This window comes from Microvirgula sp. AG722 (assembly GCF_003269145.1).
Taxonomy (GTDB): Bacteria; Pseudomonadota; Gammaproteobacteria; order Burkholderiales; family Aquaspirillaceae; genus Microvirgula; species Microvirgula aerodenitrificans.
Window position 1 is genome coordinate 1 of sequence record NZ_QLTJ01000003.1, and the last position, 115,343, is coordinate 115,343.

Below are 115,343 nucleotides of genomic sequence, written 5' to 3' on the forward strand. Positions count from 1 at the left end.
TCTTTGAATTCTGGGGTAAAACGCTGCGTACTCACGGACATCCTCCTATGCTCAAATCATAGGGCAGGAATGCCTACTGGAGCCGGGGCAGTCCAGATGGCTATCCCAATGGTTGCTTTTCCAGTGAACGCGTCGCCTCGTATGAATGACTGTCAAGTTGCAGCCTGTACACAATTGCGCCCTTTTTGTTTGGCCTCATAGAGTGCTCGATCCGCGCGGGCCAGGAATGTGTCAAGGCTTTCTCCAAGACTGTGAGATGCAACGCCGAAACTGGCAGTCTTGTGACCAACCACAGGAATATTCTGTGCTGCAACGGCCTGCCTTAGTTTTTCTGCGACAGTCGTTGCCTGTTTAAGATCCGTGTGTGGCAGCACAAGAAGGAACTCCTCTCCCCCCCAGCGACCGGCCATATCAGACTCACGAGTGTTGCGTAATAAGACCTTTGCTATGCTGACCAGAACGTCGTCGCCCACGAGATGGCCGTAGGTGTCGTTGACTTGCTTGAAGTGATCAACATCCAAAAGAACCACCGAGAATACCTGCTTGTATCGCACAGCCAGCGCCATGCATTCGGACAGGAAAGCATCGAGGCTTGCGCGGTTGCCCAACTGTGTCAGCCGGTCCGTCAGCGAGTGTTTGGTAATCTCACGGTTGGCATCTTCGAGCTCTGTGGTTACCGCGCCGATGAAGTGAACCAACCTTGAAACAATACGTGAATGCTTGTTTGCGTAGGGATCGGTTGGCGCAGCACTGTTGAATGCAGCGTCGACGACATCTGGCTTACGGTGTTTTCCCAGACCTTCGCGCATGCCCACGGCCACCATGGTTGAGTTCAGCAGCTCTATCGACTTATCTACACCAAAAAACTCGCCATAGGTATAAAAGCCAAACGTGGGTGCAACGGACTCAAATGGCAAGGTTTCTTTGTCGACTTCCTCCTGCATCAGGAATCGTCGGCACCCACAGGTATAGAGAAAGACCGCGTCGGGTGAAAAATCTTGCATCACATGGTGAATGTCAATCGCATCCCCCACAATCAATTCCGGATCACCGTAGCCGACGCGGAACTTTTCACCCGGCGCAATGTCTGCGACGAACTGAACTCCTCCCCCTTCCGTGACGGCCACCGGCACACGTGCCAGTACCTTCCCGTCGCGCTGAAACAGAAAAGGGAACTCAAGCGCATTTAAAAAAAACTGGTCATCATTCGGAATATCTAGATAGCGACGATAAACATCAAAAGCCGGCTGCCCATTAACTGTTTTTACCAACATGCCGTCAACGTCTGTGACTGTCATCTCTTTGCTCAAGGCTCTCCAGCCCAAGTACGTCCGAGATTCGATCTGCAAATCGTTGCCCATGAACGCAACGGCCACGACTCCCTGCGAAAACTGCTCGCTGCCTGCAAACACAAAAGACTGAACCATGGATGCATAATCGCCAGCCCCCCCTCCAAAAACAGGATAGCGACCGCGAGTCTTCTCCAGACCCTGCAGCAAATCAGCCGCGCTGATACTGAGAGGTGTTGCCAGCAACAGCACGCCGGTGGGAGTAGGACACGAACGCTCTATGCGTCGACCAAGCTCTGCCCCCACTTCAGTTTCCTGCCCTGTAGAGCAAGTCAGGGCAAATACACCCAGTGTAGTAGTCTCGAAAAACGTCAGCCCGACTACTGTTTTGCCGGTGAATGAGTGGCCCTGCGCTAATTCGCCCACCGTGGTCGCTCCTACGACGACTGCCTGAGGCAACGCCGCCTGGATACATTCAGAAACCGAAGTGATCCAGTTTCCTTGGACGTTGGCGCTGTAGACCTGTACCAGTACAGACGCAGCCCGCGAAGCATCTGTGCGAATGTCACTTGCCGCAAGCATCCCTTGCAAGTCGGTCAATTGATCGAAGGCAAACGAGACATGTCGCATGGGTGACCTTCTCCTATTACTCACCAACGAGGGGCAAAAGCTTATTTTAGCAAGTGGAGGGAGTCGCCTTGGAAACAGCGGGCGACAAAGGGGGCACTCTGCACTAAATTTGGGTTGCTAGAAAGCAGCCCCTGGTGAGTTGCCGCTTTCGGCCGTTAACTGAAAATTTAGTACAAACCTGTAACGACTGCTTCGGCCGAGCAGCCGCCATCAAGATGCCCCCCCCGTCGCACCACAGTGCCTAGCAGAACTCCGTTCACATGGTGCCAACATCGCCGGAGCACAATCAGCCAAAGCCCTCTCGAGGAACGGAAGCAAAACTTTGTGAGAAAGAGCCCTTATCCAGCTATTTGTGCCAACACAGAGAAGGTCTTCCAGACCGGTCCACTTCATCTAGCATCAGCCGCACAAGCCTTGGCCCAACGCCCACACCATTGACCGTTCCCGCTTACATAGTGCTTACACGAACTAGAAAGCAAAAAAGGGGTCACAGGAAAAATCCTGCAACCCCTTGATTCTACTGGTGCCGTTGAAGTGAATCGAACACTCGACCTACTGATTACGAATCAGTTGCTCTACCAACTGAGCTACAACGGCAACCTGACCTGCGGAATGTCGATGAATCGGCATTCCATAAACTGTCCCGAGCCGCGAATCGTTCGCTGACTGAGGGTGCGAATAATAAAGACTGCCGCCGCCGCCGTCAAGCCCCGCAAGCCAGTAGCGGCGGGGCCTGGCGGGGATCAGCGTGAGCCGACGCCGGCGATCTGCAGCACGATGCGCGCGGCCAGGCTGGCGCCGTCGCGCTGCAGCTCGCGGTGCAGGCTCGCAAAACGCTTCGACAGCCATTCGCGGTAGCGCGGGTCGTCCAGCGCGTTCAGTGCGGCCTGGGCGATGTTGTCGGCGGTTGCGTCATCCTGCAGCAGCTCCGGTACGACAAAGCGGCCGGACAGGATATTCGGCAGGCCCACGTACGGCAGGCGCAGTTTCTTTTTCACCAGCCGATACGTGCTGTTGGACACCCTGTAGCTGATGACCATCGGCCGCTTGGCCAGCGCCACTTCCAGCGTTGCCGTGCCGCTGGCGGCCAGTACCAGGTCGGAAGCGACCATCGCTTCACGCGCATGGCCAAACAGCACGCGGATCGGCAGGTCTTCGGCCTTTTCGGCGTAAAGGTGGTGGCGGAAGCGTTCCATGGTCGGACGGGTCGCGATCGGCACCACAAACTGGGCATCCGGGCGTGAGGCCAGCAGCCGGCGCATGGTGGCGATGAACAGCGGCGCCATGTAGTCGACTTCGGACACGCGGCTGCCGGGCAGCACGGCGAACACCGGCACGTCCTGCGCCACGCGCAGCACCTTGCGCGCCGCTTCGCGGTCCGGTTCCAGGTCGAAGTTGTCGGCATACGGATGGCCGACATAGGTGACCGGCACGCCGGCAGCCTTGTACAGCGGCGCTTCCATCGGGAACAGCGCCAGCACATGGTCGACCGCGCGCTTGATCTTGTGGATGCGTTCGCCGCGCCATGCCCAGATCGACGGACTGACGTAGTGCACGGTGCGCACACCGCCACGCTTGAGTGCGGTTTCCAGCCCGAGGTTGAAATCGGGTGCGTCGATGCCGATGAACACGTGCGGGCGTTCATCGAGCAGCGCGCGTTTGAGGCCACGGCGGATGCGCAGCAGGCGCGGCAGGCTGCGGATCACTTCGGCGTAGCCGCGCACGGCCAGCGCCTCCTGCGGGTACAGGCTGTTCAGCCCCTCCCCCTGCATCCGGGGTCCGCCGATGCCGACGAACTCGATGTCGCGATGCAGCGCCTTCAGCGCCGCCATCAGGGCAGCACCCAGGCCGTCTCCGCTGGCTTCGCCAGCGACCATGGCTACTCGAAAGGAAGTCGTGCGGTGAAAAAGCGTCATGGTTTAGCGGATGATGCCGCGCGTGGTCCGGGCGAAGAATTCGTTGAAAAGAGCCAGCTCGGTCACCGTTTCCGACCCCTTCGCGATCTGCGCCTTCGCATCGTCGAAGCTCAGTCCGTTGCGGTAGAGCTGCTTGTACGCCATGCGGATGGCCTTGATCGCCTCGGCGGAATACCCGCGACGCTTCAGCCCTTCGCTGTTGATGCCGACCGGCGACGCATGGTTGCCGGCGGCCATCACGTACGGCGGAATGTCCTGCACCACGATCGAGCCGCCGGCCGTCATGGCATGGGCGCCGACATGGCAGAACTGGTGCAGTGCGGTCAGGCCGCCAAGCACCACCCAGTCGCCGAGGGTCACGTGACCGGCCAGCGTGGCGTTGTTGGCCAGGATGCAGTGATCGCCGACCTGGCAGTCATGCGCGATATGCACGTAGGCCATGATCCAGTTGTCGTTGCCGACCCGGGTCACGCCCACGTCCTGCACCGTGCCGAGGTTCAGGGTGCAGAATTCGCGGATGGTATTGCCGTTGCCGATTTCGAGGCGGGTTTCCTCGCCGGCGTATTTCTTGTCCTGCGGCGCCTGGCCCAGCGAGGCGAACGGGAACACGGTGTTGTTCTCGCCAATGCGGGTATGGCCTTCGACCACGGTGTGATGACCGATCTTGCTGCCCTTGCCGACACTCACGTGCGGACCGATGACCGCGTACGCGCCAATCTCGACATCAGTGTCGATCTGCGCGGCGGGGTCAATCAGGGCCGTAGGGTGAATCGACATGTCAGATCTCCCGGCGGGCACACATCAGTTCGGCTTCGCAGGCGACTTCGCCATCGACCAGGGCACGGGCGGAGAACTTGCCGATACCGCGGGCGACGCGGAGCATTTCCACTTCGAACACCAGCTGGTCACCCGGCACCACCTGGCGCTTGAAGCGGGCGTTGTCGATGCCGACGAAGAAGTACAGCGCATTTTCCTGGCGCACGTCGCCATCATGGGTCTTGATGGCCAGGATGCCGGCGGCCTGCGCCAGCGCTTCGATGATCAGCACGCCCGGCATGACCGGGTACTGCTCGAAGTGACCGACGAAGAACTGTTCGTTGGCGGTCACGTTCTTGATCGCCCGGATACGCTTGCCGATTTCGATGTCCAGCACGCGGTCGACCAGCAGGAACGGATAGCGATGGGGCAGCAGCTTCATGATGCCGCGGATGTCGATATGGTTGGAGACGTCGCTCATGAGGGTCTTCCTGTCTTGAATTCGTAAGTTGCTGCCAACGGTTGGCACAGCACCGTGGCACTGGTGTTCATTCGCCGCTGCCGTCCCGGCGCTTAAGGGCGTCAAGTTCTTGCTCCAGCGCCTTCATGCGGTCGAACAGGCTGCCGATCTGGCGCACCCGCGCGGCATTGGTCAGCCAGTCGCGATGTTCGGCCAGCGGGTAGACGGCGGTATAGACGCCGGGGGTGCGGATGGATTTGGCCACCAGCGTACCGCCGGAGACCTGCACCCGGTCGCCGATATCGAGATGGCCGGAAATCATCGCCGCCCCGCCCATCAGGCAGTACGCGCCAATGCGGGTGCTGCCGGCCACGCCGACGCAGGCCGCCATGGCAGTGTGCTTGCCGATCCGGCAGTTGTGCGCGATGTGGATCAGGTTGTCGAGGCGGACACCGTCCTCGATCACGGTATCGCCCAGTGCACCACGGTCGACCGTGGTGTTGGCGCCGATCTCGACGTCGTTGCCGATCAGCACGCGGCCGATCTGCGGAATTTTTTCCCAGTGGTCGCCGGCAAACGCGTTGCCGAAGCCGTCGGCGCCAATCACGCAGCCCGGATGCAGGATGCAGCGCAGGCCGATCTCGCAATGGTGCTCGACCACCGCATGCGCATACAGCAGCGTGCCGTCGCCGATGACCGCCCCGTCGCCGACGCAGGCGCCGGCCGACAGTATGACACCATGGCCGATAACGGCATTTTCGCCGACAAATACGTTCGGCCCGATCTGCGCATCCGGCGCCACGCGGGCGCTGGCGGCGACATGGGCGGAAGGATGCACGCCAGGCACCGCGACCGGCAGCGGGTGAAACAGCGTGGCGACACGGGCAAAGTACAACTGCGGATCGCGAACGGCGACATGCGGCTGTGCCAGCGTGCCCGCCAGTGCGGTCGGGACGATCAGCGCCGCAGCGGCGCTGGTCGCCGCCTGTGCGGCGTGCTTGATGGTCACGAAGGCGATATCGCCATCCGCGGCTGCGGACAACGTGTTCACGCCGGTGATGACCCGTTCGCCATCACCATGCAGTTCGCCGCCCAGCCGGGCGACCAGATCGTTCAGGGTCAGCATGATGGCCTTGCAAAAAAACCGCGGCCGACTAGGCCGGCCGCGTGTTGCACCGTACGCACAGTGCTCAGTTGTCCATCGCCTTCAGGATGCGTTCGGTCAGATCGTGCTTCGGATTGACGTATACCGCTTCCTGCACGATCAGGTCGTAACCTTCCTTCTTGGCGATGTCGAGCACCGCCTGGTTGGCACGGTCCAGCACCGAAGCGAATTCCTCGTTCCGGCGCGTGGTGAACTCCGCCCGCAACTGGCCCTGCTTCTGCTGGAACTCCCGCTCGATGGAGACCAGATCGAGCTCCTTCGACTTGCGGTCGTTCGCGCTGAGCTTGCCCTTGTCGAGCGTCTGCTTCAGGTCGCGGGCCTTGTCAGCCAGCTGCTTGAGTTCGCCATCGCGGCCGGCGAACTCCTGCTCAAGCCGCTTCTGCGCGGCGACGGCCGGCGCCGCCTCGCGGTAGAGGCGCTCGATGTTGACGTAGCCCATCTTGAAATCGGCCAGGGCCGGCATCGCAATGGTCAACGCCAGCATCGGCAGCAAAATGCGGGACAGATTCATGCATCCCCCTCAGGTCAGAACGTTGTGCCCAGCGAGAACTGGAAGCGCTGCAGGTTATCCTTGTTTTCACCGCTGTCTTCACTCTTCAGCGGGAACGCGTAACTGAACTTCATCGGGCCCATCGGCGACAGCCACGACAGGGCCAGACCGGTAGAGTAGCGCACATTGTCACGCCAGGTTGCGGTCGAACCATCGCCGCCCCACAGCGTACCGGCATCGAAGAACGCCGACGCACGCAGCGTCTTGTCATCCTTCATGCCCGGGAACGGGAACAGCAGTTCGGCATTGATGATGGCACGACGGGTTGCACCGTAGGCATCGTCATTCTCGTCCTTCTTGCCGATCGACGCGTTCTCGTAACCGCGCACCGAACCGATACCACCCAGGTAGAAGTTCTGGAAGAACGGCACCGAATCGGTCTTGCCGTAGCTCTGCACCGCACCCAGTTCGCCATTCAGCGCCAGCACCAGCCGCTTGGTCAGCGGGAAGAACGTCTGCTGACTGCCAACCAGGCGCATGTAGTTGATGTCACTGCCCGGGACCGACATTTCGTAGTTGATGCGCGAAATGCGGCCGGTGGTCGGCCACAGGTAGCTGTCGCGCGTGTCGCGTGCCCAGCCTACCTTCCAAAGATAGTTCAGGTTGTTGGTGCCGAAGTCATCAACATACTTCTTGTAGCGGCTCGGGCTGCTGTCGAAGACCTTGACCTTGGTCTGCTCGACACCGAGGCTGGTGTTGATCGTGTCGTATTCGGTGATCGGAATCCCGAAGCGGACGTCGGCGCCGACGGTGTCGGTGCGGTACTGCTGGGTATTGGTCTCGTTCGGCGAGTAGCGACGATAGTAGGCATCGTAGCCGATCGACACGCCGTCTTCGGTGAAGTACGGGTCGGTGAAGGAGAAGTTCAGGTAGCGGTTCAGCTTCGACGTGTTGAACGACGCGCTGACGGCCTTGCCCGAGCCGAAGAAGTTCGACTGCGAAATCCCGGCGGACAGGATCAGACCTTCGTCCTGCGCGTAGCCGGCGCCCAGCGTCACGTTGCCGGTCGGCTTTTCCGTCACCTTGAAGTTCACGTCGACCTGGTCGGCGGTGTCGGGCACGGCCGGGGTCTCGACGTTGACGTCGGTGAAGTATCCAAGCAGGTCGAGACGTTCCTTCGAGCGCTTGATCTTCTTGGCGTCGTACCAGCCGGCTTCCATCTGGCGCATTTCACGGCGCACGACTTCGTCGCGGGTCCGGGTGTTGCCGGTCACGTTGATCTTGCGCACATAGGTGCGGCGGCCCGGGTCGACAAAGAAGGTGAAGGCGACTTCGCCCTTTTCCTTGTTCACTTCCGGCACGGCGTTGACGTTGGCGAACGCATAGCCGTCCTGGCCGAGGCGATCGGTCAGCGCGGTAACCGACTGGTTGATCTTGTCGCGGGTGAACACTTCGCCCGGCTGGATGACCAGCAGCGGCTTCAGTTCACTCTCGGGCACGATCAGGTCACCGGCCAGCTTGACGTCGGTCACCTTGTACTTCTTGCCCTCGGTCATGTTCACGGTAATGAACATGTCCTTCTTGTCCGGGCTGATGGAAACCTGGGTCGAGTCGATGTTGTACTCGAAGTAGCCCTGGTTCAGATAGAACGAGCGCAGCTTTTCCAGGTCACCGGTCAGCTTCTGCTTCGAATACTGGTCGTCCTTGGTGATCCACGAGAACCAGCCCGGGGTCGACAGCTGCATCTGGTCGGTCAGATCGTCGGCATCGTAGGCATTGTTGCCGACGAAGGTGATCTGCTTGATGCGCGCGGCAGCGCCTTCGCTGATGTCGAGCGTGACGGCAACCCGGTTGCGATCGAGCTTGCTGACCGACGGCTTGATTTCGACCGAGTACTTGCCCCGGCTGAAATACTGCCGTTTGAGTTCCTGGACAGCCTGGTCGAGCAGCGCCTGGTCGAAAATCCGGCTCTCGGCGAGACCGTTTTCCTTCAGGGCCTTCTTCAACTGTTCCTTGTCGAACTCCTTGGAACCGTTGATGCTCAACTGGGCAACGACCGGGCGCTCGTCAACCGACACGATAACCACGTCGCCTTCGGTCTCCACCCGGACATCATTAAAGAAGCCGGTGGCGAACAGCGCCTTGATGGAGGATTCGGCCCGATCGTCGGTAAACGTATCCCCCACCTTGAGCGGCAGGTAGTTGAATACCGTGCCGGGCTCGGTGCGTTGCAAGCCCTCGACCCGGATGTCACGGACAACAAAGGGCGCTACGGCCCAGGCCGGCAGCGCGATCAGCCCGATGACGGCCGCGGCAATGTGTGTCAATTTCATAAGGTGGCGGTTATCCCGCAAAAAGACGGGTTATGTCGTTGAAAAAAGCAAATAACATCAGGGCGGCCAGTGCCGAGAACCCGATGCGGCGGCCGATTTCCTGCGCTCGCGCAGACAGCGGCCGACCACGAATGATCTCGGCCGCATAATACAGCAAATGCCCGCCGTCCAGCAGCGGAATGGGGAGCAGGTTGAGTACGCCGAGGCTGATGCTGATCAAGGCCATGTAATCCAGGAAGGCTTCCCAGCCGGCGCGCGCGCTCTTGCCGGCGTAGTCGGCCATGGTGATCGGCCCGCTGATGCTGGCCGGTGACACGTCTCCGGTCACCATGCGTCCGATCATCCGCGTGGTCAGCGATACCGACTGCCAGGTCTGGGTGAAGGCTTCGCCGATCCCGCCCAGCAGGCCGGGGTCGCGGCGGAACTGCAGCCCGTTCATCCAGTCGGCATCCGGTGCCGGCGCAATGCCCAGCCGCCACGGACCGTCCGGCGTGGCGCGCTGCGGCGTGACGTTGACCGTGCGCGGCGCGGCGCCACTGTGCTCGACCGTCAGCGCCAGCGGCTTGCCGTCGCTGTGCAGCACGGCGGTCACCAGCCGTGTCCAGTCACCGTCCAGAGCCACGCCATTGACGGCCAGCACGGTGTCCTCGGTCCGCAGCCCGGCGCGGTCGGCGGCGCTGCCGGCCTCGATATAGGCCAGTCGGGTGGTCAGCCGCAGCGGCGACAGGCCGAACGGCCCGATGCCGCGTTCGATGTCCAGATTGGCCAGCTGGGCCGGCGGAATGCTCACCTTGCGTTCGACGCCGCCATCACTGATGCCGACCACCAGCGGCGAGCCGCGATCGGTCACGCCGTCCACCAGTTGCAGCCGCAGTTGCTGCCAGTCCTCAACCGCTTCGCCATTGATCGACACCACCGACTGTCCGGCGCGCAGCCCGGCCATGGCCGCCGGCGTGTCCGGTGCCACCATGCCGATGACCGGGCGGATGCCCTCGACGCCATTGAGCAGGGTCAGCCAGGTCAGCACCACCGCCAGCAGCATGTTGGCGACCGGCCCGGCCGCCACGATGGCGATCCGGTGCCAGACCGGCTGCAGATCGAACGCCCGCGCCCGCTCCTCCGGCAGCACGGCCACGTCCTCGCGGGTGTCGAGCATCTTCACGTAGCCGCCCAGCGGGATCGGCGCCAGCGCCCACTCGGTCTCGCCACGCCGCCAGGTCACCAGCGGCTTGCCGAAGCCGATGGAGAACCGGACCACCTTGACGCCAAGGCGTCGGGCGACCCAGTAGTGACCGAACTCGTGGAACGTGACCAGCACGCCGAGTGCGACCAGGAAGGCAAGAAGGGTTGTCAGCATCCAGGCAAAATCCTTGTTGAGTCAGCGGGTCATGGCGAGCGCATCACGCAGCGCCCGCGTCGCGTGTTCCGGCCGGTCGACCGGCAGATTGTGGCCGGCCCCCGGCACCACGATCAGCCGCGCATTCAGTGCGCGGGCCAGGCGCTGGCCGATCGGCAGCGGGAAAATCCGGTCATCGCTGCCCCAGATCACCACCGACAATGGCCACGGCTGCGCCGGGTCCAGGGTGGCGACATAGTGATCGCGGTTGGCATTCAGTTCGCGGATCAGCGCAAGTTGCGACTGCCGGCGGCCGGCGAAATAGTACTGGAGCACATCGCTCAGCACCCAGTCCGGGGCATCGCGGGAAGAATGCGAGTAGACCAGCCTGACCAGCCGCCGCAGCGCTTCCGGCGTATCCGGCACGAACAGCGCTTCGGCCGACGGCACCCCGGCCCGTGACAGCAGGTCGCGGGCATCGGCGTCGGTGTAGACCCAGCCCGGCGAGTCCACCATGACCAGCTGACTGATCCGTTCCGGCACCCGGCGCGTCAGCGCCTGGGCGACAAATCCGCCATAGGACAGCCCTACTACTCTGACATCGCGCAGGTCCAGTCGTTCGAGCAGCGCGGCCAGCGCCGCCGCCTGCGCATCCAGCGAGGGCGGGCGCTGCGAGGTCGACGCGCCGAACCACAGCAGGTCCGGCACCAGCACGCGATGATCGCGTGCCAGATCCGTCATCTGCGCCTGCCAGTTCACCAGCCCGTTGCCACCGAAACCGTGCAGCAGCAATACCGGCTGGCCGCTGCCGGCTTCGCGCCAGGCAAGTCGCCCGTCGGGCAGATCCAGCGTCTTCGACACGAACCCCTTGCCGCTGACCACCGAGTCGGCCCACCACGCCTGCATCGCCGACGGCGAGCACGCGGTCAGCGACACGGCCAGCAGAATGGCGCTCAGCCAGCGAAGTACGGTCTGTGACGAAAGTTTCATGCGGATGCCGGATGAAAAGCAGGCGGCAGAGTCTAGCATGGCGCGGCGGCATCGCGCGCCGCATGCTGATCGACTGACGGGCTGAACCCGAGCAGTTCGACCAGCGCCAGCAGGGCGCGAGGCGCCCGGTCGCGCCGCCACACCAGCCAGGTTTCCGCATCGGCAACGGCACTGGGCAGGCGGTGCAGCGCCAGCGGCAGGTGCATGTCGCGCTGGGCATCGACCACCGTCTTCGGCAACAGCGCAATGCCCATGCCGGCGGCCGCGCAACCAAGGATGGCCTGGAAGGAGCCGAATTCGAGAATAGCAGCCGGGAACACACCTTCGGTGCGGCACCAGTGCTCCAGCCGTTCGCGATAGGCGCACCCGGCGCGAAAGGCCAGCAGCGTCGGCGCCGGCAGGTCGGCCGCCTGGCCGACCGGAGCGTGGCCGGCTTCGGTCACCAGCACCAGCTCCTCGCGCCACAGCCGGCAGCCATCCAGCTGCGGGTCGGAAACCGGCCCGGCAATGAACGCGGCGTCCAGCCGGTAGTCGCAGACCTGGTCGATCAGCGTCCGCGTCGGCCCGGTTTCCAGTGACAGGTGAACGGCCGGATAACGGCGGTGATAATCAGCCAGCGGCAGCGGCAGGCGTATCGCCGCCGTGGTTTCCATCGAACCGAGCCGCAGCTGGCCCGACGGCGCCGCACCGCGCACCGCCTCGCGCGCTTCATCCGCCAGCGCGGTCAGCCGCCGTGCGTAACCGAGCAGCTCGCGCCCGGCCGGGGTCATGATCATCTGCCGCCGGTCGCGATGGAACAGCGCCGTGCCGAGCTCGTCTTCCAGCTGGCGCAAGCGGGCGGAAACGTTCGACTGCACGCAGTGCAGCGCCTGCGCCGCCCGGGTCACGCCCCCCTGCTCGGCCACGGCGGTAAACAGTCTGAGGCTGGACAATTCCATTGCAACGGCTTTCCGGATCATCAATAACGAACGATGTGTTCATATTAAATCGTTTCTGGTGATGATCAATATTGGCTAGTCTGAAGATCAGCCCAGCCCGGAAGCTCCCATGCCCGTCCACACGTCCCGCCCCGGCCTCTACGGTCTCGTCGCACTCTGCCTCGCCATGGGGCTGGGACGCTTCTTCTATACCTCGATGCTGCCGCCAATGCTGGCCGAGCAGCGGCTGACACTGGCCGACGGCTCGGCGCTGGCATTCTGGAACTATGCCGGCTACCTGGCCGGCAGCATGGTGATGGCACGCTACCCGCTCGCGCGCCGGCTCAGCCTGCGGCGCGGGCTGATGGCCGGCGCCGGGCTGACGGTGCTGACCATGGCCGCCATGATTCCGGACTGCCCGCCGGCGCTGTGGTCGGCGCTGCGCTTTGTCGCCGGCTTTGCGTCAGCGCTGATGTTCGTCTGCATCTCGACCCTGGTGCTGCCGCGTGCGGATGCCGCCACCCGGGGCATATTGTTTGCCGGCGTCGGCGTCGGCATCGTGCTGTCCGGCCTGCTGTCCGGCCTTGGTGAAGGACTCGGCCTGTCGTCGGCCGTCACCTGGGCGCTGGGCGCGCTGCTCGGACTATTGTCGCTGGCCTGGATTGCCCGGCCACTTGCCGCACCGCGCTCGGCGCAGGCCGCGCCGGCCACCCGGAGCGCCGTGTCCCAGTCCGCGCTGACCTGGCTGTACGGGCTGGCCGGTTTCGGCTACATCATCGCTGCCACCTATCTGCCCACTCTGGCGGCCGAGACACTGGGCAACACCCGTGCCGGCGGCTGGATCTGGCTGGTCGCCGGCCTCGCCGCCATGCCGTCGCCCATCCTGTGGGCGAAAGCCAACCACCGCTACGGCACCGCACCGATGCTGACGCTGAACCTGCTGCTGCAGGCGATCGGCGCCGCCCTGCCCGCGCTGTGGCCGACCCAGGCCGGCCTGTACCTGACTGCCGTGCTGATCGGCGGCACCTTCATGGGCACGGTCACGCTGGTCATGCCGCTGGCCCGCTCGCTGCCGCTGCGGCCGAATCATCATCCGCTGGCCTGGATCGTCGCCGCCTATGGCCTCGGCCAGCTGGCCGGTCCGCTGCTGGCCGGCTGGCTGCGCCACAGCAGCGGCAGTTTCGCCCTGCCGTGCCTGATCGCCGGCGCCGCCCTGCTGCTGGCGCTGCCGCTGGTGCCGGCCGCCTGCGGCAGCCGCCGCTCCGTTTCCCCACCCCAACCCTGAACTGGAACCCGCCATGCCTTATGTCAATATCCGCATTACCCGCGAAGGCGCCAGCGCCGAACAGAAACAGCGCCTGATCGAAGGCGCCACCCGGTTGCTGGCCGACGTGCTCGGCAAGAACCCGGCCACCACCTTTGTCATCATCGACGAGGTGGAGACCGACAACTGGGGCATTGCCGGCGAAAGCGTGACCGAACGCCGCAAGGACGGTCGCTAGCACCGGGCGCCCGCCAGGCCGCTGGCCGCGCCGGAACCGCCCCCGTATCATGGCCGCGCCATCACTCCTCCTGTGCGCACCATGCTGCTGAATGTCATCTGGGCCGGATTCATTCTGGTCGCCGTCGTGTCCGCCTTCGTCCAGACGCTGGTGTTCGGCAATGCCGATATCCTGCCGGCGCTGGTGCGGGCCATGTTCGACACCGCCCGCACCGGCTTCGAGATCGCCCTCGGGCTGACCGGCGTCATGACACTGTGGCTCGGCATCATGAAGATCGGCGAGCGCGCCGGGCTGATCGCGCTGATGGCACGCGGTCTGGCGCCGCTGTTCCGCCGCCTGTTTCCCGGCGTGCCGGACGGCCATCCGGCGCTGGGCAGCATGACCATGAATATCGCCGCCAATATGCTCGGCCTCGACAATGCCGCCACGCCGCTGGGTCTGAAGGCGATGCGCGAGCTGCAGACGCTGAACCCGGTGCCGGATACCGCCACCGACGCGCAGATCCTGTTCCTGGTCATCAATACCGCCGCCGTCACCCTGTTTCCGGTCACCATCTTTGCCTACCGCGCGCAGCTCGGCGCCGCCGACCCGACCGATGTGTTCATCCCGCTGCTGCTGGCCAGCTATATCGCCACCCTGGCCGGGGTGGCACTGACCGGCGTCATCCAGCGCCTGAAGCTGTTCGATCCGGTCGTGCTCGCCTATGCCGGCGGGCTGACGCTGCTGGTCGGCGGCGTGACTGCCTGGTTCGCCAGCCTGCCGCCGGAGCAGATGCAGCGCCAGTCGGCCATGTGGAGCAATGGTCTGCTGCTCGCCGTGGTCACGCTGATGATCGTTGCCGCGCTGTGGCGGCGGATCAATGTGTACGAGGCCTTTATCGACGGCGCCAGGGAAGGCTTCCAGGTTGCGGTCGGCATCATTCCGTATCTGGTGGCAATGCTGGTGGCGATCGCGCTGCTGCGCGCCAGCGGCGCGCTGGAACTGGCCATTGGCGCGGTGCGCGCCGCGGTCGCGGGTTTCGGTTTCGATACCCGCTGGGTCGACGCACTGCCGAACGGGATCATGAAATCGCTGTCCGGCAGCGGCGCACGCGCGGTGATGATCGACAGCATGAAGACCCATGGTGCGGACAGCTTTGTCGGTCGTCTGGTATCCATCATCCAGGGATCGAGCGAAACCACCTTCTATGTGCTGGCGGTGTATTTCGGCGCAGTCAATATCCGCAACACCCGCTATGCCGCCGGCTGCGGGCTGTTTGCCGACCTGATCGGCTTTATCGCGGCGGTCGGCGTTGCCTATCTGTTCTTCGGCCATCTGGCATGACACCATGGGGGGTCGGCCGGTGGGCATTGAGACAGGGATCTGCAGCAACGCGAACCCGCGCTTGATGTCAGCCGTCGCCACACGTTACCGTCCCCGCCCCATTACTGAAGCCAAGGCCCGTCATGTTGGAAACGATCACGCTGTTCTTCAGCAAGGTGCTGTTCATCATCGCTGCGCTGTTCCCGATCCTGAATCCGCCCGGACACGCGCCGATCTTCCTGTCGCTGACGGCGCACAACACCCATGAAGAACGGGCCATCCTCGCGCGCAAGGTCGGCATCTACAGCTTCGTGCTGCTGCTCGCTGCCATGTATGTCGGCGGCTATGTACTGAAGCTGTTCGAGGTCTCGCTGCCGATCGTGCAGGTCGGCGGCGGCTTTCTGGTGACGATGGCGGCATGGGAGATGCTGACCGACAAGCACGACATCGCCCGCGACCAGGGCGATACCGGCCACCTGACCCGTGACCAGCTGTCGCAGCGCGCGTTCTACCCGCTGACCTTCCCGATCACCGTCGGGCCGGGTGCGACCACCGTGGCCATCACCGTCGCCGCCAACCTGCGCGGCAGCGGCACGCTGGCCAGCGCCAGCCTCCAGCACGTGACGGTGCTGGTACTGGCCAGTCTGGTCGGCACCGGGCTGATCGCCTTCTCGCTGTACGCCTGCTACCGTTATGCCGATACCCTGCTCCGCGTGCTCGGCAATACCGGTACCATGGTGTTCATGCGTCTGTCGGCCTTCATTCTGATGTGCCTCGGCGTGCAGATCATCTGGGACGGCCTGACCCAGCTCGTGCTGCAGTTCGGCCTGGCCCACCTCAGCGGCTTCGTCAAATGAGTGACATGAAAACCTATATCGTCGGTGGCGCAGTGCGCGACCGTCTGCTCGGGCTGCCGGTACGCGACCGCGACTGGGTCGTGGTCGGCGCCTCGCCCGAAGACATGCTCGCGCGCGGCTTCATGCCGGTCGGGCGCGACTTTCCGGTATTCCTGCATCCGCAGACGCGCGAGGAATACGCACTGGCGCGCACCGAGCGCAAGACCGCGCGCGGCTACCACGGCTTCAGCTTCCACGCGGCCCCGGACGTGACGCTGGAACAGGATCTGGCCCGCCGCGACCTGACCATCAACGCCATTGCCGAAGACGAGGATGGCCGGCTGATCGATCCGTACCACGGCCAGGAAGATCTGCAGGCCGGCATGCTGCGCCATGTCGGCCCCGCCTTTGTCGAGGACCCGGTGCGCATCCTGCGTCTGGCGCGTTTCGCCGCCCGCTTCGGCTTTGCCACCGCGCCGGACACGCTGGCGCTGATGCGCAGCATGGTTGCCGATGGCGAGGTCGACGCACTGGTGCCGGAACGGGTGTGGCAGGAAGTGGCCAGGGGACTGATGGAAGACCGCCCGTCGCGCCTGTTCTCGACCCTGCGCGAATGCGGCGCGCTGGCCCGGGTCATGCCCGAGGTCGATGCCCTGTACGGCGTGCCGCAACGGGCCGACTACCACCCCGAAGTCGATACCGGCATCCATATGGAGCTGGTTCTGGATGCGGCGGCCCGCGAGGGGCTACCGCTGGCGGCACGCTACGCGGCACTGTGCCATGACCTCGGCAAGGCGCTGACGCCGGCCGATGTGCTGCCGCGCCATATCGCCCACGAACAGCGAGGGGTTGCCCCGGTCGAGGCCCTGTCGGCACGACTGAAAGTGCCGGCCGAATGCCGTGATCTGGCGCTGATCACCTGCCGCTTCCACACCCACGTTCACCGGGCGCGCGAGCTGCGTCCGGCCACGGTGCTGAAGCTGTTCCGCGATGCCGATGCGCTGCGCCGGCCGGCGCGCTTTCTGGATTTTCTCGCCGTCTGCCGCGCCGACTGCCATGGCCGCACCGGCTATGCCGATGCCGTGTATCCGCAGGCCGACTATCTGCTCGCCCTGCTCGCGGCGGCCCGCGCCGTCGATGCCGGCGCCATCGCCGCCGCCTGCACGGACAAGGCCTCGATTCCGCAGCAGGTCGACGCCGCACGCGTCGCCGCCATCACCACCGCCCAGGCTGCCTTCCCGTCATGACCGCCATCCATATCCTGCCGGCCACGCTGATGCGCGGCGGCACCAGCAAGGGGCTGTTTTTCCGGGCCGACCGGCTGCCGGCTGCGCCGGCACTGCGCGAGTCGCTGCTGATCCGCGCCATCGGCAGTCCCGATCCCTATGGTTCGCAGATCGACGGCCTCGGCACCGGCATTTCCAGCACCAGCAAGGTGGTGGTGCTGTCCCGTTCCGAACGTCCCGGCCACGATGTCGACTACCTGTTCGGTCACGTGGCCATCCGCGAGGCGCTGATCGACTGGTCCGGCAATTGCGGCAACCTGACTGCCGCCGTGCCGCTGTTTGCGCTGATGGAGGGGCTGGTAGCCCGTGACGACGGTCCGGCCGAAATCCGCATCTGGCAGGCCAATATCGGCAAGACCATCATTGCCGGACTCGATGTCCGTGACGGGCAGCCGTGCTGGACCGGCGACTGTGCCATCGATGGCGTCGCCTTCCCTGCCGCGCCGATCCGGCTGCGCTTTCTCGATCCGGCCGGCGGCAGTGCCGGGCGCCTGTTCCCGACCGGCCGCGCCATCGATACGCTGCGGCTGCCGGACGGCCGGGCCATCGAAGCGACGCTGATCGACGCCGGCAATCCGCTGGTGCTGATCGATGCCGCCGCACTGGGTCTGGCTGGTGATGAAACCGCGGATCGCATCGATGCCGCCACCCAGGCCGCCCTCGAACACCTGCGCGCAGCCGGCAGCGTGGCAATGGGTCTGGCCGACAGCCTGGAACAGGCCAGTCGCCAGCGTCCGGCCACGCCGAAAATCGCTTTTCTGAGCCGGGCACGACGCCCGGACTGCCAGTTGAATGCCCGCATCCTGTCGATGGGCCGGCTGCATCATGCCTTTACCGGCACCGGCGCCATCGGCCTGGCTGCCGCCGCCGCCCTGCCGGACACGCTGGCCAGCCGTTTGCTGGATGCGCCGGCCACACCGCTGTGCTTCAGCCACGCCGCCGGCAGCCAGACGCTCAGCGCCGTGGTCAGCCGCAGCGGCAGCGACTGGCGCATCGACGAGGTGGTGATGACCCGCACCGCCCGGCCGCTGATGCGCGGCGAACTGTTCATCCCTCTCGACTACTGATCCCCGGAGTCCGCATGTCCATTCGCTTGCTAGGTCTGTATACCGGCCGCGCCGCCCCGCTCGGCGACGATGGCCGCCTGTCCGCCATCGTCAAGAGCGCGGTTTCCACCGCCCATATCGGGCCGACCGGGCTGGATGGCGACCAGCAGGCCGATCTGAGCGTGCATGGCGGTCCGGACAAGGCGGTGCATCTGTACCCGGCAGAACACTACGCGCGACTGGCCGAAGCCTATCCGGCGGTGGCCGACCGGCTCGGCCCCGGCTTTCTCGGCGAAAACCTGTCCCTGACCGGCCTGCTGGAAACGGCGCTGCGCGTCGGAGACCGGCTGCGTGTCGGCGAGGCGCTGCTGGAAGTCAGCCAGCCGCGCAGCCCGTGCTGGAAAATCGACGCCCGTTTCGGTTGCAAGGGAGTGGCGGCGACCGTTGCCCGTCAGCGGCTGACCGGCTGGTACTGTCGGGTGATCGAGACCGGCGGCATCCACCTCGACAGCCGCATCGAGCCCCTGCCCGGCGACAGCGAGGCCCTGACCCTGGACGCGCTGATGGTACTGATGGCCTCGCACCGCCCCGACCCGGCGCAGTTGCGTGCCGCCGCCGTGCCGGCGCTGACCGCCTCCTGGCGCAAGCGCCTGCTCGACCGTGCCGACTGGCTGCAGCAGAACCAGGCTGACAGCGTGCAGTGGCCGCCGGCACATACGCCCGGCGCCCATGGCTGAGGCGACGCCTCAGTCGCCACTGCCTGTTCGCCCGGCAGCCACGGCACAGGCTTCGTTGCCTTCCCGCCGACCGATGGCAAGGACGGTGACGAGGACCCCGTCACCGTCCACCCGGCATGCCAGGCGATAGCCCGCACGCCGCAGCCTGATCTTGTAGCCGTCCTTCATGCCGCTCAAGCGGGATTTTGGCACGTGAGGATGGCGCAGCCTTTCCGCAAGCTTTTTCTTGAACTGCGCCCGGACTGCGCCGTCAAGCCGCGGCCCTTATACCGTCAGCACGACCTTGCCCAGATTGCGGTTGGCCTCGACATAGCGATGGGCTTCGGCCGCCCTGGCCAGCGGGAACGAGCTGTCCAGCGTGATGCGGACTCGCCCACTGGCCAGGGCCGGCAACACGGTATCGCCCAGCCGCCCGGCCAGCCGCGCCTTGTCGGCCAGCGGCCGGCTGCGCAGGGTCGAGCCGATCAGCGTCAGATGCTTGACCATCAGTTGCGCCAGATCGAGTTCGGCCAGCCGACCGGCCATGAAGGCGATGACGACCAGCCGGCCGCCCGGATTCATGCAGGCCAGGTTGCGTGACAGCGAATCCCCCCCGACCGGGTCCAGCACCACATCGGCCCGACCGGCCGCCTTCAGCGCTGCGACCACGTCGTCGTCGCGATAGTTCAGTGCCAGTTCGGCGCCAAGCTGACGACAGAATGTGCATTTGTCAGCCGTGCCGGCGGTCGCAATCGCGCGCGCACCGACCAGGCCGGCCAGCTGGATGGCCGCCGCACCGACACCGCCGGCACCGGCATGGACCAGCGCTGTCTCGCCCGGCATCAGCCGTGCCAGGTCGATCAGGTTCAGCCACGCCGTCATCCAGGTCTCGGGCAGCGTTGCCGCTTCGACAAAGCCGAGTTCGTCCGGCAAGCGCACCGCCAGCGGCGCATCGACCAGCGCATATTCGGCATAGCCACCGCCGCCGACCAGTGCCATGACCCGGTCGCCGACCGCGAAATCCTTGCTGCCGATACCGACCGCATCGACTTCGCCGGCCACCTCCAGCCCCAGCGTTTCCGGTGCGCCCGGTGGTGGCGGATAGCGGCCTTCACGCTGGGCAATGTCAGCCCGGTTGATGCCGGCCGCGCGCACGCGGACGCGCAACTGGCCGGGCCCCGGTTCCGGCATCGGCAGTTCGCCGACGATCAGGGTGTCGGCATCACCGGGGGCGGTCTGGATGATCGCTCTCATGACGGTTGTCTCCTCTGACATGAATTCAGCATCCAGTCTGCCCCGATCCGGCGACAACGGCAAACCACTAACGAGTTGCAGCGCAGCACGAAAAAAGAAAAACGGAGCCAGTAAATGGCTCCGTTTCCGGGCAGAAAGCCTGTCGACGCCTATTCGGCAGCCGGCTTGCTGTCATCGATCAGCTTGATCAGGTCGTTCAGCTCGGCCTTGACCTCCTCGATCGCCTGCTGGCGTTCGCCGGCCGGCACTGCATCGGCAACCGCCGCTGCAGGCGCAGCGTCGGCAGGGGCCGCGACAGCGTCCTTGCCGGTACCCATGCCGTCCAGCCGACGCTTGGCGTCGTCCTTCTCGGCATCGGTCAGTTCAGCGGCGCGCTTGCCGTCGAGCTTGTAGCGATACTGTTCGCGCTGCATCGCCTTCAGGTAGCGCGCGGTGCAACAGTGGCGCTGAATCACGCGCTGAACCACTACCGGATCAAACTGGGGCAGTTCGGCGATGAGCGCCTCGTGGATGCCGATTGCCAACGGCTTGAATTGACGCAACACGCCAAAGCGCTTGTAGATCAGGTCGGTTGCTTCCTTGACCTGCTGACGCTTGGGTTTGTCACGCATCGCCTGTTGCAGGGCAAGTTGGAGCACGGGATTATGTTGTTGGGACATGAATCAAACAAATCTGATGAAACGGATTGGCCGCGAGTATAGCCGTGTTACGCCGGTTTGCCTGCTAAAGCTGACATCTTATGACGTACGACAACCACACTCACGGTTTCAACAAGGCGTCTGCCGGCGTTATTCCGCCGCCTGGACCGGGATGCCGTCAGGCAATTCGACGATCCGGTTCCGTTCGTCGACATGAACCAGACGGGGTTTGTGCGCCGCCAGTTCGGCGTCCTCGAACATGCCGTAGCTGGCAATGATCAGCAGGTCGCCGACTGCCGCACGCCGGGCGGCCGAGCCGTTGACCGAGATCATGCCGCTGCCTCGTTCGCCGCGGATGGCGTAGGTTGCGAACCGTTCGCCGTTGTTGACGTTCCAGATCTGGATTTCTTCGTACTCGCGGATGTCCGCGGCTTCGAGCAGATCCTCGTCGATCGCGCACGAGCCGATATAGTGCAGTTCGCACTGGGTCACGCTGACCCGGTGCAGCTTGGACTTCAGAATAATGCGTTGCATGCTGGTTCCTGCCGGTGTTCGCGGACGACGTGTCCGCTAGCGATGAATTTCAATATTGTCGATCAGCCTGGTCTTGCCCTGACGCGCGGCAGCCAGCACCACCAGCCGTTTTTCGCCGGCATGGGCCAGTTCCAGCGTGTCGGCCTGGCGGATTTCGACGTAGTCGACCTGCCAGCCATGCTGTTCCAGCGTTGCGCGTGCCGCCTGCTCCAGCCCGGCATAGTCGTTGTCACCGTCGATCAGGCTGTCGCGGATGCGCGCCAGTTCACGCTGCAGTCGCGGCGCCTCGGCGCGTTCGGCGGCGGACAGGTAGCCATTGCGCGACGACAGCGCAAGGCCGTCGTCGGCACGGCCGGTGTCCACCGGCACGATCTCGACCGGGATGTTCAGGTCTTCGACCATCGACTTGATCACGTGCAGTTGCTGGAAGTCCTTCTTGCCGAAGCAGGCGACGTCCGGCTGCACGATATTGAACAGCTTGCTGACCACGGTCGCCACGCCCCGGAAATGCCCGGGGCGGAATGCGCCGCACAGCTCGTTCTGGATATGCGGCGGCTCGACGTTGTAGTCCTGGCGGATACGCGGATACAGCTCGCGTTCGTCCGGCAGGAACAGCGCGTCGACCCCGGCCTGTTCGAGCCTGGCACGGTCGGCTTCGAAGGTGCGCGGATAACTGTCGAAATCCTCGCCCTGGCCGAACTGGATGCGGTTGACGAAGATGCTGACCACGACACGCTCGGCGCGCTTCTTCGCTTCGTGCACCAGCGCCAGATGGCCTTCGTGCAGATTACCCATGGTCGGCACGAGCGCGAGGCGGCCGGCCGTCTTGCGCCAGGCGCGCAGATCGGAAATGGTGCGGATGATGTCCATAGTTCTGAGAAAAAGGTATCCCGGTCAACGGGGGGAACGGGCTGGCGCCGCGAACGGCGCCGGTCGGGGAATCAGGTCAGAAACTGTGCTCTTCGCCAGGGAAGGCGCCAGTCTTCACTGCCTTGACATACGCTTCGAAGGCACCGGCGATGCTGCCGGCCTCCTGCATGAAATTCTTGACGAAACGGGCCTTCTTGCCCGGGAAGGCGCCGAGCATGTCGTGCATGACCAGCACCTGGCCGTCGACGTCGACACCGGCGCCAATACCGATGGTCGGCACCGACAGCGCTTCGGTCACCTGGCGCGCCAGGGCGGCCGGCACGGCCTCCATCAGCACCAGTGCGGCGCCGGCATCCGCCAGCGCACGGGCGGCAGCCAGTTGCACGGCAGCGCCTTCTTCGGTCTTGCCCTGAACCTTGTAGCCACCAAACACATTGACCGACTGCGGCGTCAGCCCGATATGCGCGCAGACCGGCACGCCGCGCTCGACCAGGAAGCGCACGGTATCGGCCATGCCCGTACCGCCCTCGAGCTTGACCATGTGCGCCCCGGCCGCCATCAGCCGGACCGAGCTGTCGAACGCCTGCGCCGGCGAGGTCTGGTAGCTGCCGAACGGCAGGTCGGCCAGCACCAGTGCATTCTTCGCCCCGCGCGCGACCGCACGGGTGTGGTAGATCATGTCGTCGAGACTGACCGGCAGCGTCGAGTCATGGCCCTGAACGACCATGCCCAGCGAATCGCCGATCAGCAGGATTTCGACCCCGGCTGCATCCATCAGCGCGGCAAAGCTCGCGTCATAACAGGTGAGCATGGTGATCTTCTGGCCATCGGCCTTCAGGCGGGCCAATGTGCTTACGGTGACTTTCATCGGGTGTATGTATCCTGGTGACGGAGGGCCTAGGCGCCGGCGCCCTTGTTGAAGTAGCTGCGGGTTCCCTGCATGTCGGTGATACAGCGCAACAGCAGTTCGAAATCCTCGTCACTGTCGACAAGGTTGAGATTGTCGGTATTGACGATCAGCACGGGCGCGCCGTCGAAGTGATGGAAAAATTCGTTATACGCTTCGGCGACACGGCGCAGGTAACCATCCGGAAAGTTGTACTCGTATGCCAGACCGCGCTCGGCAATGCGTCTGGCCGCCGTATCCGGCGACACTTCCAGCGCGATCAGCAGATCCGGCAAAGGATACTCTGGCAGGACTTTACGCTGCAATGCACGATACAGCGCCAGTTCATCGCCCTCGAGGTTCAGCTGCGCGAACAGGAATTCCTTGTCGAAGCAGTAATCGGCAACCACCGGGTGCTCGCTGACGGTATCCATCAGCTGGCGGCGCTGCTCTTCCCGCTGCAACAGGAACTGCAACTGGGTGTGCAGCGCGTAGTGCTTGCGGTCCTGGTAGAAGCGCGGCAGGAACGGGTTGTCGTCGATCACCTCTTCGAGCAGGCGGGCCTGCCAGTGTGCGGCCAGGCGGCGGGCAAGCGTGGTCTTGCCGGCGCCGATAGGGCCTTCGACGGCAATATAACGGTATGGCGACATGATTCTCCCTGGGCGGTTCACCCGGCCGCCGCAACGACGACGGGGCCCGGGCATGATAGCGTCATTTACCGGCCGAACGACCGCCGGAATGCAGACAACTTCCTGCTGGCTGACTGCCGGTCAATCAATACGTTCCACACCGCTGCAATCCAGGACGGACAGCAGCTCGGCCACCCGGCCGCGGCCGGGCACGGACAGGTCCGGGGCGATGTCGGCCAGCGGCGCCAGCACGAAGGCACGCTCGTGCATGCGCGGGTGCGGCAGCGTCAGCGCCCGGTCATCGCGCACGAGTTCGCCCCAGGTCAGCAGATCCAGATCCAGCGTGCGTGGCGCATTGCGGAAGGTGCGCACCCGGCCGCAGTCGCTTTCGATCTCCAGCAGCGCGGCCAGCAGCGCATCGGCGTCCAGCGTGGTCTCGACCAGCGCGGCGGCGTTGATGAAATCCGGTTGCCCGGCATAGCCGACCGGTGCGGTGCGATAGCGCGGCGAGCGGGCGATCACCCGGGTCGCCGGCAGCAGGTCCAGCCGCGCGAACGCTTCGTTCACGGTCGCAGCGGCGTCGCCGAGGTTGGCCCCCAGCGCCACGGCAGCCAGTGTCATGCGTCCACGCCCGGCGTATCGCCGGCCGGCTTCTTGCGCCGGCGGCGGCGCTTCTTGCGCGCCGGGTCCTGTGACGGTTCGTCGGTGACCATCATTGATTCGCGACGGTCGCCATCGGCAAACTGGAAGTGCTCCCACCACTCGGCCAGCGCCTTCGGCACCTCGCCGACTTCGGCGCGCAGGCACAGGAAGTCGTAGCCGGCGCGGAAGCGCGGCTGTTCCAGCAGGCGGTAGGGACGCGAACCGTTGCGGATCTCGAAACGCGGCTGCAGCACCCAGATCTCGCGCATGGTCGCCAGGAAGCGGCGCGGGATGGCCAGCCGGTCACCGAGCCTGGCTTCGACCGTGTCCATCGCATCGAGCAGGGCCGGAATGGATTTTTCACCGGTATCGAGACGACGCTGCCACTCGGCGTTGACATTGCTCCACAGCAGCGCGGCAAACAGGAAGCCGTCGGAAATGCCCTTGCCTTCCATCAGCCGGCGATCGGTCTGTGCCAGCGCCAGCTTGACGAAGTCCTCGCCGCCCGGCTGGTCGATGATCGCGTCCAGCAGCGGAAACAGCCCCTTGTGCAGCCCTTCGGCGCGCAGGCGGGTCAGACAGGCCCAGCTGGCGCCGGAATGCAGCATCTTCAGCATTTCGTCGAACAGCCGCGCCGACGCCACGTCCTTCAGCAGTCCGGCCAGATGGCCGATCGGCTTGCGGGTCGCCTCGTCGATCGAGAAGCCGAGCTTGGCCGCCAGACGCACCGCGCGCAGCATGCGCACCGGGTCTTCCTTGTAGCGCTCGATCGGCGGGCCGATCATCACCAGCTTGCGCGCTTCGACATCGCGCACGCCATGGTGATAGTCGTGAATGGTTTCGTCGGCGGTGTTGTAGTACAGCGCATTGGCGGTGAAGTCGCGACGCCGCGCATCCTCGGCCATGCTGCCATAGGTATTGTCGGAGACGATGCGCCCGGACTCGGTGGTCTCCAGATCGCTGCCGTCGCCGCGGAACGTGGTGACCTCGATCACCTCGTCCCGACCGAACACCACGTGAACGATGCGGAAACGGCGACCGATGATGCGCGAACGGCGGAACAGCCGGTGCACTTCTTCCGGCGTCGCGTTGGTGGCGACGTCGAAGTCCTTCGGTTCATGGCCGATCAGCAGATCGCGGACCGCGCCGCCAACCACGAAGGCGTCGAAACCCGCCTCCTGCAGTCGCGTAGTGACTTTTAGCGCGGACGGGCTGAGCTCGTCGCGCCGGATACCGTGCTGGGCGAACGGGATGATCTTGGCGCGTGCCGCACCACGGGATTTGCCCGGCAGGCGGAGCACACGACTGATAAATTTGCGAATCATCGCGGAGGTCGGATTCGTACGGATGGCCAGAGAAGCCGGCGATTATACCGCCATCCGTCGCTTTGGCTTCATCTGTTCTGCCGGAGGGGGCGTTTGCAGTCACCGGCTACTGCGATGACGGCAGGGACGGGCGCGGAATTAACCACACTTTTACCGATAACAAAAGCCCCTCTTGCGAGGGGCTTTTGGGGATCACCGGTTTCTCTTGTCTATCCCACTCCCGAGGCTTTCCCGCCACGCCCCGCCTCAAACCACCCCAGCCGTTTCCAGCCTTACCGGCAGGCGGAAGCGGAAGCGACAGCCGCCGCCCGGAGCCGGCTCCAGTTCGAACTCGCCGCGGTGGTACTCGATCACCGAACGGCAGATGTTCAGGCCGATGCCCATGCCCTCGGCCTTGGTGGTAAAGAACGGCATGAACAGCTGCTCGGCCAGTTCCGGCGCGATACCCGGGCCGTTGTCGGTCACCTCGACCTCGACCATGCTGCCGGCCTCGCGGGTGCAGATCGACAGCATCGGCTTGGCGATGCCGGCATCGCGCATCGCCTCGACCGCGTTGTTGACCAGGTTCAGCAGCACCTGCTCGATCAGCACCCGGTCGACGTCGGCGGCCCGGCATTCGGACAGCGAGGCCTCCAGCCGCACGCCCTGCACGCGCATCACCGGCCCGGCCAGCGTCAGCACCGACTCGACCACGGCATTGATGTCCACTGGCGCCAGCTGTGGTGCCCGTTTTTTCACAAAGCCGCGAATGCCGTGAACGATCTGGCCGGCGCGGCGCGCCTGCTCGGCGATTTTCTCCAGCGGCGCACGCAACTGCTCGCGGTCGAAACCGGGCAGGTCCATCTTCTTCAGGCAGCCGGTCGAATAGGTGGCGATGACCGCCAGCGGCTGGTTGATCTCGTGCGCCAGCGTCGACGCCATCTCGCCCATGGTGACCAGCCGCGCGGTACTCTGCAGCTTCTCGGCGTGCTGGCGTTCGCGTTCGGCCAGCCGCTTGGATTCAGTGATGTCGGCATAAATGCCGAGCCATGCCGCCTCGCCATCAACCCATTCGATGCGTCGGCGGTGAATCTGGTACACGCGCGGCGACCCCGGGAAAGTCAGCTCGCAATCGATCACGTCCTCGTCGTTGCGCGTGTCGCGCGGCCACGGCAGTACCACGCAGAACGGGGCATCCTGCTCGGCCCGAACCATGTTTTCCTCGAAGGCGCGGTTGGAGAACAGCAGTTGCCGGTCGACGCAGCGGCTGACGCACACCGGCGCATCCAGCCCGTTGAGCACCGTCGCCAGCCGTTCCTGCGCCGCGGCCACCGCCATCCGCTTGCGCTTGTGTTCGGTGATGTCATAGAAGCTCGCCAGCCAGCCGGTCTGCCGGCCGCCCTCGTCCACCAGTGGCGTCAGGTACAGCCGCACGTCGAAACGTCCGCCATTGCGCCGCTCGAACAGCAGCTCGAAGCCCAGGCTGGGGATGCGGTCCTCGGCGATGCGGGTCAGCATCTCGTCCAGGTCAGCCTGGCGGTCGGCCGGCCAGAAGGAATACGGCGGCGCCTGGCCGACCAGCATCTCGGCCGGCACGCCAAGCATGTCGCACAGCGCGCGGTTGACGCGGGTGATGCGGCCACTGAGGTCGATCGCGATCAGGCCGTTTTTCATCGAGTTTTCGATCGCGCTGCGCAGCGCCATTTCGCGCCGCAGCGCACGCTCGACCCGGTTGCGGGTCTTGATGTCGAGGCGGATCTTCCACAGGCTGGCAACCAGCAGCGCCATCAGCAGCAGGGACACGCCGCCAAGCACCGGCATCGCCATCCCGACGCCGACCCGGTAGGCGGTCGCCTTCAGCCGCAACCCGTGCCCGGGCGGGGTGAATTCGATTTCATGGCTCAGCGCGCCGGGCCGCTCGGCCAGCTGGAATTTGGTCGCCAGCACCTCGCCACCGAGGTCGACCACACTGATCTGGTATTTCTGCCCGATCCACCACGGCACCTGGTGGTACAGCAACTGGCTGAGGCTGAAGGTCAGCCGGATGCCGCCGGCAAACTGCTTGCCGATATAGATCGGCGCCACCAGGTCGACCAGCGGTTCATGATCGGCCAGCCGGTACACATCGCTGTAGCTTGGTTCGGTCAGCCGGCGTGCCACGTCCAGCGTGTCGAGCAGCGAGTAGCGCCCGCCCTTGTCGCCGCCCTGCTGCGGGACATCGACAAAGCGGCCGATATGCCAGCGCACATGACCGTCGGTATCCAGCCGCTCGATGCGGGCGATTTCGGGGTTTTCCCGGATCAGCAGTTTCGCCGCGGCGGAAAAATGGCTTTCCGTCATGTCGCGCTTGGCAATCTCGCTGCCGATCATGCCGCTCCACTCTTCCAGCGAGTCGAAGCGCAGGCGGAATGCCTGTTCCAGCCACAGGATGTCCTGGATCAGCGTGTCGCGACGCTCGTCTTCCCAGTCGCGCCAGACCGCCGCGCCCAGCAGGCCGAGCACCAGCAGCAGCACGCTCAGCGCCGCCGTCGGCAACCAGACCACGCCGCGCGAATCGGCCAGCGAGAACGTCGGGCGCCAGCGGCGCGGTTTGTTCTTTTCAGGCTGCTGATTGCTTGCATGGGGCATGGCGAGTCCATCCGGCCGGTGGCGACAGGCTGATCCGGCGTCGCCGGAGACAGGGGGCAACGGGACGGCGTTTCAGTGATCGGGGCGGCAATTGTAGCGCGCCCGGCCGCGGCGGGCAGGGCGGCAGCGACCAGCCCGGAAGCATAATTATTATTCCATTAGGGCATTCCCTAATAGCCATCCGGTCTTGTGCACACTATGTTCCGCCCAGTGTCCGACAAAAGGACACTCGCATGACACACAACAACAACACCCTGATAGTTCTACAAATTATGGAGACAGGAATGAAACTCAAACTAGCCGCCCTGACCGTCGCGCTCGGCCTCGGTCTGTCGCAAGCCGCCGTCGCCGCCGGCGAAATCGTCATCAAGTTCAGCCACGTCGTGGCCGTGAACACCCCGAAGGGCAAGGCTGCCGAGTACTTCAAGAAGCTGGCCGAAGAACGCACCAAGGGCAAGGTCAAGGTCCAGGTCTACCCGAACAGCCAGCTGTACAAGGACAAGGAAGAGCTCGAGGCGCTGCAGCTGGGCGCGGTGCAGATGCTGGCCCCGTCGCTGGCCAAGTTCGGCCCGCTGGGCGCCAAGGAGTTCGAGGTGTTCGACCTGCCGTACATCTTTGACGACTACAACGACCTGCACAAAGTGACCCAGGGCCCGATCGGCAAGCAGCTGCTGGCCAAGCTGGAACCCAAGGGCATCAAGGGCCTGGCATTCTGGGACAACGGCTTCAAGAGCTTCTCGTCCAACCGCCCGATGAAGACGCCGGCCGACATGAAGGGCCTGAAGCTGCGCATCCAGTCGTCCAAGGTGCTGGAAGAAGAAGTCCGCGCCCTCGGCGCCATGCCGCAGGTGATGGCGTTCTCCGAGGTGTACCAGGCGCTGCAGACCGGCGTGGTCGACGGCACCGAGAACCCGATCTCGAATTTCTACACCCAGAAGATGCACGAAGTGCAGAAGAACCTGACCCTGACCAACCACGGCTACCTCGGCTATGCGGTGATCGTGAACAAGAAGTTCTGGGACGGCCTGCCGGGCGACGTGCGCACCACGCTGGAAGGCGCGATGCGTGATGCCACCACCTACGCGAACCAGATCGCCGAGAAGGAAAACAACGACGACCTGGCGCGGGTCAAGGCCAGCGGCAAGACCCAGGTCTACACGCCGACGCCGGCCGAACGTGCCGCGTTCAAGAAGGCGCTGGTGCCGGTGCATCAGAAGATGTCCGACCGCATCGGTCCGGACCTGATCAAGGCGATCTACAAGGACACCGGCTTCAACCCGGCGCAGTAAGCCCCCTGCCCCGGCGCCCCTACACGAACGGCGGACGGTTTTCCGTCCCGCCGCGGGCGCCGGCGTCCTCCGATACCCGCTCTTCGCAGTGATCTGCGACCGGATACCGTCATGCTCAAATTTCTCGACCACCTTGAGGAATGGCTGATCGCCTTTCTCATGGGGGCCGCAACCCTGCTCATTTTCGTCGCGGTGGTACACCGCTACGGCATGGGTATCGATGCGTTGCAGCCCTATCTCACCCACATTCATCTCAGCTGGGCGCAGGAACTCTGCATCTACATGTTCGTGTGGATGGCCAAGTTCGGTGCCGCCTATGGCGTGCGTACCGGCATCCACGTCGGCGTCGATGTGCTGATCAACAAGCTGTCCACGCCGAACCGCAACAAATTCGTGATCTTCGGCCTGATGGCCGGTGCGCTGTTCACCGCCACCGTCGGCACGCTGGGCGCGGACTTTGTCTGGGAAATCGGCCACACCGAACAGACCTCGGCCGACCTGGAACTGCCGATGTGGATCGTCTATCTGGCCATCCCGGTCGGTTCCTACCTGATGTGCTTCCGCTTCCTGCAGGTGGCGTGGAACTTCATCCGCACCGGCGAGCTGCCGCACCATGACCACAGCCATGTCGAAGGCATGGACGACGAAGACGAAGTCAGCATCGGCGAAGCGATCCAGATCGCCGAAGAACGCGAACACGGCCATGCCGGCCTGTCCGACGAGGCGTGGGACAAGCAGCGTCGTGACGACGACAAGGAGAACAAATCGTGAGCGCGCTGATTATCTTCACCTTGCTGATCGTGCTGATGCTGACCGGCATGCCGATCTCGATTTCGCTCGGTCTGACCGTACTGACCTTCCTGTTCACCATGACCGACGTGCCGATCACGTCGGTGGCGCTGAAGCTGTTCACCGGCATCGAGAAGTTCGAAATCATGGCGATTCCGTTCTTCATCCTCGCCGGCAACTTCCTGACCCACGGCGGTGTGGCACGGCGGATGATCCGCTTCGCCACCAGCATGGTCGGCCACTGGCATGGCGGTCTGGGCCTGGCCGGCGTGCTGGCCTGCGCCCTGTTCGCCGCCGTGTCCGGCTCGTCGCCGGCAACCGTGGTCGCCATCGGCTCCATCCTGCTGCCGGCGATGATCAAGCAGGGCTTCCCGCCGCGCTTCGGTGCCGGTGTCATCACCACCTCGGGCGCGCTCGGCATCCTGATTCCGCCGTCCATCGTCATGGTGATGTATTCGGTCGCCACCAACACCTCGGTCGGACAACTGTTCATGGCCGGCGTGATCCCGGGCCTGCTGCTGGCCACGCTGCTCGGCGTGACCACCTGGTGGCGTGCCCGCAAGTTCGGCTATCCGCGCCTGGCCAAGGCGTCGGCATCGCAGCGGCTGCACGCGCTGCGCGAGTCGATCTGGGGTCTGCTGCTGATCGTGGTGGTCATCGGCGGCATCTATACCGGCATCTTCACGCCGACCGAGGCCGCGGCCATGAGTGCGGTGTACGCGTTCTTCGTCGCGGTGTTCGTGTACAAGGACATGAAGCTGAGCCAGGTGCCGAAAGTGCTGCTCGACTCGGCCAACATGTCGGCGATGCTGCTATACATCATCACCAATGCCGTGCTGTTCTCGTTCCTGATGACCAGCGAGCAGATTCCGCAGAACATGGCGGAATGGATGCTGAACCAGGGCATGGGACCGATCGCCTTCCTGCTGGTGGTGAACGTGCTGCTGCTGCTGGCGGGCAACGTGATGGAACCGTCGTCGATCGTGCTGATCATGGCGCCGATCCTGTTCCCGATGGCCATGCACCTCGGCATCGATCCGGTCCACTTCGGCATCCTGATCGTGGTCAACATGGAAGTCGGCATGTGCCACCCGCCAGTGGGGCTGAACCTCTACGTGGCGAGCGGCATCACCAAGATGGGCATCACCGAGCTGACCAAGGCGGTCTGGCCATGGCTGCTGACCATGCTCGGCTTCCTGGTGCTGATCACCTATGTGCCGGCCATCTCGCTGTGGCTGCCGAGAACGCTGGGCATGATGTCGTGATCCTGCGCTGCCCGTCCCCGCCACGGCGGGGCTGACGCACAGTCCGGCGCGCGGGCGGTCATTTTTCTGGCCGCCCGCGTGCGTTATCTTTCATGCATTTTCAATATCTGACATTTGACGTTTTTCTGGCCATCCGGTGACCGAAATCAAAATCGGTCATACCAATGGCTTGTCACGCCGCTGAATGGCTATAATGGTCGGCTCGCGGCGAACTTGTCAGACAACAATACCACCGTGTTCACAACCGAAAAGCCTCAACCAGGAGTGTCTTTCATGGACGAGCAACTGCGCCAGAGCGCCCTCGACTATCACCGTTTCCCCACTGGCGGCAAGATCCAGGTCTCGCCGACCAAGCCGCTCGCCACTCAGCGTGACCTTGCGCTCGCCTATTCCCCCGGGGTCGCCGCCGCTTGCGACGCCATCGTGGAAAACCCGGCTGAAGCCAACACCCTGACCGCGCGTGGCAACCTCGTCGCCGTGATCTCCAACGGCACGGCCGTGCTGGGCCTGGGCAATATCGGCGCACTCGCCGGCAAGCCGGTCATGGAAGGCAAGGGCGTCCTGTTCAAGAAGTTCGCCGGCATCGACGTGTTCGACATCGAAGTCGACGAGCACGATCCGGACAAGCTGGTCGACATCATCACCTCGCTGGAACCGACCTTCGGCGGCATCAACCTTGAAGACATCAAGGCGCCGGAGTGCTTCTACATCGAGAAGAAGTGTCGCGAGAAGATGAACATTCCGGTGTTCCACGACGACCAGCACGGTACCGCGATCATCACCACTGCTGCCGTGCTCAACGGCCTGCGCGTGGTCGGCAAGGACATCGGCTCGGTACGCCTGGTGGTGTCCGGCGCCGGTGCCGCCGCCATTGCCTGCCTCGACCTGCTGGTGGCCCTCGGCCTGCAGCCGAAGAACATCATCGCCTGCGACTCGAAGGGCGTGATCTTCAAGGGTCGTGACGAGAAGCTCGATCCGTCCAAGGCCCGCTTCGCCATCGACGACAACGGCATGCGCAAGCTGGCCGACGCGATGGTCGATGCCGACATCTTCCTCGGCCTGTCCGGCCCGAGACTGGTGTCGCCGGAAATGGTCAAGACCATGGCCGCGCATCCGCTGATCCTGGCCCTGGCCAACCCGGAACCGGAAATCCTGCCGCCGCTGGCGAAGGAAGCCCGCCCGGACGCCATCATCTGCACCGGCCGTTCGGACTTCCCGAACCAGGTCAACAACGTACTCTGCTTCCCGTTCATCTTCCGCGGCGCGCTCGACGTCGGCGCGACGACGATCAACGAGGAAATGAAGCTCGCCTGCGTGCGTGCCATTGCCGATCTGGCCATGGCCGAGCAGAACGACGTGGTCGCCAGCGCCTACGAAAACCAGGAACTGAGCTTCGGCCCGGAATACCTGATTCCGAAGCCGTTCGACCCGCGCCTGATCATCAAGATCGCGCCGGCCGTCGCCCAGGCCGCCATGGATTCCGGTGTCGCCACCCGTCCGATCGAGGACATGGATGCGTACATCGAGAAGCTGACCCAGTTCGTCTACAAGACGAACCTGTTCATGAAGCCGGTGTTCGCCGCGGCCAAGAAGGACAAGAAGCGCGTCGTGCTGTGCGAGGGTGAAGACGAACGCATCCTGCACGCCACCCAGGAAATCGTGTCGACCGGCCTCGCCTTCCCGATCCTGATCGGCCGGCCGTCGGTGGTCGAACAGCGCATCGAGAAGCTGGGCCTGAAGCTGCGCCCGGGCATCGACTTCGAGCTGGTCAACAACGAAAACGATCCGCGCTTCAAGGAATACTGGAGCGAGTACTACGAGATCATGAAGCGCCAGGGCGTGTCGCACGAGCTGGCCCGTCGCGAAGTGTCGCGCAAGACCACGCTGATCGGCGCGCTGATGGTTCGCCGCGGCGAAGCCGACGCGATGGTGTGCGGTACCTTCGGCACCTACCCGATGCACCTCGAGCTGATCCGTCAGGTGATCCCGATGGCCGATGACTGCCCGACGCTGGGCGCGATGAACGCGCTGCTGCTGCCGACCGGCAACATCTTCGTCACCGACACCTACGTGAACCCGGCCCCGAGCGCGGAGCAGATCGCCGACATCACCCGCATGGCCACCCAGGCAATGCACCGCTTCGGCATCGCACCGAAGGTGGCCCTGCTGTCGCATTCGAGCTTCGGCAGCGGCACCCTGTGCTCGGCCCAGACCATGCGCGACGCGCTGGACCTGATCCGCGAACGCCAGCCGGACCTGGAAGTCGACGGCGAAATGCAGGGTGATGCCGCTCTGGTCGAGCACATCCGTGCCCAGGCCATGCCGGACAGCCCGCTGAAGGGCAGCGCCAACCTGCTGGTGATGCCGAACGTCGAGTCCGCCAACATCAGCTACAACCTGCTGCGCGTGTCGGCTTCCGACGGCGTGACCATCGGCCCGATCCTGATGGGTCTGTCGAAGTCGGTCCACATCGTGACGCCGATCTCGTCGGTCCGCCGCATCCTGAACATGGTGGCCATCGCCGCCGTCGGGGCGATCGAACAGGCGTAATCCTCGCCGGCCGGCACCAGGGCTATACTGAACGGGCAACCCCTTGCGGGTTGCCCGTTTTTCTTTGGTTCAAACTGCCTGGAGCCGTCATGAGCGCCGATTTCAATCCGTCCGATCCGTTTGCCTTCCTGCGCCAGTTCTGGCCGCAGGGCGGCAGCCCGATGCAGCCGTTCATGCCCCCGCTGAGCGAGGAGGAAATCGAACGCAAGATCGGTGAACTGCGCGTGATCGAAAACTGGCTGACCATGAGCATGGGCATGCTGTCGATGCAGATCAAGGCGCTGGAAATGCAGAAGGCGGCAATGGCGGCGCTGAAGCCCAGGGACGACGCCCCGCCGCGCTGACGCTCAGCCCAGTTGCTGCTTTGCCAGCTCGCCAACCCGCGCCAGCGCGGCGCTGTAGCGGGCGTCGAGCGGATAGCAGCACGACAGCCGCATCGCATTCGCGTAGCGGCCGGACGGCGAGTACATCGTGCCCGGCATGACGCTGATGCGTTCGGCCAGCGCCGCGTGGCACAGCGCCACGGTATCCACCTGCTCCGGCAGCGCCACCCACACCAGAAAACCGCCGCTCGGCGACGTGGCCCGCGTGCCGGCCGGGAAGAATTCGCCGACCATGCCACGCAGCCGCTCGACCTGATCGGCGTAGCGCCGGCGCAGATTGCGCAGGTGATGGTCGTAGCCGCCGGACTCCAGAAACAGTCCGATCGTTTCCGCCAGCACGGCCGGTTCCGCGACCGACGAGCTGAACTTGAGCCGGCGGATGTCGGCAGCGAAACGCCCGCCCTCGACCCAGCCCACCCGGAAATCCGGCGCCAGCGTCTTGGTATAGCTGGCGCAGACAATGATCCAGCCATTGCGGTCGAACGCCTTGGCCGCCGGGGCCAGCGCCGGCGCGAACTGCAGCTCGGCATACAGCGCATCCTCGATCAGCGGCACCCGGTAGTCGTTGACCAGCCGCGCCAGCCGCTGCTTGGCCGCCAGCGACATGCTGAAGCCGAGCGGGTTGTGCACGTTCGGCATGGCCACCACCGCATCCAGCCGCTTTTCCGACAGCAGCAGCTCCAGCACATCCAGTGACATGCCGTGTTGCGGATCGGTTGGAATCTCCACCGCCTTCAGTCCGAGACTGGCCAGCAACGGCAGCAGATTGAAATAGGTGGGCGACTCCAGCCCGACCGTCCCGCCCGGCCGGGTCACGGCGCGCAACGCCAGTTGCAGTCCTTCCATGCAGCCATGCGTCAGCACGATATCGTCCGGAGCCAGCGTCATGCCGAGGTCGAGCCCGCGCCGGGCAATCTGCTGCCGCAGGCGTTCCGACCCCGGCGGCATCGAATAGGTGCTGATCAGTTCCGGCTGCCGGCGCAGCAGGCCGGACAGGATGCGGGCGAGCTTGCCGCCCGGGTAGAAATCGCCGCCGCGCGGACAGGCCAGCGCCAGATCGATAAAGTCCGGCCGCTGCTGCGCGCCCAGTACCGCCCCGATCAGGTCGAGCACGTCGCCCGAGGTGGCCCGGGCCGGTTCGGCCACCGGCGAGCCGAGCGCGCCACGCGGCGACGGCAGCCGGGCACGCACGTAGTAGCCGGACTGCGGACGCGCCTCGACCAGCCCGCGATCCTCCAGCGTGCGGTAGGCAGCCACCACCGTGTTCAGGCTCAACTGCCGGCTTTGCGACGCCTGTCGCACCGATGGCAGACGGCTGCCCGGCGCCAGCGTCCCGCGCAGGATGGCATCGCCGAGTTCGTCGGCAACGCGCAGGTAGTACGGCAGGTCGGGGGTGGCGGTCGTATTCATGGTGACAATCCGGTGGCAAAACACGGGTTACAGTTGAAAACAAATGCAATTGGCACCAATACAATACGTTATTACTGGATCTGTAACCATCCGGCGGGGCCTTTTACCATGGTGTCCATCTACCAAAGGATCCCTGCCATGCTGGATTTCGCCCTGTTGAGCTATGTCGCGGTGATGTCGATCACCCCCGGCCCGAACAACCTGATGCTGGCCACCTCGGGAGTCAATTTCGGCTTCCAGCGTACCCTGCCGCACGTCTTCGGCGTCAGCATCGGCCATGCGGTGCAGGTCACGCTGACCGCCACGCTGCTGGTCTTCATCCTGGCCGGCATGGATTCGGTCCGCCTGCCGCTGGCGGTCGCCGGCTGTGTCTACCTGCTGTGGCTGTCATGGCAGATCCTGCGCGCCGGCAGCCCGGAAGCGCGCGACAGCGCCCGGCCGATGAGCCTGTTCGGCGCCGCCCTGTTCCAGTGGGTGAACCCGAAAGCCTGGATCATGGTGCTGAACGCCGCCATCCTGTTCATGCCGCGCGACGGCCACGACCCGGCGACGGCACTGTGGCTGGGCCTGGTCTGCGCGGCGATCAACCTGCCGTGCATCGCGGTATGGGCGCTGGCCGGCGACCGGCTGCGCCACTGGCTGTCCAGCCCGGCCGCCCTGCGCGTGTTCAATACGGTAATGGCGACGCTGATGGCGGCAACGGCACTGTGGCTGCTGGTGGACGAGTTGCCGGCACTGGCCTAACCGGGCTGGCGGGACATGGCCGCCAGCACGCGCAGAATCTCCTCGGCGGTTCCCTGCGGCAGCTCCAGCGGAAACAGGTGACTGCCGGGCACCGGTTCGACGCGCATGCCGAACCGGCGCTCGACGAAGCGCAGATCGGCCGGGCCGATGACATCGGATGCGGCACCGGCCAGATACACCGCCGGCATGGCCAGCGGACGGGCGATGCGCGGGAAAATATGCGGCAGCGTGCAGTACACCTTGTGTTCGACCTCCGGGCGGAAGGTCAGCCGGACACCGTCGCCACTCGGTTCGCTGCCGAAGCGGACATAGTCGTCCAGCACCTCGGGGTCGAAGCGGGCGAACAGCGGCTTTCTGGCGAAGTGGGCATGCATTGCCTCGACGCTGTCGAACTGGTCGCGCCGCCCCAGCGCGATATGGGCCGGCGTGACCCGCTCGATCCGGCCCAGCCGCTTGGCCAGCCACAGTCCGCGCGAGCGCCAGCCCGACAGGATGGGCGAATCGAGGATCACCACGCCCGCGAACAACTCAGGCCGCTTCAGCGCAGCCAGCACGGTCAGGGCGCCGCCCAGCGAGTGACCCACGCCATAGACCGGCCGCCCCAGGCGTTCGACCGACTGGATCAGTTCGTCGGTCAGATGCGGCCAGTTGTCACTGACCGGAAAGCGCGGGTCGTGGCCGATGCGCTCGATACAGGCGATATCGTACTGGTGGCCCAGCGTCTCCAGCAGCTTGCGGTAACAGCCGGCCGGGTAGCTGTTGGCATGGGCAAAATGGATCAGTTCACGCATGAATTCAAACAATCGTTCAATTATTGTCTGACAGTCTAGCACCCGGAATCCGGGGTCCGGCATGCCGGACCCGAAAAAACGGTCGCGCCGGTCCGGACAAACGGAATTAACCATTGAGCCGCTCTCCGGCTTTTGTCATGATCCGCGTGTCTTGGTCCTGTCGGAAGCCGTACCTGCATGGGCCCCCTGAAAAAGAACCTGCCACGCGACAGACCCGAACGTCCCCGTCTCGGCGAAGCCTTGCGGACACTGCCCACGCGCTACTGGCTGCTGGCCGGCGCAGTCTGGCTGGTCATGGAACTGGTGACCGGCATCGGCTGGTACAAGCTCGAACACCAGCGCCTGCAGCGCAAGTTCGTCCAGGACACGGAAGAGCTGTACCTGCAGCTGTCGCAACGCTTCGACCGCAATGAAGGCGTGCTCAATGGCCTGTCGGCGCTGTTTGGCACCTTCGACCGCCTGTCGTTCGAACAGGTCCGGCGCTTTTCCGCCGCCATGCTGCGGCTGAATCCGCACCTGTACACCATCGAGCTGCTGCGCCGGGTCGACGGCAAGGAGCGGGCGCGCTTCGAGGCCGACATGAGCGCCGAAATCGGCCGGCCGTTCCATATCCGCGACTTTGCCGGCAAGCGACCGGCCCCGCTGCGTGACGCGCCGCCGCGCGACCTGTACTACCCGATAACCCTGATCGAGCCGGACATCATTGCCGCCCGCCCGATCATCGGACTGGATGCCTATCACGACAGCGCGCTGCGCGATTCGATCACGGCCGCCCTGACCTCCGGCGTGATGGTGCCGTCACAGGGCTTCACCCAGATAGAAGGCGGCCGCAGCTACGCGTTCAGCAAGATCATCGAGACCCACGGTATCCCGCATTACTCGTCCAGCGGATCGGACAGCCTGCTGATGCTGCTGGTCAACACCGAGCGGCTGCTGGCCACGCTCGGCCTCGACCGCAACCAGGACCACATTGCGCTGTGGCATCACCAGCTGCCGAAAAGCCACCCCGGCGCCCTGCTGTACGACAACGGACGCCTGGCGCCGCCGGGACCGATGATTTCGCTGTTCACGCTGAAGTACAGCCGCAATCTGTCCAGCCGCCACCAGCCGTTCGAGCTGACCGTCAGCCGCACCATCACCCCGGTGCAGCTGAACATGCTGCCGTTCGCGCTGCTGACGCTGACCAATCTGACAGCCGTGTTCCTTGGCGTGCTGTTTCTGCTGCAGCGTGCCGAGCACCGCCGCGTCGCCCGCCAGGCCACCGCCGAGCTGTTCAAGAGCCGCGAGCGGGCCAGCGTCACGCTGCAGGCGATCAACGATGGCGTGATTACCTTCGGCATCGACCGGCGCATCGAATATGTGAACCCGATGGCCTCGGCGCTGAGCGGGGTGATCGAGGCCGAGGCGGTCGGCCGCCTGGTCGATGACGTGGTGCGGCTGCGCTACGACTTTGCCCAGGCCATTCCGGCCAATCCGTTCACCCTCAGCCTGTCGACCGGCCATGCCATCGATCTGGCCGACAACAGCCTGATGATCAAGGCCAATGGCGAGGAATTGCTGCTGGAAGGCAATGTGTCGCCGCTGTTCGATCCGGCCGGCAATGTCACCGGCGCCGTGTTCGCCTTCCGCAATATGGGCCCGGTCCGCCTGCGCGCCCGCGCCGCGCTGGAAGAAAGCCAGCGCCGCCTGCGCGAACACGAAACCCATCTGGCCCATGTTGCCCGGCTGCATACCATGGGAGAAATGGCGAGCGGCATCGCCCATGAAATCAACCAGCCACTGACGGCCATCGTCAACTACAATCAAGCGGCACTGCGGTTGCTGGCGGACGAGGAACCGGAGTTCGACACCATCCGCCATGCGATCCGGGCGACGGCCAACCAGGCACAGCGTGCAGGGGAAATCATCAAGCGGCTGCGGGCCTTTGTTTCGCGCCAGTCCACCCAGCGGGCAACACTGGACCTGAACCGCCTGATCAGCGACGTGCTGGCGCTGGCCGATTTCGACCTGCGCAGCGCGGCCGTCACCATCGATACCGACCTGACCGAGCCGCTGCCGCTGGTCGAGGCCGATTCGATCCAGATGGAGCAAGTCGTGCTGAACCTGCTGCGCAACGCACTGGACGCGATCAAGCCAATCGAGCCCTGGGGACGAATTTTCATCCGAACCCGAGCCAGCGCAAAGCATGTGCAACTGGAAGTCGGCGACAATGGCACCGGGCTCAACACGGAAACGCTGGAAAGCCTGTTCCATCCGTTCTTTACCACCAAATCGTCGGGGATGGGCCTGGGCCTGACCATCTGCCAGTCCATCGTCGAATCGTTCGAGGGTTCCATCAGGGCCAGCAACCGCAGCGCCGGTGGCGCCCTGTTCACCATTGAAATCCCGGTCGCCAGCCGACCATCAGCCGATTCCAGCCCGAATGCTCAGTCCAGCCTCCCCTACTCCACGTGATCCGACCATCCACGTCGTCGACGACGACCCCGCCGTCCTCGACTCGGTCACCCTGCTGTTGCGTTCCCACGGCCTGCAGGCCGTGCCGTATGCATCGGCGCGCCAGTTCCTCGATGCCTACCAGCCCGGCCAGATCGGCTGCCTGGTACTCGACCTGCGCATGCCCGGCATGGGCGGTCTGGAACTCCAGCAGGCACTGAACGAGGAAGGCATCGACGTGCCGGTGGTGTTTCTGACCGGTCATGGCGATGTCCAGCAATGCAGTCGCGCGTTCAAGGCCGGCGCCATCGACTTTCTGACCAAGCCGATCGACGAGCTGGCCCTGGTCAATGCCGTGCGGCGCGGCATCCAGAGCAGCATCGACCGCCACGTCAAGCTGACCCAGACCCGCGAAATCGAGGAGCAGCTGACCCGGCTGACCCGGCGCGAACTGGAAATCCTGCGCTATATCGTCGATGGCCGCTCCAGCCGCGAGATCGCGCTGATTCTCGACCTGTCGCCGCGCACGGTGGAGGCGCACCGCGCCAACGTCTACAGCAAACTCGAAGTGCTGACCCTGGCCGATCTGGTGCGGCTGTACCTGATGGCGCTGTCCGACCAGCGACTGGCCGAACGACTGGCCAGCGGCCCGGCTTGAGCCGGACCGTGCCGGACCGCGGCCGGCGCGTATAATGGCCCGTTTTGCCCCTGACTTTGCCGCCGATGTCCCGCGAACTGCTCGACCCGATCGACCGACTGATAGCCGATTGCACCGCCCGCGACCGCCAGGCGCTGACCCGTCGTCGCCGTGAACTCGCCGACCGGCTGAAGGCCGGCAAGCCCGCCGAACGCCTGGCCGCGCAGCTGCAGGCCGAGGCCGGACGCTCGGCCGCCCGCGTCGCCGAACGCCGTGCCCGGCTGCCGGAACCCGAGTTCGACCCGATCCTGCCGGTCAACCAGAAGAAGGACACGCTGCTTGCCGCCATCGACAAGCACCAGGTGGTCATCGTCTGCGGCGAAACCGGCTCCGGCAAGACCACGCAGATTCCCAAGCTGTGCCTGGCCCTCGGCCGCGGCACGCGCGGGCTGATCGGCCATACCCAGCCACGACGCCTGGCCGCACGCGCCGTTGCCAGCCGCATCGCCGACGAACTTCACTCCAGCATCGGCGAGCTGGTCGGCTTCAAGGTCCGCTTCACCGACCGCACCTCGGACGCCAGCTTCATCAAGCTGATGACCGACGGCATCCTGCTGGCCGAAACCCAGACCGACCGCTTCCTGTCCGCCTATGACACCATCATCATCGACGAAGCGCACGAGCGCTCGCTGAACATCGACTTCCTGCTCGGTTTCCTCAAGCAGTTGCTGCCGCGTCGCCCGGACCTGAAAGTGATCATCACCTCGGCCACCATCGACGCCGACCGCTTCAGCCGCCATTTCAATGGCGCCCCGGTCATCGAGGTGTCCGGCCGCACCTATCCGGTCGAGATCCGCTACCGGCCGCTGACCCAGCGCGACGAGGACGATCGCGAACGCGAGATGGAGGACGCCATCGTCGACGCCGTCGACGAGATCGCCCGCCTCGGCGCCGGCGACATTCTGGTGTTCCTGCCCGGCGAGCGCGAAATCCGCGATACCGCCGAGGCGCTGCGCAAGGCGCGCATCACTACCCGCTACGACGTGCTGCCGCTGTTCGCCCGCCTCAGCAACGAAGAACAGAACCGCATTTTCAAGCCCGGCGGTGGCCGTCGCATCGTGCTGGCCACCAATGTGGCGGAAACCTCGCTGACCGTGCCCGGCATCAAGTACGTGATCGACACCGGTCTGGCGCGGGTCAAGCGCTATACCCCGCGCGCCAAGGTCGAACAGCTGCTGGTCGAAAAAATCTCGCAGGCCGCGGCCCGCCAGCGCGCCGGTCGCTGCGGCCGGGTAGAGGCCGGGGTGGCGGTGCGGCTGTACGACGAGGACGACTTCAACGCCCGCCCGGCATTCACCGACCCGGAAATCATCCGCTCGAACCTGGCGGCAGTCATTCTGCGCATGGCCGCGCTGCGACTCGGCGCGGTGGCCGACTTCCCGTTCCTGGAACCGCCGTCGTCGCGACTGATCGCCGATGGTTACGACATGCTGCACGAGCTGGGGGCGGTGACCGAACAGGGCGAGCTGACCCCGCTGGGCAAGGAACTGGCACGCATCCCGGTCGACCCGAAGATCGGCCGCATGCTGCTGGCTGCGCGCGACTTCCACTGCCTGCGCGAAATGCTGATCCTGGTCAGCGCGCTGTCGATCCAGGACCCGCGCGAGCGGCCGTTCGACGCCCGCGACGCCGCCGAGCGCGCGCAGGCCCGCTTTGCCGACGACAAGTCCGATTTCCAGAGCTATCTGGCGCTGTGGGACTTCTTCGACGACGCCCTGAAACACAAGAAATCGAACAAGCAGCTGGTACAGCTGTGCCATGACCACTTCCTGTCGCATCTGCGCATGCGCGAATGGCGCGAGCTGCACGGCCAGCTGTCGCAGATCGCCGGCGATCTCGACCTGCGCGCCAACGATACCCCGGCCACCTTCGAGCAGTTGCACAAGGCGCTGCTGACCGGCCTGCTCGGCAATATCGGCATGAAATCCATGGACGGCGACGATTACCTCGGCGCCCGTGGCATCCACTTTCACATTTTCCCCGGTTCCGGCCTGCGCAAGGCCAGGCCGAAATGGCTGATCGCCGGCGAACTGACCGAAACCAGCCGCCTGTATGCGCGCTCGGTCGCCGTGATCCAGCCGGAATGGGTCGAATCACTGGCCCTGCACCTGGTCAAGCGCCACTACTTCGAGCCGCACTGGGAAAAAACCCGCGGCGAAGTGGTCGCCAGCGAACGCGTGACCCTGTACGGCCTCAATATCGTGCCGCGCCGCATGGTCAGCTATGGCCGCATCGACCCGGCCGAAGCCCGGCAGATCTTTATCCGCGAAGCACTGGCCAATGGCCAGTTGAACAGCAATGCGCCGTTCTTCCGCCACAACCAGCGCCTGATCCGCGAGGTCGAGCAACTGGAGCACAAGGCGCGCCGCCAGGATGTGCTGGTCGACGAGGACACGCTGGTCGCGTTCTACGACGAACGGCTGCCGGCCGAACTGTGCGACACGCGCAGCTTCGATGCCTGGCGCGAAAGTGCCGAGCGCGACGACCCGCAGGTTCTGTTCCTGACCCGCGAATACCTGATGCAGCACGCGGCGGAGAACATTACCGAAGAACAGTTTCCGCCGACGCTGGACAGCGACGACGGCCCGCTGAAGCTCAAGTACCGCTTCGAGCCCAACCACCCGCTCGACGGCGTGACCGTCGACGTGCCGCTGGCGGTGCTGAACCGGCTGCCCGGCGCACGGCTGGAATGGCTGGTGCCGGGCATGATCCGCGAAAAACTCACGCTGCTGATCAAGTCACTGCCGAAGCAGAGCCGCCGTGCCTGCGTGCCGGTGCCGGACTTCGTCACCCGCTTCCTTGCTTCTCAGCCGGATCAGGACGCCCCGATCCTGCCGCAACTGGCGGCCTTTGTCCGCAAGGCGACCGGCCTGACACTGGAAGCAACCGACTTCGATCCGTCCGCGCTGCCGACGTACTGCCAGATGAATATCCGCGTGCTCGACGACGGTCGTCAGGAGCTGGGGCTGGGCCGCGATCTGCTGGCGCTGCAGAAGCAGTTCGGCGCGGCAGCGCAACTGACCTTCCGTGACTCGTCGGCCGAGTTCGAGCGCGACGACGTCCAGGCCTGGGATGTCGGCGATCTGCCGGAAAGCATCAAGTTCGCCCGAGGTCGCCAGCAACTGGAAGGCTTCCCGGCGCTGTGCTGCGAGGACGAGCGCATTGCCCTGCGCCTGTTCGACACCGCGCAGGCCGCCGAGAGCGCCCATCGGCGCGGCGTGATCTGCCTGCTGCAGCGTGAGCTGAAAGAGCACATGAAGCAGATGCAGAAGGGACTGCCCGGCTTCACCCAGATTGCCCTGCAACTGCGTGGCGTCGCCAATGCCGATGCGCTGCTGGATGATGCGATCCAGTGCATCTGTGACCGCGCCTTTATCGGCGAGGATGCGCTGCCGCGCAGCAAGAAGGCCTTCGACGAGCAGAAGAAGCGCGCCCGCACCCGGCTGCCGGCCGTGACCCAGGCGGTCACGCAGATGCTGAATGCCATTGCCGCCGAGTATCCAAAGACGGTACAGATGGCCGAACGGCACAAGCTCGGTCCGAAACTGGCCATCGAGCTGCGGGAACTGGTCTACCCGGGTTTCCTGCTGGCGACACCGTGGTCGCAACTGCCGCAGCTGCCGCGCTATCTGAAGGCCAAGCAGTTGCGCATGGAGAAGTATGCCGCCAACAGCCAGCGCGACGGCCAGCGCGGCGCGGAAGTCACCGGCCTGTGGAACCGCTGGGCCGACAAGGTCGCCGAGCTCGATGCGCGCGACGGCGCGCCGGAGCGGCTGCGCGACTACCGCTGGCAGATCGAGGAGCTGCGCGTGTCGCTGTTCGCCCAGGAGCTGAAAACGCCGTACCCGGTATCGGTCAAGCGGCTGGAGAAAAGCTGGCAGGAACTGAAACTCGGCAGCTGACACAGAAATGGCATGGCTTGCGCCATGCCATTTTTTCATGCGACTAACGGATTTCATCAAATGAAAACCGTAATCCATTGCTGGATGATCAGCCCTGTTACATGAAGGTTAAGAAGGGAAGTAAAAAATCCCAGCTGTTCAACCGTGCCACCACGAATTAACCCAAACATCCCACGGGTCCATTTTGACCTCCCGGCCTGAAAGATTAAGAAAACCCTGATCAGGGCTTTAATCATCAGCAACGACGGGCTTGAAGTCAATCCGCAACACAGTCAGATAATTCTGATTTATTAAACAGAATTATCCAGACCTGCATCTGCAATACTGTCCTGCATTGCAGACCATTTCCGATTTTCAGGCTGCCTGCCAGTAATCCACAAACAACTGCAATACCTGTTCTCCGCGCCATTCATTCGCATTGAGCTGGAATACCGCCTCGATCCGTTCCGGCAGCCAGTCACACTGGTTGAACAGCATGGCCTCGAACTCGGCGCCATCCTTGCCCAGCGTCAGCTTCAGGTGTTTTTCGCCGACAATGCGCTGGCCAAGCACGCGGAAGTGATCGCGGAAACTCGGCGCCGGAAAACCCTGGCCCCAGGCGGTCGACGCCAGCTGCAGCGCCGTTTCCAGCCGCATGTCGCAGGCGGCGATGGCGCCGTCGGTTTCAATGCGCCGGGTCAGCATGCTGGCGTCCAGCCACTCGCGTGCCACTTGCTCGAAAGCGGTGACGAAGCGGGAAAAATCGGCCTCGTCCAGCGTCACCCCGGCCGCCATGGCATGGCCGCCGAATTTTTTCAGCACCCCCGGTTCCCGCTTGCTGACCAGATCCAGCGCATCGCGCAGGTGGAAGCCGGGAATCGAACGGCCCGAGCCCTTGATCTCGCCGCTGTCACCGGGTGCGAATACCAGTGCCGGACGATGGAAACGCTCCTTCAGCCTGGAGGCGACAATGCCGACCACGCCCTGGTGCCAGTCGTCACGGTACAGCGAGATGGTGTAGTGCTCGGCCGGATCGACTTCGGCCAGTTTGGCCAGTGCCTCGTCCTGCATGCCGTGTTCGATCTGCCGCCGCTCCTTGTTCAGCCGGTCGAGCTCGCGCGCCAGTCGCAGCGCCTGTTCTTCATCGTCGCTGAGCAGGCATTCGATGCCGAGCCGCATGTCGTCGAGCCGGCCGGCCGCGTTCAGCCGCGGCCCGAGCATGAAGCCAAGGTCGAAGCTGGATGCCTTGTGGATCGGCCGGCCACTGGCCGTGAACAGTGCACGGATGCCGGGTGAGGCGCGTCCGGCGCGCATGCGCTTGAGCCCCTGCTCGACCAGAATGCGGTTGTTGTCATCCAGTCGCACCACGTCCGCCACCGTGCCGAGCGCCACCAGGTCCAGCAGCGGCGCCAGATTGGGCTGCCCGGCCGGATCGCCCCAGACTCCCCGCTCGCGCATCTCGGCACGCAGCGCCATCAGCACGTAGAACATCACGCCGCAACCGGCCAGGTTGCGCGACGGGAACGGACAGCCGGGCTGGTTCGGGTTGACGATCAGCGCATCCGGCAGTGTGTCGCCGGGCAGGTGATGGTCGGTCACCAGCACTTCGATGCCGCGCGCCCGTGCCGCATCGACCCCGGCCACGCTGGCGATGCCGTTGTCGACGGTGATGATCAGGTCCGGCTCGCGCGTCGCCGCCAGGTCGACGATTTCCGGCGTCAGCCCGTAACCGTATTCGAAGCGGTTGGGCACGATGAACTCGACCACCCCGCCCAGCAGGCGCAGGCCCTTGACCGCGATCGCACAGGCGGTGGCCCCGTCGGCGTCGTAGTCGGCCACGATCAGCATGCGCTGCCGCCTGGCGATGGCATCGGCCAGCCGGGCGGCCATGCGGGTGGCGTTCTTCAGTTGCCGGAACGGCAGCAGCCGGGTCAGGGTGTAGTCGAGCTGGATGGCGTCGTCGACACCGCGTGACGCATACAGCCGCGCCATCAGCGGGGACAGGCCCTGCCCGGCCAGGTGGCTGGCCAGTTGTTCGGGTACGGGACGGGTAACGATCAGGGACATAGGCTTTGCAGGCGCGCCACGCCGCCACGGAAGCGGACGGCGATGGCTCGCGGAAGAATTACAACAATCGGGCCAGCGTACGCGGCCGTTTCCAGCATTGCCAGCGCGCGGCCGGCGTCAGTGTAGCGCTGAAACCGCGCGGACCCGGCACCAGGATGCGCAGATGACCGGGCCGGCCGGCCCGCAGCGCGGCAGCCAGCGGCGCGAACCAGTCGCGCTCCAGTGCCTGCAGCGCCTCGCGCCAGCCCCAGGCATCGCGATACTGCGCCGCGCCCTCCAGCCGGTCGATCAGCACCAGCGTATCGCCGTCCATCGCTCCGGCCGGCAGTCCGGCAAAGGCAAAGGGCACCGTACCGCTTTCGACTCCGGACAGCGAAGCCAGTCCGCGCAGCAGCGGCGCATCCGCCAGCACCTGCCGGTAGCGGGAGGTCGGCGTGACCGACGGCCAGTCGCCCTCGCCCCAGAACCAGACGCTGTTGATGACCGGCTCACCGGCGCTTTCGCGTTCGGCATTGACCGGCTCGGCAAACAGCAGCATCTGCACTTCGTTCAGCCAGCGGTGCCACTGCATCGCTTCGGCGCCACGCGGCAGGTGACGGTCGATATTGTCACCGATCACCGACTCCAGCCGGGTGAAGCTGGCGCCAAACGGCGATGGCCGCTCGACATACCAGCGATCCGGCGCCGGAGCATGAAAGACCAGCCCGTCCCCGACGAAGAAACGGTTCAGTGCCGCGACCAGTGCATCGGCCTCGCGCTGTTCGATATGCATGATCCCGCTGTCGGCCAGCACCAGTGCATCGCGTTCCGGCCGCAGGAACACCGGATCGGCCCGCAGCCAGTGCCCCTGCCGGGTGTCGAGACCGTCAGCCAGGCCGCCGATCCGCGCCACCGGTGCCTGTTCGAGCCCGAACAGGCCGGCGGCCACCTCCTCGAATGCCGTTGTCGCGTGCGGCGACAGCGTCGCCCGCGACAGCAGCCAGCCCAGTGCCGGCAGGTCGAGGTCGCGGGTGACGTCGCTGACATTGTCGGCCGGCCACGCCAGCCCGGGCAGCAGCAGGTCCAGCGTCATTGCTGCCCGTACGGCTGGCCGTTGTTCATGCTCGGATTCGGCGCAATGGCGCTGAAGTGGAACACGATGCCGAACACCACCAGCGGACCGGCGGTACGCTGCCAGCGCATGACGTAGCGCGGAATGCCGCCGCCCTTTTCAGGCGGAATGCGCTCGATTTCCGGCGCCGCCAGCGGCGGATGGCCGGCAGCCGGCGGCGGCGGGGCGAAGCGCTTCTCCAGCGCCGGCACCGTATCGCCGGCCACGACCGCCTGCTCGAACTGCTGCCGCATGACACCTGCTTCGTCATAGAACGGTTTTACGTAGGTGAAATAGGTCCAGCCGATGCCGAACAGCACCACCCAACCGGATGCGGTGACAAACAGGGCGACCAGTTTGCCGAGAAAAAGCAGGAGTTCTTTCATGGGATCCATCGACGCCGCAGACCGCGCGGCACAAGGGTTGATCCCCGCCACACGGGGTGCGGAGCGGGGTGGAGGGCAGGCCATTCTGGCCGCCGGCATATCGACAAGCACTTGATTTATGTAATTTTCATTGCAAAAATCCGGTTCACCATGCCTGCGATTTCTTATAGAATCGTGCGCTGTTTCGACCCCTACTCGACGGGTCCCGGCAAGCAGGGAGCGGCCGGGGCTCCCGGTCACCGAACCTTGGGCGCGTGCGGAGAGGCATGCAACCAAGCTAAAGACCAGCACAATGGATTATCGCAAACTGCTCAGATTCCCGCAAAACCACGAATACAACTTCCATCTGGCGCATGCCGGCTGGCTCGCCGTTGCGGCCATGCCGCTGCTGCTCGGCGTCGCCACCGCATTCGCCGTGGCGCCGGGCAATGCCAGCCTCGACGTGCAGGTGGAAACCGTTACCCAGTCGCTGGCCCTGCCGCGCTTCGAGATGCCGGCGTCCAGCGGCACGCGCTACTGGCGCGCCGACACCATCTCGCGCGGCGATACACTGTCCGGCGTCATGCAGCGCATGGGCGTCAGTGCCAGCGAAGCCATGGGGTTCATCAAGCAAAGCCGCGTCGGCCAGGGCCTGCTGCGCCTGCCGGCAGGCGAAACGCTGCATATCCAGACCGATGACGCCGGCGAGCTGTTTGCCGTCCGTTATCTGAAGGATGACCAGAACGGCGAAAAGAACCTCATCAACATCCGCAAGACCGCATCGGGCGAATGGGCGGTCAATGCCGATGCCATCGAGGCGGTGGCCATCGACACGCCGTCGTCGATCCGCGTGCTGAAGTCGTTTGCCAGTTCGGCGGCCAGCAGTGGCTTGCCGAAGGATGTCCGCGCCCAGCTCGATGAAATTTTCTCCGACCAGATCGACCTCGACTCGCTGCAGCGCGGCGACGAAGTCAACCTGGTCTACCAGACCCTGTACTACGACGGCGAAACCATCGGCGCCGGCCGCGTGCTGGCCGCCGAGGTCAAGCGCGGCAACCGTACCTGGCATGCGTACTACGCGGCACACGACGACGAGTCGGGCAGCTATTACGACAGCAACGGCCAGCCGCTGCAGAAGGGCTTCGATGCCCGCCCGGTCGACAATGCACGCGTCAGTTCCGGCTTCGGCTACCGGCGCCACCCGGTGCTCGGCGGTCTGCGCCTGCACCAGGGCATCGACTACGCCGCGCCGTCCGGTACCCCGATCCGCGCGGCAGCCGACGGGACGGTCGCCAACGCCGGCACCGAATCGGGCTACGGCAATGTGGTGCGCCTGCGCCACAACAACCGCTATGAAACCGTCTATGCGCACATGAGCCGGTTCGGCAACTACCGCAGTGGCCAGACGGTAAAGGCCGGCGACATCATCGGCTATGTCGGCTCGACCGGCCGGTCGACCGGCGCCCACCTGCACTTCGAGGTCCGGGTTGGCGGCACGCCGGTCGATCCGACGGTGAATGCCGTGCCGGCGCCCCGTCTGACCGCCAGCGCGCTCAGTGCATTCCGCAAGGCCAATGTCGCGCTGGACCAGCAGATCGACGTCGTCGCCAGCGCGCCGAACACCACCACGCTGGCGCGGCTGGACTGACTCCGGCGGCCGGCAACCGCTACAATCACCCCGTTGCCAACGCGCGGGGTTTTTCATGTCCGGTCCTTCCGAATACTTTATCGGCCTGATGTCCGGCACCAGCATGGACGGCGTCGATGCCGTGCTGGCCGACTTCGCCGGCGGGCACCCCCGGGTGGTCGGCGATGCCCACCGGCCGTATCCGCCCGGACTGGCGCCGCGCCTGCTGGCGCTGCAGGCGCCGGGCGGCGATGGCGACGCGCTGGACGAAAGCCTGCGCCTGTCACTGATGCTGGGCGCGCTGTATGCCGACGCCGTCGACGCCGTGCTGGCACGCTGCGACATGCCGGCGACGGCGATCCGTGCGGTCGGCTGCCATGGCCAGACCGTGCGCCACGCACCACAGCACGGCTATACCCTGCAACTGAACGCGCCCGCCCTGCTGGCGGAGCGCTGTGCCATCGACGTTGTCGCCGATTTCCGCAGCCGCGATCTGGCTGCCGGCGGCCAGGGCGCGCCGCTGGTACCGGCCGTCCATGCCGGGCTGTTTGCCACCAGTGGCGAGTCCCGTGTCATTCTCAATCTTGGCGGAATTGCCAATCTGACCCGGCTCGATCCGGCCCGGCCGGTCATCGGCTTCGATACCGGCCCGGCCAACATGCTGCTGGACGCCTGGTGCCAGCGCCACACTGGCCGCAGCTACGACCAGAATGGCGACTGGGCCGCCAGTGGCCGGGTCGACGGCGCGCTGCTGCAATGGCTGCTGGCCGACCCGTATTTCGCCGCGCCGGCACCGAAGAGCACCGGCCGCGATCTGTTCTCGCCCGGCTGGCTTGATGCCCGCTTGTCCGGCACCGAAGCGCCGGCTGATGTGCAGGCCACGCTGGCAGAACTGACCGCTGCCAGCGCGGCCGACGCGATTCTCGCCTGCAGCCCGGACGTCGACGCGGTCTTCGTCTGCGGTGGTGGCGCCTTCAACCGCGATCTGATGGACCGGCTTGCACGCCGGCTGACGCCACGCGTGCGGCTCGAACACACCGGCCGGCTCGGCGTGCCGCCCCAGCAGGTAGAGGCACTGGCCTTCGCCTGGCTGGCGCGCGCCTGCCTCCGCCGCGAGCCCGGCAATCTGCCCGGCGTTACCGGCGCGGCCGGCCCGCGCGTGCTCGGCGCGATTTATCCTGCCATGTAGTCTGGGTGCTGACGGATCGAGTGGCGCCGGTACAGGCCCGGCTGATTGCGCTGGCTGCAGGGCACGGCAGGATCCTGATTCACCCCCACTCTCCCCGCTCTCGCCGCCGCGAGAGAGCCTCGCTTCGCTCGTCCGTTCTTCGTGGCATGCCTGCTGCGCAGTCCTGGGCGCTGACGGATCGAGTGGCGCCGGTACAGGCCCGGCTGATTGCGCTGGCTGCAGGGCACGGCAGGATCCTGATTCACCCCCACTCTCCCCGCTCTCGCCGCCGCGAGAGAGCCTCGCTTCGCTCGTCCGTTCTTCGTGGCATGCCTGCTGCGCAGTCCTGGGTGCTGACGGATCGAGTGGCGCCGGTACAGGCCCGGCTGATTGCGCTGGCTGCAGGGCACGGCAGGATCCCTGATTCACCCCCACTCTCCCCGCTCTCGCCGCCGCGAGAGAGCCTCGCTTCGCTCGTCCGCACGTCGTCATTGTCATAAACGGCAGGGGCAAGCGCAGGAGGGGCGCCGGGATTCCTCGCCGGCCTGCAGGGACTGGCGGCAAGCGTCGCGCTTTCGCATATAATCCGGGGGTTTTTTCCAGTCGGACCAGCATGCGCTTCTTCAAACGCAAGGCCGTCGTCAAAAATGCGCCGACCCCCTTACCCCCCCAGATTGCAGGCCTCCTGCAGGAAGCCTGGTGGCTGGCGATGGTCGCGTTCGGCGTCTATCTGGTACTGATCCTGGCCAGCTACTCGCCCAGCGACCCGTCGTGGTCACACAGTGCCAGCGGCCAGCTGGCGGCGACCAACTGGGGCGGGCAGTTCGGTGCCTATTTCTCGGATTTGCTGCTGTACATCTTCGGCCTGTCGGCCTGGTGGCTGGTGGTGTTCTTCGGCAGCGCCATCGTCTGGGGCTATCGCAAGATCCGCCGGCTGTCTCCGGCGCTCGACCGGGTGACGGCCATTACCTGCAGCGGCTTCCTGCTGGTCCTGATTGCCTCCAGCGGGCTGGAGGCATTGCGGCTGAACGGCGTGCATCTGGACCTGCCGCTGGCGCCGGGCGGCATGCTCGGCCACTTTGTCGGTTTTGGCCTGCGTACCCTGACCGGCCCGATGGGTGCCCTGCTGATCCTGCTGCTCGGCTGGGCGGTCGGCGTGTCGCTGTTTACCGGGCTGTCGTGGCTTGATGTCATGGAGCGGGTCGGCGGCGCGATCGAAGACGGCCTGCTGAAGCTGAAAAACGCGTGGGAAGCCCGCCAGGACCGCAAGATCGGCCGCGAAACGGCACAGCAGCGCGACGTCACCATCAAGCAGGAAAAGAAACGCCAGGAAGACAAGGCGCCGGTGCGCATCGAACCGCCGGTGCTGGAGATTCCGGTATCGGCCAAGGCCGTCCGCCAGGAGGAAAAGCGCCGTGCGCCGCAGCAGCAGGCACTGTTCGACCCGCCAGTGCACGATACCGGTTCCGGTGCGCTGCCATCGCTGTCGCTGCTGGCGCCCCCGCCGGCGGTGCAGGAGACCGTCAGCCCGGACACCATCGAATACACATCGCGGCTGATCGAACGCAAGCTGGCCGACTTCGGCGTCGAGGTGAAGGTCATTGCGGCCTACCCGGGTCCGGTCATCACCCGCTATGAGATCGAGCCGGCGGTCGGCGTCAAGGGCGCGCAGATCGTCAGCCTGATGAAGGACCTGTCGCGCGCACTGTCGCTGGTGTCGATCCGCGTGGTCGAAACCATTCCCGGCAAGACCTACATGGGTCTGGAGCTGCCGAATGCGAAGCGCCAGATCGTCCGCCTGTCGGAAATCGTCGGCGCCGACGCCTACCAGAGCGCCAGCAGCAAGCTGACGCTGGTGCTCGGCAAGGACATCGCCGGCAAGCCGGTAGTGGCCGACCTGGCAAAAATGCCACACGTGCTGGTGGCCGGCACCACCGGTTCCGGCAAGTCGGTCGCCATCAACGCCATGATCCTGTCGCTGCTGTACCGGGCCACGCCGGAAGAAGTGCGCCTGATCATGGTCGACCCGAAAATGCTGGAAATGTCGATCTACGAAGGCATTCCGCATCTGCTGGCGCCGGTGGTGACCGACATGAAGCAGGCGGCCAATGCGCTGAACTGGTGCGTGGCCGAGATGGAGCGCCGCTACCGGCTGATGTCCAAACTCGGTGTGCGCAACCTGGCCGGCTACAACCAGAAGATCCGCGACGCAGCCAAAAACGGCGAGTCCATTCCGAATCCGTTCAGCCTGACGCCGGAGCAGCCGGAGCCGCTGGATGTCGAACCGATGATCGTGGTGCTGATCGACGAACTGGCCGACCTGATGATGGTCGCCGGCAAGAAGATCGAAGAGCTGATCGCCCGGCTGGCGCAGAAGGCGCGTGCAGCCGGCATCCATCTGATCCTCGCCACCCAGCGTCCGTCGGTCGACGTGATCACCGGCCTGATCAAGGCCAATATCCCGACCCGGGTCGCGTTCCAGGTGTCGAGCAAGGTCGACAGTCGCACCATTCTCGACCAGATGGGGGCGGAAGCGCTGCTCGGCATGGGCGACATGCTGTTCCTGCCGCCGGGCACCGGCTATCCGCAGCGCGTGCATGGCGCCTTCGTCGCCGACGACGAGGTGCACCATGTAGTCGAATTCCTGAAAACCACCGGCGAACCCAACTATATCGAGGGCATTCTGACCGGCGAGGCAGCGATGGACACCGCGTCCGCCGTCGGCGACATTCCCGGCTTTGCCGCGACCGACGGCGACGAGGATGGCGAGAACGATCCGATGTACGATCAGGCAGTCGCCATCGTGCTGAAGACACGCAAGGCGTCGATTTCGTCGGTCCAGCGCCACCTGCGCATCGGCTACAACCGTGCGGCAAGACTGGTCGAGCAGATGGAAACGGCCGGTCTGGTCTCGGCGGCCGAGCACAATGGCAACCGCACCGTACTCGCGCCGGCCCCGCAGGAATAAACAGCCCGATCATCATCCGGCGGGCTTTTTACCGGCAAATCAACTAGCATCGGGGCTTTGCCGCCCCTTCCCTTTCGTCATGAGCCAAGCGACCGAAACTTCCCGTTCCGCCGACAAGATCGGTGTGCTGCTGGTCAACCTCGGCACCCCGACGGCACCGACCGCCGCTGCGGTCAAACCCTACCTGCGTGAATTCCTGTCCGACCGGCGCGTGGTCGAACTGCCGGCGCTGCTGTGGCAGCCGATCCTGAACGGCATCATCCTGAACACCCGACCCAGGGCATCGGCGGAGAAATACGCGTCCATCTGGCTGGCCGACGGCTCGCCACTGGACGTCTACACCCGCGAGCAGACCCGCCTGCTGGCCGGGGCGCTGGCCACACGCGGTCATGACGGGCTGGTGGTCGACTATGCGATGCGCTATGGCGAGCCGGCAATCCGTTCCACCATTGCCCGCCTGCAGGCACAGGGCGTCGACCGGCTGCTGGTGCTGCCGCTGTATCCGCAGTACTGCGCGGCCACCACGGCGACGGTATGGGATGAGGTGTGCCGGCTGATGCTGACCCTGCGCGACATCCCGGCGCTGCGGCTGGTCAAGCACTATGGCGACGACCCTGGCTATATCGACGCGCTGGCACACGGCATCGATGCCTACTGGAGCGAGCACGGCCGCCCGGACGTGCTGGTCACCAGCTTCCACGGCATGCCGCGCCGCACGCGCGAACTGGGCGACCCGTATTACGACGAGTGCCAGGACACCGCCCGCCGGCTGGCCACGGCGCTGGGACTGGCAGATGACCAGTGGCGCTGCACCTTCCAGTCCCGCTTCGGCCGTGCCGAGTGGCTGCAGCCGTATACCGCGGCAACACTGGAACAGCTTGGCCGCGACGGCGTCGGCCGGGTGGATGTCGCCTGCCCCGGCTTTGTCGCCGACTGCGTGGAAACGCTGGAAGAAATCGGCATCGAGGGCAAGCAGATCTTCCTCGACGCCGGCGGCAAGGTGTTCCACGCCATCCCGTGCCTGAACGACAGCCCGGCATGGATCGCCGCACTGGCCGACCTGACCACTCGCGAACTGGGCGGCTGGTTGCCCGCAGCCTGAGTTCACACCACTGGCGAGTGCTCCGGCCGGCACGAGCGGGTCTGGGTCACGCGCCCGTCCGGATCAACGCTTTCCAGCCGGACATCGAAGCCCCACAGCCGGGCGACGTGTTTCAGCACCTCGTCCGCGCTGTCGGTCAGCGGCCGGCGATTGTGCTCGAAGTGGCGCAGCGTCAGGCTGCGATCGCCGCGCACATTGACCGACCAGACCTGGATGTTCGGCTCATGGGCGCTGATGTCGTACTGGTCGGCCAGCGTCTGCCGCACCTTGCGATAGCCGTCCGCATCATGGATGGCCGGCACGTACAGTGATTCCTCGCTGTCGTCGTCGCGCACGGCAAAGAAGCGGAACTCGCGGATCAGCGCCGGCGACAGGTACTGGGCAATGAAGCTTTCATCCTTGAAGTTGCGCATCGCAAAATCAAGCGTCTCCCGCCACGGCGTGCCGGCGATATTCGGAAACCATTCGCGATCCTCGTCGGTCGGGTGCTCGCAGATGCGCCGGATGTCGCGGTACATGGCAAAACCCAGCGCATACGGATTGATGCCGTTGTAGTAGCGGCTGGTCACCGGCGGCTGGTACACGACATTGGTGTGCGACTGCAGGAACTCCATCATCGCGCCATCAGTCAGCAAGCCCTTGTCGTACAGGCGATTGAGAATGGTGTAGTGCCAGAACGTCGCCCAGCCCTCGTTCATTACCTGCGTCTGCCGCTGCGGATAAAAATACTGCGCGACCTTGCGCACGATGCGCACGATTTCGCGCTGCCACGGCTCCAGCAGCGGGGCGGATTTCTCGATGAAGTACAGCAGGTTTTCCTGCGGCTCGGCCGGAAAGCGCACTGCCTCGCTGGCACCATCCGCGCTGGCGCGGCGCGGAATGGTGCGCCACAGGTCGTTGACCTGTGACTGCAGATAGGACTCGCGTTCGGACTGGCGCGCCCGCTCCTTGGCCATCGACAGCCGTGCCGGCCGCTTGTAGCGGTCGACGCCGTAGTTCATCAGTGCATGGCAGGAGTCGAGCAGTTCCTCGACCGCCTCGACGCCATAGCGTTCCTCGCACTCGCTGATGTAGTGCCGCGCAAACACCAGGTAGTCGATGATCGCCGAGGCATCGGTCCAGGTGCGGAACAGGTAATTGTTCTTGAAGAAGCTGTTGTGCCCGTAGGCGGCATGGGCGATGACCAGCACCTGCATGGTCATCGAGTTTTCTTCCATCAGGTAGGCGATGCACGGATTGGAGTTGATGACGATCTCGTACGCCAGTCCCATCTGCCCGCGCTTGTAGCTCTTTTCGGTCGAGACGAAGTGCTTGCCGAAGCTCCAGTGGTGATAGTTGACCGGCATGCCCACCGACGAGTAGGCATCCATCATCTGTTCGGCGGTAATGACTTCCAGCTGCACCGGGTAGATGTCGAGGCCGAATTCGTCGCACGCCACGCGCCGGATCTCGCGATCGTAGTCCTCGATCAGCGGGAAGGTCCATTCCGATCCCGTCGAGACGGGCCTTGTGTTGTCGTTCATGCGACCCCCTGTGACAGCGCTACTTGGTCCGCTGCGACTGCTTCTTGAACAGTTCGCGGAACACCGGATAGATGTCGCCTGCAGTGCGGATCTTCTGCATGGCGAAGTGCTTGTGGTGCTCGGTCACGCGCAGGTACTCGTACCACAGGTTCTGCGGTTCGCCCTCGGTAATCTCGATGTAGGCGAAGTACTGGACCAGCGGCAGGATCGCCTCGTCGAGCAGGCGGCCGCAGGTGGACGAGTCACTGTCCCAGTTGTCGCCGTCCGAGGCCTGTGCACAGTAGATGTTCCAGTCCTGGGTCGGAAAACGCTGGACGATGATGTTGCGCATCAGGTTCAGCGCCGACGACACCACGGTGCCGCCCGATTCGCGCGAATGGAAGAATTCGTGCTCGTCGACCTCGACCGCGCTGGTGTGGTGACGGATGAACACCAGTTCGATCTTCTCGTACTGCCGCTGCAGAAACAGGTACAGCAGGATGAAGAAGCGCTTGGCGACATCCTTTTTCTGCTCGTCCATCGAACCCGACACGTCCATGATGCAGAACATCACCGCCTGGCTGGTCGGCTGCGGACGCTTGATGCGGTTGTTGTAGCGCAGGTCGAACGGATCGAGGAACGGGATGCGGTGGAAGCGCTGGCGCAGGCTGTGTACCTCGTCGCGCAGGCTCTTGACCAGGATGACGTCCTCATCGTCGTCCTCGATCGCCTGATCGAGCCGCTCCTCGGCGTCGGCCAGCCGGGCCAGCGTCGGCGCGCCCATGGCGATGCGCCGCGACAGTGCGCCGCGCAGCGAACGGACGATATTGATGTTGGCCGGCGTACCGTCATTGGTGAAGCCGGCGCGCACGCTCTTCATTTCCTCGGTACCGAGCAACTGGGTCTTGACCAGGTTCGGCAGGGCGAGGTCGTCGAAGAACACGTTGAGGAACTCCTCGCGCGACAGCTGGAACACGAAGTCATCCTCGCCGCCGCCGTCGTTGCTGGCCTTCCCGCCACCGCCGCCGGCCCCGCCGCCGCCCGGCGGGCGCGGAATGTGGTCACCGCGGACAAACTCTTCATTGCCGGGATGCACGACCTCGCGCACGCCGCCCGACCCATGCCGGAACGACGGCTCGGAGATGTCCTTGACCGGAATGCTGACCTGCTCGCCGTTTTCGATATCGGTGATCGAGCGCCCCTTGATGGCGCGCGACACCGACTCCTTGATCTGGCTCTTGAAACGGCGCAGGAACCGTTCGCGGTTGACCGCGGACTTGTTCTTGCCGTTCAGGCGCCGGTCGATGAGGTGCGACATGTTCTCTCTCCTGTGGCTGGCCGGCGTTGTCGCCGCCGGTCCTGCACCTGTACGCGCGCGGTGCCTGCGAGCCCCCGGACCGTCTCCCTGCCTCGCCACGATGAGCGGGCGAGCGCAGCGGGGTTCCCTCGCGGTGGCGAGGCCGGAGGGCGTCGGGGCGGATCAGGCGGACTGCGCGCCCACAAATCCCGCTATCAGTCGGGCATGTACCGACGCCACGGCCACCGTCGGTACCCCTCCATGAGCAGTCCGGGGCGGCAATTGCCGCCGCCCGCGCGTCAAGACGACTTGCGCACGCGCAGATACCATTCGCACAGCAGACGCACCTGCTTCGGCGTATAGCCCTTGGTCACCATCCGGTTGACGAAGTCTTCGTGCTTCTGGGCATCATCCGCACTGGCCTTCGCATTGAAGCTGATGACCGGCAGCAGTTCCTCGGTATTGGAGAACATCTTCTTCTCGATCACCGTCCTGAGCTTCTCGTAACTGGTCCAGTGCGGGTTCTTGCCGGCATTGTTCGCCTTCGCGCGCAGCACGAAGTTGACGATCTCGTTGCGGAAGTCCTTCGGGTTCGAGATCCCGGCCGGCTTTTCGATCTTTTCCAGTTCGTTGTTCAGCGCATTGCGGTCGAACGACTCGCCGGTATCCTGGTCGCGGTACTCCTGGTCCTGAATCCAGAAGTCGGCGAAGGTCACGTAACGATCGAAGATGTTCTGCCCGTACTCCGAATAGCTTTCAAGATAGGCGGTCTGGATTTCCTTGCCGATGAATTCGACGTACTTCGGCGCCAGATACTCCTTGATGAACGTCATGTAGTGCTGCTCGATCTCCTGCGAAAACTGCTCGCGCTCGATCTGCTGCTCCAGCACATACAGCAGGTGGACCGGATTGGCTGCGACCTCGCTGTGATCGAAGTTGAACACCTTGGACAGGATCTTGTACGCAAAGCGGGTCGACAGCCCGGACATGCCCTCGTCGACGCCGGCAAAATCGCGGTATTCCTGGATCGATTTGGCCTTCGGATCGGTGTCCTTCAGGTTTTCGCCGTCATAGACCTGCATCTTCGAATAGATGCTGGAATTCTCCGGTTCCTTGAGCCGGGACAGCACGGCGAACTGCGCCATCATCTTCAGCGTGCCGGGGGCGCAGGGTGCATGGCCCAGCGACGAGTTGCGCACCAGCTTCTCGTAGATCTTCACCTCGTCGGACACGCGCAGGCAATACGGCACCTTGACGATATAGATGCGGTCGAGGAAGGCTTCGTTGTTCTTGTTGTTCTTGAACTGCTTCCACTCCGACTCGTTCGAGTGGGCCAGGATGATGCCCTCGAACGGAATCGCGCCGAAGCCCTCGGTGCCCTTGAAGTTGCCTTCTTGGGTCGCGGTCAGCAGCGGGTGCAGCACCTTGATCGGTGCCTTGAACATTTCGACAAATTCGAGCAGTCCCTGGTTGGACAGGCACAGGCCGCCGGAGTAGCTGTACGCATCCGGATCGTCCTGCGCATACTTCTCCAGCTTGCGGATGTCGACCTTGCCGACCAGCGAGCTGATGTCCTGGTTGTTTTCATCGCCCGGCTCGGTCTTGGAGATGCCGATCTGGCGCAGCACCGACGGATAGCGGCGCACGACGCGGAACTGGTTGATGTCGCCGTTGAACTCGTGCAGGCGCTTGACCGCCCACGGGCTGGGGATATTGCGCAGGTAGCGGCGCGGAATGCCGTACTGTTCCTCGAGGATCGGCCCGTCCTCGTCGATGTTGAACAGGCCCAGCGGCGACTCGTTGACCGGGCTGCCCTTGATCGCATAGAACGGCACCCGTTCCATCAGCTCCTTGAGCTTCTCGGCGATCGAACTCTTGCCGCCGCCGACCGGCCCCAGCAGATAGAGAATCTGCTTCTTTTCCTCCAGCCCCTGCGCGGCATGGCGGAAATAGGCGACGACCTGCTCGATCGCCTCCTCGGCCCCGTAGAAGTCACGGAACGCCGGGTAGACCCGGATCACCTTGTTCATGAAGATGCGCGACAGCCGCGAGTCCGAGCGGGTATCGGTCAGTTCCGGTTCACCGATCGCCAGCAGCATGCGCTCGGCCGCAGACGCGTAGGCACCCGCGTCCTGCTTGCACAGATCCAGGTACTCGCTGAGGGAAAACTCCTCTTCCCGGGTGCGGTCGTAGCGAGAGGCGAAACGTTCGAAGATGTCGGTGTTCATGGCCTGGCTCCTGTGCTTATGGGCGTTTCGGCACCGGAACCCACCCTGACGGGCAGGCCGTTCATTCCGGTACCGGTCGGCATCCTTTTGTGATTGGAGTGTGGAACGTCGCGATAGTTCTCACTTGGGATATAGCACAGCGTGGCGCCCGGCAAATTCGCTTTTCACGCATCCGGCACGGCCGCGACGGAAAATCGGAATCATCCTGCATGGTGCCGGGCGTCAGCCATGCCGTTCAACGATGCGGAAACCGATCTCGTACAGCCCGCCGCCGACCGAATTGCAGCGCCGGACCTCGGCCTTGACCCGCAGCGGTGCACTGGGCTGGCCGCCGACGTCCGGCGCCTGGATGGCGATGACGATATGCTCGCCGGCCCGTGGCACATAATCGCTGCGCAGGGCCAGCCCGTCGGAACCGAGGTCGATGCACAGCGCGTCGATGTCGCCGTCCAGCGTCTCCATCCGCGCCGGCAGCGAGACTGGCAGGCGCCGCCCCAGCCGCCGGTCGCGCCGGCGATCAAACGGCACGTTCACGCGCCAGCGTCCCGTCGAGGAACTGCTCGAACCAGTACAGGCCGGTCAGGGTCTTGCTGTCGCACAGCTCGCCACTGGCCGCCAGGCGCCGGACTTCTTCCAGGGCCAGTGGCAGCACGTCGAGAAATTCGCCCTGGTCCAGCTCCCGCGCCCCCAGGCTCAGGCCCTCGGCGACGAAATAGACGATGCGTTCATTCGAATAGCCGATGCACGGATAGGCAACTGGCAATTGCCACCAGTCGCTGGCGGTATAGCCGGTTTCTTCCTTCAGCTCGCGGCGGGCGGTGGCCAGCGGCGACTCGTCCGGATCGATCTTGCCGGCCGGGATTTCCAGCAGCGCCCGACCGACCGGATAGCGGTACTGGCGCTCGAACACCAGACGGCCATCGGGCAGTACGGCAAACACGGCGACCGCGCCGGGGTGGGTCACGTACTCGCGCTGCGAGGTGGCCCCGTCCGGCAGGCGCACGGTGTCCTTCATCACATTGAAGAAATGACCCCGATAGGCCAGCGACGATTCAAGCTTCCGTTCAGTCAGATCCACGTTCCCGTATCCGTTTCTTCCATGCCTGTACCACGTACCACCGCCAGCCCCAGTCGGTCAACAGATACCCGAGCACGGCCAGCGTCAGCGCCAGCGCAACCAGTCCGACCGCCAGTGACGGCCCCAGCGACAGGGCCCAGCGGCCCAGCGCCTCCATCCATGCCCAGATCCCGTCCGGCCCGAGTTCGGGCGCCGGCACCACCTCGCCACCGCGCGCGCCGGTCAGCAGCTTGCCGTATTCGTATGCCAGCAGATACAGCGGCACGATGGTGAACGGATTGGTATACAGCGTGGTGGCCAGCGCCACCGGCAGGTTACAGCGCAACCACAGTGCCAGCAGGCCGGCCGACAGCATTTGTGTCGGGCCCGGCATCAGTCCGCAGAACAGGCCGACTGCCACCGCGCGCGCCACGCTGCGCCGGTGCAGATGCCACAGATCGGGCCGGCGCAATGCCGGTCCCAGCCACGACAGCCAGCGATTGGCGGCAATCTCTTCCGGACCGGGCAGATATTTCTTGAACCATTTGCGCGCCATGCGAATCCTTAGGCTGAAGGGGGCCGGACATCATGCGCCCGATGTCCAAACACCTGTTTGAAATCAGCTTGCGCCATTTCAAACGCTCGTTTAATCTATGTCCATGGTCTTGAGGAGACTGCAGTTCCGCCGGCGCCGGCGCACACTTGGCCGCCCGGCAAGGTCAGAATCAGAGAAGCAAAGAACCGAAGAGAGAACCGGTGCCCCACCCACCGGACGATTCTACCCTCCCGCTCAACGTAAAGACGTCGACCACGTGATCGCGTCAACATCCACCGTATCCGGAGAAACGACATGCCTGCCTACAAAGCGCCGCTGCGAGATTTCGACTTCGTGCTGAACGAGCTGATCGAGGTGCAGAACATCATCCCGACCCTGCCGGGCTATGAAGAAGCCACCGCCGACGTGTTTGCCTCGTATCTGGAAGCGGGAGCCAAGTTCTGCGAAAACGAGCTGTCGCCGATCAACCGCGCCGCCGACGAGGAAGGCTGCCTGTTCGACGCCGCCACCCACAGCGTGAAGACGCCGGCCGGCTTCAAGGAAGCCTACCAGCAGTTCTGCGAACTGGGCTTCACCGGTCTGGATTGTGATCCGGAATACGGCGGTCAGGGCATGCCGAAGGTGCTGGGCTTTCCGATCATGGAAATGCAGTGCTCGGCCAACGTCGCCTGGTCGATGTACCCGGGCCTGTCGCATGGCGCGTACTCGGCCATCCACGCCCACGGCACCGACGAACAGAAGGCCACCTATCTGCCGCATATCGTTGCCGGCGACTGGACCGGCACCATGTGTCTGACCGAGCCGCATTGCGGCACCGACCTCGGCCTGCTGAAGACCCGCGCCGAGCCGAACGATGACGGCAGCGTCAGCATCACCGGCACCAAGATCTTTATCTCGGCCGGCGAACATGACATGAGCGACAACATCATTCACTTGGTGCTGGCCCGCCTGCCGGATTCGCCGAAGGACGTGAAGGGCATCTCGCTGTTCATCGTGCCGAAGTTCCTGATCAACGCAGACGGTTCGCTTGGCGAACGCAATACCGTGTTCTGCGGCTCGCTCGAACACAAGATGGGCATCAAGGCCAATGCCACGGCCGTCATCAATCTGGATGGCGCGCGCGGCTACCTGATCGGCGAGAAGAACAAGGGCCTGGCCTGCATGTTCACCATGATGAACGCAGCCCGCCTCGGCTGCGGCATGCAGGGCCTGGGCCTCGGCGAAGCCGCATTCCAGGGCGCGCTGGCCTATGCCAGGGAACGCCTGCAGATGCGTTCGCTGAACGGCCCGGTCGCTCCGGAAAAGCCGGCCGACCCGATCATCGTCCACCCGGACGTCCGCCGCATGCTGCTGACGCAGAAGGCGTACACCGAGGCCGGCCGTGCACTGACCGCCTTCCTGGCGCTGCAACTGGACATCGAGGAAAAGTCGACCGACGACGCCGCCCGCCAGGACGCCGCCGACCTGGTCGCGCTGCTGACCCCGGTCGCCAAGGCGTTCATGACCGACAACGGCTACACCGCCACCAATATGGGCATGCAGGTGCTCGGCGGCCACGGTTTCATCCGCGAATGGGGCATGGAACAGCTGGTGCGCGACTGCCGCATCTCGCAGATCTATGAAGGCACCAACGGCATCCAGGCCATCGACCTGCTCGGCCGCAAGGTGCTGATGGATCAGGGCCAGAAGCTGCGCAAGTTCACCAAGATGGTGCACAAGTTCTGCGAAGCCAACGCCGGCGATGCGCAGCTGAAGGAATTCGTCGAACCGCTGTCGGCGCTGAACAAGCAGATCGCCGAGATCACCATGAACATCGGCATGGCCGCGATGATGAACAAGGACGAGGCCGGCGCCGCCGCCACCGACTACCTGCGCCTGATCGGTCACCTGACCTACGGCTACTTCTGGGCCTGGATGGCCAGGGTTGCCGCCGGCAAGGCGGAAGGCTCGGCCGAAGCCGCGTTCTACAATGCCAAGATCAGCACCGCGCGCTTCTACTTCAGCAAGCTGTTCCCGGAAACCCAGTCGCTGATCGTCACGCTGAAGGCTGGCGCCAAGCCGCTGATGGCCCTCGACGCGGAAGACTTCGCCTTCTGAGGCGGCAAGCCGGTCCGGACCGCGGCGACAGTGCCGCTGTCCGGCCGACTGACGGGTTTCACCGCCGTCGCGACGATGGCGGACCGGTTCTCTCTGATGGCACCTTCGGGTGCCTTTTTTCATGCTGGCGTCAGGTAACACTTGTTTACAGAAAACTCTTTTGCTTAACCGTTTCGCATCATCCGTGCAGGCAGAATCCATACCGTATCCAGCGCGCAGTGCGCCGCACGAAAGGACCCATGATGCAACTGTTCAACAAGATCCCCAATCCGCGTCTTCTCCGCCACCAGCTCGGCCTCAACCAGGAAGCATTCTGGGGCAGCGTCGGCGTGACCCAGTCCGGTGGATCGCGCTACGAGTCCGGTCGGGACATGCCGAAGGCGGTCCGCGAGCTGGTGCGTCTGGTTCATGTCGAAGGCCTCGACCTGTCGCGCATCCGCAATGACGACTTCGCCATCGTCGAGTATCTGCAGCAGGCGCACCCGGACCTGTACAAGCATCTGCATGGTGCCGTGCAGGCGGCGCGGGCGGCCCGGCAGATCTCGCCGCTCGACACGCCCGAATCCGGCACATCCCGCCAGCGGTAACATCCATTTACAAGTAGGTGTGGCGATTTCGCGAATACATACAAATACGGATGTATGATTTCCGTGTCGTCACTACCCCGTTGCGAAAGCCGCCGATGCCCAACTTCACCAAGATCAACAATCCGCGGGAAATCCGCCGCCGCCTTGGCCTGAACCAGCAAACATTCTGGGGCCGGGTCGGCGTGACCCAGTCCGGTGGCTCGCGCTACGAATCCGGACGGGAAATGCCGAAGCCGGTGCGCGAGCTGCTGCGTCTGGTCCATATCGAGCAGATCGATCTGTCCCGGGTCCGCCGCAACGACCTGGAAGTGGTCGACTACCTGCGCAGCACTCACCCGGATCTGTACAAGAGCCTGAAGAAAGCCATCAGCGCCCAGCACCGGCAGGAAGCGGCTGCCCCCGGCTACTGATCCCCCCGCTTCATGCACGGCGTGCAAGCCGGCGATCAATCTCGGCATAAAGGGTAAGGGACCCTCCCCCAATTGGTGCGCCAGGGCATACACTGTCAGCCCGTTTCATGACCTGACGATATGCCGCCATGCCAGCCCCTACCCTGTCCCGCTGCTTATTGACCCTGTCCCTGCTCGCGGCCGCACCGGCCATGGGCAGCACGCTGATCTACTGCTCCGAGGGCAGTCCGGAAGGCTTCGATCCCGGCCAGTACACGTCCGGCATCACCTTTCAGGCGCTGTCCGGTACCGTGTACAACCGGCTGATCGAATTCGAATCGGGTTCGACCCGCATTCGCCCCGGTCTGGCGGAAAGCTGGACCGTGTCACCCGACGGCAAGGTGTACACCTTCCACCTGCGTCGTGGCGTCAAGTTCCACACCACGCCGTATTTCAAGCCGACGCGCGATTTCAATGCCGACGACGTCGTGTTTACCTGGACGCGCTACGCCGACGCGAACCAGCCGTTCCGCAAGGCCTACCCGACCGAATTCCCGTATTACGCCGACCTGGGCCTGGACAAGATGCTCGACCGGGTGGAAAAGGTCGACGACCATACCGTCCGCTTCGTGCTGAAACAGCCGAACGCCGCCTTCCTGCAGGATACCGCGACCGATTTCGCCGGCATCCTGTCGGCCGAGTACGCCGGCCAGCTGCTGAAACGCGGCACGCCGCAGGACATCAACCAGAAACCGGTCGGTACCGGTCCGTTCCAGTTTCGCAGCTACCAGAAGGATGCCAGCATCCGCTTCACGAAAAACCCGGCCTACTGGCGCGGCAAGGACGTGAAGATCGACAATCTGGTCTATGCGATCACGCCGGATTCGGCCGTGCGCGCACAGAAGCTCAAGTCCGGCGAATGTCATGTCACCGCCTACCTGAAACCGGCCGACATCGAGACGCTGAAGCGCGATCCGCACATCCGCATGCAATCGCTGCCGGGGCTGAATATCGGCTATCTGGCGTTCAATACCAAGAAGAAATGGCTGGACCGCACCGACGTGCGCCGCGCGCTGGACATGGCCATCGACAAGCAGGCCATCCTCAAGGGACTGTATGGCGAAACCGGCATCCTGGCCGATCACCCGATGCCGCCGACGCAGTGGGGCTACGATGCCAGACTGAAGGGCCAGGGGCATGACCCGAAACAGGCGGCCGCCTTGCTGAAGAAGGCCGGTGTGCCGGCCGGTCTGGACATTGCGCTGTGGGCGATGCCGGTCCAGCGCCCGTACAACCCGAACGCCAAGCGCATGGCCGAGATGATCCAGGCAGACTGGGCCCGGGTCGGTGTCAGGAGCCATATCGTCAGCTATGAGTGGGGCGAGTACAACAAGCGCGCCAAGCGTGGCGAGCATGATGCAGTGCTGTATGGCTGGTCGGGCGACAACGGCGATCCGGACAACTGGCTCGGCGCATTGCTGGCCTGCGATTCGATCGGCGGCAGCAACTACGCCCAGTGGTGCAATCCGCAGTTCGACAAGCTGGTGACCGACGCCAAACTGAACAGTGACCCGAAGGTGCGGACCCAGCTGTACTCGAAGGCCCAGGCCGTGTTCATGAAGGAACTGCCGTTCAGCCCGATCGCGCACTCGATCGTCTACAAGCCGACCCGCAAGGAAGTGCAGAACTTCCGCATCAGCCCGCTGATGCTGCTGTGGGAAGGCACGTCGATCCGCAACTGACGGCAGGCCGCCGGAAGCCCGACCCGGCTTCCGGCGGCCCGTGGCTTACACCGTAAAGCGGCGGATGGCACCTTTCAGCGTGCCGGACAGGGTTTCCAGCCGCACCGACGCCGTCGAGCTTTCCTGGCTGGCGGCGCTGTTCTCCTCGGCCATCTGGGCAATGCTTTCCACGTAGCGGGCGATATCGGCGCTGGCGACCTTCTGCTCCTGCACCGAACTCGCTACCTGACTGACCCCGACCCCGACCTGGCGCACCGAGCTGCTGGCCTGTTCCAGCGATGCGGTCACGGTCTGCACGCACTGCCGGCTGGTTTCCAGTGCGCCCAGCCCCACGGAAATGCTTTTCACCACCTGCTCGGACTGGCTGTTCAGCACCTGCGTTACCGAGGCAATTTCGCCAGCCGACAGCGCGGAACGCTCGGCCAGTTTGCGCACTTCGTCCGCCACCACCGCGAACCCCCGTCCCTGCTCGCCGGCACGCGCAGCTTCGATCGCCGCATTCAGCGCCAGCAGATTGGTCTGGTCGGCAATTTCGCGCACCTGCTGCGTCATGTTGCTGATTGCATTGGTATTGCCGATGAACGACTCGATCTCGCTGGCGATGGATTCGACCGAAGCCTTGACATGATCGATCTCGCCCTGCAGCAGCAGAATGCTCTGCCCGCTCTTGTCCGCGTTGTCGAGACTGGTACTGGTCAGTACCCGCACCTCGTCACTGGTATCGGCGATCGAGGCCACACTGACCGTCAGCTGTTCGACCGCCGCCGCGACAGACGATGCCGAGTCCGCCTGCGAGCTGGAACTCAGCGCCACCTGCTGCGCCGTCGACGCCAGCTGGCTGCTGGCCGCGGTCAGTTCGTCAGCGCCGTCGTGAACCTGGCGCACGATCTGCTGCACTTCACCGACAAACTCGTTCACGCCGGTGGCAATCTGCGCGAGTTCATCGCGGGATGCGATCGGCAGCCGTTCATGCAAATGGCCTTCCTTCAGCGGCTTCAGCTTGTCGAGCATGTGCCGCAGATTGCGCTGCAGCGACCGCGACAGCACCAGCACGAAGCCGACGATGACCACCGCCGCCAGCGCCAGCAGGGCGACCGTGATCATGTAAGCGCGATCGAACGCGGCCATGGCCGACGCGCTGCCTTTCCTGGCTTCGTCGGAACGTGCAGCGATAAATGCGTTCAGTGCTTCGCCGAGCGGCTTGAACTGCGCGTTGTACAGCGGCACGAGGCGGGCATTGGCCGCTGCCGCGTCCGTTTTGGCAAGCTGGATCAGCGCCTGGCTGTCTTGGTCGTATTTCTGCCAGGCATCGAGGATCTTCTGCAACTCGGCACGCACCTGCGGACGCTTGATCGCCGCCAGGATCCTGCCCTGCCGGTCGACGATGGTCTTTTCCGCATCCGTCATGACCGCTGCGGTTTCCGGCAATGACGGATCAAGCATGATGGTCGACAGGGCGCTGGCCTTGATCTCCACCAGCTCGCGGGTATACAGGTCACGCCGTCCTGCCGTTTCCAGTTCGTCCTTCGCCTTGCCCAGCTCAAGAAAAACCGTCAGCAGCACGATGCCGAGCATGCCGCAGGTCACGACGGCGAAAATCCTGAGTTTGTTTACGATGGTCATGCAGCCTCCCGGAAATGGTGTCGCCGGCCAGCGACAGGGGCGAGTCTTCTGTGGCCACACCACAGGCGCCGCCCATAATAGTCCAGCATCATAACAATGATGCGATGGAATGCACGTCCCCGCCACAGTGCATTAAGGCATGAATGGTAATGAAATGTTGCACCGGCATCGTGCACTGGCTGTGCAGCTCGTCGCCTGCCCCGTCAACGGGCCATGTCATCGGCTAGAACGGGAAGCGGAGCCGCCCGGCTCCGGCGTCGTTCAGACCAGGAGACATCATGATGCATATCCAGCCCTATCTGTTTTTCAACGGCCGCTGCGAAGAAGCCCTCGCGTTCTATCAGGGCGCGCTGGGTGCCGAGCTCACCCAGCTGATGCGGATGAAGGAAAGCCCAGAGCCACCTCCACCCGGCATGATGCCTCCCGGCTCGGAAGACAAGATCATGCATGCCAGCCTGCGCATCGGCGACACCACGCTGATGGCCTCGGATGGCAACTGTCAGGGGCAGGCCAGCTTCCAGGGCTTCTCGCTGTCGCTGACGCCGGCCGACCCGGCCGAGGCCGGGCGGCTGTTCACGGCACTGGGCGATGGCGGCAAGGTGCAGATGCCGCTGGCCAGGACCTTTTTCTCACCGTGTTTCGGCATGGTCGAGGACCGCTTCGGCGTGTCGTGGATGATTTACGTCGCGGATTGAGCGGCGTATCCGGCCAAGTCTCAAGGCATCCATGTGCCATCGGCAATGTGCTGGAGAACAGGTTTCCGGATCAAGCGCACAGCATCGTTCCAACCATCGTGCGACCGCCACTTCGACGGTCTGCCCGACACGATCTGCCTGCCGAAACCGCAGATTCCGGACGACTCAGTCGATCTCGACCTGCGAGCCTTTCAGCCACGCCTTGCCGCCGATACGGTCCTCGTCGATCACCAGCCGCCGATGGCCGATGCGGATTTCGACACCGACGTGAAAGCGCTTGCCCGCCACCACCGTGGCGCCGCCCGACAGTGTCATCCGCTGTTCGAGGTCGGCCAGCCTGAAGCCGATCTCGGCCAGTTCGCCCTTCATCTGCCCGATGCTGCGCTGGATTTTCTCCAGCATCTCCGGGGTGGACTTGTCGCGGTGCTGCTCCATGAAGATCAGCACCTGCAGCAGTTTGCCCAGCTCATCCAGCTTGTGCTTGCGCGCCTGCTCGGCTTCCTGGTGCGCGGCCTGCACGCCGGGATGGAAACCGGCCTGCAGCACGGTCGGCAGACCGGACGGCTGTCCAAGGACGGCGGCCTGAATGCGCTGCAATGCACAGGTCTTGCCACCGCTGATGCCGCCCGATTCGACCAGCACGCTGTCGCCGGCATTCACCTCGGCCTGGCGGATGCCGCGTTCGGCACGCACGCAGCCGCCAGCGTCGATCCGCGCGCTCTCGATAAAGCGCGCGACCACGCTGCCTTCGCAACGGATGACGGCGGTGTCGGCTCCGCCGGATTTGCCGATGATGCCGCCCTTGACCGACACATTGCCGCCGGCGACCACTTCGGCCGCCTCGATGGTGCCGGTGACGACAATGTCGCCACCGACGTGAACGGTCATGCCGGCGCGGATATCGCCCTTCACATTCAGCGTGCCGTCAAAATCGATATTGCCGGAAGTCAGGCCGACCTCGGCCACATCGACCACCTGGGTGACATTGACCCCCTTGTCCAGGAACGACGGCGAACCGGCCACGGTCGCCACCAGCAGGTCGGGATCGGCCGGGTCCGGCGCCACGCCGACCAGGCTGCTGGCGAAAGGCAGGTCCATGACCGGACTGGCCGGCACCGGCATGCCCAGCACGTCCTTGCCCGGCAGGCCCTGCCGCGCCGGCTTGCGCCGCATCAGCGGGGTACCGACGCCGACCAGCACCAGCACGCCCATGCTGCGGTAGTCGACCGAGGTGGATTCGTCGTCATCGCCCGGCGTCACCGGTGCTTCCAGCACACTGGTAAAACGGGTCGGCTGGCCGGAGGTCGGCGGCTCGCCGCGAGCGATCACCTTGCGGTCGCAACTGCCGGCCACCAGGGCTGCGCGCAGCGTATCCATCTGCACACCATGTACGATGCGCCGGGCGCGAATGGCATCGCGCACTTCTTCCGGCGTGACCGGCTTGCCACCGGCCGGCGGCACGATGGTCAGCCAGGCACTCATCGAGTCTTCGGCGACACTGACTTCGCAGACGCCGTCCTGCACCTCGCCGATCGCGGCGGCGATCACGCCCTTTTCGGTCTGGCAGCGATTGACGAAGGCTTTCAGCGCCACATCGTCCAGTGCCGCATCCTTCCAGCCCTTGGCCAGCAGCCCGTCCAGCACGCGGTTCCGGTCCGGCGGTACCGACGGTGGATCCTCGACCGGCTCGTAACGGACCAGAATCTGACTGCTCTTCGCCTTCTGCTCGCCACCAAGCTCAAAATGGATGCTCACACCGTCGCCTCATGTAATTTTCATTCATTCTGCCGTTCGTCAGACAATGCCTCAAGTCATAGCTCAAGACTTCTGATCTACGGCAAGCCGCAACACCATTGGCATGAATGAACAATGCCCGGCGCGTACCGGGCATTGTCGTGGCTAAACATGGCTTAGCCAAGCAATAGCGCATCGTCGGCCAGCACTTCGCCGCGCGTACGCTCGAACAGCGCCAGCAGATCGGGCACGTCCATCTTTGCCCGCTGCTCGCCACTGACGTCCAGCACCACCCGACCCTGATGCAGCATCACCGTCCGGTCGCCGTGGTCGAGTGCCTGGCGCATCGAGTGGGTGACCATCAGTGTGGTCAGCTGGTTCGACTTCACGATCTGGTCGGTCAGCTCCAGCACGAAGGCGGCGGTCTTCGGATCGAGCGCCGCGGTGTGCTCGTCGAGCAGCAGGATGCGCGACGGCTTCAGCGACGCCATCAGCAGGCTGACCGCCTGGCGCTGGCCGCCGGACAGCAGGCCCATGCGGTCGGTCAGACGGTTTTCCAGCCCGAGCTTCAGAATGGACAGCTTGTCGCGGAAAATCTCGCGCAGCGCCGGCGTCACCGCGCGGCCCAGACCGCGGCGTTCGCCGCGCTGCCAGGCCAGCGACAGGTTTTCCTCGATGCTGAGCCCTTCGCAGGTACCGGCCATCGGGTCCTGGAACACGCGGGCAACCAGTCCGGCACGCTGCCAGGCATTCAGCCGGGTCACGTCCCTGTCGTCGATGGACAGCGTGCCCTCATCGACGATCAGGTCGCCGCTGATGGCATTCAGGAAGGTCGACTTGCCGGCACCGTTGCTGCCGATGACAGTAACGAACTGGCCGGCCGGGATCGACAGGTCCAGTCCGCGCAGCGCCCGGTTTTCGATCGGCGTGCCGGGATTGAAAGTTTTGGTCAGTCCAGTGGCCTGCATCATTTTCCGCGCCCTCCGAGGGATTTCCGTACCCGCGATTTCAGCGTCGGCAGCACCAGGGCAAAGCCGACCAGCACGGCAGTAATCAGGTTCAGGTCCTGTGCCTGCAGACCGATGAAGTCGGCCGTCAGCGCCACGGCGATAAACAGCCGGTACAGGATGGCGCCGATCACGGCCGCCAGCGTCACCACCCACAGCGAGCGGCTCGGAATCAGCGTTTCGCCGATGATGACCGCCGCCAGACCGACGACGATGGTGCCGATGCCCATCGAGATGTCCGAACCGCCCTGGGTCTGCACATACAGTGCCCCGGCCAGCGCGATCAGCGCGTTGGAGATGGCCATGCCGAGCAGCGTGGCGCGGTCGGTCGAAATGCCCTGCGAGCGGGCCATGCGCGGGTTGGCGCCGGTGGCACGCATGGCCAGACCGGCCTGCGACGCAAAGAACGCATCCAGCGCCAGCTTGGCAATGACCACCACGCAGGCCAGCACCAGCGGCTGAATCCAGTAGGCGCTTTCGCTGCCTTCGGTCACGAACGGGGCGAACACGGTCGGTTCGCCGATCAGCGGCACGTTCGGCGCCCCCATGATGCGCAGGTTGATCGAGTACAGCGCGATCATCACCAGGATGCTGGCCAGCAACTGCAGGATGTTCAGCCGCACATTGAGCCAGCCGGTGACAAAGCCGGCGCCGGCGCCGGCCAGGGTGCCCAGGCCGGTCGCCAGCCACGGGTCATGCCCGCCGGCGATCAGGGTCGCCGCCACGGCGCCGCCAAGCGGAAAGCTGCCGTCGGCGGTCAGGTCGGGGAAATTCAGGATACGGAAGGAAATCAACACGCCAAGTGCGACCAGCGCAAAAATCAGGCCGATTTCCAGCGCACCCATGACGGAAATGAACGACATGCAAACCTCGAATCAAACAACAAAGCCGGACCGCTGCGGGCCGGGCACTACGGAAGCTGCGACGGGGGCGGAAGGCGGCGCAGGCCGGCTTCCGCCCGGCCGGTCTTACTTCACCACGTCCTTGGCTTCCTTCAGCAGGGCCGGCGACAGCGTCGCCCCCTGCTTCTGCGCCGCGGCCGGATTGACCATCAGCGCGGTCTTGCTGCCCTTCTCCGGCGCAATGCTGCCAGCCTTCTCGCCCTTCAGCAGACGAACGACGATCTTGCCGGTCTGGCGACCCATGTCGTAGTAGTTCATGCCCAGCGCCGCGACGGCACCACGCTTGACCGAATCGGTGTCGGCGGCGATCAGCGGGATCTTGGCATCGCTGGCGACGCGCACCAGCGACTCATAGGTCGACACCACATTGTTGTCGGTCGAGGTGTAGATCACGTCGACCTTGCCGATCAGGCTCTTGGCCGCCGGTGCGACGTCGACGGTACGGGCCGCAGCGGCCTCGACCAGCGTCATGCCGCGCTTGGCCAGGGCGGCCTTCAGTTCCTTGGCCACGATGACCGAGTTCACTTCGCCCGGGCTGTAGACCATGCCGACGCGCTTCGCGCCCGGCTTGACCTTCAGGATCAGGTCGATCTGCGGTTCCAGCGGCAGCATGTCGGACACGCCGGTCACGTTGGTGCCGCTGGGCTTCCAGCCCGGCACCAGCTTGGCTGCGACCGGGTCGGTCACAGCGGTGAACACCACCGGGATGGTCTTGGTCGCGGCAGCGGCGGCCTGTGCGCTCGGCGTGGCAATGGCGACGATCACGTCGGCCTTGTCGCCGATGAATTTGCGCGCAATCTGCGCCGCGGTCGCCGTGTTGCCCTGGGCGCTCTGGTACTGGTACTTGATCTGCTTGTTCGGTTCGAAGCCGGCGGCTTTCAGTTCGTCCTCGACCCCCTTGCGGGCGGCATCCAGCGCCGGGTGGTCGACGATGGACGTCACCGCGACGGATTTCTGTTCAGCCGCCATGGCGGGAAGCGTAAACGCGGCCAGCACGCCGGCGGCCAGACAACTCAGGGCAATACGACGGGACACAGGGATCATGATCGTTTCCGGGTAATGGGTTCACAAGGGGCACCCCTCACAGGGTGTGTGACGGTGTGCCCCGTTGGGGAAATACGCGCAATGGCATATGCACATTAAATCGCGGGCAATTTTATTGCAAAACCCGTGCACGGTTTGCGCCCTTCTCCGGACTTAATTGCCTCCGGTACGCAAAAAAGGCTATTTCGTTGCAGTCGCCTTGCTGCAAGCCGGAAAACCCGGCTCAAAACCCGTCATTGCTGGATGATCATGCTGAAATCGAGGTCAAAAATAATCATGAATCACTTCATGCAGCACGATGTGTGTCATTAACGGCATCCGGCACAAAGATTCACCGTTTTTCACCCGTCTACCGGCAGGATATGCGGTCAACCTGCCTGCCGGCTAGCGATGATGCACACCCGGAATATGGCTGTGGTCGCCATCGGCAGCCGGTGAGGCCGGTGTCTCGCCGGCACGATTGAGCTGCTGCAGGATCCCGCAGTCGCGCGCGGCACTGGCGGTCCGGCATGCCTGGCGCAGCGATTCGAGCTGTCCGCGCAGACGGTCGAGCTCGGCAATCCGCGCTTCGACATGCGCCAGATGCGCATCCAGCAACCGGTTGACCGTCTCGCAATCGGCCTCCGGGCTGTCCAGCGCCGCCAGCAGTACGCGAATCTCGTCCTGGGTCATGTCCAGCGCCCGGCAGCGGCGGATAAACAACAGCCGCTCCAGGTGGGTGTGGTCGTAGACGCGGTAATTGTTGCCTTCGCTGCGGTTTGCCAGCGGCAGCAGCCCCTCGCGTTCGTAATAGCGCACGGTTTCGACCGGGCAGCCGGCCTGGCGGGCAAGTTCGCCGATTCTCATGATGAACGCTCCGGGATGAGAACGAAGTGCAATACCGGGCTTGACCCTGTAGCCACTTCACGGTGTGGAATAGGATCATCTTAGCGGTCACACCGGACTTCGTCATGGCACAACACACCTCACATCGGCACGACGGGCAGGATCATCACCACGATCATGACCATGATCGTCACCACGGACACGATCATGGACACGATCATGGACACGAGCACGGCCCTGCACACGATCACGCCCCGGCGCCGACAGCCTGCTGCGGCAGTTGCGGCAGCGATGCCCCGGCCGTCATCACCGTGGCGGACGAGCCGGTTCCCCCGGGCATGGTGATCACCGCAGTCCGTATCGGCGAAATGGACTGCCCGACCGAGGAAGCACTGATCCGCAAGGCGCTCGGCGCGCATCCGGCCGTCGGCTGGCTGCGCTTCAACCTGATGCAGCGCGTGCTGACCCTGGCTCACCAGCCGCAGGCGCTGGACGACTTGCTGGCACTGGTGCGCGGGCTCGGCCTGACGCCGGAACCGCTCGATGCCGCCCCGCAGGCTGCGCCCGGCCCGGTCCGGCGCGGTCTGCCGCTGGCACTGGCCGGCGTATTTGCCGCCGCCGCCGAGGCGGTCGAATTCAGCCGGGGCGGCCCCGACTGGCTGATCGCCGCCCTGGCGGTGGCGGCCATCCTGCTGGCCGGGCTCGGCACCTATCGCAAGGGCTGGATCGCCATCCGCCATCTGACCCTGAACATCAATGCCCTGATGAGCATCGCCGTGACCGGCGCCATGCTGATCGGCCAGTGGCCGGAAGCCGCCATGGTCATGGTGCTGTTCACACTGGCCGAGTGGATCGAGGCGCGCTCGCTGGACCGGGCCCGCAATGCGGTCAGTGGTCTGCTGGCGCTGTCGCCGCCGACCGCCAGCGTCGAAACCGCTGACGGCTGGGCCGAGTGTGACGCCGCGCAGGTGCCGGTCGGCACCCGGGTCCGGGTTCGCCCCGGCGAGCGCGTCGCACTGGATGGCGAGGTGGAAAGCGGCCAGTCCGCCGTCGACCAGGCCGCCATCACCGGCGAAAGCCTGCCGGTGGAAAAAGGCATCGGCGACACGCTGTTTGCCGGCACGGTCAACACCTCGGGCGAACTGGTGTACCGGGTGACGGCGACCGGCGGCAACAGCACGCTGGCGCGCATCATCCACGCCATCGAGGAAGCCCAGGGGGCACGGGCGCCGACCCAGCGCTTTGTCGACCGCTTCGCGGCCATCTATACGCCGGCGGTGCTGGTGTTCGCCATCCTGGTGGCCCTGCTGCCGCCGCTGCTGTCCGGCGGCGCCTGGCTGGAATGGAGTTATCGCGCGCTGGTGCTGCTGGTCATCGCCTGCCCGTGCGCCCTGGTCATTTCCACCCCGGTGACCATTGTCAGCGGGCTGGCGCTGGCCGCGCGACGCGGCATCCTGATCAAGGGTGGCACCTATCTGGAACAGGGTCGCCGCCTGGGCTGGATCGCGCTGGACAAGACCGGCACGCTGACAGCCGGCCGGCCGGTGCGTACCGACTTCGCCCCGCAGGGGGATACCCCGCCGGCCCATGCCGAGCGACTGGCCGTCTCGCTGGCCACCCGGTCGGACCACCCGGTTTCGCAGGCAATTGCCGATGGCCGCAGCGAACTGGCCGCCCCGGTGGACGGGTTTACCGCCCTGCCCGGCCGCGGCGTGCACGGCACCATCGACGGACAGACATACTGGCTGGGCAATCACCGGCTGATCGAGGAACGCGGCGTGTGCTCACCGGCCATCGAGGCACAGTTGCAGGCCTTCGAGACCGCCGGCAAGAGCACGGTGCTGCTGGCCAGCGAACACGAAGTGCTCGGCCTGTTCGCGGTCGCCGACACGCTGCGGCCGGAAAGCCGCGAGGCGATTGCCCAGTTGCATGCGCTGGGTGTGCGCACGCTGATGCTGTCCGGCGACAACCAGCATACCGTGACCGCCATTGCCGGCCAGGTCGGCATTGACGAGGCACGCGGCAACCAGTTGCCCGCCGACAAGCTGGCCGCCATCGAGTCGCTGCTGGCCCGGGATGCATCGGTCGGCATGGTCGGTGACGGCATCAACGATGCGCCGGCGCTGGCCCGCGCCGACATCGGCTTCGCCATGGGCGCGGCCGGCAGCGACACCGCCATCGAGACCGCCGACGTGGCGCTGATGAACGATGACCTGCGCAAATTGCCGGCTTTTGTCCGCCTGTCGCGCGCCACTCACAACATTCTGGTGCAGAACATAAGCGTGGCTTTAGGTATCAAGGCGATATTCCTGGTATTGACGCTGTCCGGCATGGGCACCATGTGGATGGCCGTGTTCGCCGATGTCGGCGCCAGCCTGCTGGTGGTCGGCAATGGCCTGCGGCTGCTCCGCCACCGCTGAGCCCCGGCAGCGTCCCCCTGTTTTCACACAAGGAATGCCATCATGAAATGTCCCGTCTGCCCGGATGCCACCCTGGTCATGAGCGATCGCCAGGGCGTGGAGATCGACTATTGCCCGCAGTGTCGTGGCGTATGGCTCGATCGCGGCGAGCTCGACAAGATCATCGAGCGCTCGCAGCAGCAACTGTCCGCCGCCAGCGCGCCGCAAATGGCACCGCCGCCACCACAACCGTCACACCATGCCCAACCGCAGCAGGGCTACCCACAACAGCAAGGCTACCCGCAACACGGTTATGACAAGCATGGCGACAAGCAGTATGGCAAACGTCGCAAGTCGTTCTGGGAAGAGATTTTCGACTGAAAGAGCGGCTGAACTGCAGGGGTACCAGCAAACATCCCCGCTGAACGGGGGACTGCCGGAGACGGCAGTCCCCCGTTTTATTTGCAGCAGGCCACCAGGGCGGGCGGGCCCGGTTCGGAACACAGCTTGTTCATATAGGGTGCCAGGGTATATAGTCCACTCACACACATACCCCACAGGGCTATGCAATGAGCACTTCGACAGTCTTTCCCATCAGCGGCATGAGCTGCGCTGCCTGCGCCATCCGCATCGAGAAGCGGCTGAATGCGCTCGACGGTGTCAGCGCACAGGTCAACTTCGCCACCGAAAGCGCCGTGGTCACCCGTGACGACAGCGTGCCGCTGGCTACCGTGGTCGACACCATACGCAAAACCGGCTTCGACATCGTGCCCGAGCGCGTGGAGCTGGCCTTGTCCGGCATGACCTGCGCTGCCTGCGCCCAGCGCATCGAGACGGTGCTGAACCGCCTGCCCGGCGTCAGCGCCAGCGTGAACTTCGCCACCGAAACCGCCCGCGTCGACATGCTGCCCGGCACCGCCGACGTGAATGCACTGGTCGCCGCCGTCACCCGGGCCGGCTATGAAGCCAGACCGCTTGCCGGCGATGACCGCGCTGCACGCAAGGCGGAGAAACAGCTCGCCTACCAGCAGGAGTTGCGCCAGTTCGCCATCGCCGCGCTGTTTACGCTGCCGCTGTGGCTGGAAATGGTGTCCATGTTCGGTGGCAGTCACGAAGGCCTGCTGCCGCGCTGGCTGCAGCTGCTGCTGGCGACACCGGTGCAGTTCTGGGCCGGCTGGCGCTTCTATCGCGGCGCCTGGCATGCCCTGCGTGGCGGTGGCGCCAATATGGACGTACTGATTGCGTCCGGCACCACCGTTGCCTACGCAATGAGCGCCGTCATTACCGTGCTGGGGCTTGAACACCAGCATGTGTATTTCGAGGCCAGCGCCTCGGTCATCACTCTGGTCATTCTCGGCAAGCTGCTGGAGGCACGTGCCAAGGGCCGCACGTCGGCCGCCATCGAGACCCTGCTCGGCATGCAGCCCAAAACCGCACGGGTCGAGCGTGATGGCCAGTTGACCGAGGTGCCGATCGCCAGCCTGCAGCCCGGCGACATCGTGGTGGTCCGCTACGGCGAAGCACTGCCGGTCGATGGCGAAGTCAGCGACGGCACGGCGGCAGTGGATGAAAGCATGCTGTCCGGCGAGAGCATGCCGGTCAACAAGGCGGTCGGCAGCCCGGTCTATGCCGGCACCCGCACCGTCGAGGGCATGCTGAAGGTCCGTGCCGGCAGTGTCGGCGAGCGGACCCGGCTGGCCGAGATCGTTCGCCTGGTCAGCGAGGCGCAAGGCTCGAAAGCGCCGATCCAGCAACTGGCCGACCGCATTTCCGGGGTGTTCGTGCCGGTGGTGATGGCGATCGCGGTGCTGACCTTCGTCGTCACGCTGCTGCTGACCGGCGACGGTGTCACCAGCCTGATGCATGCGGTCGCGGTGCTGGTCATTGCCTGCCCGTGCGCACTGGGCCTGGCCACGCCGACCGCCATCATGGTCGGCATCGGTCGCGGCGCGACAGCCGGTCTGCTGTTCCGCAATGCGTCGGCGCTGGAACGCGCCGAACACATCAATACACTGGTCGTGGACAAGACCGGCACGCTGACCCGCGGTCAGCCGGTCGTCACCGATGTCGAGGCCCTTGCCGGCCATGACCGCGCCAGCGTGCTGCAGCTCGCCGCCAGCGTGGAACAGGGGTCCGAACACCCGCTGGCGCGTGCGGTGCTCGATGCCGCCGCGGCCGATGGCCTGGCGCCGGCGGCAGTGGACGATTTCAGGGTCGAGGCCGGACATGGCGTTGCCGCCCGCCTGCGTGGCGGTCAGGCGCTGCGCCTCGGCACCCCGGACTGGATCGGCGCCGACGAGGCGCTGCGCGAACAGGCCACCCGGCTGGCTGCTGCCGGTCGCACGGTGGTGGTGCTTGAGGTCGACGGCCGGCCCGCCGGGCTGATCGGCATGGCCGACGCCCTGCGCGAGACATCGCCCGCCGCTGTCCGCCGCTTGCGGCAGATGGGCGTCGACGTGATCATGCTGACCGGCGACAACGCCGCCACCGCCCGTGCCATTGCCGCGCAGGCCGGCATCGAACGCTTCGAGGCGCAGGTGCTGCCGGCCGACAAGGCACGCATCGTCGAGGGACTGCGCCGCGAAGGTCGCGTGGTTGCCATGGCCGGCGATGGCGTCAACGATGCCCCGGCCCTGGCCTGCGCGGATGTCGGCTTTGCCATGGGCGCCGGCAGCGATGTCGCCATCGAGACGGCCGAGATCACGCTGATGCAGAGCGATCTGTCGTCGGTGGCCGATGCGATCGACCTGTCGCGGAAAACCATGAAGAAAATCCGCCAGAACCTGTTCTTCGCCTTTATCTACAACGTCCTGGGCATTCCGCTGGCCGCCATCGGCCTGCTGAGTCCGGTCATTGCCGGCGCGGCCATGGCCGCCAGTTCGGTGTCGGTGGTCAGCAATTCCCTGCTGCTGCGGCGCTGGACCCGTCAGCCACGCTGACTGCCACCCTGTCCTTTAACCCCACTTGCCCAACCAAGGAGCAGACCATGAACACCATCGAACTCACGATTTCCGGCATGACGTGCCAGGGATGCGTCAAGAGCGTCACCCGGGTGCTGGAAGCCCTGCCCGGCGTCAAGCACACCGACGTCGCCATCGGCCGCGCCACGGTCGAATTCGACCCTGCGGCACAGAACGCCGATACGCTGCGCAGCGCCATCGAGGATGCCGGCTTTGACGTCGCATGAAGGGTGCCACCCGGTCACGGACAAGACGGTCGTCCGCGCTGACAAGCAGAAGCTGATCCACCGCCTGAACCGCATCGAGGGCCAGGTGCGCGGGATCAGCGGCATGATCGACGACGACCGCTACTGCGTCGACGTGCTGACGCAGATCGCCTCGGTCAAGTCGGCGCTGGACGGGCTGGCGATGCAGTTGCTGGAAAGCCACGCCAAGGGCTGTGTGTCACGCGCGATCGAAGGCGGCGAAGGCGATGCGGCGATCGAGGAACTGATGGGCGTATTCCGCAAGCTGACCCGGTCCTGAGCCGTATTTTGCGTCGCACAATGCCATTGTCCTTGAGTGCCGGCGGGTTTCAGGCTATCTGTAAGGGGTAGCCTGAAATCTTACGGAGAAAAGTGCATGTCACGACATCGCCACCTGCTGCTGACCACCCTGCTTGTCACCCTGACCCCCGTCGCCTTTGCCGCCCAGCCGCTGCCGGCCTTCAATGGCGATGCGGCGCAGTCTTCGGTATCCGGGCTGTCGTCCGGCGCCTTCATGGCTTTCCAGTACCTGGTCGCCAACTCGGCTTCGGTCAAGGGCGCCGGCGTGGTCGCCGGCGGCCCGTACTATTGTGCGGTGGGCAATCTGCCGACCGCACTCAGTTGCATGAACGGGCTGACGCCGGCACCGGCGGCGCTGCTCGCCTCGGCGGAAACCTTCGAGCTGATGGGGCAGATCGATGCACTGTCCCATCTGGCCAAACGCCGCGCCTACCTGTTCAGCGGCACGAGTGACAGCGTGGTGCAGCCGGCGGCGGTGGAAGCCGGTGATGCCTTCCTGCGCCTGGCCGGCATGCCGGACGCACAGCGCCGCTATGTGGGCACGCTGCCGGCCGGCCATGCGCTGATCACGCCCGCCTTCGGCAATGCGTGCGATGCCAACAAGACGCCCTATATCAGTCACTGCGCGGTGGACGACAACGGCTATGACCAGGCAGGCGCCATCCTCACCCAGATCGATCCCGAGCTGAAACCGCCATCGGCCGACATCCCGGCCGGCCGTCTGGTCGCCTTCGACCAGAAGCCGTTCACCAGCTGGCGGGCGCGGATGGCCAGCGAAGGCCATGTCTACGTGCCGCGTGCCTGCGAACGGGGCGAACCCTGCCGCGTGCATATTGCGCTGCATGGCTGCAAGCAGTCGTCAAAGACGATCGGGGATCTGTTCTACACCCGCACCGGCTACAACCGCTGGGCCGACAGCAACAATCTGCTGATTCTGTACCCGCAAGTGGACCCGACGCCGATGGTCAATCCGTCCGGCTGCTGGGACTGGTGGGGCTATAGCGGTGCGGACTACGCGTGGAAGGGCGGCGCACAGATAACGGCCATCAAGGCGATGGCCGATCATCTGGTATCGGCGCCGCTGCCGTCGCCGGCAACGGACGCCGCCGCAATCAGACAGCGGGGTGCGGGTTTGCCATGACGCCGGACCGCGCCGGCGCGACAGTGCGGGCGCCGTAGCGGGCGACCGACAGCCCGTCGGCCGAGATATCCGGCGTGCGGCCGGTAATCTGGTCGGCGAGCAATTTGCCCGAGCCGGCGCTCATGGTCCAGCCGAGCGTACCGTGGCCGGTGTTCAGCGACAGGTTGGCGAAACGGGTCGCGCCGATGATCGGCGTGCCGTCCGGCGTCATCGGCCGCAGGCCGGTCCAGAACGTGGCGGCCGGAATGTCGCCGCCCTCGGCAAACAGGTCGCCGACACACATTTCCAGCGTGGCGCGGCGTTTCGGGTTCAGGCTCAGGTCGAAGCCGGCGATTTCGGCCATGCCGCCGACGCGGATGCGGTTGTCGAAGCGGGTGATGGCGATCTTGTAGGTTTCGTCCATCACGGTCGAGATCGGTGCCATGTCCGGGTTGGTGATCGGAACGGTCAGCGAATAGCCTTTCAGCGGATAGACCGGGATGTCGATGCCCAGCGGCTTCAGGAACGCAGTCGAATAGCTGCCGAAGGCGACGACGTAATGGTCGCCCTCGATCACCTCGCTGCCCGATTTCACGCCGCGGATGCGCTTGCCGTCGGTCAGCAGGCTGTCGACCGGGGTGTTCCAGCGGAAGTTGACACCGAGCTCGGCCGCCAGACGGGCCAGCTCGATGGTGAACAGATTGCAGTCACCGGTTTCGTCGTTCGGCAGTTGCAGCGCGGCGACCAGCTTGTCCTTGACCCGTGCCAGCGCCGGTTCGACGGCGGCAATGCCGTCGCGGTCATAGACCTTGTACGGCACGCCGCACTCTTCCAGCACGGCGATATCCTTCTGCATCGCATCGACCTGCTGCTGGGTGCGGAACACCTGCAGCGTGCCGAGCTGGCGACCTTCGTAGTGAATACCGGTGTCTTCCCGCAGCGCCTTGATACAATCACGGCTATATTCGGCCAGCCGCATCATGCGCGCCTTGTTGACCGCATAGCGCGCCGAGGTGCAGTTGACCAGCATCTGCTTCATCCACTTGAGCTGGGCCAGCGTGCCGTCCGGGCGGATGGCCAGCGGCGCATGCTGCTGGAACAGCCACTTGGCCGCTTTCAGCGGGATGCCGGGCGCCGCCCACGGGGCCGAATATCCCGGGGAGATCTGTCCTGCGTTGCCGAAGCTGGTTTCCAGCGCCGGGCCGGACTCGCGTTCGACCACGGTCACGTCACAGCCGCTGCGTGCCAGATAATACGCGGTGGAAATCCCGATAACGCCCCCGCCGAGAACGACGACTTTCATCTTGCTGCCCTCTATGCTTGTGCAGAATATGTTCTTGTATGACCCTGCCGGAACCGGCAGTGATTTCCTATAGTATATTGGCCACCTTGCAGGTATTTTCACCGTTCTACGCGAATTGGCTATAGTAGTTGCAGGCTCAATTGGAAATTTTCAGGACTTATCATGAGAACTCGCTATCAGGGCGTCAAAGAGCTTGATCGCATGGACCGGCGCATCCTTGACGTGCTGCAGCGCGATGGTCGCATCGCCATGACCGAGCTGGCCGAACGGGTCGGTCTGACCACCACGCCCTGTACCGAACGGGTGCGCAGACTGGAGAAGGAAGGGGTCATCGAGGGCTACGCGGCACGGGTCAATCCGAAGGCGCTCGGCCTGCCGCTGCTGGTGTTCGTCGAGATCCGGCTGTCGACCAAATCGGGAGAGATTTTCGAGGCGTTCCGGCGTGAGGTGGTCACGCTGCCGCATGTACTCGACTGCCACCTGGTCTCGGGCGACTTCGACTATCTGATCAAGGCACGGATTCCCGACATGTCGCTGTACCGTTCCCTGCTCGGCGACATCCTGCTGAAGCTGCCGTGTGCGAACGAGTCGCGCAGCTATGTGGTAATGGAAGAAGTGAAGGAAACGCTGGCGCTGCCGATCGATGGCTGACCGGACCGGCGGCGCCGGCGTCTGGCGCGCGACTCAGCCGTCGAGGCCGAGCTTTTCCTTCATCGCGTCGCGCATCATGTATTTCTGGATCTTGCCGGTGATGGTCATCGGAAAGCTGTCGACGAATTCGATATAGCGCGGGATCTTGTAGTGGGCGATCTGGCCGCGGCAGAAGTCGCGGATATCGTCCTCGCTGATTGTCTGCGCCGGCCGCAGCTTGATCCAGGCGCACAGTTCCTCGCCCAGCCGCGCATCCGGCACGCCGATCACCTGCACATCCTGCACCGCCGGATGGCGGTAGAGAAACTCCTCGATCTCGCGCGGATAGATGTTCTCGCCGCCCCGGATCACCATGTCCTTGACCCGGCCGACGATGGTGCAGTAGCCCTCGTCGTCGATCACAGCCAGGTCGCCGGTATGCATCCAGCCGGCGACGTCGATCGCCTCGCGCGTCTTCGCCTCGTCGCCCCAGTAACCGAGCATGACCGAATAGCCGCGCGTCAGCAGTTCGCCGGTTTCGCCGCGCGGCACGATGCCGCCGTCACCATCGACGATCTTCACTTCGACATGCGGATGCACCAGTCCGACCGTGGACACGCGTCGCGCCTCCGGGGTATCGGTCTGGCTCTGGAAGCTGCCCGGGCTGGTTTCGGTCATGCCGTAGACAATGGTGACCTCGCGCATGTGCATGTCGTCGACCACCCGCCGCATGACTTCGGTCGGGCACGGACTGCCGGCCATGATGCCGGTACGCAGGCTGGCCAGGTCGTACTCGTCGAATTCGGGATGATCGAGGATGCCGATAAACATGGTCGGCACGCCATGCAGCGCCGTGCAGCGTTCGCGCTCGACCGTTTCCAGCACGGCCAGCGGATCGAACCCTTCGGACGGATACACCATCGCCGCGCCATGGGTCAGGCAGGCCAGATTGCCAAGCACCATGCCGAAGCAGTGGTACAGCGGCACCGGGATGCACAGCCGGTCATCCGCCGTCAGTCGCATGGCCTCGGCAACGAAAAACCCGTTGTTGAGGATATTGTGATGCGACAGCGTCGCCCCTTTCGGGCTGCCGGTGGTGCCGGATGTGAACTGGATATTGACCGGGTCGTCGAACTGGATCCGCTCGTTCAGCGTCTCCAGAGCCTCGCGCTCGCCATCAGCCGGCCCGGTCAGCAGCGCGGAGAAATTCAGCATGCCGCGGCTGGTGCTGTCGCCGAGCCGGATCACCAGCCGCACGCTCGGCAGCCGCGCCGACGACAGCCGCCCCGGGGTGCCGTTCTTCCACTCCGGTGCCAGGTCGTACAGCATGTCCAGATAGTCGCTGCTCTTGAAGCCCGGCGACACGATCAGCGCCGCGCAGCCGACCTTGTTCAGCGCGTACTCCAGCTCGGCACGGCGATAGGCCGGGTTGATATTGACCAGCACCAGCCCGGCACGCGCGGTGGCGAACTGCGCCAGCACCCACTCGCTGTTGTTCTGCGACCAGATGCCGACCCGCTCGCCCGGCTGCAGCCCGAGCCGGATCAGCGAGCAGGCCAGCCGGTCGACCTGTTCGGCCAGCTCGGCATACGTCCAGCGCACGTGCTGATAGGGCACGATCAGGGCCGGCCGGTCGGCGTAGCGGCGGCAGGCGTCGGCAAAATAGCGGCCGATCGGCAAGCCGATCAGCGTAATGGCGCTGGCGCCATGGACATAACTGGGGTGCGGCATCGGATGGCGTCTCCTCCATCGGTGAGTGAAACGGGCGTCCCTGACCGCGGCTTTCCGCCTGTCTGGTCAGTATATCGATGGCCGCCCGGCTGAATTAACCATTACGTTAACGTAAATTAAAGTCAAGTCACAAGCATGGCGAATTGCAATCGGATTTCGATAGCACCACGCACTTGACGTTAACGTAAGCGTAATTCATATTCTGCACACCACGAAGCCGGCCCCCCAAGGAGACCCCGATGAGCCTGAACCGACTGCCCGACCTGCTCGGACAAGACCTCGACCTGCTGCGCGACAGCGTGCGCGCCTTTGCCGACAAGGAGATTGCCCCGCGTGCGGCCGACATCGACCGCGACAATCTGTTCCCGGCCGAACTGTGGCGCCGTTTCGGCGATCTCGGCCTGCTCGGCGTCACCGTCGACGAAGAGCATGGCGGCGCCGGCCTCGGCTATCTGGCGCACATGGTGGCACTGGAAGAAATCAGCCGCGCCAGCGCATCAGTCGGGCTGTCATATGGCGCCCACTCGAATCTGTGCGTGAACCAGATCCACCGCAACGGCAATGACGAACAGAAACACCGCTTCCTGCCCCGTCTGCTCAGCGGCGAGCATGTCGGCGCACTGGCGATGAGCGAACCGAACGCCGGCAGTGACGTGGTCGGCATGAAACTGCGCGCAGAGCGCCGCGGCGACCGCTTCGTGCTCAACGGCAGCAAGATGTGGATCACCAATGGCGGCGATGCCGACGTGCTGGTGGTCTATGCGCGCACCGACCCCGACGCCGGCCCGCGCGGCATTACCGCCTTCGTGGTCGAAAAGGGGTTCAAGGGCTTCAGTGCCGGCAACAAGCTCGACAAACTCGGCATGCGCGGCTCGAACACCTATCCGATTTTCTTCGATGACGTGGAAGTGCCGGTCGAGAACGTGCTGGGCGAGATTGGCGGCGGCGTCAATGTGCTGATGAGCGGGCTCGACTACGAACGCGCGGTGCTGGCTGCCGGGCCGCTCGGCATCATGCAGGCCTGCCTCGATGTGGTGGAACCGTATCTGGCCGAGCGGCGCCAGTTCGGCCAGGCCATCGGCGACTTCCAGCTGATGCAGGGCAAACTGGCCGACATGTACGTGACGCTGTCGGCCAGCCGCAGCTATGTGTACGCCGTCGGCCGCGCGCTCGATGCCGGCCATGCCGGCCGCCGGGTACGCAAGGATGCCGCCGGCGCCATCCTGTATGCGGCCGAGCGGGCGACGCAGATGGCGCTCGATGCCATCCAGTGCCTCGGCGGCAACGGCTATATCAATGACTACCCGACCGGGCGCCTGCTGCGCGATGCCAAGCTGTATGAAATCGGTGCCGGCACCAGCGAAATCCGCCGCTGGCTGATCGGCCGCGAACTGATGGCCGACCAGCGCCAGTAAAGGACAGCGGACCATGCCGATCATCGAATCCTCGCTCAATCCGCGCGCCGCCGATTTCCTGCGCAACGCCAGCCGCATGCGCGTGCTGGTCGACGACCTGCGTGCCCTCGTGGCGGTCAATGCGCTTGGCGGCGGCGACGCCGCACGGCAGAAGCACGTGGCGCGCGGCAAGCTGCTGCCGCGCGAACGCATCGACCTGCTGATCGATCCCGGCAGCGCCTTTCTCGAACTGTCGCAACTGGCCGCCTTCGGCATGTACGGTGACGACGCGCCGGGCGCCGGCCTGATTACCGGCATCGGCGTCATCCACGGCACCGAATGCGTCATTGTCGCCAACGACGCCACGGTCAAGGGCGGCACCTACTACCCGATGACAGTCAAGAAGCACCTGCGGGCCCAGGACATCGCCCGCGAGAACCGCCTGCCGTGCCTCTATCTGGTCGACTCCGGCGGCGCCTTTCTGCCGCTGCAGGACGAGGTGTTTCCCGACCGCGACCACTTCGGCCGCATTTTCTACAACCAGGCCACGCTCAGTGCCGCCGGCATCCCGCAGATTGCGGTGGTGATGGGCTCGTGCACCGCCGGCGGCGCTTACGTGCCGGCCATGGCCGACGAGTCGATCATCGTCGCCCACCAGGGCACCATTTTTCTCGGCGGGCCGCCACTGGTGCGCGCGGCCACCGGCGAGGTGGTCAGCGCAGAGGAACTGGGTGGCGCCGATGTCCATACCCGCATCAGCGGCGTGGCCGACCATCTGGCGCAGAATGACGCCCATGCCCTGGCCATTGCCCGTCGCTGCGTCGCCAACCTGAACTGGCGCAAGCAGGGCGAGCTGGCCCGCGCCACGCCACGCCCGCCGCGCCACGATCCCGCCGAGCTGTACGGCGTCATCCCGACCGACAGCAAGACCCCGTTCGATGTGCGCGAAATCATCGTCCGGCTGGTCGACGACGGCGAATTCGATCCGTTCAAGCAGAACTACGGCAGCACGCTGGTCTGCGGCTTCGCCCGGCTGGACGGCTGGCCGATCGGCATCATCGCCAACAACGGCATCCTGTTCAGCGAGTCGGCACAAAAAGGCGCCCACTTTATCGAGCTGTGCTGCCAGCGCGGCATTCCGCTGCTGTTCCTGCAGAACATCACCGGCTTCATGGTTGGCAAGAAGTACGAGCACGGCGGCATCGCCAAGGATGGCGCCAAGCTGGTCACGGCAGTCGCCTGCGCCCGGGTGCCCAAGTTCACGGTACTGATCGGCGGCTCGTTCGGCGCCGGCAACTACGGCATGTGCGGCCGCGCCTTCGGCCCGCGCCTGCTGTGGATGTGGCCGAACGCACGCATTTCGGTCATGGGCGGCGAACAGGCGGCCGGCGTGCTGGCCACGGTCAAGCGCGAGCAGAAAGGCGAGGACTGGAGCGACGACGACGATGAGCGCCTGAAGGCGCCGGTGCGCGAGCAGTACGAACGCCAGGGCCATCCGTACTACGCCAGCGCCCGCTTGTGGGACGACGGGGTCATCGACCCGGCCCAGACCCGTGAGGTGCTGGCCCTGGCCCTGTCGGCCTCGCTCAGCGCCCCGGTCGAGACCACCCGCTTCGGCGTCTTCCGCCTGTAAGCGCAAGCACGCGCTCTGGAGAATTTTCATGTTCAGCAAGATCCTGATCGCCAACCGTGGCGAAATCGCGTGTCGCGTCATCCGCACCTGCAAGCGGCTCGGCATCCGTACCGTGGCCGTGCACTCCGATGCCGACCGCGACGCGCAGTTCGTGCGCGACGCTGACGAAGCCTGGCGACTCGGGCCGGCCCCGGCAGCAGACAGCTACCTGCGTGGCGACCTGATCCTCGACATCGCCCGTCGCAGCGGCGCGCAGGCCATTCATCCGGGCTATGGCTTCCTGTCGGAAAACGCCGGCTTTGCCGCCGCCTGCGCCGAGGCCGGTGTCGTCTTTATCGGCCCGCCGGTCGAGGCCATCGCGGCCATGGGCAGCAAGTCGGCAGCCAAGCGGCTGATGGAAGCAGCCGGCGTGCCGCTGGTGCCCGGCTACCATGGCGACGCCCAGGACAGCGCCACCCTGCACGCCCGCGCCGACGACATCGGCTACCCGGTGCTGATCAAGGCCTCGGCCGGCGGCGGCGGCAAGGGCATGCGCATTGTCGGCACGTCGGCGGAATTCGACGACGCGCTGGCCTCGTGCCGGCGCGAGGCGGCGGCCAGCTTCGGCGATGATCGCGTCCTGATCGAGCGCTATCTGCAGCGCCCGCGCCATATCGAAATGCAGGTATTCGCCGACAGCCACGGCCACTGCGTCCACCTGTTCGAGCGCGACTGTTCGGTACAGCGCCGCCACCAGAAAGTACTGGAAGAAGCGCCGGCACCCGGCATGAGCGACGAGCGCCGTCGCGAAATGGGCGAAGCCGCCTGCAATGCGGCGCGCGCCGTCGGCTATGTCGGCGCCGGCACCGTCGAATTCATCGTCGAACCGGATGGCCGCTTCCACTTCATGGAAATGAACACCCGGTTGCAGGTCGAACATCCGGTCACCGAGATGATCACCGGGCTGGACCTGGTCGAGTGGCAGTTGCGGGTCGCGGCCGGCGAGCCGCTGCCCTGCGCACAATCGGCGCTGACGCTGCATGGCCATGCGATCGAGGCACGGGTGTATGCGGAAGACCCGGAACGCGGCTTCCTGCCCGCCACCGGCCAGTTGCGGCGGCTGAGTCCGCCGCAGGCCGGCACCGGGGTACGCATCGACAGCGGCGTGGCCGAGGGAGACAGCATCACCCCGTTCTATGACCCGATGATCGCCAAGCTGATCGTCTGGGCGGAAGACCGCGATGCCGCGCTGGCCCGGCTCGATCGGGCACTGGCCGACTGGCGGGTGGTCGGTGTCGCCACCAATATCGACTTCCTGCGCCGGCTGATCACGCACCCGGCCTTTGCCGGGGCCGACCTGGACACCGGACTGATCGAGCGCCATCACGATGCCCTGTTCCCTTCCACCACGCCCGCGGCCGACGTGGCGCTGCTGGCTGCCGCACTGGCCGAATGCCAGCCCGGCACCAGTCAGGACGCCTGGAAGGTCCGGCCCGACTGGCGCCTGAACCAGCCCGGCCAGCGCACGCTGCGCTTCGTCACCGCCGATGGCCGCGAGCACGCGGTGCATGTCCGCCATGACAATGACGGTGCCCGGCTGACGCTGGACGATATCCCCCACTGCGGCATGCTGGCCGGAGAAGGCGAACAGCGGGTACTGCACATCGATGGCCACCGGGTGCCGGTCACGCTGATCCGTGACGGCGAGCAGTACATCGTGTACGGACCACAGGGCCGGCAGGCACTGCGGCGGGTCGATCCGCTGGCGGTCATTGCCGATGACACGCAGACCGAGAGCCACTTGCGGGCTCCGATGCCCGGCCGCGTGGTCGCCGTACTGGCCGAAGCCGGCCGACCGGTCGAGAAAGGCGCGCCGCTGATGATTCTCGAAGCGATGAAGATGGAGCACACCATCACCGCGCCGAGCAGCGGCAGCGTGTCCGAGTTCTATTTTGCCGCCGGCGAACAGGTCGGCGAAGGCGCGGACCTGCTCGACTTCGTCGCCGCCTGACGCACCCTGCCCAGCCAAGGAGAATCCGATGCCCCCTTCCCGTGTCACCCTGGTCGAGGTCGGCCCGCGCGACGGCTTGCAGAACGAGGCCGCGCCGGTCAGTACCGCCGACAAGATCGAACTGATCCGCCGCCTGGCGGCCACTGGCCTGACCCTCATCGAGGCCGGCAGTTTCGTGTCGCCGCGCTGGGTGCCGCAGATGGCAGACACGGCCGAGGTGCTGGCCGCGCTGGATTTCAATGGCCCGGTCCGCTATCCGGTACTGACGCCGAACCTGCACGGTTTCGACGCCGCCCGCGCTGCCGGCGTGCGCGACATCGCGGTGTTTGCCGCCGCCAGCGAGGCGTTCTCGCGCCGGAACATCAATTGTTCGATCGCGGAAAGCCTTGAGCGCTTCCAGCCGGTGGTCGAAGCCGCCCGCACTGCCGGAATCCGCGTCCGCGGTTATGTCAGCTGTGTACTCGGTTGTCCTTATCAGGGCGAGGTCGCCCCCGAAGCCGTGGCCGATGTCGCCGCCAGACTGTCCGACATGGGCTGCGAACAGATCTCGCTCGGCGACACCATCGGCCGCGGCACGCCGGAGGCGACGCGGCGACTGATCGGCACGGTGGCGGCACGGGTGCCGATGGAGCGGCTGGCTGGCCATTTTCACGACACCTGGGGCATGGCGGCGGCCAACGTCTACGCGGCATGGCGCGAAGGCGTGGCCACTTTCGATGCTTCGGTCGGCGGCCTTGGCGGCTGCCCGTATGCACGCGGCGCCAGCGGCAACGTGGCTACCGAGGATCTGGTTCACCTGTTCGCCGGACTGGGCGTCGACACCGGCGTCGATCTGGTATCGCTGGTCGAAACGGCGGTTTTTATCTGCGAACGCCTGGGACGTTCACCCGTCAGCAAGGTTGCTAAGGCAGTATTGGCTTCACAAGCCTATGATGTCAGGGAATGACATTGACAATAAAATAACAAAACACTTGATCCATTTTTTTCATCAACTTACTCTTGAAAAAAATTTCGCAGAAAATCCCATGCCGGCAGAAGCCCCCATCGACTTCGATCAACTCTGTATCCTGCTCGCACAGAAAGTGCCGGGCCTGTCCCCACAACTGGCCCGGGCGGCAACCCTGATCGAGCCGAACGTCGAGGATTTCGCGCTGCTGCCGCTGCGCGAACTGGCAAGCCGTTTCGGCCTGCCCATCGCCACGTTCTCCAGACTGGCCCGCGCACTCGATTTCGACAGCTTTGCCGCCCTGCGGCGTGTCTGTGCGAACCAGTTGCGCCAGCCCGGCGGCTTCAGCCAGCGGGTCGGCATGCTGGGCACGCCCGGCAACGGCACGCCATCGGACAGCGAACGCATCGGCAGCAGTCTGCTCGGCCATCTGCAATCGATGTTCACCCGCTGCGGTGATGACGAGCTCGATGCCGCAGCCCGCCTGTTGCACAGCGCCCGGCGAATTCACCCGTTTGCAGCGCGCAGCGGCGTCGCCCTCGCTCATACTTTCTGTTATATCGCCCAGCTGTTCGATGACCGCATCGTACCCATCTACGGCATCGGCGATACGCTGAACGACGGCCTGCGCCATGTCGGGCCGGAGGACGTGGTGCTGGCCATGACCTTCGATCCGTACACGCGACCGGTGGTCGAAGGGCTGTACTGTGCCCACGAGCGGGGCGCCCGCATCATCTACCTGACCGACAGCCCGCTCGCACCCGGTCATGAGCTGGCCGACGTGCTGCTGGTCGCGCCGGTCGAGATTCCGTCGTTCTTCCACTCGTTCGCGGCGCCAATGGCCATGCTCGATGCGCTGCTGCTGCGCTGGTACCGGCTGGCCGGCGCCGAGGCTTTCAACCGGCTGGCCACCAGCGATGCCCAGCTCAAGCGGGCCCGCGCTTTTGTCCGCGCGGCGCCGCCCAGAGGAGGTCGTCTCGAACACAAGCATGCCGACGAGGCCGGTGACTGATACGATCACCCTTCGGATTCGACACAACAGGTCCGTCCACGGACCGCAAACCATAACAAAACAGGTGGCACACCGCCTGAGTCGCGACACGCCGGATTCCCCGGCGCGTCTCCATCCTGGAGCCTTTGGAGATTTATCAATGTTACGCAGACAATTGCTTGCTATCGGTGCCGCCCTTGCCCTCGTCGCTGCCGTGCCGGTCAAGGCAGCGGAAAAGGAACTGGTCGTCGCCTGCGACACCGCGTTCGTGCCGTTCGAATTCAAACAGGGTGACAAATATGTCGGTTTCGACATCGACCTGTGGAACGAGATCGCCAAGGACATCGGTGTCAAGTACAAGCTGCAGCCGATGGACTTCAACGGCATCGTGCCTGGCCTGCAGACCCGTAACATCGATGTGGCCCTGGCCGGCATCACCATTCGCGAAGACCGCAAGAAAGTCATCGACTTCTCCGATCCGTACTACGAGAGCGGTCTGCTGGCCATGGTCAGTGCGAACAACAAGACCATCAATACGGTGAAGGATCTGGACGGCAAGATCATCGCCGCCAAGACCGGCACCGCCACCGCCGACTACCTGAAGGCGAACGTGAAGTCGAAGGAACTGCGCCTGTTCCCGAACATCGACAACGCCTATCTCGAACTGCGCACCGGCCGCGTCGACGCCGCCGTGCACGACACGCCGAACGTGCTCTACTACGTGAACACGGCCGGCAAGGGCGCGGTCCGGGTCGTCGGCCAGTCGGTCAAGGGTGGCGACTTCTACGGCATCGGTTTCCCGAAGGGGTCCCCGCTGGTGCCGAAGGTCAATGCCGCACTGAAGAAGATCAAGGCTGATGGCCGTTACGACGCCATCTACAAGAAGTGGTTCGGCACCGCACCGAAGGCCTGAGTCCTGCCACCGGGAAATCAGGCCGCCTGACGGCCTGATCCGCCCGGACAATGTCGTCCCCGGCCATCGTGCCAGACAGTGGTCGCCGCCTTGTGCAGCGGCCGGGGACGACCGTATCCACCGGAACGTCCCGTCCGACGCCACCCTCGGCATCGGGAAGGAAACACACAAGCATCAAGGGGACCCGTTATGGACTTTCAATGGTCCGTGGTCATCGAAGCGCTGCCGAGCCTGTTCGACGGCGCCAAGCTGACTGTCATCATCGCCCTGATCGGCCTTGCCGGCGGCTTTACCGTCGGCCTGCTGGCCGGTCTGGCACGCGCTTATGGCCCGCTGTGGCTCAACGCCCTGGCGCAGATCTACATTGAACTGATTCGTGGCACGCCTATCGTCGTCCAGGTGATGTTCATCTACTTCGCACTGCCGCTGGTGGCCGATATCCGCATTGACGGCGTGACCGCCGCCGTGACCGCCATCATCATCAATTCCGGCGCCTATATTGCCGAGATCGTGCGCGGCGCCTTCCTGTCGATCCCGCGCGGGCTGAAGGAAGCCGGGCTGGCCATGGGCATGCCGTTCTACCGCGTGCTGATCTTCATCATCGGCCCGCTGGCGTTCCGCCGCATGATTCCGCCGCTGGGCAACCAGTGCATCGTCAGCCTGAAAGACACCTCGCTGTTCATCGTCATCGGCGTCGGCGAGCTGACCCGTCAGGGGCAGGAAATCATGGCCGGCAACTTCCGCGCGGTTGAAATCTGGTCCGCCGTGGCAGTGTTCTATCTGGTAATGACCGGTGTGCTGAGCCTGATCCTGCGCATCACGGAAAAGAGGATGCACATCCTATGAGCATGATCGAGTTTCGCAAGGTCACCAAGTGCTTTGGCGACAATGTCGTGCTGCAGGACATCGACCTGTCGATCGAACAGGGCGAGAAAGTCGTCGTGATCGGCCCGTCCGGCTCCGGCAAGTCGACCATGCTGCGCTGTATCAATGTGCTGGAAACCATCAATGGCGGCGATCTGATCGTCGACGGGCTCAGCGTTCGCGGTTCGCAGTCCGACATCCACCGCATCCGGCTGGAAGCCGGCATGGTGTTCCAGCAGTTCAATCTGTTTCCGCAGATGACCGCGCTGGAAAACGTGATGTTCGGCCCGATCCGGGTACGCGGCACGTCGCGCAGCGAGGCGCGCGCGCAGGCCGAGGCACTGCTGGACAAGGTCGGTCTGAGCCCGCGTGCCGGCCACTATCCGCACGAGCTGTCCGGTGGCCAGCAGCAGCGCGTGGCCATCGCCCGCGCACTGGCAATCCGGCCCAAGCTGATGCTGTTCGACGAGCCGACCTCGGCGCTGGACCCCGAGTTGCGCCAGGAAGTGCTGAAGGTCATGCAGACGCTGGCCGACGAGGGCATGACCATGGTCGTGGTCACGCACGAGATCGAGTTCGCGCGCCGCGTCGGCACCCGGCTGCTGTTCATGGAAGGCGGCCATATCGTCGAAGACGGCCTGCCCGCCTCGCTGATCGACAACCCGCAAAGCACCCGGCTGCGCGACTTCCTCCAGCACGTAAAATGACACTACCTCCTTCCCTGCCCCTGGTCCGCATTGACGGCACGCCGCGCCATGTCGGCCGCGTGCTGGGCGAACTCGCCCGCCCGGTCATGCGCGACTGTCTCGACCAGAGCCGGACCTGGCATGCACTGCAGGCCTGGCGCGATCACCCGCGACTCGACCGGCTGGCCGTGGCCGCACAGCGGCATCTGCCGCTGGTCTGGGACGAGCTGTCCGGCATGGCCGAAGGGCTTGCCATGCCGATGCACGACCTGTTCCTGTGGAACTGCCGTGGCGATCTGGTCGGCCGCACGCCGGACGGCTGCACCACGGCAGCGATCAACCGGCCCGGGCGGCAGTGGATAGGTCATAACGAAGACGGTGACCCGTATGTCCAGGGTCACTGTTTTATCGCAGACGTGCATCTTGATGATGCCCCGGGCTTTGTCAGTTTCTGCTACCCCGGCTCGGTACCCGGCCACACATTCGCGGTCAACCGCGCCGGCCTGGTGCAGACCATCAACAATCTGCGCATGGTCGAGACGCTGGACGGCCTGCCGCGCCAGTTCCTGAGCCGCGCCGTGCTGGACTGCACGACGCTGGATGCGGCACTCGACCTGTTGTCCGGCCTGCCGCGCGCCGGTGCCTTCCACCATACGCTGGGTCAGTGCGGCGACGCGCGCATGTTCAGTGTCGAGGCCACGCCGCGCGCCTGCTCGGTCCAGCCGGTATCCGGCGTCTACGGCCATGCCAACCACCGCATCCATCCCGGTGCGCAGGCCGAGCCGCAGGTGATCACCGAGTCATCGCACGACCGCCAGGTGCGCATCGACAGCCTGACCGCCGCGTTCCCCGCCCAGGCGGGTGGCGAAGAGATCTGCGCCGCCCTGACCGACCGCGCCGCGGACGGCCTGCCGATCTTCCGCGACGATCCGGCCGACCCTGACGACGAGAACACACTGGCCAGCGCGATCTTCCGGCTCGAATCCGATCGCGTGGTCCTGAACGTGCACCAGGGCGGCAATGCCGCCGCGCCCCCAACTCATACCCTGGAAATCGCGCCCAGCCGCTAGTTTCCGGCCCCGCTCGCTCCCCGCAGCCCTCCTGTCGCGGCCTTTCCGGCCGCAACGGGGAACGTGCGCCCGAAGCAAATGCAAACCGCCCCACCCCGGAGCCGCATCATGTCCCACATTTTTCACCGCAATCCACGCCAGCAGCTGCCGACCGCCGTCGGCGGCGAAGGCATCTATCTGATCGACAGCACCGGTCGCCGCTATCTGGATGCGTCCGGCGGCGCCGCCGTGTCCTGCCTCGGTCACGGCCATCCGCGCATCATCAAGGCGATCCAGCAGCAGGCACAGACGCTGGCCTATGCACACACTTCGTTCTTCACCACCGAAGTGGCCGAGGCCCTGGCTGACTGCCTGATCGAGCACGCCCCGGCCGGTCTGGACCAGGCCTATTTCGTTTCCGGCGGCTCGGAAGCCGTCGAGGCAGCGCTGAAACTCGCCCGCCAGTTCTTTGTCGAAACCGGCGAGCCCGATCGCCAGTACTTTATTGCCCGGCGCCAGAGCTACCACGGCAATACGCTCGGCGCCCTCGCCATCGGCGGCAACGCCTGGCGGCGCGAACCATTCCTGCCGATTCTGGTACCCGGTCACCATGTGTCACCGTGCTATCCGTACCGCGACCAGCGCGAGGACGAGAGCGCGGAGCAGTATGCTCAACGGCTTGCTGATGAACTGGAAGCGCGCATTGTCGAACTCGGTGCCGGCAAGGTCGCCGCCTTCGTGGCCGAGACCGTGGTCGGCGCCACCGCCGGGGCGCTGGCCCCGGTCGGTGGCTATCTGCAGAAAATCCGTGCCGTATGCGACAAGTACGGCGTACTGCTGATTCTCGACGAAGTCATGTCCGGCATGGGCCGCACCGGCTACCTGTATGCATGCGAAGAAGACGGCGTATCGCCGGACATCCTCTGCATCGCCAAGGGCCTCGGCGCCGGCTACCAGCCGATCGGCGCCATGCTGGCCAGCCGCCGGATCTACGACGCCATTGTCGGGGGCTCCGGCTTCTTCCAGCATGGCCACACTTATATTGGCCATGCCATTGCCTGCGCCGCCGCGCTCGAAGTGCAGCAGGTCATCGCCGACGATCACCTGCTCGACAATGTCCGCGCCCGCGGCGAGCAGTTGCGCGCCAGCCTGCGCGCCCGCTTCGCCGACCATCCGCACGTCGGCGATATCCGCGGTCGTGGCCTGTTCGTCGGTGTCGAGCTGGTGGCCGACCGTCACAGCAAGGAACCGTTCGCGCCGTCGCGCCGGCTGCATGCCCGGATCAAGCAACTGGCGATGCAGCGCGGCCTGCTGTGCTACCCGATGGGCGGCACGGTCGACGGCCAGCGTGGCGACCATGTGCTGCTGGCGCCGCCCTTCATCTGCACCGAAGCAGACATCGAGCTGATCGTCGCCCTGCTTGGCGATGCCATCGATGCCGCCATCGCCGAAAGCTGAGCCGATGACAGATACCTCTGCCCTGCCCGCCGTCGCCATTGCCGTCGCCCCGAATGGCGCGCGCAAGACCCGGGCTGACCACCCGGCCCTGCCGGTCACGCCGGATGAGCTCGCAGCCTGCGCCCGCGACTGCCTGGACGCCGGCGCCGCCATGCTGCACCTGCACGTCCGCCGCGCCGACGGTCGCCACAGCCTGGCCGCCGCCGACTACCGCCCGGCCATCGAGGCCGTGCGCCGCAGTGTCGGTGACGCGCTGGTGCTGCAGCTGACCAGCGAGGCGGTCGGCATCTACGCCCCGCCGGAACAGATCGCCATGGTGCGCGAGCTGCGCCCGGAAGCGGTGTCGGTCGCGCTGCGTGAACTCGTGCCGGATGCCGGCCACGAGACCGACGCCGCCGACTTCTTCTGCTGGATGGCCCGTGAACGCATCGTCCCACAGTACATTCTGTATTCGGACGGCGACGTGCTGCGCTATCTCGACCTGCGCCGGCGCGGCCTGATTCCGCCGGCAGGACACGGTGTGCTGTTCGTGCTGGGCCGCTACAGCCAGGGGCAACGTTCGGCACCATCCGACCTGCTGCCGTTCCTGGCGGCATGGCATGGTGGTGGCGAACTGACGGCCGGGGTGCCATGGTCGATGTGTGCGTTTGGCGCACGCGAGGCCGGCTGCGCACTGACCGCGGCACTGCTGGGCGGCCACGTGCGGGTCGGCTTCGAGAACAATATGCTGCTGCCGGACGGCAGCACGGCCACCGACAACGCCGCACTGGTGCGCGGCATTGCCGAACGGCTGCAATCACTGGGCCTGGCGCCAATGACGGCGGAGGCCTTGCGCACCCTGTATCACCCGGACGCCTGACGCGGGTCGGTCAGCCGTACACGACGATCGGCAACACCCATGCGGCGAAGACCGCAAGAGGAGACACAGCATGAACGATACCCTGCCCATCTGGACCCCGTCGGCGGAGCGGATTGCCGCCAGCCGGCTGACCGCCTTCACCCGCGAAGCCGAGGCCCGCAGCGGCCGGACCTTTGCCGACTACCCGGCGCTCTGGCAATGGAGCGTCGACCAGCGCGCCGACTTCTGGGATCTGCTGTGGGATTTCACCGGTGTCATCGGCAGCAAGGGAGAGGTCGTGCTGGAAAACGGCGAAGCCATGCCCGGCGCACGCTGGTTCCCGCAGGCCGAGCTGAACTATGCGGAAAACCTGCTGCGCCGGCGCGATGACGGGCCAGCCGTGGTGTTTTCCGGCGAAGGCCATGTCAGCCGCCGTCTGAGCCACCGCGAACTCTACGACGCGGTCAGCCGGGTCGCACAGGCACTGGCCGCCGACGGCGTCGGTCCCGGCGACCGGGTCGGCGCCATGCTGCCAAACCTGCCGGAGACGCTGATCGCCATGCTGGCCACCGCCAGCCTCGGCGCGATCTGGGCGTCGTGCTCGCCGGATTTCGGCACCGATGGCGCGCTGGACCGTTTCGGCCAGATCGGGCCAACGGTCTGGCTGGTGCCCGATGGCTATCTGTATAACGGCAAGGCGGTCGATGTCGCGGCCCGGGTCGACCATATCGCGGCGCAGTTGCCGGACGTGCGACGGGTGGTGGTGGTGCCGTATGTGCCGGCCGGCATGCCGACCGATGCCCGCACGCAGCGCTGGGACGACTGGATTGCCCCGTATGCTGCCGGTGATATCGCCTTCGATCGCGGGGCCTTCGACCGGCCGCTGTTCATCATGTTTTCCAGCGGGACCACCGGCAAGCCGAAGTGCATTGTGCACGGGGCCGGCGGCACCCTGCTCCAGCACCTGAAAGAACACCAGCTGCACACCGATGTGCGACCGGGCGACCGCCTGTTCTACTTCACCACCTGCGGCTGGATGATGTGGAACTGGCTGATGACCGGGCTGGCCAGCGACGCCACCCTGCTGCTGTACGACGGCTCGCCGTTCGCCAGCCGGGGGAGCGCCCTGTGGGACTGGTTCGCCGCCGAGCAGGGCACCCATTTCGGCACGTCGGCCAAGTATCTCGACGCGGCACACAAGACCGGCCTGAAACCAGTCGTCAGCCACAAACTGGATGCCCTGCGCGTGCTGATGTCGACCGGCTCGCCGCTGGTGGCCGAAGGTTTCGATTATGTCTATCGCGACATCAAGGCCGATCTGCAGCTGGCATCGATTTCCGGTGGCACCGACATCGTGTCGTGCTTTGCGCTCGGCTGCCCGACACTGCCGGTCTGGCGTGGAGAACTGCAGTGCCGGGGGCTGGGAATGGCGGTGGAGATCACCGACGAGCAGGGCCGGGCAGTGCGTGAGGAAAAAGGCGAGCTGGTGTGCCGCAAGCCGTTCCCGTGCATGCCGGTCGGCTTCTGGAACGACCCGGACGGCAGCAAATATCATGCGGCCTATTTCGCCCGCTTCCCCGGCATCTGGTGCCATGGCGATTTCGCCGAACTGACCGCGCACGACGGCGTGATCATCTACGGCCGTTCCGACGCGGTGCTCAACCCGGGCGGGGTGCGCATCGGCACGGCGGAAATCTACCGTCAGGTCGAGCAGATCGATGAGGTGCTGGAAAGCCTGGCCTGCGGCCAGCGCCAGGACGGCGACGAGCGCGTGGTGCTGTTTGTGCGGCTGCGTGATGGCATCACGCTGGATGACGCACTGCGCGATCGCATCCGCCAGCAGATCCGCTCAGGCGCCAGTCCGCGCCATGTGCCGGCCCGCATCGCCCAGGTCCACGACATCCCGCGCACGCTGTCGGGCAAGATTGTCGAGCTGGCGGTCAAGAACACCATCCATGGCGAGCCGGTGCTGAATCTGGGTGCACTGGCCAACCCGGAGGCGCTGCGGGAGTTCGTCGACCGGCCGGAACTGGCGGACTGAGGCCCGCGGGCGGTCAGCGCCGGATCAGGTAGTAGAACTCCTTGCGATCGCCCGGACGCTGGCCGGTCCAGACCCAGTTGGCCGGCCGGTCGCTGTCGCGATAGCGCATCACCAGGCTGTAGCGGCAGTCAGCATGCGCCCCGCTGTCCGGATGCAGGATCAGGCCGCCGTGATAGCGCGCCAGGGCGATAAACGACAGGCCGGCATCGGTCACCATGCAACTGTCGGTCGGCGCCGCCGGTCGCAGCTGCGAGATCAGCGGCGCGTAGCTTTTCTGGATGTCGATCCAGGGCAGCCACAGGCTGGCCGCCAGTGCCCAGATCAGGGTCACGCCGGCCGCCCAGTTGGTCGACGCCTTGCGCCCTTCGAGATTGCGGCGCGTCACGGCCCACAGCCACACCAGCGTCGCCGCGCAGGCGACCAGCAGCATCGGCAGGTTCAGTTCGGCCTTGTAGGTCGGCGCAAAGAACGCCGCCCGCTCGGCCAGCCGCGCCGGCCAGCCGAAGTTCAGGGCAACCCAGCCCAGCCAGATGAAGGCGGCGATCAGGCCGAAGGTCATCAGGCCGAACCAGTTGAAGCAGGCTGCCGCGCCGCGCTTCAGCGTGTCCAGCTCGGCGGCCGCCAGCACCGCCAGCGGCACCAGCCACGGCAGTGCCAGTTCCTGCGCCTGGACCGGAGACAGCGTCATCATGACGGCCAGCACGACGAAGAACAGCATCGGCAGCTGCAGCGCCGGCGACGACAGGGCCGCACGACGGCGCCACAGCGTCCACAGGCTCAGCGGCCACAGCGGCATCGCGAACCAGGGGAAAATCTGCAGGTAATAGCCGAAGTCATGCAGGAACGCAGTCCGCCCGAAGCCCTGGAACGTACCCAGCGCCCGGTGCCGCCACCAGTAGCTGGCCAGGGCCGGGTCGACCTCGGTCAGTGCCAGCGGCCAGGCCAACGCCAGCGGCAGACCCACGGTCAGCGCCACCGCCAGTGCCTTGACGTGTTCCGGCGTTCGCCACGCCTTGAAGGCAAACAGCAGCAGCGCGATGATCCAGGCCAGCCCCAGTTCCAGCATGCTCGCCGACAGCGCCAGCATGCCGGTGGCGATGCCGAACAGCAGCCCGGCCAGCCAGCCGTGCGAGCGCGACAGTGACAGCGACCACAGCACCAGGGCAAAGCCGCAGAAGGTGGCAATGTCGGGCGACGCCGCATGGCCGAAAGTCATCAGACCCAGTGAGCCCAGCAGCAGCATGGCCACCGAGCGGCCGTAGCGACGGCCGAGCAGGTCGCGGCCGGCCAGACCGACGAACCACAGCGCGAACACCATGAAGAACGGCGTCGCCAGCCGCATGCCGTCCGCCAGCGGCAGAATCGGCGATGTCAGCCAGGCAAAACCCGCCGCCACCCAGTAGTACAGCGGCGACGAGTCCAGATACGGTACGTTGACGATGGTCGGCACCAGCCAGTGCCCGTCCTCCAGCATCGACTGGACCACCCCTGCCACATAGCCTTCGTCCGGCTTCCACGGCGCATGGCCAAAGATGCCGGGCCAGAGCCAGACGAAGCAGAGCAGGAGCAGCATCCACGGCTTTTCATTCGTGGCCGGGGCGGTGTCCATGCGGGGCGGAGTGTAGGTCAGCATGCGTTATCGGCGGTCAGGGAAGTGGGTGGCCGGCGCGGAACCGGCCGGTAGCGGCCGCCATGATACCCGCCCCGCCCCGGCCACCGCCATGGGAATGGGTGTCAGATCGTATCCGACATCCTTCCGGTGGCGACTCAGCGGCTGGCGACAACCTTGATTTCGACCTTCCAGGCCGCATTGGCCAGTCGGGCTTCGATCGTGGCACGGGCCGGCGGGTTGGCGCTGTCGACCCAGGCGTCCCAGGCGACATTCATGCCGTCGTAGTCGGCAATATCGGCCAGGAAGATGGTCACGTCGACCAGCTTCGACTTGTCACTGCCGGCCTGGGCCAGCAGGGCATCAATGGCCGACAGCACGTCGGCGGTCTGACCGGTGATGTCCTTGCTGGTGTCATTCGGCACCTGCCCGGCGAGGAAAACGAGGTTGCCGGCAACGACGGCTTCGGACAAACGCTTGCCCGGTTCAATGCGCTGGATGCTCATGGGGTTTCTCCTGTTTTTCTGGTGGGAATCGTGCAATCACCGGCGAGAGACTCGTCACCGGGACGGTCCGCATTGTCTCCGATTCCGTGCGACGGCGCCTCTGTCTGTCGCATTTCGCCCGCCAGTTCCGCCTCGATCTCCTCGATGCTGGGCAGACTGCGGGCCAGCGTATCCGGCAAATCCTGCAGCAACTGGTACTCCGCCACGCCGATGGGTTTGTCGATGCCATTGACCGCATATTGCGCCACCAGCCGGTTCTGCTGACGGCACAGCAGCAGACCGATGGTGGGCTTGTCGTCCTCGGCCCTTACCTGGTCATCGATGACCGACAGATAGAAATTCAGCTTGCCGACGTGCTCGGGCCTGAACGCCCCGGCCTTGAGTTCGACCACGACATAGCATTTGAGGCGGGTGTGATAGAACAGCAGGTCGATAAAGAACTCGTCGCCGCCGACATCCAGCCTGAACTGGCGCCCGACAAAAGCGAAACCGGCCCCCAGCTCCAGCAGGAACCGGGTGATATGGCGAACCAGAGCATCTTCGATATCCCTCTCCTGGGCATCGTCGGCCAGTCCCAGAAAATCGAACAGGTATGGATCCTTGAGCGCTTCATGGACCAGGGCAGAGTCATGCGGGGGCAGGCGTAACGCAAAGTTGCTGACAGCAGAGCCCTGACGCTCATGCAGCCGATTCCGGATGTTCTGTTCCAGCGTCAGTCGCGACCAGCCTCCCGAGACAGCCTGCATCGCATACCACTCACGATTGGCGGGTTGCAGCTTGGTCAACAGGGTCACGATGTGGAACCAGGGCAATTGGTCAGCAGGCTGCTGACCAAACTGGACACCGGGACAATGCTCGGCGAAATAGCGCATGTACTTGATGTTGCTACCTGAAAAACCTTTCATGTCAGGAAAGGCATCCTTGAGGTCACGGGCAACGCGCTCTATCACCTTGGCTCCCCAGCCATGGCGTGTTTGCCGGTCAAGAATATCCCGACCAATCTGATGGTACAGCCGGATCAATCCGGCATTGACCGTCAGTGCAGCGCGACTGCGCGCCGCGCGGATACGGCTTTTCAGGGACGTCAGCCAATCAGCGTAATCGGGGGGAATGGGCGCCAGGACCATGTTCATCCGCTCCGGTAATGAACGATGCGTTCAGCCCTGTTCTTCGCCGGGCCATCGCCACTTATACCCAATCACCCCGGAAGCTTCCAATTCGGCACAACAGCCCTGCCCCCTGTCCCCGCTAGCCCCGGTCTGGCACCAGCACAGTCCGGTTGCCATTGCTCTCCATCGGGCTGACCATGCCGGCCTCTTCCATCTGCTCGATCAGGCGCGCGGCGCGGTTGTAGCCTATGCGCAACTGACGCTGGACTGACGAGATCGACGCCTTGCGCGTCTTCAGCACAATGGCGACCGCTTCATCGTACAGCGGGTCCTCTTCGCTGCCACGGCCGCCGCTTGCCGCTGCGGCGCCAGCGTCCTCCGCCTCGGCGCCGCCGGTGAGCAGATCGTCAATGTAATCCGGTTCGCCGAACTGCTTCAGGTACTCGACGACCGCATGCACTTCCTCGTCAGCGACAAACGCCCCGTGCACCCGCTGCGGATAGCCGGTGCCCGGTGGCAGGTACAGCATGTCCCCCTGCCCCAGCAGGCTTTCGGCCCCCATCTGGTCGAGAATGGTGCGGCTGTCGACCTTGCTCGACACCTGGAACGCGATGCGCGTCGGGATATTGGCCTTGATCAGGCCGGTAATCACATCGACCGAGGGGCGCTGGGTAGCGAGAATCAGATGGATGCCGGCCGCACGTGCCTTCTGTGCCAGCCGGGCGATCAGCTCTTCGATCTTTTTGCCGGCCACCATCATCAGGTCGGCAAACTCGTCCACCACCACCACGATGAACGGCAGTGGCGACAGGGGTTCCGGATCGTCCGGCGTGAGGGTGAACGGATTGACAATCCGGCGCCCGGCCGCCTCGGCCCGACGCAGCTTCTGGTTGAAGCCGTCCAGATTGCGCACCCCGAGCGCGCTCATCAGCCGATAGCGCTTTTCCATCTCGGCCACACACCAGTTCAGCGCATTGGCAGCCAGCTTCATGTCGGTCACCACCGGGGCCAGCAGATGGGGAATATCGTTGTAAACCGACAGTTCCAGCATCTTCGGGTCGATCATGATGAAGCGGACTTCTTCCGGCGTCGCCTTGTACAACAATGACAGAATCATCGCATTGACGCCGACCGACTTGCCGGAACCGGTAGTGCCGGCCACCAGCAAGTGCGGCGCCTTGCCGAGGTTCATTGTCACCGGCTGACCGGTAATGTCCTTGCCCAGCGCCAGCGTCAGGCGCGAGTCGGGACGCTGGAACACCCCGTCGGACAGGATCTCGGACAGGCGGATCATCTCGCGGCGCGGATTCGGCAACTCCAGCCCCATGCAGGTCTTGCCGGGAATGGTTTCGACCACGCGAATCGACGCCAGGCCAAGCGCACGCGACAGGTCCTTGACCAGATTGACCACCTGGTTGCCGCGCACGCCGACGTCCGGCTCGACCTCATAGCGGGTAATGACCGGGCCGGCATAGGCATCGACCACCCGCACCTTGACCTTGAATTCGGCCAGCTTCTCCTCGATGACAATGCCCCGCTCCATCATCGACTCTTCACTGACCGCCACCTCCGAATTGTCATCGGCCGGCATCAGCAGCGACAGCGGCGGCAGGGCGTAATCGCCATAGGCCGGCGGCCACGCCTCTGCCGGCGGAGCCTGCACCGTGCTGTACGCTGTGGCAGGCGCGGCAAAGGACGGTGACTCACTCACCGGTGCAGGACTGGACCGCCACGGCGGGGTCACCGGTGTCGGCGGCAATTCGTGAACCACCGGCGCAGGCCCGGCAACGGGCAGCGGCGGAGGGGGTACCCAGGCAAAGGCAGGAGCGGACGCGGGTTGCACTTCCGCTTCGTCGTCGACGATATTCCAGGCCAGCACATGGCCCGTGTCGGGAGTGGCGGGCGACAAGGCAGCCGGCCCGGTCACCGGCTCGCTGGCCGGAGCCGGTACCGGCGGCGGGCCGGACGGGGACAGTGACGACTCATGCGCGGCAGGCAGCGGGATCAGCCCTTCGGCGGCCGCTTCTTCCGGCGTCACCAGCGAACGGATTTCCGGCATCACCACCGGACTCGCCGGGGACGAGAACCGCACCGGCTCGATCATCGCCGGCTGCAGCCGCCGACGCCGCGCAGCAGCCAGGTCGGCTTCGCGCTGCAGGCGGTCCTTGTGCAGGACCTGCACCCGCGCCCGCACCACATTCGGCTCGATCAGTGTCACACTGCGCGCCGGAGCGGCAGCGCTGCGGTCATGCCGGCGCGCTGCCGGTACATAACCGCCGCGCAGATTGTTCCTGACATCGGCCAGTCCGATCACCGGAGGCGCATCACTGCTGTCATGGACTTGTGGTCGGGACGGGCGGGCGTCGGCCTTGCGTGCGATATAGCTGCTGCGAAGATTGTTCTGCACTTCGGCCAGACCGATCACCGGCCGCTCGGGAACGGGAGCCGGACGGGCTGCGGCGGGTACCTCGACACGCGCGGCAGGCGGCTTCGGCACAGGCATCGGCACCCGGACCTGGGGCCGCTCGATGTCGCGAGGAGGAACAACCGGTCGTTCCGGCGCCTTGCGGGCAGGTTCGGTCGCCGTCGGGGCATCCGGCTGCTGGCGCGGGCTCCAGTCGAGCTCATCCGGGCCGACGGTTGGCTCCGCCGGCTCGACCGGTTCATAAGGCGCGGGCGTGCGCCACTCGTCCAGCAGCGAACGCCCCAGGGCAATCAGTCTGGCCAGTGCCCGCACCGATGCCTGCCACAAGTGTCGCCACAGCGGCACGATCTGGTGCCAGGTGCGAAAGGCAGCGGCAACGGCAATCTCGCGGGCAGGCTGCAGGTCGCGCGCGGTGAGCTGTGCGCGTTCGAAGCCGCGCTCCAGCCATTCCGGCAATGCCCCGTTCCGCCAGCACCAGATACCGACGGCACTGACTACCACCAACAACACAATCAGCAAGAAAACGACCGACACGGTTCCCTATCCAGACAATTTCATTCAGACCGGCTTCGGACGCACCGCCGCCCGCCGGCAAACCGACATGATAACGGGGAATATCCGCTTGCAGACATTCCCCGCAGGAGACAATCACGCCCGCAATGCGCCAGACGGCGCCATCGCAGGCACCGGGACCACTAGCACTCGGTAATGTTCACGGTCACGGCCAGCCCGCCCAGTGAGGTTTCCTTGTACGTGGTTTTCATGTCGCGCCCGGTCGCCAGCATGGTCGCGATCACGGTATCCAGCGACACCTTGTGCTGGCCGTCTTCGAGCAGGGCCAGTTGCGCCAGCTTGATGGCTTTTTCCGCCGCAATGCCATTGCGTTCGATGCACGGAATCTGCACCAGCCCGCCGACCGGGTCACAGGTCAGCCCCAGGTGATGCTCCATGGCCATCTCGGCCGCATTCTCGACCTGCGCCACCGTGCCGCCCAGCACGGCGCAGTACGCACCGGCTGCCATCGAGCAGGCCACACCGACCTCGCCCTGACAGCCGACCTCGGCGCCGGAAATCGACGCCCCCAGCTTGTACAGCATGCCCAGCGCGCCGGCCGTGGCCAGGAACTCGATCACCTTGTCATCGCAGGCCGACGCGGCAAAATGGCGGAAATACTGCAGCACGGCCGGCACGATGCCGGCAGCGCCATTGGTCGGCGCCGTCACCACTCGTCCGCCGGCCGCGTTTTCCTCGTTGACCGCCATCGCATACAGCATCGGCCACAGCAGATTGTCCATGCGACCGGACAACTGCTGCGACACCATCTTGCGGAAGATGCCCGGCGCCCGGCGGCGCACATCCAGCCCGCCCGGCAGGGTGCCGTCATGCCGGCAGCCCGCCTCGATGCAGTCGCGCATTACATTGGCGATTTCCAGCAGCCCGACACGCACTTCGTCCGGATGCCGCCAGCAGGCCTCGTTGGCCAGCACGATCTGGGCAATGCTCTTCTGCTCGCGCCGGCAGTGCGCCAGCAGCTCGGCGCCGGTGGCGAACGGGAACGGCGGCGGCGACAGCGTCGCCAGCGGCGTGCCGAACTGCGCCTCGGTGACAATGAAACCGCCACCGATCGAATAATAATGTTCCTGCTGCAGCACTTCGCCGGCAGCGTCGAACGCCTGGAAGCGCATGCCGTTCGGATGCAGCGGCAGCGCCTTCAGCTTGTTCAGATGCACATCGCGCGCATAGTCGAACCCGATATCGTGCCGCCCGGCCAGCTTCAGCGCCGCCCCCTGCCGCAGCTCGGCGGTACGCGGCAGCAACCGCAACGGATCGACCGTCGGCGGCAATTGCCCCTCCAGCCCCAGCAGCATGGCCGGCACCGTGCCGTGGCCTTCGCCGGTCAGGGCCAGCGAACCATAAAAATCCACCTGTACGCGGCTGACGCGGTCGAGCAGGCCGGCGGCGTCAAGATCGGCGGCAAACGCGGCGGCAGCCTTCATCGGCCCCACCGTGTGCGAACTGGACGGGCCGATGCCGATCTTGAACATGTCGAATACGCTGATCATCGCGTGTTTCCTTGCTGCGTATGCATTGAGTAGCTTCCCGCGCCCGACCATGCCGGTCAGCCACGCGGGACAAATAACAAACCGCCCCCGGTTATTCCGGGTTGCGGGAATCGAGCAACATCGTCACCGGTCCGTCATTGACCAGTGACACCTTCATCTCGGCGCCAAAGACGCCGGTCGGCACCGGCTTGCCGAGTTCGACCGTCAGGCGCGCAACAAATTCGTTGAACAGCGGCAGCGACACCTCCGGCGGCGCCGCGCGGCTCCATGACGGGCGAGCGCCTTTGCGGCAGCTCGCAAACAGGGTGAACTGGCTGACCGCCAGCGCCTGTCCGTCGATATCGGCCAGCGAGCGGTTCATCTTGCCCGTGCCGTCCTCGAAAATCCGCAAACCGACCAGTTTTCGCACCAGCCAGTCAATATCTGTCGCATTGTCGTCACCTTCGATGCCGACCAGCAGCAGCAGCCCCGCGCCGATGGCGCCGACGACCCGTTCTTCCACTTCCACCCGGGCCTGTTCCACCCGTTGCAGCAATACGCGCATGACTCTCCCCGATTCAAGGTCGGAATATTAGCAAACACAAATATTTTTGGGTGAGGGATAGCGCACCGATTTGGCGCGCCGGGCCGATTTTCCTACAATCGCGCCTTCCCCTATCGCGAGGACCGCCCGATGCAGATGGTCATCTCTCCCGCCAAGTCACTGGATTTCACCACGCCTGCCGCCATCGCGACAGCCAGCATGCCGCCCCTGCTCGACCGTTCGTCGACACTGGTCAGACTGCTGAGCCGCAAGAGTCCGCAAGACCTGTCCGCGCTGATGGGCATCAGCGACACGCTGGCGCACCTGAACGTTGCCCGCTTCGCCCAGTGGCATCCCGACTATGCCGCGCCCGAGGCCAAACAGGCCGTGTTCGCCTTCAACGGGGACGTCTACGACGGGCTGGACGCCGCCTCGCTCGATCACCCGACCCTGGACTGGCTGCAGACACGGCTGAACATCCTGTCCGGCCTGTACGGCATCCTGCGCCCGCTCGACCTGATCCTGCCCTACCGGCTGGAGATGGGCACCCGGCTGGCCAATCCGGCAGGAGCCAACCTGTATGCGTACTGGGGCGATACGCTGACCTCGCTGCTGAACGAGCGGCTGGCGGCCGACGACAGCCCGGTAGTGGTCAACCTGGCCAGCGACGAGTATTTCAAATCGGTGAGGCCGAAGAAACTCTCGGCCCCGGTCTGGACGCCGGTATTCCAGGACAGCAAGGATGGCGGGCCGTACAAGATCGTCAGCTTCTGGGCCAAGCGCGCCCGCGGCCTGATGGTGCGCTGGATTGCCGAACACCGGATCACCCGGCCGGAGGCATTGCGCGATTTCGACAGCGATGGCTATCGCCATTGCGCTGCGGCCAGCGACGGCACTACGCTGGTGTTCCGCCGGGAGCATGCGTCGCGCTGACGGGAAGAGTCAGGCCGGAACCGCCTGACTCAGTCCGTGCAGGCACGGTCACTGACATCATCTGGCCGGGCTGCGGTCCGGGGAACCAGTCCCGGCAGATTAATCAAATCGGGAACATCGAGCAGACTGTCCCCCGGCATTTCGGGATGCCTTCCGGATTCCACACGAGGGCAGCCCGCTTTCACCCTCAACCCCAGTCAGGAGACAACACATGTCGGCAACCCACCCCCTTCAAGGCAAGGTCGCATTCGTTCAGGGCGGTTCACGCGGCATCGGCGCTGCCATCGCCAGACGTCTTGCACGCGAAGGCGCAGCGGTAGCCCTCACCTACATGGCTTCTGCTGAGCGGGCTGAAGCCGTCGTCGCCGACATCACGGCAGCGGGAGGCCAGTCCATTGCCATTCGTGCCGACAGTGCGGATGCCGCTGCCTTGCAGCAGGCCGTACGCCAGGCGGCAAGCCACTTTGGCCGGCTCGACATCCTGGTCAACAACGCCGGGGTGCTGGCCTGGGGAACGACCGAAGACCTCTCGCTGGAGGACTTTGACCGCACCCTGGCAATCAACGTGCGCAGCGTGTTCGTTGCCAGCCAGGAAGCGGCGCGTCATATGCAGGAGGGTGGCCGCATCATCAATATCGGCAGCACCAACGCCGACCGCATGCCGGTGGCGGGCGGTGCGGTTTACGCCATGAGCAAATCGGCGCTGGTGGGGCTGGTGAAAGGCATGGCGCGTGACCTCGGCCCGCGCGGCATCACCGTCAATAACGTGCAGCCCGGCCCCGTGGATACGGAAATGAACCCGGACGCAGGCGAGTCTGCCGAGCAGCTGAAAGCGCTGATGGCGCTGCACCGCTATGGCAAGGCGGAAGAGATTGCCGGCTTCGTCGCCTATCTGGCAGGCCCGGAGGCAGGGTATGTCACCGGCGCAAGCCTGAGCATCGATGGTGGCTTTGCCGCCTGAACGGCAGGAAGCCCGAAAAGCCCCCCGGGCCGCCCCGTGCGGGACGCAGTAACAGGAAAGCCATGCTGAGCTTCAATCTGGGCCCCCTGGCCATCCCCTTCTCTGTCGCGCTGTCGGGGTGCGCCTGGCTGATGGCCCTGGGTGCCGGTTATCTGGCGGGGCGCCGTCAGCGCATCAGCGTGGCCGGGCCCCTGAATGACATGCTGCTGTGGGGTCTGGTTGCCGCCCGCCTGGGCTTTGTCGCGATCTGGTTTGAACAGTACCGGCCACAGCCATGGGGCATGCTGGACATACGCGACGGGGGATTCAACCTGTGGGCCGGCATCGGCGGCGCCCTGGCCTGGGCGATGTGGCACGGCAGCCGTCAGCCGGCCCTGCGCCGGCCACTTGCCATTGCCCTGCTGGCCGGAACACTGACCTGGGGGGCGGGCAAGGCATGGCTGACCGGCAATGAAACACCGGCGCTATCGGCGCAAGCACTGGCTACCCTGTCCGGCCCGCAGACCACCCTGCCCGCACTGGCCGATGGCCGGCCAGTGGTCGTCAGCCTGTGGGCCAGCTGGTGCCCGCCTTGCCGCCGCGAGATGCCCTTGCTGCAGGCAGCCCAACAGCATGAAAACGACGTGCGCTTCATCTTCGTCAATCAGGGCGAAACTGCCGCCTCCGTGCAGCAATACCTGCAGACGGAGAAGCTGCAACTGGAAAATGTGCTGCTGGACCCCGCCGGCCAGCTGGGAAAAACGTACCGCTCGGTCGCACTGCCCACCACGCTGTTCTTCGATGCCCGGGGAAAGCTCGTGGCCACCCATCTGGGCGAGCTGTCGGCGGCCTCGCTCGCCAGCAAGCTGGAGCCGCTGCGCCGCAGACCATCGCCCTGACCCCCGGCAATGCCGGCGGCTGACGAGGCGGCGGATTCTGCACAGCGACCGCCCGCCCTGCACCGCCTGGCGGAGGCCGAAGCGCGCAGGGCGTCATCTGCTCATTCTGGTATTTGGCCGGACAAAGAAGCCATCCGCGCCCGCGCCATGTGCAGCTTTTTGTAGCTGTCGATCAGGCGCTGATGGCGGTCGAGTCCGTCCAGATTCATCCCCGTTGGCGTCAGGCCAAAGAAGCGCACGCTGCCGTCCACGGACCCCATCACCGCATCCATCCGCGGGTTGCCAAACATCCGGCGGAAATTGACCTCGTAATCGGCCAGTTCCAGGTCGTCGTCCAGCAGCACCTCCAGCACCACATGCAGGGCCTGATAGAACAGTCCGCGCTCGACCGTGTTGTCGTTGTACTGCAGGAAAGCGCCCACCAGATCGTGCGCCTCATCAAACTGCTTCAGCGCAAGATTAATCAGCAGCTTCAGCTCCAGAACCGTGAGCTGACCCCAGTTGGTATTCTCGTCAAACTCGACGCCGATCAAGGTAATGATGTCGGTGTATTCATCCACCTCGCTGTCTTCCAGCCGATTCAGCAAGGCTGCCAGCGCGGCATCGTCGAGACGGTGCAGGTTCAGGATATCGGCGCGGAAAGCCAGCGCCTTGTTGGTGTTATCCCAGACCAGGTCTTCCACCGGATAGATTTCCGAATACCCCGGCACCAGGATGCGGCAGGCGATCGCACCGAGCTGGTCATACACCGCCACGTACACTTCCTTGCCCATGCCTTCGAGAATGCCGAACAAGGTAGCGGCTTCGTCGGCATTGGCGTTTTCGCCCTGACCGGAGAAGTCCCACTCGACAAAATCGTACTCCGCTCTGGCGCTGAAAAAGCGCCACGACACCACGCCGCTGGAATCGATAAAGTGTTCAACGAAGTTGTTCGGCTCGGTAACGGCGTGACTTTCAAAGGTCGGCCGGGGCAAATCGTTCAGCCCTTCAAAACTGCGCCCCTGCAGCAGCTCGGTCAGACTGCGTTCCAGCGCCACTTCCATGCAGGGGTGCGCCCCGAAAGAGGCAAACACACCGCCGGTACGCGGGTTCATCAGGGTGACGCACATCACCGGATACTTGCCGCCCAGCGATGCATCCTTGACCAGCACCGGAAAGCCCTGGTTTTCCAGCTCGGCAATGCCGGCCAGAATGCCCGGATATTTTGCCAGCACGTCCTGCGGCACATCCGGCAGCACGATTTCGCCTTCGAGGATTTCGCGCTTGACCGCCCGCTCGAAGATCTCCGACAGACATTGCACCTGCGCTTCCACCAGCGTGTTGCCGGCGCTCATGCCGTTGCTCAGGAACAGGTTGTCGATCAGGTTGGTCGGGAAATACACCACTTCACCATCCGACTGGCGCACATAAGGCAGCGCGCAGATACCGCGTTCGGTATTGCCGGAGTTGGTGTCATACAGATGCGAGCCGCGCAGCTCGCCATCCGGGTTGTAAATCTCCAGACAGTATTCATCGAGCATCCCGGCCGGCAGCGCCCCCCTGTGGCCCGGCTTGAACCAGCGCTCGTTCGGGTAATGCACGAACGCCGCGTTGCCAATGTCCTCACCCCAGAACTGGTCGTTGTAGAAGTGATTGCAACTCATCCGCTCGATGAACTCGCCCAGCGCCGAGGCCAGGGCACTTTCCTTGGTCGCACCCTTGCCATTGGTAAAGCACATTGGCGAATGCGCATCGCGAATATGCAGCGACCACACGTTGGGAACCAGATTGCGCCATGAAGCGATTTCGATCTTCATGCCCAGGCCGGCCAGAATGCCGGACATGTTGGCGATGGTCTGCTCCAGCGGCAGGTCCTTGCCGATGATATAGGTGCTCGCATCCGCATCCGGGTTCAGCGTCAGCAAGGCCTGCGCATCGGCATCGAGATTCTCGACTTCCTCGATCACGAACTCGGGCCCGGTTTGCACAACTTTTTTCACCGTGCAGCGGTCAATGGAACGCAAAATGCCCTGCCGGTCCTTGGCGGAGATGTCCGCCGGCAGCTCGACCTGGATCTTGAAGATCTGCTGGTAGCGATTTTCCGGGTCGACAATGTTGTTCTGCGACAGGCGGATGTTCTCGGTCGGAATGTTGCGCGTGTCGCAGTACAACTTCACGAAGTAGGCCGCACACAGGGCCGATGAGGCCAGAAAGTAATCGAACGGCCCCGGCGCCGAACCATCGCCCTTGTAGCGCACAGGCTGGTCGGCAATGACCGTGAAGTCATCGAACCTGGCTTCAAGGCGAAGCTTGTCAAGAAAATTGACCTTGATTTCCATGTGGGAATTCCAAAATAGCGTGCAAAACGAGTTGGCCGCCATTATCCGGTTTTTCCAGCAGGAAAGCCGTGCTTCTCGGCTGTTCGGGGGGCTCCAGTGCTGGCGCTGACAGTGGCAGACGATGCGTCAAAGACCGGGTGCATCACAATGCCGCGCCTGCCTCGCTCTTCAACAGGGGGGCTCTTCAGGCGCTACATCACACTTGTGATGCTGCAGCAGGGACCTTCATCTGTCCGGCAGGCAACCTGCCGTTCGATGCATTTATACCTTAGCTGCAGGTGAGCGACTGCTGCTGAGCTGGCAAAGGCCGGATGCTCAGGGTCGGCTGCGACCGATGACCTGTTTCTATGATGGCTTTCTGGCTGCATATCGGCCGTAGCGGCTCTTCGCATGCCAGATGAAAAACGGCTGCTTTCATGTTGGAAGCAGCCGTAAATGCATCTAGTAAACGAGGGGCGATTCACGCTTAGCGTACCAATTATTCCATTTTCTGAGATGATCCCATCATTGATGTTGGCTCCTGGAATCAATCGATGAAACTGATCAACCGCTACCTGCCTGAGTACCAATTCGCTGAGGAGCACAGTCGATACATTCCGGCCCCACCTGCGCGAGTCCTCGATGCCATCGGTCACCCTGATGTCCTGGACGACCCGGTTGCTCGAATTCTGATTGCCTTGCGAGAGATACCCAATCGCTTAGCAGGTCGACTTGGCTTTGCATCCAACCTGCACCATCGCCCTTCGTTCGGAATAGCCAACTTCACCTTCTTGGGGCGAGATGACGACCGTGAATTGGCCTACGGCTTGGCCGGCCGCTTTTGGCAGTCCGACTATGGCCTCGTCACGGTAGCCGATGCTGCTGCCTTCTCCGCAGTAAATTCGTCGGGCATCGCTAAACTGGTTATGAATTTCACTGCGGAAGCCGAAGGTTCCGGCACGAGGCTGACGACCCGCACGCGCGTCTGGTGTGGCGATGATGCCACCCGGCGTAGCTTCAATCCTTACTGGCTGCTTATCAGGCCTGCGAGCGGCCTGATTCGTCGGCGTCTGCTCAAGCGGGTGCATAACGCGGCGCTGAAAGCTTTACCAACGATCCCTTCGTAAAGGCTCGATGTGGTCTGTCATCGTCTCAGTGGACAGTAAGATAAGGCTGCTTTCGGAGAGAAAGCAGCCAATGTCTTGGCAAAATGCGAACAGCCGCTAAGGCCGATGCCCCGCCCAAAGCCAGTGCTCACTATCCGGTTGTTGCGCCCCGTGCTTCGTCAAGAATCCACGTCGCAAATGCCCGTACTGGCCCTTCACTCAATTCGATCCGCTCAGGCAGAACGAGGCAGAAATTTTTGGCAATCGTCTTGCCCTCAGGCCAGGGCGTGACCAGACGACCTTGCTCTAGCTCGGCCCCAACGTAAAGCCGCGGTACCAATGCCACGCCCAGGCCGGCAAGTGCGGCCTCAATCAGCATGGAATGGAGGTCGTAACGTGCACCAATTGCCGAATTGGTCAGCGTTACACCTGTCTCTTGAGCATAAATCTGCCAGGCATGCGGGTTTTGCCGCCGGTGAAGGCGTGGCAGCGCGTCCAGCGGCGCATGGGCACCGGCATCTTCAAGAAGCTGTGGGCTGCAGACCGGTACAAGCACCTCTTCCAGCAGAGGATGCAGATGCATGCCCGCCCATGCCGGGTGTTCAAAATGAATGGCCGCATCGAAACCGCTACCTGCCAGCAGGAAGGGCTCCATCCGTTCTGCGATATGCACCGTAATATTTGGATGCTTGTTCTGAAAGCGTTTCAGCCGGGGGATAAGCCAGCGGGTGGCGAAAGTCGGAATGGCCGCGATCTCAATGCTCGCGCCCTCACTCGGCTGCCCCATCAGATACAGGCTGTCCCGTTCCAGGCGCTCCAGCGTCTCACGCACCTGTGCCGCATAGCGCGCGCCATTGGGGGCAAGCCGTACACGGTTTCCCACACGCTCGAACAGTACCGCCCCCAGAAATGCCTCCAGCCGGGCAATCTGGCGGCTGACCGCGCCCTCTGTTCGTGCCAGTTCTTCCGCCGCGCGGGCAAAGCTGCCATGCCGGGCCGCAGCCTCAAATGCCTGGAGCGCGGAACTGCTGGGAATTTTACGTCGCATTGAAGTCTCGCCGATCAAAATGGATTCAAAGTCAGCTTGATTAAATATCACTGAAGGCTGACTTTATTTCGTTATATAGGCCGAAAACATCAGACTACCATGATGTTACCGCAATGAGCATCACGTGTTCGCGGA

Annotated in this window: 94 protein-coding genes, 1 tRNA gene and 1 pseudogene; 48 read left to right on the forward strand and 48 right to left on the reverse strand. The window is 64.7% G+C overall.

What is annotated here, in order from left to right; genetic code table 11:
• Positions 1–152: 152 nt before the first annotated feature.
• The 11 genes from DFO50_RS06040 to DFO50_RS06090 form a co-directional block, all read right to left on the reverse strand.
• Positions 153–1,919 (reverse strand): GGDEF domain-containing protein, encoded by a 1,767-nt coding sequence (locus DFO50_RS06040; protein ID WP_112692196.1) that lies wholly within the window; start codon positions 1,917–1,919, stop codon positions 153–155.
• Positions 1,920–2,440: 521 nt separating this feature from the next.
• Positions 2,441–2,516 (reverse strand) — tRNA-Thr (locus DFO50_RS06045).
• A 146-nt stretch (positions 2,517–2,662) separates the two neighbouring features.
• Positions 2,663–3,835 (reverse strand): lipid-A-disaccharide synthase, encoded by a 1,173-nt coding sequence (gene lpxB, locus DFO50_RS06050; RefSeq protein ID WP_028498271.1) that lies wholly within the window; start codon positions 3,833–3,835, stop codon positions 2,663–2,665.
• A 3-nt stretch (positions 3,836–3,838) separates the two neighbouring features.
• Positions 3,839–4,612, reverse strand: a complete 774-nt coding sequence (gene lpxA / locus DFO50_RS06055) for an acyl-ACP--UDP-N-acetylglucosamine O-acyltransferase (RefSeq protein ID WP_028498270.1) — start codon at positions 4,610–4,612, stop codon at positions 3,839–3,841.
• Position 4,613: 1 nt separating this feature from the next.
• Entirely contained in the window at positions 4,614–5,072 is a 459-nt protein-coding gene (gene fabZ / locus DFO50_RS06060) for a 3-hydroxyacyl-ACP dehydratase FabZ (protein ID WP_028498269.1), read from the reverse strand.
• A 67-nt stretch (positions 5,073–5,139) separates the two neighbouring features.
• A complete protein-coding gene (lpxD, locus tag DFO50_RS06065; protein ID WP_028498268.1) occupies positions 5,140–6,177 on the reverse strand; it encodes a UDP-3-O-(3-hydroxymyristoyl)glucosamine N-acyltransferase in 1,038 nt (345 codons plus the stop codon).
• 64 nt (positions 6,178–6,241) lie between these two features.
• Positions 6,242–6,727, reverse strand: coding sequence for an OmpH family outer membrane protein (locus tag DFO50_RS06070; protein WP_028498267.1), 486 nt, complete (start codon positions 6,725–6,727; stop codon positions 6,242–6,244).
• Positions 6,728–6,741: 14 nt separating this feature from the next.
• Positions 6,742–9,039, reverse strand: coding sequence for an outer membrane protein assembly factor BamA (gene bamA, locus DFO50_RS06075; RefSeq protein ID WP_028498266.1), 2,298 nt, complete (start codon positions 9,037–9,039; stop codon positions 6,742–6,744).
• A 10-nt stretch (positions 9,040–9,049) separates the two neighbouring features.
• Entirely contained in the window at positions 9,050–10,396 is a 1,347-nt protein-coding gene (gene rseP / locus DFO50_RS06080) for an RIP metalloprotease RseP (RefSeq protein ID WP_112692197.1), read from the reverse strand.
• A gap of 21 nt (positions 10,397–10,417) precedes the next feature.
• A complete protein-coding gene (locus DFO50_RS06085; RefSeq protein ID WP_158537408.1) occupies positions 10,418–11,365 on the reverse strand; it encodes an alpha/beta fold hydrolase in 948 nt (315 codons plus the stop codon).
• Between the two features lie 32 nt (positions 11,366–11,397).
• Positions 11,398–12,303 (reverse strand): LysR family transcriptional regulator, encoded by a 906-nt coding sequence (locus DFO50_RS06090; RefSeq protein ID WP_112692199.1) that lies wholly within the window; start codon positions 12,301–12,303, stop codon positions 11,398–11,400.
• Positions 12,304–12,412: 109 nt separating this feature from the next.
• On the opposite strand from DFO50_RS06090, the gene DFO50_RS06095 reads away from it, so the two are divergent.
• From DFO50_RS06095 to DFO50_RS06125, 7 genes are all read left to right on the forward strand, one after another.
• Positions 12,413–13,567, forward strand: a complete 1,155-nt coding sequence (locus DFO50_RS06095; RefSeq protein ID WP_028498262.1) for a YbfB/YjiJ family MFS transporter — start codon at positions 12,413–12,415, stop codon at positions 13,565–13,567.
• A 13-nt stretch (positions 13,568–13,580) separates the two neighbouring features.
• Entirely contained in the window at positions 13,581–13,784 is a 204-nt protein-coding gene (locus tag DFO50_RS06100; RefSeq protein ID WP_028498261.1) for a 2-hydroxymuconate tautomerase family protein, read from the forward strand.
• 81 nt (positions 13,785–13,865) lie between these two features.
• Positions 13,866–15,107 (forward strand): nucleoside recognition domain-containing protein, encoded by a 1,242-nt coding sequence (locus DFO50_RS06105; protein WP_199489755.1) that lies wholly within the window; start codon positions 13,866–13,868, stop codon positions 15,105–15,107.
• 122 nt (positions 15,108–15,229) lie between these two features.
• Positions 15,230–15,943 carry a MarC family protein gene (locus DFO50_RS06110; protein ID WP_051528670.1) on the forward strand — a complete coding sequence of 238 codons (714 nt, stop codon included), beginning with the start codon at positions 15,230–15,232 and terminating at the stop codon, positions 15,941–15,943.
• Between the two features lie 5 nt (positions 15,944–15,948).
• Positions 15,949–17,169 (forward strand): multifunctional CCA addition/repair protein, encoded by a 1,221-nt coding sequence (locus tag DFO50_RS06115; protein WP_112692200.1) that lies wholly within the window; start codon positions 15,949–15,951, stop codon positions 17,167–17,169.
• Complete coding sequence (locus DFO50_RS06120; RefSeq protein WP_107888518.1) at positions 17,166–18,275, forward strand: PrpF domain-containing protein; 1,110 nt, start codon at positions 17,166–17,168, stop codon at positions 18,273–18,275. Before DFO50_RS06115 ends, DFO50_RS06120 begins: the two co-directional genes overlap by 4 nt.
• A gap of 14 nt (positions 18,276–18,289) precedes the next feature.
• Positions 18,290–18,991 carry an MOSC domain-containing protein gene (locus tag DFO50_RS06125; protein ID WP_107888519.1) on the forward strand — a complete coding sequence of 234 codons (702 nt, stop codon included), beginning with the start codon at positions 18,290–18,292 and terminating at the stop codon, positions 18,989–18,991.
• A 9-nt stretch (positions 18,992–19,000) separates the two neighbouring features.
• On the opposite strand, the pseudogene DFO50_RS06130 reads toward DFO50_RS06125, so the two are convergent.
• The 10 genes and pseudogenes from DFO50_RS06130 to DFO50_RS06175 all read right to left on the reverse strand — a co-directional run.
• A pseudogene (locus DFO50_RS06130) lies at positions 19,001–19,228 on the reverse strand (type II toxin-antitoxin system RelE/ParE family toxin); the annotation flags it as partial.
• Between the two features lie 27 nt (positions 19,229–19,255).
• On the reverse strand, positions 19,256–20,224 hold the full coding sequence (locus DFO50_RS06135; protein WP_028498256.1) for an NAD(P)H-quinone oxidoreductase: 969 nt from the start codon (positions 20,222–20,224) through the stop codon (positions 19,256–19,258).
• 149 nt (positions 20,225–20,373) lie between these two features.
• Positions 20,374–20,862, reverse strand: a complete 489-nt coding sequence (locus DFO50_RS06140; RefSeq protein ID WP_158537409.1) for a ProQ/FINO family protein — start codon at positions 20,860–20,862, stop codon at positions 20,374–20,376.
• Between the two features lie 150 nt (positions 20,863–21,012).
• A complete protein-coding gene (gene panD, locus DFO50_RS06145) occupies positions 21,013–21,396 on the reverse strand; it encodes an aspartate 1-decarboxylase (protein WP_028498255.1) in 384 nt (127 codons plus the stop codon).
• Between the two features lie 36 nt (positions 21,397–21,432).
• The gene (gene panC, locus DFO50_RS06150; RefSeq protein WP_107888520.1) at positions 21,433–22,266 is read right to left on the reverse strand and encodes a pantoate--beta-alanine ligase; all 834 of its coding nucleotides are present in this window, start codon (positions 22,264–22,266) and stop codon (positions 21,433–21,435) included.
• Positions 22,267–22,342: 76 nt separating this feature from the next.
• On the reverse strand, positions 22,343–23,134 hold the full coding sequence (gene panB / locus DFO50_RS06155; protein WP_028498253.1) for a 3-methyl-2-oxobutanoate hydroxymethyltransferase: 792 nt from the start codon (positions 23,132–23,134) through the stop codon (positions 22,343–22,345).
• Between the two features lie 29 nt (positions 23,135–23,163).
• On the reverse strand, positions 23,164–23,802 hold the full coding sequence (locus DFO50_RS06160) for a deoxynucleoside kinase (RefSeq protein ID WP_028498252.1): 639 nt from the start codon (positions 23,800–23,802) through the stop codon (positions 23,164–23,166).
• Positions 23,803–23,922: 120 nt separating this feature from the next.
• On the reverse strand, positions 23,923–24,402 hold the full coding sequence (gene folK, locus DFO50_RS06165; protein WP_028498251.1) for a 2-amino-4-hydroxy-6-hydroxymethyldihydropteridine diphosphokinase: 480 nt from the start codon (positions 24,400–24,402) through the stop codon (positions 23,923–23,925).
• The gene (gene pcnB, locus DFO50_RS06170) at positions 24,399–25,748 is read right to left on the reverse strand and encodes a polynucleotide adenylyltransferase PcnB (RefSeq protein WP_028498250.1); all 1,350 of its coding nucleotides are present in this window, start codon (positions 25,746–25,748) and stop codon (positions 24,399–24,401) included. The genes folK and pcnB overlap by 4 nt, the downstream gene beginning before the upstream one ends.
• Before the next feature lie 246 nt (positions 25,749–25,994).
• On the reverse strand, positions 25,995–28,355 hold the full coding sequence (locus DFO50_RS06175) for an ATP-binding protein (RefSeq protein ID WP_051528667.1): 2,361 nt from the start codon (positions 28,353–28,355) through the stop codon (positions 25,995–25,997).
• A 284-nt stretch (positions 28,356–28,639) separates the two neighbouring features.
• On the opposite strand from DFO50_RS06175, the gene DFO50_RS06180 reads away from it, so the two are divergent.
• From DFO50_RS06180 to DFO50_RS06200, 5 genes are all read left to right on the forward strand, one after another.
• Positions 28,640–29,644: a TRAP transporter substrate-binding protein gene (locus DFO50_RS06180; RefSeq protein ID WP_028498248.1), complete on the forward strand. Its 1,005-nt coding sequence runs from the start codon at positions 28,640–28,642 to the stop codon at positions 29,642–29,644.
• A 111-nt stretch (positions 29,645–29,755) separates the two neighbouring features.
• Positions 29,756–30,415 carry a TRAP transporter small permease gene (locus DFO50_RS06185; RefSeq protein ID WP_028498247.1) on the forward strand — a complete coding sequence of 220 codons (660 nt, stop codon included), beginning with the start codon at positions 29,756–29,758 and terminating at the stop codon, positions 30,413–30,415.
• Complete coding sequence (locus tag DFO50_RS06190; RefSeq protein ID WP_028498246.1) at positions 30,412–31,698, forward strand: TRAP transporter large permease; 1,287 nt, start codon at positions 30,412–30,414, stop codon at positions 31,696–31,698. Before DFO50_RS06185 ends, DFO50_RS06190 begins: the two co-directional genes overlap by 4 nt.
• Before the next feature lie 273 nt (positions 31,699–31,971).
• Positions 31,972–34,248, forward strand: a complete 2,277-nt coding sequence (locus DFO50_RS06195) for an NADP-dependent malic enzyme (RefSeq protein WP_028498245.1) — start codon at positions 31,972–31,974, stop codon at positions 34,246–34,248.
• A gap of 89 nt (positions 34,249–34,337) precedes the next feature.
• On the forward strand, positions 34,338–34,592 hold the full coding sequence (locus DFO50_RS06200) for a PhaM family polyhydroxyalkanoate granule multifunctional regulatory protein (protein WP_028498244.1): 255 nt from the start codon (positions 34,338–34,340) through the stop codon (positions 34,590–34,592).
• A gap of 3 nt (positions 34,593–34,595) precedes the next feature.
• Here the strand turns inward: DFO50_RS06200 and DFO50_RS06205 are convergent, their stop codons facing one another.
• Entirely contained in the window at positions 34,596–36,041 is a 1,446-nt protein-coding gene (locus DFO50_RS06205; protein ID WP_028498243.1) for a PLP-dependent aminotransferase family protein, read from the reverse strand.
• Positions 36,042–36,179: 138 nt separating this feature from the next.
• Between DFO50_RS06205 and DFO50_RS06210 the strand changes: the two genes are divergently transcribed.
• Complete coding sequence (locus DFO50_RS06210) at positions 36,180–36,785, forward strand: LysE family translocator (protein WP_107888521.1); 606 nt, start codon at positions 36,180–36,182, stop codon at positions 36,783–36,785.
• On the opposite strand, the gene DFO50_RS06215 is transcribed toward DFO50_RS06210, so the two are convergent.
• Positions 36,782–37,576: an alpha/beta fold hydrolase gene (locus tag DFO50_RS06215; protein ID WP_028498241.1), complete on the reverse strand. Its 795-nt coding sequence runs from the start codon at positions 37,574–37,576 to the stop codon at positions 36,782–36,784. The genes DFO50_RS06210 and DFO50_RS06215 overlap by 4 nt on opposite strands.
• Before the next feature lie 177 nt (positions 37,577–37,753).
• Between DFO50_RS06215 and DFO50_RS06220 the strand changes: the two genes are divergently transcribed.
• The 3 genes from DFO50_RS06220 to hrpA all read left to right on the forward strand — a co-directional run bounded on the left by DFO50_RS06220 (position 37,754) and on the right by hrpA (position 44,608).
• The gene (locus DFO50_RS06220) at positions 37,754–40,030 is read left to right on the forward strand and encodes an ATP-binding protein (RefSeq protein ID WP_107888522.1); all 2,277 of its coding nucleotides are present in this window, start codon (positions 37,754–37,756) and stop codon (positions 40,028–40,030) included.
• Positions 39,999–40,667, forward strand: coding sequence for a response regulator transcription factor (locus DFO50_RS06225; protein ID WP_028498240.1), 669 nt, complete (start codon positions 39,999–40,001; stop codon positions 40,665–40,667). Before DFO50_RS06220 ends, DFO50_RS06225 begins: the two co-directional genes overlap by 32 nt.
• A gap of 65 nt (positions 40,668–40,732) precedes the next feature.
• Positions 40,733–44,608 carry an ATP-dependent RNA helicase HrpA gene (gene hrpA, locus DFO50_RS06230; RefSeq protein WP_107888523.1) on the forward strand — a complete coding sequence of 1,292 codons (3,876 nt, stop codon included), beginning with the start codon at positions 40,733–40,735 and terminating at the stop codon, positions 44,606–44,608.
• A gap of 354 nt (positions 44,609–44,962) precedes the next feature.
• Here the strand turns inward: hrpA and recJ are convergent, their stop codons facing one another.
• Genes recJ through DFO50_RS06250 form a run of 3 tightly spaced genes read right to left on the reverse strand, consistent with a single transcriptional unit; the run spans position 44,963 to position 48,130 of the window.
• Positions 44,963–46,654 (reverse strand): single-stranded-DNA-specific exonuclease RecJ, encoded by a 1,692-nt coding sequence (recJ, locus tag DFO50_RS06240; protein ID WP_028498237.1) that lies wholly within the window; start codon positions 46,652–46,654, stop codon positions 44,963–44,965.
• Positions 46,655–46,712: 58 nt separating this feature from the next.
• Positions 46,713–47,726, reverse strand: a complete 1,014-nt coding sequence (locus tag DFO50_RS06245) for a hypothetical protein (protein WP_112692201.1) — start codon at positions 47,724–47,726, stop codon at positions 46,713–46,715.
• The gene (locus DFO50_RS06250) at positions 47,723–48,130 is read right to left on the reverse strand and encodes a hypothetical protein (protein ID WP_028498235.1); all 408 of its coding nucleotides are present in this window, start codon (positions 48,128–48,130) and stop codon (positions 47,723–47,725) included. Before DFO50_RS06250 ends, DFO50_RS06245 begins: the two co-directional genes overlap by 4 nt.
• A 292-nt stretch (positions 48,131–48,422) precedes the next feature.
• On the opposite strand from DFO50_RS06250, the gene DFO50_RS06255 reads away from it, so the two are divergent.
• The 4 genes from DFO50_RS06255 (at position 48,423) to hemH (ending at position 54,974) form a co-directional block, all read left to right on the forward strand.
• Entirely contained in the window at positions 48,423–49,757 is a 1,335-nt protein-coding gene (locus DFO50_RS06255) for a M23 family metallopeptidase (RefSeq protein WP_112692202.1), read from the forward strand.
• 55 nt (positions 49,758–49,812) lie between these two features.
• Positions 49,813–50,925: an anhydro-N-acetylmuramic acid kinase gene (locus DFO50_RS06260; RefSeq protein WP_112692203.1), complete on the forward strand. Its 1,113-nt coding sequence runs from the start codon at positions 49,813–49,815 to the stop codon at positions 50,923–50,925.
• A gap of 592 nt (positions 50,926–51,517) precedes the next feature.
• A complete protein-coding gene (locus DFO50_RS06265) occupies positions 51,518–53,872 on the forward strand; it encodes a DNA translocase FtsK (protein WP_112692204.1) in 2,355 nt (784 codons plus the stop codon).
• Positions 53,873–53,951: 79 nt separating this feature from the next.
• On the forward strand, positions 53,952–54,974 hold the full coding sequence (gene hemH / locus DFO50_RS06270) for a ferrochelatase (protein ID WP_051528665.1): 1,023 nt from the start codon (positions 53,952–53,954) through the stop codon (positions 54,972–54,974).
• A gap of 2 nt (positions 54,975–54,976) precedes the next feature.
• Here hemH and DFO50_RS06275 read toward each other — a convergent pair whose 3' ends face one another.
• The 6 genes from DFO50_RS06275 to DFO50_RS06300 all read right to left on the reverse strand — a co-directional run bounded on the left by DFO50_RS06275 (position 54,977) and on the right by DFO50_RS06300 (position 61,614).
• Positions 54,977–56,497 carry a SpoVR family protein gene (locus tag DFO50_RS06275; RefSeq protein ID WP_112692205.1) on the reverse strand — a complete coding sequence of 507 codons (1,521 nt, stop codon included), beginning with the start codon at positions 56,495–56,497 and terminating at the stop codon, positions 54,977–54,979.
• A gap of 19 nt (positions 56,498–56,516) precedes the next feature.
• Positions 56,517–57,794 (reverse strand): YeaH/YhbH family protein, encoded by a 1,278-nt coding sequence (locus DFO50_RS06280; protein WP_028498231.1) that lies wholly within the window; start codon positions 57,792–57,794, stop codon positions 56,517–56,519.
• A 278-nt stretch (positions 57,795–58,072) separates the two neighbouring features.
• Positions 58,073–60,001 carry a PrkA family serine protein kinase gene (locus DFO50_RS06285; RefSeq protein ID WP_028498230.1) on the reverse strand — a complete coding sequence of 643 codons (1,929 nt, stop codon included), beginning with the start codon at positions 59,999–60,001 and terminating at the stop codon, positions 58,073–58,075.
• A 222-nt stretch (positions 60,002–60,223) separates the two neighbouring features.
• Complete coding sequence (locus DFO50_RS06290) at positions 60,224–60,535, reverse strand: PilZ domain-containing protein (RefSeq protein ID WP_028498229.1); 312 nt, start codon at positions 60,533–60,535, stop codon at positions 60,224–60,226.
• Positions 60,519–61,079: an NUDIX domain-containing protein gene (locus DFO50_RS06295; RefSeq protein ID WP_028498228.1), complete on the reverse strand. Its 561-nt coding sequence runs from the start codon at positions 61,077–61,079 to the stop codon at positions 60,519–60,521. Before DFO50_RS06295 ends, DFO50_RS06290 begins: the two co-directional genes overlap by 17 nt.
• Positions 61,066–61,614 carry a DUF2062 domain-containing protein gene (locus tag DFO50_RS06300; protein ID WP_028498454.1) on the reverse strand — a complete coding sequence of 183 codons (549 nt, stop codon included), beginning with the start codon at positions 61,612–61,614 and terminating at the stop codon, positions 61,066–61,068. The genes DFO50_RS06295 and DFO50_RS06300 overlap by 14 nt, the downstream gene beginning before the upstream one ends.
• 294 nt (positions 61,615–61,908) lie before the next feature.
• On the opposite strand from DFO50_RS06300, the gene DFO50_RS06305 reads away from it, so the two are divergent.
• From DFO50_RS06305 to DFO50_RS06320, 4 genes are all read left to right on the forward strand, one after another.
• Complete coding sequence (locus tag DFO50_RS06305) at positions 61,909–63,711, forward strand: acyl-CoA dehydrogenase C-terminal domain-containing protein (RefSeq protein ID WP_028498227.1); 1,803 nt, start codon at positions 61,909–61,911, stop codon at positions 63,709–63,711.
• Positions 63,712–63,953: 242 nt separating this feature from the next.
• Entirely contained in the window at positions 63,954–64,298 is a 345-nt protein-coding gene (locus DFO50_RS06310; RefSeq protein WP_107890251.1) for a DNA-binding transcriptional regulator, read from the forward strand.
• Between the two features lie 95 nt (positions 64,299–64,393).
• Entirely contained in the window at positions 64,394–64,708 is a 315-nt protein-coding gene (locus DFO50_RS06315; RefSeq protein ID WP_028498225.1) for a DNA-binding transcriptional regulator, read from the forward strand.
• Between the two features lie 128 nt (positions 64,709–64,836).
• Positions 64,837–66,429, forward strand: coding sequence for an ABC transporter substrate-binding protein (locus DFO50_RS06320; RefSeq protein WP_036385221.1), 1,593 nt, complete (start codon positions 64,837–64,839; stop codon positions 66,427–66,429).
• 45 nt (positions 66,430–66,474) lie between these two features.
• Here DFO50_RS06320 and DFO50_RS19115 read toward each other — a convergent pair whose 3' ends face one another.
• Positions 66,475–68,052, reverse strand: a complete 1,578-nt coding sequence (locus tag DFO50_RS19115; RefSeq protein WP_107888527.1) for a methyl-accepting chemotaxis protein — start codon at positions 68,050–68,052, stop codon at positions 66,475–66,477.
• A 278-nt stretch (positions 68,053–68,330) separates the two neighbouring features.
• On the opposite strand from DFO50_RS19115, the gene DFO50_RS06330 reads away from it, so the two are divergent.
• Positions 68,331–68,747 (forward strand): VOC family protein, encoded by a 417-nt coding sequence (locus DFO50_RS06330; RefSeq protein ID WP_233495199.1) that lies wholly within the window; start codon positions 68,331–68,333, stop codon positions 68,745–68,747.
• A gap of 165 nt (positions 68,748–68,912) precedes the next feature.
• Here the strand turns inward: DFO50_RS06330 and DFO50_RS06335 are convergent, their stop codons facing one another.
• The 5 genes from DFO50_RS06335 to cadR all read right to left on the reverse strand — a co-directional run bounded on the left by DFO50_RS06335 (position 68,913) and on the right by cadR (position 74,280).
• Positions 68,913–70,502 carry a DUF342 domain-containing protein gene (locus tag DFO50_RS06335; RefSeq protein ID WP_107888528.1) on the reverse strand — a complete coding sequence of 530 codons (1,590 nt, stop codon included), beginning with the start codon at positions 70,500–70,502 and terminating at the stop codon, positions 68,913–68,915.
• A 155-nt stretch (positions 70,503–70,657) separates the two neighbouring features.
• Positions 70,658–71,452, reverse strand: a complete 795-nt coding sequence (locus tag DFO50_RS06340) for an ABC transporter ATP-binding protein (RefSeq protein WP_028498222.1) — start codon at positions 71,450–71,452, stop codon at positions 70,658–70,660.
• Positions 71,449–72,351, reverse strand: coding sequence for an ABC transporter permease (locus DFO50_RS06345; protein ID WP_028498221.1), 903 nt, complete (start codon positions 72,349–72,351; stop codon positions 71,449–71,451). Before DFO50_RS06345 ends, DFO50_RS06340 begins: the two co-directional genes overlap by 4 nt.
• Before the next feature lie 105 nt (positions 72,352–72,456).
• Complete coding sequence (locus DFO50_RS06350) at positions 72,457–73,434, reverse strand: ABC transporter substrate-binding protein (RefSeq protein WP_028498220.1); 978 nt, start codon at positions 73,432–73,434, stop codon at positions 72,457–72,459.
• A gap of 384 nt (positions 73,435–73,818) precedes the next feature.
• Positions 73,819–74,280: a Cd(II)/Pb(II)-responsive transcriptional regulator gene (cadR, locus tag DFO50_RS06355; RefSeq protein WP_028498219.1), complete on the reverse strand. Its 462-nt coding sequence runs from the start codon at positions 74,278–74,280 to the stop codon at positions 73,819–73,821.
• Between the two features lie 317 nt (positions 74,281–74,597).
• Between cadR and DFO50_RS06360 the strand changes: the two genes are divergently transcribed.
• The 6 genes from DFO50_RS06360 (at position 74,598) to DFO50_RS06385 (ending at position 81,304) form a co-directional block, all read left to right on the forward strand.
• Complete coding sequence (locus DFO50_RS06360) at positions 74,598–76,679, forward strand: cation-translocating P-type ATPase (RefSeq protein ID WP_233495200.1); 2,082 nt, start codon at positions 74,598–74,600, stop codon at positions 76,677–76,679.
• A 42-nt stretch (positions 76,680–76,721) separates the two neighbouring features.
• Positions 76,722–77,039, forward strand: a complete 318-nt coding sequence (locus DFO50_RS06365; RefSeq protein ID WP_028498217.1) for a zf-TFIIB domain-containing protein — start codon at positions 76,722–76,724, stop codon at positions 77,037–77,039.
• 188 nt (positions 77,040–77,227) lie between these two features.
• Positions 77,228–79,597 carry a heavy metal translocating P-type ATPase gene (locus DFO50_RS06370; RefSeq protein ID WP_112692207.1) on the forward strand — a complete coding sequence of 790 codons (2,370 nt, stop codon included), beginning with the start codon at positions 77,228–77,230 and terminating at the stop codon, positions 79,595–79,597.
• Positions 79,598–79,644: 47 nt separating this feature from the next.
• Complete coding sequence (locus DFO50_RS06375; RefSeq protein ID WP_028498215.1) at positions 79,645–79,845, forward strand: heavy-metal-associated domain-containing protein; 201 nt, start codon at positions 79,645–79,647, stop codon at positions 79,843–79,845.
• Complete coding sequence (locus DFO50_RS06380; protein ID WP_315383672.1) at positions 79,832–80,143, forward strand: metal-sensitive transcriptional regulator; 312 nt, start codon at positions 79,832–79,834, stop codon at positions 80,141–80,143. Before DFO50_RS06375 ends, DFO50_RS06380 begins: the two co-directional genes overlap by 14 nt.
• Positions 80,144–80,239: 96 nt before the next feature.
• Entirely contained in the window at positions 80,240–81,304 is a 1,065-nt protein-coding gene (locus DFO50_RS06385) for a PHB depolymerase family esterase (protein ID WP_051528662.1), read from the forward strand.
• On the opposite strand, the gene DFO50_RS06390 is transcribed toward DFO50_RS06385, so the two are convergent.
• Positions 81,276–82,586, reverse strand: a complete 1,311-nt coding sequence (locus DFO50_RS06390) for a D-amino acid dehydrogenase (protein ID WP_028498213.1) — start codon at positions 82,584–82,586, stop codon at positions 81,276–81,278. The genes DFO50_RS06385 and DFO50_RS06390 overlap by 29 nt on opposite strands.
• A 162-nt stretch (positions 82,587–82,748) precedes the next feature.
• On the opposite strand from DFO50_RS06390, the gene DFO50_RS06395 reads away from it, so the two are divergent.
• The gene (locus DFO50_RS06395; protein ID WP_028498212.1) at positions 82,749–83,237 is read left to right on the forward strand and encodes a winged helix-turn-helix transcriptional regulator; all 489 of its coding nucleotides are present in this window, start codon (positions 82,749–82,751) and stop codon (positions 83,235–83,237) included.
• Positions 83,238–83,270: 33 nt separating this feature from the next.
• On the opposite strand, the gene DFO50_RS06400 is transcribed toward DFO50_RS06395, so the two are convergent.
• The gene (locus DFO50_RS06400) at positions 83,271–84,947 is read right to left on the reverse strand and encodes an AMP-binding protein (protein ID WP_112692208.1); all 1,677 of its coding nucleotides are present in this window, start codon (positions 84,945–84,947) and stop codon (positions 83,271–83,273) included.
• Between the two features lie 239 nt (positions 84,948–85,186).
• On the opposite strand from DFO50_RS06400, the gene DFO50_RS06405 reads away from it, so the two are divergent.
• The 12 genes from DFO50_RS06405 (at position 85,187) to DFO50_RS06460 (ending at position 99,750) form a co-directional block, all read left to right on the forward strand.
• Positions 85,187–86,362: an isovaleryl-CoA dehydrogenase gene (locus tag DFO50_RS06405; protein WP_107888532.1), complete on the forward strand. Its 1,176-nt coding sequence runs from the start codon at positions 85,187–85,189 to the stop codon at positions 86,360–86,362.
• 13 nt (positions 86,363–86,375) lie between these two features.
• Complete coding sequence (locus DFO50_RS06410) at positions 86,376–87,974, forward strand: carboxyl transferase domain-containing protein (RefSeq protein WP_112692209.1); 1,599 nt, start codon at positions 86,376–86,378, stop codon at positions 87,972–87,974.
• Positions 87,975–88,002: 28 nt separating this feature from the next.
• A complete protein-coding gene (locus DFO50_RS06415) occupies positions 88,003–89,964 on the forward strand; it encodes an acetyl/propionyl/methylcrotonyl-CoA carboxylase subunit alpha (RefSeq protein ID WP_112692210.1) in 1,962 nt (653 codons plus the stop codon).
• Positions 89,965–89,992: 28 nt separating this feature from the next.
• Positions 89,993–90,910, forward strand: coding sequence for a hydroxymethylglutaryl-CoA lyase (locus DFO50_RS06420; protein ID WP_112692211.1), 918 nt, complete (start codon positions 89,993–89,995; stop codon positions 90,908–90,910).
• Between the two features lie 79 nt (positions 90,911–90,989).
• On the forward strand, positions 90,990–91,922 hold the full coding sequence (locus DFO50_RS06425; RefSeq protein WP_112692212.1) for a MurR/RpiR family transcriptional regulator: 933 nt from the start codon (positions 90,990–90,992) through the stop codon (positions 91,920–91,922).
• Between the two features lie 139 nt (positions 91,923–92,061).
• On the forward strand, positions 92,062–92,814 hold the full coding sequence (glnH, locus tag DFO50_RS06430; protein WP_028498206.1) for a glutamine ABC transporter substrate-binding protein GlnH: 753 nt from the start codon (positions 92,062–92,064) through the stop codon (positions 92,812–92,814).
• Between the two features lie 189 nt (positions 92,815–93,003).
• Positions 93,004–93,660, forward strand: a complete 657-nt coding sequence (gene glnP, locus DFO50_RS06435) for a glutamine ABC transporter permease GlnP (RefSeq protein WP_028498205.1) — start codon at positions 93,004–93,006, stop codon at positions 93,658–93,660.
• 2 nt (positions 93,661–93,662) lie between these two features.
• Positions 93,663–94,385 (forward strand): glutamine ABC transporter ATP-binding protein GlnQ, encoded by a 723-nt coding sequence (glnQ, locus tag DFO50_RS06440; protein WP_107890252.1) that lies wholly within the window; start codon positions 93,663–93,665, stop codon positions 94,383–94,385.
• Entirely contained in the window at positions 94,382–95,434 is a 1,053-nt protein-coding gene (locus DFO50_RS06445; RefSeq protein WP_051528661.1) for a C45 family peptidase, read from the forward strand. Before glnQ ends, DFO50_RS06445 begins: the two co-directional genes overlap by 4 nt.
• A 108-nt stretch (positions 95,435–95,542) precedes the next feature.
• Complete coding sequence (locus tag DFO50_RS06450; RefSeq protein WP_112692213.1) at positions 95,543–96,871, forward strand: aspartate aminotransferase family protein; 1,329 nt, start codon at positions 95,543–95,545, stop codon at positions 96,869–96,871.
• Between the two features lie 4 nt (positions 96,872–96,875).
• Positions 96,876–97,730 (forward strand): 3-keto-5-aminohexanoate cleavage protein, encoded by an 855-nt coding sequence (locus DFO50_RS06455; protein WP_028498201.1) that lies wholly within the window; start codon positions 96,876–96,878, stop codon positions 97,728–97,730.
• Between the two features lie 70 nt (positions 97,731–97,800).
• Complete coding sequence (locus DFO50_RS06460; RefSeq protein WP_112692214.1) at positions 97,801–99,750, forward strand: acetoacetate--CoA ligase; 1,950 nt, start codon at positions 97,801–97,803, stop codon at positions 99,748–99,750.
• Between the two features lie 13 nt (positions 99,751–99,763).
• On the opposite strand, the gene DFO50_RS06465 is transcribed toward DFO50_RS06460, so the two are convergent.
• The 6 genes from DFO50_RS06465 to dtd all read right to left on the reverse strand — a co-directional run bounded on the left by DFO50_RS06465 (position 99,764) and on the right by dtd (position 108,006).
• Positions 99,764–101,383 carry a glycosyltransferase family 39 protein gene (locus DFO50_RS06465; RefSeq protein ID WP_112692215.1) on the reverse strand — a complete coding sequence of 540 codons (1,620 nt, stop codon included), beginning with the start codon at positions 101,381–101,383 and terminating at the stop codon, positions 99,764–99,766.
• Positions 101,384–101,517: 134 nt separating this feature from the next.
• On the reverse strand, positions 101,518–101,865 hold the full coding sequence (locus tag DFO50_RS06470; RefSeq protein ID WP_028498198.1) for a RidA family protein: 348 nt from the start codon (positions 101,863–101,865) through the stop codon (positions 101,518–101,520).
• Positions 101,862–102,998 carry a YhcG family protein gene (locus tag DFO50_RS06475; protein WP_112692216.1) on the reverse strand — a complete coding sequence of 379 codons (1,137 nt, stop codon included), beginning with the start codon at positions 102,996–102,998 and terminating at the stop codon, positions 101,862–101,864. Before DFO50_RS06475 ends, DFO50_RS06470 begins: the two co-directional genes overlap by 4 nt.
• A gap of 115 nt (positions 102,999–103,113) precedes the next feature.
• The gene (locus tag DFO50_RS06480) at positions 103,114–105,933 is read right to left on the reverse strand and encodes a DNA translocase FtsK (RefSeq protein ID WP_112692217.1); all 2,820 of its coding nucleotides are present in this window, start codon (positions 105,931–105,933) and stop codon (positions 103,114–103,116) included.
• A 161-nt stretch (positions 105,934–106,094) separates the two neighbouring features.
• On the reverse strand, positions 106,095–107,462 hold the full coding sequence (locus tag DFO50_RS06485; RefSeq protein ID WP_107888541.1) for an L-serine ammonia-lyase: 1,368 nt from the start codon (positions 107,460–107,462) through the stop codon (positions 106,095–106,097).
• A 91-nt stretch (positions 107,463–107,553) separates the two neighbouring features.
• Positions 107,554–108,006 (reverse strand): D-aminoacyl-tRNA deacylase, encoded by a 453-nt coding sequence (dtd, locus tag DFO50_RS06490; protein ID WP_028498195.1) that lies wholly within the window; start codon positions 108,004–108,006, stop codon positions 107,554–107,556.
• Positions 108,007–108,135: 129 nt separating this feature from the next.
• On the opposite strand from dtd, the gene yaaA reads away from it, so the two are divergent.
• From yaaA to DFO50_RS06505, 3 genes are all read left to right on the forward strand, one after another.
• Positions 108,136–108,918, forward strand: coding sequence for a peroxide stress protein YaaA (gene yaaA / locus DFO50_RS06495; protein WP_112692218.1), 783 nt, complete (start codon positions 108,136–108,138; stop codon positions 108,916–108,918).
• A gap of 211 nt (positions 108,919–109,129) precedes the next feature.
• Positions 109,130–109,879: a 3-oxoacyl-ACP reductase family protein gene (locus tag DFO50_RS06500; RefSeq protein ID WP_107888542.1), complete on the forward strand. Its 750-nt coding sequence runs from the start codon at positions 109,130–109,132 to the stop codon at positions 109,877–109,879.
• A gap of 62 nt (positions 109,880–109,941) precedes the next feature.
• Positions 109,942–110,757, forward strand: a complete 816-nt coding sequence (locus tag DFO50_RS06505) for a TlpA disulfide reductase family protein (RefSeq protein WP_107888543.1) — start codon at positions 109,942–109,944, stop codon at positions 110,755–110,757.
• A 101-nt stretch (positions 110,758–110,858) separates the two neighbouring features.
• On the opposite strand, the gene DFO50_RS06510 is transcribed toward DFO50_RS06505, so the two are convergent.
• The gene (locus tag DFO50_RS06510; RefSeq protein WP_112692219.1) at positions 110,859–113,075 is read right to left on the reverse strand and encodes an OsmC domain/YcaO domain-containing protein; all 2,217 of its coding nucleotides are present in this window, start codon (positions 113,073–113,075) and stop codon (positions 110,859–110,861) included.
• A gap of 533 nt (positions 113,076–113,608) precedes the next feature.
• On the opposite strand from DFO50_RS06510, the gene DFO50_RS06515 reads away from it, so the two are divergent.
• Positions 113,609–114,181: a hypothetical protein gene (locus tag DFO50_RS06515; RefSeq protein ID WP_112692220.1), complete on the forward strand. Its 573-nt coding sequence runs from the start codon at positions 113,609–113,611 to the stop codon at positions 114,179–114,181.
• A 130-nt stretch (positions 114,182–114,311) separates the two neighbouring features.
• On the opposite strand, the gene DFO50_RS06520 is transcribed toward DFO50_RS06515, so the two are convergent.
• Positions 114,312–115,259, reverse strand: a complete 948-nt coding sequence (locus tag DFO50_RS06520) for a LysR substrate-binding domain-containing protein (protein ID WP_233495201.1) — start codon at positions 115,257–115,259, stop codon at positions 114,312–114,314.
• Positions 115,260–115,343 lie beyond the last annotated feature (84 nt).

Bases quoted from the DNA above. Each gene is read 5' to 3' on its own strand.
- DFO50_RS06040 (WP_112692196.1), bottom strand. From the start codon at position 1,919: ATGCGACATGTCTCGTTTGCCTTCGATCAATTGACCGACTTGCAAGGG.
- lpxB (WP_028498271.1), bottom strand. From the start codon at position 3,835: ATGACGCTTTTTCACCGCACGACTTCCTTTCGAGTAGCCATGGTCGCT.
- lpxA (WP_028498270.1), bottom strand. From the start codon at position 4,612: ATGTCGATTCACCCTACGGCCCTGATTGACCCCGCCGCGCAGATCGAC.
- fabZ (WP_028498269.1), bottom strand. From the start codon at position 5,072: ATGAGCGACGTCTCCAACCATATCGACATCCGCGGCATCATGAAGCTG.
- lpxD (WP_028498268.1), bottom strand. From the start codon at position 6,177: ATGCTGACCCTGAACGATCTGGTCGCCCGGCTGGGCGGCGAACTGCAT.
- DFO50_RS06070 (WP_028498267.1), bottom strand. From the start codon at position 6,727: ATGAATCTGTCCCGCATTTTGCTGCCGATGCTGGCGTTGACCATTGCG.
- bamA (WP_028498266.1), bottom strand. From the start codon at position 9,039: ATGAAATTGACACACATTGCCGCGGCCGTCATCGGGCTGATCGCGCTG.
- rseP (WP_112692197.1), bottom strand. From the start codon at position 10,396: ATGCTGACAACCCTTCTTGCCTTCCTGGTCGCACTCGGCGTGCTGGTC.
- DFO50_RS06085 (WP_158537408.1), bottom strand. From the start codon at position 11,365: ATGAAACTTTCGTCACAGACCGTACTTCGCTGGCTGAGCGCCATTCTG.
- DFO50_RS06090 (WP_112692199.1), bottom strand. From the start codon at position 12,303: ATGGAATTGTCCAGCCTCAGACTGTTTACCGCCGTGGCCGAGCAGGGG.
- DFO50_RS06095 (WP_028498262.1), top strand. From the start codon at position 12,413: ATGCCCGTCCACACGTCCCGCCCCGGCCTCTACGGTCTCGTCGCACTC.
- DFO50_RS06100 (WP_028498261.1), top strand. From the start codon at position 13,581: ATGCCTTATGTCAATATCCGCATTACCCGCGAAGGCGCCAGCGCCGAA.
- DFO50_RS06105 (WP_199489755.1), top strand. From the start codon at position 13,866: ATGCTGCTGAATGTCATCTGGGCCGGATTCATTCTGGTCGCCGTCGTG.
- DFO50_RS06110 (WP_051528670.1), top strand. From the start codon at position 15,230: ATGTTGGAAACGATCACGCTGTTCTTCAGCAAGGTGCTGTTCATCATC.
- DFO50_RS06115 (WP_112692200.1), top strand. From the start codon at position 15,949: ATGAAAACCTATATCGTCGGTGGCGCAGTGCGCGACCGTCTGCTCGGG.
- DFO50_RS06120 (WP_107888518.1), top strand. From the start codon at position 17,166: ATGACCGCCATCCATATCCTGCCGGCCACGCTGATGCGCGGCGGCACC.
- DFO50_RS06125 (WP_107888519.1), top strand. From the start codon at position 18,290: ATGTCCATTCGCTTGCTAGGTCTGTATACCGGCCGCGCCGCCCCGCTC.
- DFO50_RS06135 (WP_028498256.1), bottom strand. From the start codon at position 20,224: ATGAGAGCGATCATCCAGACCGCCCCCGGTGATGCCGACACCCTGATC.
- panD (WP_028498255.1), bottom strand. From the start codon at position 21,396: ATGCAACGCATTATTCTGAAGTCCAAGCTGCACCGGGTCAGCGTGACC.
- panC (WP_107888520.1), bottom strand. From the start codon at position 22,266: ATGGACATCATCCGCACCATTTCCGATCTGCGCGCCTGGCGCAAGACG.
- panB (WP_028498253.1), bottom strand. From the start codon at position 23,134: ATGAAAGTCACCGTAAGCACATTGGCCCGCCTGAAGGCCGATGGCCAG.
- DFO50_RS06160 (WP_028498252.1), bottom strand. From the start codon at position 23,802: ATGTCGCCATACCGTTATATTGCCGTCGAAGGCCCTATCGGCGCCGGC.
- folK (WP_028498251.1), bottom strand. From the start codon at position 24,402: ATGACACTGGCTGCCGTGGCGCTGGGGGCCAACCTCGGCGACGCCGCT.
- pcnB (WP_028498250.1), bottom strand. From the start codon at position 25,748: ATGATTCGCAAATTTATCAGTCGTGTGCTCCGCCTGCCGGGCAAATCC.
- DFO50_RS06175 (WP_051528667.1), bottom strand. From the start codon at position 28,355: ATGCCCCATGCAAGCAATCAGCAGCCTGAAAAGAACAAACCGCGCCGC.
- DFO50_RS06180 (WP_028498248.1), top strand. From the start codon at position 28,640: ATGAAACTCAAACTAGCCGCCCTGACCGTCGCGCTCGGCCTCGGTCTG.
- DFO50_RS06185 (WP_028498247.1), top strand. From the start codon at position 29,756: ATGCTCAAATTTCTCGACCACCTTGAGGAATGGCTGATCGCCTTTCTC.
- DFO50_RS06195 (WP_028498245.1), top strand. From the start codon at position 31,972: ATGGACGAGCAACTGCGCCAGAGCGCCCTCGACTATCACCGTTTCCCC.
- DFO50_RS06200 (WP_028498244.1), top strand. From the start codon at position 34,338: ATGAGCGCCGATTTCAATCCGTCCGATCCGTTTGCCTTCCTGCGCCAG.
- DFO50_RS06205 (WP_028498243.1), bottom strand. From the start codon at position 36,041: ATGAATACGACCGCCACCCCCGACCTGCCGTACTACCTGCGCGTTGCC.
- DFO50_RS06210 (WP_107888521.1), top strand. From the start codon at position 36,180: ATGCTGGATTTCGCCCTGTTGAGCTATGTCGCGGTGATGTCGATCACC.
- DFO50_RS06215 (WP_028498241.1), bottom strand. From the start codon at position 37,576: ATGCGTGAACTGATCCATTTTGCCCATGCCAACAGCTACCCGGCCGGC.
- DFO50_RS06220 (WP_107888522.1), top strand. From the start codon at position 37,754: ATGGGCCCCCTGAAAAAGAACCTGCCACGCGACAGACCCGAACGTCCC.
- DFO50_RS06225 (WP_028498240.1), top strand. From the start codon at position 39,999: ATGCTCAGTCCAGCCTCCCCTACTCCACGTGATCCGACCATCCACGTC.
- hrpA (WP_107888523.1), top strand. From the start codon at position 40,733: ATGTCCCGCGAACTGCTCGACCCGATCGACCGACTGATAGCCGATTGC.
- recJ (WP_028498237.1), bottom strand. From the start codon at position 46,654: ATGTCCCTGATCGTTACCCGTCCCGTACCCGAACAACTGGCCAGCCAC.
- DFO50_RS06245 (WP_112692201.1), bottom strand. From the start codon at position 47,726: ATGACGCTGGACCTGCTGCTGCCCGGGCTGGCGTGGCCGGCCGACAAT.
- DFO50_RS06250 (WP_028498235.1), bottom strand. From the start codon at position 48,130: ATGAAAGAACTCCTGCTTTTTCTCGGCAAACTGGTCGCCCTGTTTGTC.
- DFO50_RS06255 (WP_112692202.1), top strand. From the start codon at position 48,423: ATGGATTATCGCAAACTGCTCAGATTCCCGCAAAACCACGAATACAAC.
- DFO50_RS06260 (WP_112692203.1), top strand. From the start codon at position 49,813: ATGTCCGGTCCTTCCGAATACTTTATCGGCCTGATGTCCGGCACCAGC.
- DFO50_RS06265 (WP_112692204.1), top strand. From the start codon at position 51,518: ATGCGCTTCTTCAAACGCAAGGCCGTCGTCAAAAATGCGCCGACCCCC.
- hemH (WP_051528665.1), top strand. From the start codon at position 53,952: ATGAGCCAAGCGACCGAAACTTCCCGTTCCGCCGACAAGATCGGTGTG.
- DFO50_RS06275 (WP_112692205.1), bottom strand. From the start codon at position 56,497: ATGAACGACAACACAAGGCCCGTCTCGACGGGATCGGAATGGACCTTC.
- DFO50_RS06280 (WP_028498231.1), bottom strand. From the start codon at position 57,794: ATGTCGCACCTCATCGACCGGCGCCTGAACGGCAAGAACAAGTCCGCG.
- DFO50_RS06285 (WP_028498230.1), bottom strand. From the start codon at position 60,001: ATGAACACCGACATCTTCGAACGTTTCGCCTCTCGCTACGACCGCACC.
- DFO50_RS06300 (WP_028498454.1), bottom strand. From the start codon at position 61,614: ATGGCGCGCAAATGGTTCAAGAAATATCTGCCCGGTCCGGAAGAGATT.
- DFO50_RS06305 (WP_028498227.1), top strand. From the start codon at position 61,909: ATGCCTGCCTACAAAGCGCCGCTGCGAGATTTCGACTTCGTGCTGAAC.
- DFO50_RS06310 (WP_107890251.1), top strand. From the start codon at position 63,954: ATGCAACTGTTCAACAAGATCCCCAATCCGCGTCTTCTCCGCCACCAG.
- DFO50_RS06315 (WP_028498225.1), top strand. From the start codon at position 64,394: ATGCCCAACTTCACCAAGATCAACAATCCGCGGGAAATCCGCCGCCGC.
- DFO50_RS06320 (WP_036385221.1), top strand. From the start codon at position 64,837: ATGCCAGCCCCTACCCTGTCCCGCTGCTTATTGACCCTGTCCCTGCTC.
- DFO50_RS19115 (WP_107888527.1), bottom strand. From the start codon at position 68,052: ATGACCATCGTAAACAAACTCAGGATTTTCGCCGTCGTGACCTGCGGC.
- DFO50_RS06330 (WP_233495199.1), top strand. From the start codon at position 68,331: ATGATGCATATCCAGCCCTATCTGTTTTTCAACGGCCGCTGCGAAGAA.
- DFO50_RS06340 (WP_028498222.1), bottom strand. From the start codon at position 71,452: ATGATGCAGGCCACTGGACTGACCAAAACTTTCAATCCCGGCACGCCG.
- DFO50_RS06345 (WP_028498221.1), bottom strand. From the start codon at position 72,351: ATGTCGTTCATTTCCGTCATGGGTGCGCTGGAAATCGGCCTGATTTTT.
- DFO50_RS06350 (WP_028498220.1), bottom strand. From the start codon at position 73,434: ATGATCCCTGTGTCCCGTCGTATTGCCCTGAGTTGTCTGGCCGCCGGC.
- cadR (WP_028498219.1), bottom strand. From the start codon at position 74,280: ATGAGAATCGGCGAACTTGCCCGCCAGGCCGGCTGCCCGGTCGAAACC.
- DFO50_RS06360 (WP_233495200.1), top strand. From the start codon at position 74,598: ATGGTGATCACCGCAGTCCGTATCGGCGAAATGGACTGCCCGACCGAG.
- DFO50_RS06365 (WP_028498217.1), top strand. From the start codon at position 76,722: ATGAAATGTCCCGTCTGCCCGGATGCCACCCTGGTCATGAGCGATCGC.
- DFO50_RS06370 (WP_112692207.1), top strand. From the start codon at position 77,228: ATGAGCACTTCGACAGTCTTTCCCATCAGCGGCATGAGCTGCGCTGCC.
- DFO50_RS06375 (WP_028498215.1), top strand. From the start codon at position 79,645: ATGAACACCATCGAACTCACGATTTCCGGCATGACGTGCCAGGGATGC.
- DFO50_RS06385 (WP_051528662.1), top strand. From the start codon at position 80,240: ATGTCACGACATCGCCACCTGCTGCTGACCACCCTGCTTGTCACCCTG.
- DFO50_RS06390 (WP_028498213.1), bottom strand. From the start codon at position 82,586: ATGAAAGTCGTCGTTCTCGGCGGGGGCGTTATCGGGATTTCCACCGCG.
- DFO50_RS06395 (WP_028498212.1), top strand. From the start codon at position 82,749: ATGAGAACTCGCTATCAGGGCGTCAAAGAGCTTGATCGCATGGACCGG.
- DFO50_RS06400 (WP_112692208.1), bottom strand. From the start codon at position 84,947: ATGCCGCACCCCAGTTATGTCCATGGCGCCAGCGCCATTACGCTGATC.
- DFO50_RS06405 (WP_107888532.1), top strand. From the start codon at position 85,187: ATGAGCCTGAACCGACTGCCCGACCTGCTCGGACAAGACCTCGACCTG.
- DFO50_RS06410 (WP_112692209.1), top strand. From the start codon at position 86,376: ATGCCGATCATCGAATCCTCGCTCAATCCGCGCGCCGCCGATTTCCTG.
- DFO50_RS06415 (WP_112692210.1), top strand. From the start codon at position 88,003: ATGTTCAGCAAGATCCTGATCGCCAACCGTGGCGAAATCGCGTGTCGC.
- DFO50_RS06420 (WP_112692211.1), top strand. From the start codon at position 89,993: ATGCCCCCTTCCCGTGTCACCCTGGTCGAGGTCGGCCCGCGCGACGGC.
- DFO50_RS06425 (WP_112692212.1), top strand. From the start codon at position 90,990: ATGCCGGCAGAAGCCCCCATCGACTTCGATCAACTCTGTATCCTGCTC.
- glnH (WP_028498206.1), top strand. From the start codon at position 92,062: ATGTTACGCAGACAATTGCTTGCTATCGGTGCCGCCCTTGCCCTCGTC.
- glnP (WP_028498205.1), top strand. From the start codon at position 93,004: ATGGACTTTCAATGGTCCGTGGTCATCGAAGCGCTGCCGAGCCTGTTC.
- glnQ (WP_107890252.1), top strand. From the start codon at position 93,663: ATGATCGAGTTTCGCAAGGTCACCAAGTGCTTTGGCGACAATGTCGTG.
- DFO50_RS06445 (WP_051528661.1), top strand. From the start codon at position 94,382: ATGACACTACCTCCTTCCCTGCCCCTGGTCCGCATTGACGGCACGCCG.
- DFO50_RS06450 (WP_112692213.1), top strand. From the start codon at position 95,543: ATGTCCCACATTTTTCACCGCAATCCACGCCAGCAGCTGCCGACCGCC.
- DFO50_RS06455 (WP_028498201.1), top strand. From the start codon at position 96,876: ATGACAGATACCTCTGCCCTGCCCGCCGTCGCCATTGCCGTCGCCCCG.
- DFO50_RS06460 (WP_112692214.1), top strand. From the start codon at position 97,801: ATGAACGATACCCTGCCCATCTGGACCCCGTCGGCGGAGCGGATTGCC.
- DFO50_RS06465 (WP_112692215.1), bottom strand. From the start codon at position 101,383: ATGCTGACCTACACTCCGCCCCGCATGGACACCGCCCCGGCCACGAAT.
- DFO50_RS06470 (WP_028498198.1), bottom strand. From the start codon at position 101,865: ATGAGCATCCAGCGCATTGAACCGGGCAAGCGTTTGTCCGAAGCCGTC.
- DFO50_RS06475 (WP_112692216.1), bottom strand. From the start codon at position 102,998: ATGAACATGGTCCTGGCGCCCATTCCCCCCGATTACGCTGATTGGCTG.
- DFO50_RS06485 (WP_107888541.1), bottom strand. From the start codon at position 107,462: ATGATCAGCGTATTCGACATGTTCAAGATCGGCATCGGCCCGTCCAGT.
- dtd (WP_028498195.1), bottom strand. From the start codon at position 108,006: ATGCGCGTATTGCTGCAACGGGTGGAACAGGCCCGGGTGGAAGTGGAA.
- yaaA (WP_112692218.1), top strand. From the start codon at position 108,136: ATGCAGATGGTCATCTCTCCCGCCAAGTCACTGGATTTCACCACGCCT.
- DFO50_RS06500 (WP_107888542.1), top strand. From the start codon at position 109,130: ATGTCGGCAACCCACCCCCTTCAAGGCAAGGTCGCATTCGTTCAGGGC.
- DFO50_RS06505 (WP_107888543.1), top strand. From the start codon at position 109,942: ATGCTGAGCTTCAATCTGGGCCCCCTGGCCATCCCCTTCTCTGTCGCG.
- DFO50_RS06510 (WP_112692219.1), bottom strand. From the start codon at position 113,075: ATGGAAATCAAGGTCAATTTTCTTGACAAGCTTCGCCTTGAAGCCAGG.
- DFO50_RS06515 (WP_112692220.1), top strand. From the start codon at position 113,609: ATGAAACTGATCAACCGCTACCTGCCTGAGTACCAATTCGCTGAGGAG.